106 protein-coding genes (2 of these 106 cut by a window edge) are annotated in these 114,008 nt (G+C 58.5%); 53 read left to right on the top strand and 53 right to left on the bottom strand.

Going from position 1 to position 114,008, the window contains the following annotated elements:
• From AUC43_RS15870 to AUC43_RS15820, 11 genes are all read left to right on the top strand, one after another.
• Positions 1–516, top strand: partial view of a hypothetical protein gene (locus tag AUC43_RS15870; protein WP_068195820.1) — the 3' portion only. The gene continues 177 nt to the left of window position 1, outside the view; the window shows 516 of its 693 coding nt (coding positions 178–693); its start codon lies beyond the left edge, outside the window; the stop codon is at positions 514–516.
• Between the two features lie 14 nt (positions 517–530).
• Complete coding sequence (locus tag AUC43_RS15865; RefSeq protein ID WP_068195816.1) at positions 531–1,778, top strand: alpha/beta hydrolase; 1,248 nt, start codon at positions 531–533, stop codon at positions 1,776–1,778.
• Between the two features lie 493 nt (positions 1,779–2,271).
• Complete coding sequence (locus tag AUC43_RS15860; RefSeq protein WP_068198753.1) at positions 2,272–3,696, top strand: anthranilate synthase component I family protein; 1,425 nt, start codon at positions 2,272–2,274, stop codon at positions 3,694–3,696.
• 23 nt (positions 3,697–3,719) lie between these two features.
• Positions 3,720–4,289: an anthranilate synthase component II gene (locus AUC43_RS15855; protein WP_068195815.1), complete on the top strand. Its 570-nt coding sequence runs from the start codon at positions 3,720–3,722 to the stop codon at positions 4,287–4,289.
• A 144-nt stretch (positions 4,290–4,433) separates the two neighbouring features.
• Positions 4,434–5,429, top strand: a complete 996-nt coding sequence (trpD, locus tag AUC43_RS15850) for an anthranilate phosphoribosyltransferase (RefSeq protein WP_068195812.1) — start codon at positions 4,434–4,436, stop codon at positions 5,427–5,429.
• A gap of 78 nt (positions 5,430–5,507) precedes the next feature.
• Positions 5,508–6,332: an indole-3-glycerol phosphate synthase TrpC gene (gene trpC, locus AUC43_RS15845; protein ID WP_068195808.1), complete on the top strand. Its 825-nt coding sequence runs from the start codon at positions 5,508–5,510 to the stop codon at positions 6,330–6,332.
• An 8-nt stretch (positions 6,333–6,340) separates the two neighbouring features.
• Positions 6,341–7,078, top strand: a complete 738-nt coding sequence (locus AUC43_RS15840) for a phosphoribosylanthranilate isomerase (protein WP_233254029.1) — start codon at positions 6,341–6,343, stop codon at positions 7,076–7,078.
• A gap of 134 nt (positions 7,079–7,212) precedes the next feature.
• Entirely contained in the window at positions 7,213–8,409 is a 1,197-nt protein-coding gene (gene trpB, locus AUC43_RS15835; RefSeq protein WP_068195806.1) for a tryptophan synthase subunit beta, read from the top strand.
• 27 nt (positions 8,410–8,436) lie between these two features.
• Complete coding sequence (gene trpA / locus AUC43_RS15830; protein ID WP_068195803.1) at positions 8,437–9,216, top strand: tryptophan synthase subunit alpha; 780 nt, start codon at positions 8,437–8,439, stop codon at positions 9,214–9,216.
• A gap of 142 nt (positions 9,217–9,358) precedes the next feature.
• Positions 9,359–10,363 carry a 3-deoxy-7-phosphoheptulonate synthase gene (gene aroF / locus AUC43_RS15825; protein ID WP_068195800.1) on the top strand — a complete coding sequence of 335 codons (1,005 nt, stop codon included), beginning with the start codon at positions 9,359–9,361 and terminating at the stop codon, positions 10,361–10,363.
• 266 nt (positions 10,364–10,629) lie between these two features.
• On the top strand, positions 10,630–11,346 hold the full coding sequence (locus AUC43_RS15820; RefSeq protein WP_068195797.1) for a hypothetical protein: 717 nt from the start codon (positions 10,630–10,632) through the stop codon (positions 11,344–11,346).
• Between the two features lie 57 nt (positions 11,347–11,403).
• Here the strand turns inward: AUC43_RS15820 and AUC43_RS15815 are convergent, their stop codons facing one another.
• The 9 genes from AUC43_RS15815 to AUC43_RS15775 all read right to left on the bottom strand — a co-directional run bounded on the left by AUC43_RS15815 (position 11,404) and on the right by AUC43_RS15775 (position 19,010).
• Positions 11,404–11,874 (bottom strand): Mpo1 family 2-hydroxy fatty acid dioxygenase, encoded by a 471-nt coding sequence (locus AUC43_RS15815; protein ID WP_068195794.1) that lies wholly within the window; start codon positions 11,872–11,874, stop codon positions 11,404–11,406.
• Between the two features lie 111 nt (positions 11,875–11,985).
• On the bottom strand, positions 11,986–12,861 hold the full coding sequence (locus AUC43_RS15810) for a dienelactone hydrolase family protein (protein ID WP_068195791.1): 876 nt from the start codon (positions 12,859–12,861) through the stop codon (positions 11,986–11,988).
• A gap of 40 nt (positions 12,862–12,901) precedes the next feature.
• Positions 12,902–13,447 carry a hypothetical protein gene (locus tag AUC43_RS15805; RefSeq protein ID WP_068195788.1) on the bottom strand — a complete coding sequence of 182 codons (546 nt, stop codon included), beginning with the start codon at positions 13,445–13,447 and terminating at the stop codon, positions 12,902–12,904.
• Between the two features lie 56 nt (positions 13,448–13,503).
• Complete coding sequence (locus tag AUC43_RS15800; RefSeq protein WP_068195785.1) at positions 13,504–14,832, bottom strand: ABC1 kinase family protein; 1,329 nt, start codon at positions 14,830–14,832, stop codon at positions 13,504–13,506.
• 10 nt (positions 14,833–14,842) lie between these two features.
• Positions 14,843–15,499 (bottom strand): TetR/AcrR family transcriptional regulator, encoded by a 657-nt coding sequence (locus AUC43_RS15795; RefSeq protein ID WP_068195782.1) that lies wholly within the window; start codon positions 15,497–15,499, stop codon positions 14,843–14,845.
• A 25-nt stretch (positions 15,500–15,524) separates the two neighbouring features.
• Complete coding sequence (locus tag AUC43_RS15790; RefSeq protein WP_068195780.1) at positions 15,525–16,850, bottom strand: cryptochrome/photolyase family protein; 1,326 nt, start codon at positions 16,848–16,850, stop codon at positions 15,525–15,527.
• A gap of 117 nt (positions 16,851–16,967) precedes the next feature.
• Complete coding sequence (locus tag AUC43_RS15785; protein ID WP_068195777.1) at positions 16,968–17,681, bottom strand: SDR family NAD(P)-dependent oxidoreductase; 714 nt, start codon at positions 17,679–17,681, stop codon at positions 16,968–16,970.
• 82 nt (positions 17,682–17,763) lie between these two features.
• Entirely contained in the window at positions 17,764–18,318 is a 555-nt protein-coding gene (locus tag AUC43_RS15780) for a hypothetical protein (protein WP_157781125.1), read from the bottom strand.
• 89 nt (positions 18,319–18,407) lie between these two features.
• A complete protein-coding gene (locus AUC43_RS15775; protein WP_068195771.1) occupies positions 18,408–19,010 on the bottom strand; it encodes a hypothetical protein in 603 nt (200 codons plus the stop codon).
• 164 nt (positions 19,011–19,174) lie between these two features.
• Between AUC43_RS15775 and AUC43_RS15770 the strand changes: the two genes are divergently transcribed.
• The gene (locus AUC43_RS15770; protein WP_068195768.1) at positions 19,175–22,615 is read left to right on the top strand and encodes a pyruvate carboxylase; all 3,441 of its coding nucleotides are present in this window, start codon (positions 19,175–19,177) and stop codon (positions 22,613–22,615) included.
• Positions 22,616–22,688: 73 nt separating this feature from the next.
• Here the strand turns inward: AUC43_RS15770 and AUC43_RS15765 are convergent, their stop codons facing one another.
• Entirely contained in the window at positions 22,689–23,513 is an 825-nt protein-coding gene (locus AUC43_RS15765; RefSeq protein WP_157781124.1) for a transporter, read from the bottom strand.
• A 140-nt stretch (positions 23,514–23,653) separates the two neighbouring features.
• Here AUC43_RS15765 and AUC43_RS15760 point away from each other — a divergent pair, with 140 nt between their 5' ends.
• Positions 23,654–24,580: an alpha/beta hydrolase gene (locus tag AUC43_RS15760; protein ID WP_068195762.1), complete on the top strand. Its 927-nt coding sequence runs from the start codon at positions 23,654–23,656 to the stop codon at positions 24,578–24,580.
• A gap of 157 nt (positions 24,581–24,737) precedes the next feature.
• Positions 24,738–26,111, top strand: a complete 1,374-nt coding sequence (locus AUC43_RS15755; protein WP_068195758.1) for a M20/M25/M40 family metallo-hydrolase — start codon at positions 24,738–24,740, stop codon at positions 26,109–26,111.
• Between the two features lie 19 nt (positions 26,112–26,130).
• Here the strand turns inward: AUC43_RS15755 and AUC43_RS15750 are convergent, their stop codons facing one another.
• From AUC43_RS15750 to AUC43_RS15740, 3 genes are read right to left on the bottom strand one after another with little or no spacing between them, the layout of a single operon-like run.
• Entirely contained in the window at positions 26,131–27,498 is a 1,368-nt protein-coding gene (locus AUC43_RS15750; RefSeq protein WP_068195755.1) for a leucine-rich repeat-containing protein kinase family protein, read from the bottom strand.
• A gap of 57 nt (positions 27,499–27,555) precedes the next feature.
• Entirely contained in the window at positions 27,556–30,990 is a 3,435-nt protein-coding gene (locus AUC43_RS15745) for a UvrD-helicase domain-containing protein (protein WP_068195752.1), read from the bottom strand.
• Between the two features lie 53 nt (positions 30,991–31,043).
• Positions 31,044–31,460 carry an acyl-CoA thioesterase gene (locus AUC43_RS15740; RefSeq protein WP_068195750.1) on the bottom strand — a complete coding sequence of 139 codons (417 nt, stop codon included), beginning with the start codon at positions 31,458–31,460 and terminating at the stop codon, positions 31,044–31,046.
• Positions 31,461–31,616: 156 nt separating this feature from the next.
• On the opposite strand from AUC43_RS15740, the gene AUC43_RS15735 reads away from it, so the two are divergent.
• Both AUC43_RS15735 and AUC43_RS15730 read left to right on the top strand, forming a co-directional pair.
• Positions 31,617–31,811 (top strand): cold-shock protein, encoded by a 195-nt coding sequence (locus AUC43_RS15735; protein ID WP_035564390.1) that lies wholly within the window; start codon positions 31,617–31,619, stop codon positions 31,809–31,811.
• A 429-nt stretch (positions 31,812–32,240) separates the two neighbouring features.
• Positions 32,241–34,259, top strand: coding sequence for a DEAD/DEAH box helicase (locus AUC43_RS15730; RefSeq protein WP_082685130.1), 2,019 nt, complete (start codon positions 32,241–32,243; stop codon positions 34,257–34,259).
• 132 nt (positions 34,260–34,391) lie between these two features.
• On the opposite strand, the gene AUC43_RS15725 is transcribed toward AUC43_RS15730, so the two are convergent.
• From AUC43_RS15725 to AUC43_RS15715, 3 genes are all read right to left on the bottom strand, one after another.
• Complete coding sequence (locus AUC43_RS15725) at positions 34,392–34,838, bottom strand: PA2169 family four-helix-bundle protein (RefSeq protein WP_068195745.1); 447 nt, start codon at positions 34,836–34,838, stop codon at positions 34,392–34,394.
• Positions 34,839–34,976: 138 nt separating this feature from the next.
• Positions 34,977–36,251, bottom strand: a complete 1,275-nt coding sequence (locus AUC43_RS15720; RefSeq protein ID WP_233254028.1) for a BaiN/RdsA family NAD(P)/FAD-dependent oxidoreductase — start codon at positions 36,249–36,251, stop codon at positions 34,977–34,979.
• Between the two features lie 41 nt (positions 36,252–36,292).
• Positions 36,293–37,171 carry an NAD-dependent epimerase/dehydratase family protein gene (locus tag AUC43_RS15715; protein ID WP_071885943.1) on the bottom strand — a complete coding sequence of 293 codons (879 nt, stop codon included), beginning with the start codon at positions 37,169–37,171 and terminating at the stop codon, positions 36,293–36,295.
• A gap of 183 nt (positions 37,172–37,354) precedes the next feature.
• Here AUC43_RS15715 and AUC43_RS15710 point away from each other — a divergent pair, with 183 nt between their 5' ends.
• Positions 37,355–38,227: an SDR family oxidoreductase gene (locus AUC43_RS15710; protein ID WP_068195739.1), complete on the top strand. Its 873-nt coding sequence runs from the start codon at positions 37,355–37,357 to the stop codon at positions 38,225–38,227.
• 189 nt (positions 38,228–38,416) lie between these two features.
• Here AUC43_RS15710 and AUC43_RS15705 read toward each other — a convergent pair whose 3' ends face one another.
• From AUC43_RS15705 to AUC43_RS15670, 8 genes are all read right to left on the bottom strand, one after another.
• Positions 38,417–39,289: a DUF1571 domain-containing protein gene (locus AUC43_RS15705; RefSeq protein WP_082685129.1), complete on the bottom strand. Its 873-nt coding sequence runs from the start codon at positions 39,287–39,289 to the stop codon at positions 38,417–38,419.
• Between the two features lie 51 nt (positions 39,290–39,340).
• Entirely contained in the window at positions 39,341–39,640 is a 300-nt protein-coding gene (locus AUC43_RS15700; protein WP_068195734.1) for a hypothetical protein, read from the bottom strand.
• 332 nt (positions 39,641–39,972) lie between these two features.
• Positions 39,973–40,500, bottom strand: coding sequence for a YkvA family protein (locus AUC43_RS21945; protein ID WP_068195732.1), 528 nt, complete (start codon positions 40,498–40,500; stop codon positions 39,973–39,975).
• A gap of 89 nt (positions 40,501–40,589) precedes the next feature.
• Positions 40,590–41,780, bottom strand: coding sequence for an ATP-grasp domain-containing protein (locus AUC43_RS15690; RefSeq protein WP_068195728.1), 1,191 nt, complete (start codon positions 41,778–41,780; stop codon positions 40,590–40,592).
• Between the two features lie 34 nt (positions 41,781–41,814).
• On the bottom strand, positions 41,815–42,639 hold the full coding sequence (locus tag AUC43_RS15685; RefSeq protein ID WP_068198743.1) for a type 1 glutamine amidotransferase: 825 nt from the start codon (positions 42,637–42,639) through the stop codon (positions 41,815–41,817).
• A gap of 128 nt (positions 42,640–42,767) precedes the next feature.
• Positions 42,768–43,865: a carboxylate-amine ligase gene (locus AUC43_RS15680; protein ID WP_068198740.1), complete on the bottom strand. Its 1,098-nt coding sequence runs from the start codon at positions 43,863–43,865 to the stop codon at positions 42,768–42,770.
• Between the two features lie 95 nt (positions 43,866–43,960).
• On the bottom strand, positions 43,961–45,085 hold the full coding sequence (locus AUC43_RS15675; protein WP_068195725.1) for an ATP-grasp domain-containing protein: 1,125 nt from the start codon (positions 45,083–45,085) through the stop codon (positions 43,961–43,963).
• A gap of 67 nt (positions 45,086–45,152) precedes the next feature.
• Positions 45,153–45,860: an alpha/beta fold hydrolase gene (locus AUC43_RS15670; RefSeq protein ID WP_068195722.1), complete on the bottom strand. Its 708-nt coding sequence runs from the start codon at positions 45,858–45,860 to the stop codon at positions 45,153–45,155.
• A gap of 171 nt (positions 45,861–46,031) precedes the next feature.
• Here AUC43_RS15670 and AUC43_RS21310 point away from each other — a divergent pair, with 171 nt between their 5' ends.
• Positions 46,032–47,564 (top strand): alpha/beta hydrolase-fold protein, encoded by a 1,533-nt coding sequence (locus AUC43_RS21310; RefSeq protein ID WP_071885942.1) that lies wholly within the window; start codon positions 46,032–46,034, stop codon positions 47,562–47,564.
• Positions 47,565–47,851: 287 nt separating this feature from the next.
• Here AUC43_RS21310 and AUC43_RS15660 read toward each other — a convergent pair whose 3' ends face one another.
• Positions 47,852–48,478, bottom strand: coding sequence for an AlbA family DNA-binding domain-containing protein (locus AUC43_RS15660; protein ID WP_068195718.1), 627 nt, complete (start codon positions 48,476–48,478; stop codon positions 47,852–47,854).
• A gap of 107 nt (positions 48,479–48,585) precedes the next feature.
• Entirely contained in the window at positions 48,586–49,008 is a 423-nt protein-coding gene (locus AUC43_RS15655) for a DUF3127 domain-containing protein (RefSeq protein ID WP_068195714.1), read from the bottom strand.
• A 125-nt stretch (positions 49,009–49,133) separates the two neighbouring features.
• Here AUC43_RS15655 and AUC43_RS15650 point away from each other — a divergent pair, with 125 nt between their 5' ends.
• A complete protein-coding gene (locus AUC43_RS15650) occupies positions 49,134–50,129 on the top strand; it encodes an isoaspartyl peptidase/L-asparaginase family protein (protein ID WP_068195711.1) in 996 nt (331 codons plus the stop codon).
• A gap of 78 nt (positions 50,130–50,207) precedes the next feature.
• On the opposite strand, the gene AUC43_RS15645 is transcribed toward AUC43_RS15650, so the two are convergent.
• From AUC43_RS15645 to AUC43_RS15635, 3 genes are all read right to left on the bottom strand, one after another.
• Complete coding sequence (locus AUC43_RS15645) at positions 50,208–51,194, bottom strand: aldo/keto reductase (protein ID WP_068195708.1); 987 nt, start codon at positions 51,192–51,194, stop codon at positions 50,208–50,210.
• Between the two features lie 204 nt (positions 51,195–51,398).
• Complete coding sequence (locus AUC43_RS15640; protein WP_068195706.1) at positions 51,399–52,328, bottom strand: cyanophycinase; 930 nt, start codon at positions 52,326–52,328, stop codon at positions 51,399–51,401.
• A 97-nt stretch (positions 52,329–52,425) separates the two neighbouring features.
• Complete coding sequence (locus tag AUC43_RS15635) at positions 52,426–54,285, bottom strand: M1 family metallopeptidase (protein WP_068195703.1); 1,860 nt, start codon at positions 54,283–54,285, stop codon at positions 52,426–52,428.
• 402 nt (positions 54,286–54,687) lie between these two features.
• Between AUC43_RS15635 and AUC43_RS15630 the strand changes: the two genes are divergently transcribed.
• The 3 genes from AUC43_RS15630 to AUC43_RS21070 all read left to right on the top strand — a co-directional run bounded on the left by AUC43_RS15630 (position 54,688) and on the right by AUC43_RS21070 (position 58,686).
• Positions 54,688–56,463, top strand: a complete 1,776-nt coding sequence (locus AUC43_RS15630) for a L,D-transpeptidase family protein (protein WP_068195701.1) — start codon at positions 54,688–54,690, stop codon at positions 56,461–56,463.
• A gap of 317 nt (positions 56,464–56,780) precedes the next feature.
• Positions 56,781–57,494 (top strand): helix-turn-helix domain-containing protein, encoded by a 714-nt coding sequence (locus AUC43_RS21940; RefSeq protein WP_071885941.1) that lies wholly within the window; start codon positions 56,781–56,783, stop codon positions 57,492–57,494.
• A gap of 1,018 nt (positions 57,495–58,512) precedes the next feature.
• The gene (locus AUC43_RS21070) at positions 58,513–58,686 is read left to right on the top strand and encodes a hypothetical protein (protein WP_157781123.1); all 174 of its coding nucleotides are present in this window, start codon (positions 58,513–58,515) and stop codon (positions 58,684–58,686) included.
• Positions 58,687–58,845: 159 nt separating this feature from the next.
• On the opposite strand, the gene AUC43_RS15625 is transcribed toward AUC43_RS21070, so the two are convergent.
• Together AUC43_RS15625 and AUC43_RS15620 are read right to left on the bottom strand one after the other, a co-directional pair.
• Complete coding sequence (locus tag AUC43_RS15625; RefSeq protein ID WP_068195698.1) at positions 58,846–59,343, bottom strand: hypothetical protein; 498 nt, start codon at positions 59,341–59,343, stop codon at positions 58,846–58,848.
• A gap of 108 nt (positions 59,344–59,451) precedes the next feature.
• Complete coding sequence (locus tag AUC43_RS15620; protein ID WP_068195695.1) at positions 59,452–60,936, bottom strand: DEAD/DEAH box helicase; 1,485 nt, start codon at positions 60,934–60,936, stop codon at positions 59,452–59,454.
• A gap of 300 nt (positions 60,937–61,236) precedes the next feature.
• Here AUC43_RS15620 and AUC43_RS15615 point away from each other — a divergent pair, with 300 nt between their 5' ends.
• Entirely contained in the window at positions 61,237–61,752 is a 516-nt protein-coding gene (locus AUC43_RS15615) for an NUDIX domain-containing protein (RefSeq protein WP_068195692.1), read from the top strand.
• Between the two features lie 282 nt (positions 61,753–62,034).
• On the opposite strand, the gene AUC43_RS15610 is transcribed toward AUC43_RS15615, so the two are convergent.
• The 6 genes from AUC43_RS15610 to AUC43_RS15585 all read right to left on the bottom strand — a co-directional run bounded on the left by AUC43_RS15610 (position 62,035) and on the right by AUC43_RS15585 (position 67,336).
• On the bottom strand, positions 62,035–62,625 hold the full coding sequence (locus AUC43_RS15610) for a hypothetical protein (protein ID WP_157781122.1): 591 nt from the start codon (positions 62,623–62,625) through the stop codon (positions 62,035–62,037).
• Between the two features lie 115 nt (positions 62,626–62,740).
• On the bottom strand, positions 62,741–63,373 hold the full coding sequence (locus tag AUC43_RS15605) for a hypothetical protein (RefSeq protein ID WP_068195687.1): 633 nt from the start codon (positions 63,371–63,373) through the stop codon (positions 62,741–62,743).
• Between the two features lie 83 nt (positions 63,374–63,456).
• Positions 63,457–64,224 carry a hypothetical protein gene (locus tag AUC43_RS15600; RefSeq protein WP_068195683.1) on the bottom strand — a complete coding sequence of 256 codons (768 nt, stop codon included), beginning with the start codon at positions 64,222–64,224 and terminating at the stop codon, positions 63,457–63,459.
• A 49-nt stretch (positions 64,225–64,273) separates the two neighbouring features.
• On the bottom strand, positions 64,274–65,989 hold the full coding sequence (locus tag AUC43_RS15595; RefSeq protein ID WP_068195680.1) for a M28 family metallopeptidase: 1,716 nt from the start codon (positions 65,987–65,989) through the stop codon (positions 64,274–64,276).
• Between the two features lie 237 nt (positions 65,990–66,226).
• Positions 66,227–66,829, bottom strand: coding sequence for a TMEM175 family protein (locus AUC43_RS15590; protein ID WP_068195678.1), 603 nt, complete (start codon positions 66,827–66,829; stop codon positions 66,227–66,229).
• 42 nt (positions 66,830–66,871) lie between these two features.
• Positions 66,872–67,336, bottom strand: a complete 465-nt coding sequence (locus AUC43_RS15585) for a hypothetical protein (protein WP_157781121.1) — start codon at positions 67,334–67,336, stop codon at positions 66,872–66,874.
• Positions 67,337–67,617: 281 nt separating this feature from the next.
• Between AUC43_RS15585 and AUC43_RS15580 the strand changes: the two genes are divergently transcribed.
• From AUC43_RS15580 to AUC43_RS15560, 5 genes are all read left to right on the top strand, one after another.
• Positions 67,618–68,028, top strand: coding sequence for a hypothetical protein (locus tag AUC43_RS15580; protein ID WP_068195672.1), 411 nt, complete (start codon positions 67,618–67,620; stop codon positions 68,026–68,028).
• Between the two features lie 173 nt (positions 68,029–68,201).
• Positions 68,202–70,385: an ATP-binding protein gene (locus AUC43_RS15575; RefSeq protein WP_068195671.1), complete on the top strand. Its 2,184-nt coding sequence runs from the start codon at positions 68,202–68,204 to the stop codon at positions 70,383–70,385.
• Positions 70,386–70,711: 326 nt separating this feature from the next.
• Positions 70,712–71,701, top strand: a complete 990-nt coding sequence (locus tag AUC43_RS15570) for a YitT family protein (RefSeq protein ID WP_082685128.1) — start codon at positions 70,712–70,714, stop codon at positions 71,699–71,701.
• Between the two features lie 80 nt (positions 71,702–71,781).
• Positions 71,782–74,988 carry a cyclic nucleotide-binding domain-containing protein gene (locus AUC43_RS15565; RefSeq protein WP_068195668.1) on the top strand — a complete coding sequence of 1,069 codons (3,207 nt, stop codon included), beginning with the start codon at positions 71,782–71,784 and terminating at the stop codon, positions 74,986–74,988.
• A 379-nt stretch (positions 74,989–75,367) separates the two neighbouring features.
• The gene (locus AUC43_RS15560) at positions 75,368–76,288 is read left to right on the top strand and encodes an adenylate/guanylate cyclase domain-containing protein (protein WP_068195663.1); all 921 of its coding nucleotides are present in this window, start codon (positions 75,368–75,370) and stop codon (positions 76,286–76,288) included.
• Here the strand turns inward: AUC43_RS15560 and AUC43_RS15555 are convergent.
• Positions 76,285–76,713 (bottom strand): DUF1810 domain-containing protein, encoded by a 429-nt coding sequence (locus tag AUC43_RS15555; protein WP_068195660.1) that lies wholly within the window; start codon positions 76,711–76,713, stop codon positions 76,285–76,287. The genes AUC43_RS15560 and AUC43_RS15555 overlap by 4 nt on opposite strands.
• Before the next feature lie 156 nt (positions 76,714–76,869).
• Between AUC43_RS15555 and AUC43_RS15550 the strand changes: the two genes are divergently transcribed.
• A complete protein-coding gene (locus AUC43_RS15550) occupies positions 76,870–77,073 on the top strand; it encodes a hypothetical protein (protein ID WP_068195657.1) in 204 nt (67 codons plus the stop codon).
• Here the strand turns inward: AUC43_RS15550 and AUC43_RS21725 are convergent.
• A complete protein-coding gene (locus AUC43_RS21725; protein ID WP_257721710.1) occupies positions 77,070–77,201 on the bottom strand; it encodes a hypothetical protein in 132 nt (43 codons plus the stop codon). The genes AUC43_RS15550 and AUC43_RS21725 overlap by 4 nt on opposite strands.
• Positions 77,202–77,596: 395 nt before the next feature.
• Between AUC43_RS21725 and AUC43_RS15545 the strand changes: the two genes are divergently transcribed.
• From AUC43_RS15545 to AUC43_RS15525, 6 genes are all read left to right on the top strand, one after another.
• Entirely contained in the window at positions 77,597–78,586 is a 990-nt protein-coding gene (locus tag AUC43_RS15545; RefSeq protein WP_082685127.1) for an alkaline phosphatase family protein, read from the top strand.
• Between the two features lie 132 nt (positions 78,587–78,718).
• The gene (locus AUC43_RS15540) at positions 78,719–79,786 is read left to right on the top strand and encodes a hypothetical protein (RefSeq protein ID WP_068195651.1); all 1,068 of its coding nucleotides are present in this window, start codon (positions 78,719–78,721) and stop codon (positions 79,784–79,786) included.
• Between the two features lie 223 nt (positions 79,787–80,009).
• A complete protein-coding gene (locus AUC43_RS15535; protein ID WP_082685126.1) occupies positions 80,010–80,495 on the top strand; it encodes a nuclear transport factor 2 family protein in 486 nt (161 codons plus the stop codon).
• Between the two features lie 20 nt (positions 80,496–80,515).
• Positions 80,516–80,692 (top strand): hypothetical protein, encoded by a 177-nt coding sequence (locus tag AUC43_RS21065; RefSeq protein ID WP_157781120.1) that lies wholly within the window; start codon positions 80,516–80,518, stop codon positions 80,690–80,692.
• A 388-nt stretch (positions 80,693–81,080) separates the two neighbouring features.
• Positions 81,081–81,554 carry an integrase core domain-containing protein gene (locus tag AUC43_RS15530; RefSeq protein WP_068195646.1) on the top strand — a complete coding sequence of 158 codons (474 nt, stop codon included), beginning with the start codon at positions 81,081–81,083 and terminating at the stop codon, positions 81,552–81,554.
• A complete protein-coding gene (locus AUC43_RS15525; protein WP_068195643.1) occupies positions 81,551–82,615 on the top strand; it encodes a chemotaxis protein CheB in 1,065 nt (354 codons plus the stop codon). The genes AUC43_RS15530 and AUC43_RS15525 overlap by 4 nt, the downstream gene beginning before the upstream one ends.
• A gap of 3 nt (positions 82,616–82,618) precedes the next feature.
• Here the strand turns inward: AUC43_RS15525 and AUC43_RS15520 are convergent, their stop codons facing one another.
• The 10 genes from AUC43_RS15520 to AUC43_RS15480 form a co-directional block, all read right to left on the bottom strand.
• The gene (locus AUC43_RS15520; protein ID WP_068195640.1) at positions 82,619–83,134 is read right to left on the bottom strand and encodes a DUF4112 domain-containing protein; all 516 of its coding nucleotides are present in this window, start codon (positions 83,132–83,134) and stop codon (positions 82,619–82,621) included.
• Positions 83,135–83,238: 104 nt separating this feature from the next.
• Positions 83,239–83,502, bottom strand: coding sequence for an ATP-binding protein (locus AUC43_RS15515; RefSeq protein WP_157781119.1), 264 nt, complete (start codon positions 83,500–83,502; stop codon positions 83,239–83,241).
• Between the two features lie 309 nt (positions 83,503–83,811).
• Positions 83,812–85,149 carry a family 1 glycosylhydrolase gene (locus AUC43_RS15510; protein WP_068198732.1) on the bottom strand — a complete coding sequence of 446 codons (1,338 nt, stop codon included), beginning with the start codon at positions 85,147–85,149 and terminating at the stop codon, positions 83,812–83,814.
• A 54-nt stretch (positions 85,150–85,203) separates the two neighbouring features.
• Positions 85,204–85,935 (bottom strand): SDR family NAD(P)-dependent oxidoreductase, encoded by a 732-nt coding sequence (locus tag AUC43_RS15505; protein WP_068195634.1) that lies wholly within the window; start codon positions 85,933–85,935, stop codon positions 85,204–85,206.
• Positions 85,932–87,539 (bottom strand): FAD-dependent oxidoreductase, encoded by a 1,608-nt coding sequence (locus AUC43_RS15500; protein WP_071885939.1) that lies wholly within the window; start codon positions 87,537–87,539, stop codon positions 85,932–85,934. The genes AUC43_RS15505 and AUC43_RS15500 overlap by 4 nt, the downstream gene beginning before the upstream one ends.
• A 95-nt stretch (positions 87,540–87,634) precedes the next feature.
• Entirely contained in the window at positions 87,635–88,318 is a 684-nt protein-coding gene (locus AUC43_RS15495) for a sigma-70 family RNA polymerase sigma factor (RefSeq protein ID WP_071885938.1), read from the bottom strand.
• Complete coding sequence (locus AUC43_RS15490; RefSeq protein ID WP_068195631.1) at positions 88,308–88,745, bottom strand: DUF2231 domain-containing protein; 438 nt, start codon at positions 88,743–88,745, stop codon at positions 88,308–88,310. Before AUC43_RS15490 ends, AUC43_RS15495 begins: the two co-directional genes overlap by 11 nt.
• Before the next feature lie 13 nt (positions 88,746–88,758).
• Positions 88,759–89,097 carry a hypothetical protein gene (locus AUC43_RS15485; protein WP_068195626.1) on the bottom strand — a complete coding sequence of 113 codons (339 nt, stop codon included), beginning with the start codon at positions 89,095–89,097 and terminating at the stop codon, positions 88,759–88,761.
• Positions 89,098–89,181: 84 nt separating this feature from the next.
• Positions 89,182–89,271 carry a GTP cyclohydrolase I gene (locus AUC43_RS21060; protein WP_233254026.1) on the bottom strand — a complete coding sequence of 30 codons (90 nt, stop codon included), beginning with the start codon at positions 89,269–89,271 and terminating at the stop codon, positions 89,182–89,184.
• 283 nt (positions 89,272–89,554) lie between these two features.
• The gene (locus AUC43_RS15480; protein WP_068195624.1) at positions 89,555–89,746 is read right to left on the bottom strand and encodes a hypothetical protein; all 192 of its coding nucleotides are present in this window, start codon (positions 89,744–89,746) and stop codon (positions 89,555–89,557) included.
• 202 nt (positions 89,747–89,948) lie between these two features.
• Between AUC43_RS15480 and AUC43_RS15475 the strand changes: the two genes are divergently transcribed.
• The 18 genes from AUC43_RS15475 to AUC43_RS15390 all read left to right on the top strand — a co-directional run bounded on the left by AUC43_RS15475 (position 89,949) and on the right by AUC43_RS15390 (position 111,809).
• Entirely contained in the window at positions 89,949–91,490 is a 1,542-nt protein-coding gene (locus AUC43_RS15475; protein WP_068198729.1) for an aldehyde dehydrogenase family protein, read from the top strand.
• A gap of 429 nt (positions 91,491–91,919) precedes the next feature.
• Positions 91,920–93,218: a hypothetical protein gene (locus AUC43_RS15470; RefSeq protein WP_068195621.1), complete on the top strand. Its 1,299-nt coding sequence runs from the start codon at positions 91,920–91,922 to the stop codon at positions 93,216–93,218.
• Between the two features lie 271 nt (positions 93,219–93,489).
• A complete protein-coding gene (locus AUC43_RS15465) occupies positions 93,490–94,371 on the top strand; it encodes a DUF4007 family protein (RefSeq protein ID WP_068195615.1) in 882 nt (293 codons plus the stop codon).
• Positions 94,355–97,588: a hypothetical protein gene (locus AUC43_RS15460; protein WP_068195612.1), complete on the top strand. Its 3,234-nt coding sequence runs from the start codon at positions 94,355–94,357 to the stop codon at positions 97,586–97,588. The genes AUC43_RS15465 and AUC43_RS15460 overlap by 17 nt, the downstream gene beginning before the upstream one ends.
• A 4-nt stretch (positions 97,589–97,592) precedes the next feature.
• On the top strand, positions 97,593–98,696 hold the full coding sequence (locus AUC43_RS15455; protein WP_068195607.1) for a phosphoadenosine phosphosulfate reductase family protein: 1,104 nt from the start codon (positions 97,593–97,595) through the stop codon (positions 98,694–98,696).
• 8 nt (positions 98,697–98,704) lie between these two features.
• Positions 98,705–99,271: a GIY-YIG nuclease family protein gene (locus AUC43_RS20460; RefSeq protein WP_082685125.1), complete on the top strand. Its 567-nt coding sequence runs from the start codon at positions 98,705–98,707 to the stop codon at positions 99,269–99,271.
• 2 nt (positions 99,272–99,273) lie between these two features.
• Positions 99,274–100,566, top strand: coding sequence for a DNA sulfur modification protein DndB (locus AUC43_RS15445; RefSeq protein WP_082685124.1), 1,293 nt, complete (start codon positions 99,274–99,276; stop codon positions 100,564–100,566).
• Between the two features lie 73 nt (positions 100,567–100,639).
• Positions 100,640–102,871, top strand: a complete 2,232-nt coding sequence (locus AUC43_RS15440) for a DEAD/DEAH box helicase family protein (RefSeq protein WP_068195600.1) — start codon at positions 100,640–100,642, stop codon at positions 102,869–102,871.
• Positions 102,864–103,088, top strand: a complete 225-nt coding sequence (locus AUC43_RS15435; protein WP_068195598.1) for a hypothetical protein — start codon at positions 102,864–102,866, stop codon at positions 103,086–103,088. Before AUC43_RS15440 ends, AUC43_RS15435 begins: the two co-directional genes overlap by 8 nt.
• A gap of 4 nt (positions 103,089–103,092) precedes the next feature.
• Entirely contained in the window at positions 103,093–105,294 is a 2,202-nt protein-coding gene (locus AUC43_RS15430; RefSeq protein ID WP_068195595.1) for an AAA family ATPase, read from the top strand.
• Complete coding sequence (locus tag AUC43_RS15425) at positions 105,294–105,806, top strand: hypothetical protein (protein WP_068195592.1); 513 nt, start codon at positions 105,294–105,296, stop codon at positions 105,804–105,806. Before AUC43_RS15430 ends, AUC43_RS15425 begins: the two co-directional genes overlap by 1 nt.
• A gap of 567 nt (positions 105,807–106,373) precedes the next feature.
• The gene (locus tag AUC43_RS15420; protein ID WP_068195590.1) at positions 106,374–107,228 is read left to right on the top strand and encodes a DNA/RNA non-specific endonuclease; all 855 of its coding nucleotides are present in this window, start codon (positions 106,374–106,376) and stop codon (positions 107,226–107,228) included.
• Between the two features lie 233 nt (positions 107,229–107,461).
• A complete protein-coding gene (locus AUC43_RS15415) occupies positions 107,462–107,935 on the top strand; it encodes a LexA family protein (protein WP_068195587.1) in 474 nt (157 codons plus the stop codon).
• Complete coding sequence (locus AUC43_RS15410; protein WP_233254024.1) at positions 107,892–109,199, top strand: Y-family DNA polymerase; 1,308 nt, start codon at positions 107,892–107,894, stop codon at positions 109,197–109,199. Before AUC43_RS15415 ends, AUC43_RS15410 begins: the two co-directional genes overlap by 44 nt.
• A 275-nt stretch (positions 109,200–109,474) precedes the next feature.
• Complete coding sequence (locus AUC43_RS15405; protein WP_068195581.1) at positions 109,475–110,164, top strand: hypothetical protein; 690 nt, start codon at positions 109,475–109,477, stop codon at positions 110,162–110,164.
• Positions 110,165–110,379: 215 nt separating this feature from the next.
• Positions 110,380–110,817, top strand: a complete 438-nt coding sequence (locus AUC43_RS15400; RefSeq protein WP_068195578.1) for a hypothetical protein — start codon at positions 110,380–110,382, stop codon at positions 110,815–110,817.
• Positions 110,818–110,876: 59 nt separating this feature from the next.
• Entirely contained in the window at positions 110,877–111,170 is a 294-nt protein-coding gene (locus AUC43_RS15395) for a hypothetical protein (RefSeq protein WP_068195576.1), read from the top strand.
• Positions 111,171–111,242: 72 nt separating this feature from the next.
• Positions 111,243–111,809, top strand: a complete 567-nt coding sequence (locus AUC43_RS15390) for an antirestriction protein ArdA (RefSeq protein WP_068195570.1) — start codon at positions 111,243–111,245, stop codon at positions 111,807–111,809.
• Between the two features lie 56 nt (positions 111,810–111,865).
• Here the strand turns inward: AUC43_RS15390 and AUC43_RS15385 are convergent, their stop codons facing one another.
• The 4 genes from AUC43_RS15385 to AUC43_RS15380 all read right to left on the bottom strand — a co-directional run.
• Positions 111,866–112,699, bottom strand: coding sequence for a hypothetical protein (locus AUC43_RS15385; protein ID WP_068195567.1), 834 nt, complete (start codon positions 112,697–112,699; stop codon positions 111,866–111,868).
• Positions 112,700–113,341: 642 nt separating this feature from the next.
• Positions 113,342–113,491 carry a hypothetical protein gene (locus AUC43_RS21055; protein WP_157781117.1) on the bottom strand — a complete coding sequence of 50 codons (150 nt, stop codon included), beginning with the start codon at positions 113,489–113,491 and terminating at the stop codon, positions 113,342–113,344.
• Positions 113,492–113,636: 145 nt separating this feature from the next.
• Positions 113,637–113,786: a hypothetical protein gene (locus AUC43_RS21050; protein ID WP_157781116.1), complete on the bottom strand. Its 150-nt coding sequence runs from the start codon at positions 113,784–113,786 to the stop codon at positions 113,637–113,639.
• Positions 113,787–113,912: 126 nt separating this feature from the next.
• On the bottom strand, positions 113,913–114,008 hold the 3' portion of the coding sequence (locus AUC43_RS15380; protein ID WP_068195564.1) for a VRR-NUC domain-containing protein. The gene runs 651 nt beyond the window's last position; 96 of the gene's 747 nt are visible here — the last part of the coding sequence; its start codon lies beyond the right edge, outside the window — the gene reads right to left on this strand; its stop codon occupies positions 113,913–113,915.

Genomic DNA, 114,008 nt, shown 5'->3' with positions numbered 1-114,008 from the left:
GGCCAAAGCGACGCACCGCCCGTATATGTCGGCAAGGTCAAGCTTGAGAAGCCCGTGCTGGTGTATTACGAGGAGGCGCCTCCGGGCAAGGCGGTGCAGCAGCTCATCATGGCCGAGAAACACCTGGGCCTGCTGAAAACCCTGGACCTTGAGCACCTGATGTCCCGCCGGGAGGTGTTTGTGGACGGCTTGGGCAACCTGGCCCTACCCGGCAGCGACCTTGCCAAGTACCGCTTGCTGGGCACCAGCGCCGTGGCCGAAGATGCCCGCCGCCCCGCCGGCGACGGGCGCAGCTTCTACTCGCGGCTCAAGGTGCCGGCATCGGGCATCCTCTACGTGGTGCGCGAGTCGGCCGAAGAATACCGCCATTTCGTGAAAGGTCCCCAGAAGAAAGGTTCGTTCCTTGATTTTCAATCCAACGGCCTGCCGGGTGTCGATTCCGTGCGTGCCGTATACACCCTGCGCAAGATGGATTCGGCGGAGCGCGGCGCGGGTAGCGGCGAAACCATTCGATAATAAACCAGCTATTTATGATTATAAAAGCCCTGCTGACCAGCAGCCTTGTGCTTGGGCTGAGCCCTGTGTTTGCCCAAGCCATTCTGAAAATCACCAAGGTGCCGGCCACCACGCCGGCTAGCGATACACTGTTCGTAGCCGGCTCCTTCAACAACTGGAACCCGCACAATCCGCGGTTTGCGCTGAAAAAGAATGCCGACGGCACGTATCAAATAAGCCTGCCGCTGAGTGCGGGACCGGCCGAATACAAGTTTACCCGCGGCAGCTGGGCCGCCGTGGAAGTAGACGACAAAAACCAGCAGATTGCCAATCGGAAAGCGGATTTGAGTTCGGCCCGCGAAGTCACGCACCAAGTGTTGGCCTGGGACGACCAGAGCGGCGCGGCTGCCAAGCCAAAAGTGCATACGGCCAGCCCCCGGGTGCGCGTACTGGCTAATTCCTTCGTGATACCGCAGCTCAGCCGGCAGCGCCGGGTATGGGTGTATCTGCCCGCCGACTATGCCCAGAAGCCCTCTCAGCGCTACCCCGTGCTATACATGCACGATGGCCAGAACGTGTTCGACGACGCCACCAGCTTCGGCGGCGAGTGGGGCGTAGACGAGACGCTGGACAAGCTGCGCGCCGCCGGCCAGGACGCGACGGGCGCCATCGTAGTGGCCGTTGACAACGGCGACCAGTTTCGCTCCGACGAATACATTCCCTGGCCCAGCGCCGCCTTGAAAGACCAGCCCCACCAGGGTGGCCAGGGCGACCCGTACGTTGACTTTCTGGCTCAAACCCTGAAGCCCTACGTGGACTCCCACTACCGCACCCAGCCCGACGCAGCCCATACCGGCATCGCCGGCTCCAGCCTGGGCGGGCTGATATCGGTGTATGCCGCCTTGAAGTACCCCAAAGTATTCGGCGAGGTTGGCGTGTTTTCCCCAGCCTTCTGGGTGTGCAACGACTCTCTCTTAACTTATGCTAAAACCCACAAGGCTGCTTCCACAGCACGTTTTTATTTCGTGTGCGGCCCCAAGGAATCGGAAACCATGCTGCCGCTGATGAAGGCCTGGCGCGATGAACTGCGTGCCCAGGGAGTGCCCGCCGCCAATCTAGCTTTTTCCGCCCCGGCCGATGGCCAGCACCGCGAGTGGTTCTGGCGCCGGGAGTTTCCAGTTGCTTACAAGTTCATGTTTAGCCCAACGGCCAAAACCAAGGCTTCAGCAAGAAAGGCTACTCCTAGTAAGGCTGCTTCTCATAAGGCTGGACTTAGCAAATAAAGTGTCATAAAGAGCACGGCGACGCCTATTGCGCGAGCCACTTGTCATGCTGACGAAGGAAGCATCTTACCACCGCTGAACGATGCATGCGTGAGAAGATGCTTCGCAGGCTCAGCATGACAGCCGATTATTAATAGATGGCTGGTAATAATTCCAGCTCAATTTCTGCTACAGTTTGCTAAATCAATATCAGAATTAAAAGAAGGTTACCAGCCTCGCATTAAAAATCAATGCATGTTACTGGTATTTTAAGAAAGTACCATTATCTTTGCGTCGCGTTTCCAGGAAGCGCACTCCCAATATGACCTCACATCGTACTTCCCAGGCTTGGTGGTGGCAGTTCCGAAACATCGGACCGGACTGCCTGTGCGCCTAGTGAAGTCAACTTTGATTTTGCCTTTGACCACAAAAGCCCGGCCCACCAGCCGGGTTTTTTGCATTTTAAATCTCCCCTGAGGCACCCGATTCGCCTCGTTTGTTCCTACTCGCCTCCGTGTCTTACCAGCTCACCACCCGCCACCGCCGCCTTCTGGCCGATACCGTAACGCCGGTGGGCCTGTACCTGCGCCTGCGCGACCAGTACTCCAACTGCCTGCTGCTAGAAAGCGCCGACTACCACGGCCAGCAAAACGCCTTTAGCTACCTGGTGTGCGAGCCATTGGGCACGTTTGAGCTGCGGCGCGGTGGCGAGCTGCGCCAGTCGTTTCCGGACGGGCGCGCTACCAGCGAGCAATTGAGCCAACCCCGCCAAGCCCTGGCCGAACTGCGGGTGTTTGCGGCCGCATTTACCCCCGATGAAGCCGCTGCCAAGATGCCCTTCATCAGCACCGGGCTGTTTGGCTACATGGGCTACGAGGCCGTGCAGAGCTTCGAGGACGTGACGTTTGACGCGGACAAGGTGCCGGCCGGCGATGTGCCGCTGATTCGCTACGGCGTGTACCGCTACGTCATCGCTTTCAACCACTTCCGGCAGGAGCTCTACTTGTTTGAGCACGGCGTAACCGGCCAACCAGCCGAAGCCGACGGCCTCGACCGCCTTGAAAACTTGGTGCGCAACCCCAGCGTGCCGGTGTTCAACTTTGCCACGGTGGGAGAGGAGGCCAGCAACCAAACCGACACCGAGTTTCTGGCGCGCCTGACGCAAGGCCAGGCCCACTGCCTGCGCGGCGACGTGTTTCAGATTGTGCTCTCGCGGCGGTTTCAGCAAAGTTTTTCCGGCGATGAGTTCAACGTGTACCGCGCGCTGCGTTCCATCAATCCTTCGCCGTACCTGTTCTACTTCGATTACGGCGACTACAAAATCTTCGGCTCCTCGCCCGAGGCCCAGGTGCTGGTGCAGGGCCGCGAAGCCAGCCTGTACCCCATTGCCGGAACGTACCGCCGCACCGGCGACGACGCCGCTGATGCGGCCGCCGCCCAGCGCCTGGCCGCCGACCCCAAGGAAAACGCCGAGCACGTGATGCTGGTGGACCTGGCCCGCAACGACTTGGCCCGCCACGGCAGCCAGGTGCAAGTGCGCACGCTGCGCGAAATCCAGTTTTACTCGCACGTCATTCACCTAGTGAGCCACGTCACGGCCGAACTGGATGAAGGCACCGACACGCTGCAAGTGGTGGCCGACACTTTCCCGGCCGGCACGCTCTCCGGCGCGCCCAAGCACCGCGCTTTACAACTCATTGACGGCCTCGAGCCCACGGCCCGCGGCTACTATGGCGGTTGCATCGGCCACTTGGGCTTCGATGGCAACTTCAACCACGCCATCATGATTCGCTCGTTTTTGAGCACTGGCAATCAGCTTTATTTCCAGGCCGGTGCCGGCGTGGTAGCCGCCTCGAGTGTTCAGTCGGAACTAGAAGAGGTGCACCACAAGTTGGGCGCGCTCCGGGCTGCTCTCCGCGCCGCCACCGATGTTCAATAGGTAATCAGCACGATAGCAACGCCATGAAAATCCTCGTTCTCGATAACTACGACTCCTTCACCTACAACCTGGTGCACCTGCTGCGGGAGCTTGGCCACGGCGCCAACCTCACCGTAACGCGCAACGACCAGCTGCCCCTCGAAGCGGTGGAGGCCTACGATGCCATCATGCTGTCGCCCGGTCCCGGCATTCCGGCCGAAGCGGGACTGATGCCTCAAATCATTAAAACCTACGCGCCCACTAAACGCATTTTGGGCGTGTGCCTGGGCCACCAGGGCCTGGCTGAAAGCTTCGGTGCGACGCTCTACAACATGCCCGCCGTGCTCCACGGCGTTGCCAACGAAGCCGAGGTAACGGCGCCCGACGAGCGGCTTTTTGCCGGTCTGCCGCCCCGTTTTCAGGTAGGCCGCTACCACTCCTGGGCCGTGCGTCCCGAAACCATGCCCGCGGAGTTGGAAACCACGGCCCGCGACGCCAACGGCGAAGTGCTGGCCTTCCGTCACCGGCAATATGATGTGCGCGGCGTGCAGTTCCACCCCGAAAGCATCCTCACCGAGCACGGCGCCAAAATGCTGGAAAACTGGTTGAGCTAACGTTTAGCTCAATAATGGCCGTCATGCTGAGCGCAGCCAAAGCATCTCTACCGCTTCGTTGCAATCATCTGGATTACTGCTGCACGCGAGATGCTTTGGCTGCGCTTAGCATGACAGTCTTAATAAATGAAACAGTAGCACGCTTTGAAACAGATTCTCAACAAGCTTTTTGACCACCAGCCGCTGACGCACGCCGAGGCCCATGCTGCCATGCGCCAGCTGGGCGAAGGCGGGGCTAATGCCGCTGAAACCGCCGCGTTTCTGGCGGTGTACCGCATGCGGCCTATCACGGTGGCCGAGCTGGCCGGCTTCCGGCAAGCCCTGCTCGACTTGAGCCGGGACCCGGAGCTGGGCACCAACGAAGTGCTCGACATTGTGGGCACGGGTGGCGACGGCAAAAACACGCTCAATATTTCCACGCTGGCCTGCTTCGTGGTGGCTGGGGCGGGGGTGAAGGTGGCCAAGCACGGCAACTTTGGCGTGTCGTCGGTCTCGGGGGCCTCCAATGTACTGGCGCATCATGGCTATGATTTCGAAGCCAGCTCCGACCAGTTGCGGCGGCAGCTGGACAAAGCCGGCATCTGTTTTTTGCACGCGCCGGCTTTCCATCCGGCCATGCGGCATGCTGGGCCGGTGCGCCGCGAGTTGGGCTTGCGTACGTTCTTCAACATCCTGGGCCCGCTGGTGAACCCCGCCCGCCCCGCGGCACAGCTGCTGGGCGTGTTCAACCTGGAGCTGCAGCGCGTGTACCACTACCTGATGCAGCCCACCGGCACCCGCTACGCCGTGGTGCACGCCCTGGACGGCTACGACGAGCTGGCCCTCACCGGCCCGGCCAAGGTGGTGTCGTCGTTTGAGGGAGAGCGGCTGCTGACTCCCGACACGCTGGGCCTGGCCACCTGCACCACCACCGACCTGGCCGGCGGCAGCACCGCCGCCGCGGCCGCCGAGCTGTTCAAGCAGGTGCTGGATGGCAACAACACCCCCGCCCAGCGCAATGTGGTGACGGCCAACGCCGCACTCGCCCTGCAGTGCGCTCGCCCCGGCCTGAGCTGGGAAGATTCCCTAGCCCAAAGCCGTGAATCTTTGGATTCCGGGGCCGCGAAGCGCGCGTTCGAAACCATGCTCAGTATTAAATAAGGGTCGCGCTGCTGGCTCAATTTCTTAAATAATCAACGTTGTGCGAAGCAAAAGCTTCGCCTCCCTGTTTCCCTACCCATGTCTCAGCCCACTATTCTTCAAACCATCGTCGCGCACAAGCGGAAAGAGGTGGCCACCCGCCGCGAGCTGGTGCCCGTCAAGCTGCTTGAAAGCAGCTTGTACTTCAACTCGCAGCCCGTGTCGCTGCGCCAGTATTTGCTCCGCGATAACGGCAGCGGCCTCATCGCCGAATTCAAGCGCAAGTCGCCCTCCAAGGGCTGGATAAACCAGTACGCGCCGGTGGAACGCACCACGTTGGGTTACATGCAGGCCGGCGCCGCCGCGCTGTCCATTCTCACCGATACCGAATTTTTCGGTGGTAAAAACGAGGACCTGACCACCGCCCGCCGCTTCAATTTCTGCCCCATCCTACGCAAGGATTTTGTGGTGAACGAATACCAGGTTCTGGAAGCCAAAAGCATCGGGGCCGATGCCGTGTTGCTGATAGCCGCCGTGCTCACGCCCGAAGAAATCAACACGCTGGGTAGCCTGGCCAAGTCGCTGGGTCTGGAAGTGCTGCTGGAAGTACATGATGGCGAAGAGTTGGCCCGCTCGGCCAATGCCGACGCCGTGGATTTGGTTGGCGTGAATAACCGCAACCTGCACGATTTTAGCCTGAGCCTGGATACCTCGCTGGAGCTGGCGGCGGCCATCCCGAACGAGTTTGTGAAGGTGTCGGAAAGCGGCATTTCCAGTGCGGCGGCCATCGGCCAGCTCCGCGAAGTGGGCTACCGCGGCTTCCTGCTCGGGGAGGCCTTTATGCGCAACGCCCGCCCAGAGCGCGCTTGCGCCGCCCTCGTGCAGGAGATTGCTGCATTGCCCAAACCGGCTGCTGTTTCCTAGCCCAACCAATGAAAACGCCCCGCCACTTACCCGCTGATGTTGCTAAGGCTGCCGGCCTTCCCGAAGCCAGCGCACGGCCGCAGGCCTCAGCCCAACCGGCAACCCCGGCGCGGCTGCTGGTGAAGGTGTGCGGAATGCGGGACGCCGCGGCGCTCGCTGAGGTTGCGGTGTTGACTCCGGATTTTCTGGGCTTCATTTTTGCCCCAGCATCGCCGCGTTTTGTAGGCGAGGCGCTTGCCCCGGAATTGGTGCAAGCCTTGCCCGCCAGCATCTGGAAAGTAGGCGTGTTTGTGAACGAAACAACTGAAACCATCGTCACCACTGCCGAGCGTTTTGGGCTGGCTGCGGTGCAGTTGCACGGCCAGGAGACGCCCGCGCAGTGCGAAGAATTAAGCGAAGCTGGCCTGCTGGTGATGAAGGCTTTCTCGGTGGGCAAAGCGGTTGACTTTACCGCGCTGTTGCCTTACGTGCCGCATTGCGACTTCTTTCTTTTTGATACCAAAGGCGCGGCCCCGGGCGGCAATGGCGCCGTTTTCGACTGGGACTTGTTGAAGAGCTACAACCTGCCTGTGCCGTATTTCTTGGCCGGTGGGTTGGGCCTGGAACACGCCCCTGAACTAGCGGACCTTCGCCTCCCGGGTTTGGTGGGCGTTGATTTGAATAGCGGCTTTGAAACCGCACCGGGCGTGAAAGACGCCACCCGGGTTGGGCAGATGCTGAAAGCGTTGCGGCCTATAGTGACTTAATAATCTAAAGAAGAACGTCATACTGAGCGCAGTCGAAGCATTTCGCGTGTAGCAGTAATAAAACCAGCCCAACGAACCGAGCGAGATGCTTCGACTTCGCTCAGCATGACGTTCAGAGAAAAAAACTACTTGCCATGACCCCATCCTATCAGCAACCCACGGCCCGCGGCTACTACGGCGAATTCGGCGGCGCATTTATCCCCGAAATGCTCTACCCCAACGTGGAGGAGCTGCGCACGCGCTACCTGGACATCCTGGCCGACCCGGATTTTCAAGCGGAGTTGCAGCAGCTGTTGCGTGACTACGTGGGCCGGCCCACGCCGCTGTTCGAAGCCAAGCGCTTGTCGGAACGCTACGGCACGCGGGTGTTTCTTAAACGTGAGGACCTGTGCCACACCGGTGCCCACAAAATCAACAACACGGTGGGGCAGATTTTGCTGGCCAAGCGCCTGGGCAAAACGCGCATCATTGCCGAAACAGGCGCCGGGCAGCACGGCGTGGCCACGGCCACCGTCTGCGCCCTGATGGGCCTGCCCTGCGTGGTATACATGGGGGCCATCGACATTGAGCGCCAGGCGCCCAACGTAGCCCGAATGCGCCTGCTTGGGGCCGAAGTGCGGCGGGCCGAAAGCGGCAGCCAAACCCTAAAAGATGCCACCAACGAGGCCATCCGCGACTGGATTTCTAACCCCGTCGACACGCACTACATCATCGGTTCAGTGGTAGGGCCACACCCGTACCCCGATTTGGTGGCACGCCTGCAAGCTGTTATCAGCGAAGAAATGCGGGCCCAGCTGCTGGAGAAAACCGGCTCTGAGCTGCCCAATTTTGTGGTGGCCTGCGTGGGCGGTGGCTCTAATGCGGCGGGCGCCTTCTACCATTTCTTGGACGAACCTGCCGTGCGCCTGATTGCGGTGGAAGCAGCCGGTCACGGCATCAATTCTGGGCACTCAGCAGCTACATCTGTGCTGGGCACGCCGGGTATTATCCACGGCAGCCGCACGTTGCTGATGCAGGACGAGCACGGCCAAATCACGGAGCCTTACTCGCTGAGCGCCGGCCTCGATTACCCGGGCATCGGGCCGCTGCACGCTCACCTGGGCGCTTCGGGCCGGGCCCAGTTCGTTTCCATCACCGACGACGAAGCACTGAAGGCAGTGAGTGAATTGAGCCGTTTGGAAGGCATCATCCCCGCGCTAGAAACCGCGCACGCGCTGGCGGCTCTCGGCCAGATTGGGGCCGGCCCCAACGACGTGGTGGTGGTAAACCTCTCCGGCCGCGGCGACAAGGACCTGGAAACCTACCTCAAGAACATGGACAAGCTGGTGTAGCCCGCGGCCCACCACTTCACAACTACGATGGACCGAATTAAACAAGCCTTCGCGAGCAAGCAAAACCTGCTCAACATGTACTACACGGCCGGCTACCCTAGCCTTCACGACACGCTGCCGCTCGCCAAAGCGTTGGTATCTGCCGGCGCCGACATCCTAGAAATCGGCATGCCGTTTTCTGACCCGCTGGCTGACGGCCCCGTCATTCAGCGCAGCAGTTCGGCGGCCTTGGCCAATGGCATGAACCTTCCCGTGCTGTTTGGGCAACTACAGGAGTTGCGCGCCGCCATTCCCGAAACGCCGGTGCTGCTCATGGGCTACCTCAACCCGGTGCTGCAGTTTGGCATGGAAGCCTTCCTGAAAAAAGCCGCTGAAGTGGGTGTCGATGGCCTAATTCTGCCGGATTTGCCACTGGACGAATACGAGGAGATGTATCACCCGATGTTTCAGAAATACGGCTTGAAGGCAGTGTTCCTGATTACGCCGCAGACCTCGGAAGCGCGCATTCGCCGGCTCGATGCCTTGTCGGATGCGTTTCTCTACCTCGTGTCGGGGCCCGGCACCACCGGCGGCACCACGCTGCCCGATGTAGAGGCGCAGAAGGAATACTTTGAGCGCATCGCCGCCATGAACCTCAAGACCCCGCGGCTCATCGGATTCGGCATCGCCGACAAAACCGGCTTTGACCGTGCCTGCGGCCACGCCGACGGCGCCATTATCGGCTCCGCCCTCATCCGCGCGCTAGAAGACACCGACGATGCACCCGCCACGGCTGCCCGATTCGTGCAAGCCATCAAGCAGGCGTAAACCTTACAATCACCAAAAAAGACCGTCATGCTGAGCGCAGCCGAAGCGTCTCGCCCGCTTCGTTGCAACCATCTGAATTACTGCTGCACGCGAGATGCTTCGGCTGCGCTCAGCATGACGGTCTAATTAACTTCTTCACTCCGTGATAATTCAACTTGAGAAAACTGCCCAAGTGCCGGCCATTACCGAGCACCTGAAGCAGCAGGGCTACAAAACCACCGAAGTCACTACCCAGCACGCGCACTACCTGGTGGCCATTGGGAAGAAGGACTTCGACATCCGCACCATCGGCCAGCTGCCCGGCGTGCGCGACGTGCACCGCGTGTCAGACGACTACAAGCTGGTGAGCCGCAAGTGGCGCGTAAAGCCCACCGTGCTCGACCTCGGCGACGGCGTGACGATAGGCGAGGGCACCCTGGCGTTGTGCGCCGGCCCCTGCAGCATCGAGAGCGAAGCCCAGATGGAAAAAGTGATGACGCACCTGCTCGAAAACGGCGTGCGGCTGATGCGCGGCGGCGTGTTCAAGCCCCGCTCTTCGCCTTACTCGTTCCGCGGCCTGGGCATGGACGGACTGAAGCTGTTCCATAGCATGGCCCGCGCGCGCGGCATCAAAATCGTGACCGAGGTGATGCAGGTTTCGCAAGTCGAGGAGATGCACGACTACGTGGACGTGTTCCAGGTGGGCGCCCGCAACACCCAGAACTTCAACTTGCTTGATGCGCTGGGCGGGGTAGACAAGCCGGTGATGATAAAGCGCGGCATCTCGGGCACCATCGAGGAGCTGCTTTCTTCGGCCGAATATGTGTTTTCGGGGGGCAATGAGAAGCTGATTCTCTGCGAGCGGGGCATTCGCACGTTTGAAACAGCCAGCCGCAATACCCTTGATTTGAACGCCGTGCCAATCCTGAAAGAGAAGAGCCACTTGCCGGTAATCGTGGACCCTTCGCACGGCATTGGCATTCGGGACTATGTGCCCGCTATGGCCCTTGCGGGCGTGCTGGCCGGCGCTGACGGCATCGTGTACGAAACCCACGAAACGCCCGAAACCGCGGCGTCGGACGGGCAGCAGACACTGAACTTCGACGAGTCGGCCAAGCTGGTGCGAAACCTGCGGCGCGTGTTTGCCTTGCGCGGGGAGCTCGAATAGAGGTGGTTAGCGGTTGAGCTTATTTAAATTTAATTTCAGGCGCCCCTTGCATAATTAAAATCCGTCCTTAAATTCGTCTTAATCATGCGCCACCAACACGTCAATATTACCAACCTAATGACTTGCCCCAAACAGGGGGAGATTGGGCTGTTATTGGCGAAAAGGAAGAGCAAGGCATGATGCCAGACCTTCACTAAGAACCTTCAAAAGCCCGAATCCACCAGGATATCGGGCTTTTTTTTCGCCCAATTATTAGCTCAATTCTCATGTTTGCCAAGCTCAATCCCGCAACTGCCACCGGCCAGGACCAGCTTATCTGGAAGATTCTCTTTGACCGCCAGACCGCGCTGCTGCATCGTCGGGCCGCGCCAGCGTTTACCCGGGGCTTGGCCCGCTTGGGCATGAGGCGCGAGGTAATCCCGGACATCGGCGAGCTCAGTGCCACCGTTTTTCAGGAGACGGGCTGGAAGCTCGCGCCGGTGGGGCGGCCCTTCGAGCCGGCCGCTTTCTTCGAGCTGCTGGCCGAGCGCCGCTTCCCGATTGTGACCCGCATCCGGCCCATGCACGCCTTCGATTTCAGCCCGCAGCCCGACTTGTTCCACGATTTGTTTGGGCACGTGCCCATGCTACTGGACGAAGGGTTGGCCGATTTCCTGCACATGCTAGGGCAGGCGTACCGGGCGCAGCCGGTGGGCTCGTCGGCCCGCGAGCAGCTGTGGGCGCTCTATTTCTTCACCGCCGAATTTGGGCTGGTGCAGCACGAGGGCCAGCCCCGGCTCTACGGCGCGGGCTTGCTTTCTTCGGCCGGCGAAATCCACCACTGCGTGAACGAGAACACGCCGCGGTTGGTGTTCGACCTCGCCACGGTACTGAAGACGCCCGTGACCGGCGCGCGCTACCAGGACCAGTACTTCGTGCTGCCCGCCTGGGAGCAGCTCACCGACTGCGTGGCTGAGCTGGCCGGCTTGTTGGCCATGGCCTAAACATGCGGCGCTTCGTGAGTAATACCCTTATCCGTACCACCTCACGAAGCGCTCCGTTTAGTAACTCCAGCCCAGGCGGCGGTACACGAAGTGTAGCAGCCAGAGTGGCCCAATCAGCAGAAACTGCAGGTCTTTGAGGAAGCTGGGCTTCTTGCCTTCTACCTTGTGGCCCCAGAACTGACCCACCCAAGTCAGCGCAAAAATGATGAGGCAAACGGCCCACAGCGGCAGTATGGCCAATTCGGCCACCAAGTGCAGGGTGCCGGCCATGGCTACCCACACCAGCACCATGCCCAGGGCCAGCCGGCCGCTCAGGCGCACGTAGTAGGCGAGGGCCAGCACCATCACCAGCGTACCCCAATTGAGCCAGGGACTGATGCGCTGAATGGCCGCCGGCACCGGCACGGCCCAAAGCAGGCCCAGCAGCGAAAACATGATAAGCGGCACGCACACCCAGTGCACCAGCTTGTTGGTCGGGTTTTGATGGCTTTCACCGTATTCGGACAAGAGGGCAGAGAGCGAGGCCATGGGAATTCCAGGAAGGTGAAAATTGAGCCAGGTAGTTTGTAAGGGCCAACAAATTAGCATAAAAAATGCCTTCCCGATTGGGAAGGCATTTTTGTTATCGGGTAGTCGGCATTACGAGGCTTTTACCTTGAATTTGGTGCGCAGGTAAGCCAGCGCCTGGCTGTGGGCCTTGGCGGCAAACTCCTTGTTGAACTTGGGGTTGGAGGGGTTGGCGAAGGCGTGGTCGGCATCGTAGCTGTACACCGTTACTTTTTTGCCGGCGGCGGCCATGTCTTTCTTGAACTGGCTCACTACCTCGGGGTTTATCCACTTGTCCTGGCTGGCGAAAATGCCCAGCACGTCCGAGTTCAGGGTCTTGAGCTTGGCCACGTCCTTTTCGGGCATGCCGTAGTACATCACGCAGCCCACCGTTTGCTTGCCGCCGAGCAGGGCTTGCTGCAAGCTCCAGCCGCCACCGAAGCACCAGCCGATGCTGGCAAACTGCGCCTTGGGGCCGGCGTACAGCTGCGCGCCTTTGAGGATGGACACGGCGCGCTCGGTTTTCACCTCGCCCATGTATTTGCCGGCTTCTTCGGGCGTGGTAGCCACTTTGCCATCGTAGAGGTCCACGGCGATGACGTTGACGCCGGGCAACTCCTTGGCGAAGGTAGCGGCTTCCTTCTTAATGTAGTCGTTCAGACCCCACCACTCGTGAATCACGAACAGGTACTTGTTGCTGGGCGTGGCACTTTTGATTTCGTAGCCGCGGCCAGTGGCGCCGTCGGGGGTTTTGAAGGTAATATCCTTGCCTTCGCCGGTGAACACGAAGGGCAGAGGCGCATCGTGGCCACCCGAGAAGTCTTTGTCGGCGGCCAGCATGGCGAAGGCCTCCGTGGCCGAGGCCGAGAGGTTGCCGGCCGGCTTGGCGCAGCAGCTGGCTATTTGTTGGGCCGAAGCGGAGAAGGTGATGCTGAGCAGGGCCGCGCCGAGGGTAAGTAGTTTTTTCATGGGAATGGTGAGAATTGGAGCGAATGTGGCTACGCAACAACTAACCCGGCAAATCTTCCCGCAAAACACTGCGAAGTTTGGGGAGTTCCCGCTCGGCCCGGCTGTGCAAGGCGGCCGACTTGGTGGTTGCCAGCACGTCCTCGACCGCTGCCAGCAGCTCGCTCGTCAGTTCCGGGTAGGGCATGGCCAGGCGCACGGCGGCGCTCAGCGCATAGGCGCGGATGGCAACCGACTCGGCTGGGGATTGCAGCATGCCCAGGCAAGTATCGAAGGCCAGCGCCTGCAACGCTTCCGGCACCGGCACGAATTGCAGCACCCGCGCCACGCTGCGCCGAAGCGCCGGGTGCTGGCCTGGGTTGGGCTGTGCCGCGACCAACAGGCCCGGCAAGTGCGGCACCAGCCACTGCGGCCGCCGCTGGCCCACCCAGCCGAGCACATCGGCCGCCAGCTGCCGCTCCCGCGGCTCGCCGTACCAGAACACCTGCAGCAGCTCGGCCAGGCACGCCGGGTGCGAGCAGGCGTACTCGGTCAGCCGCTTGGTCTGGCGCGCCGAGTGTTCCCGCAGTAGCTCCGCCCGGATATTCATGGCCGCGAAGGTAGCACGGCCTGTTGAGCCAGCTTTTAGCTCAATTTCTGAAATTGCTAAACTGTAACTTCAGCCACAGTGGGCACGTGGGTTTCTATCACAGCGCCCAGCTCAGTTAGTAGGGCAAACAAGCCCACGTAGGTGCGGTTGAGGTAAATGAAATGCTCGGAACCGCGGGGTTCGCGCTGCTTGCGCAGTTCAGGGTCGGCCATCAGGTCGTCGCCCAGGGCGTAGAGCGCGGCCATGTACGTGGGGTCGCCGAAGTCGAAAGTGGCCTGCCGGAAGGGGCGGCCCACCAGCTCCAGCGACACCTGCAGGGTCCGCAGGTAGAGCACCCGCATTGCCGGGGCATCGGTGGCACGCAGCACGCCGGCCTGCGTGAGCAGCGAGGCGAGCCGGGCTTCGTCGACGATGGTTTCGGGAGCCAGCAGGGCGGTAAACAGCTCGTACACGTCCTGCGGCACGTCTTTCACGCAGCCGAAATCCAGCACGCCCATAGTGCCACCGTTCTCCGCGCGAAGCAGGAAGTTGCCGGGGTGCGGGTCGGCGTGCAGCCGGTGCAGGGTGTTGAACTGGAACTGGTAGAAGTCCCAGAGCGCCTGGCCGAGCTGGTTGCGGACTTCCGGCGCTGGGTTGGTGGTCAGAAACTCTTTCAGGTGCTGCCCGCCGAGCCAGTCCATGGTCAGAATGCGGGCCGTGGAATATTCCGGGTAGTAGGCCGGAAACTCCAGGTGCGGCAGCCCCTGGCATTGGGCCGCGATTTCCTGCCCGCGCCGCAGCTCCAACTGGTAGTCGGTTTCTTCCAGCAGGCGCGCTTCCACTTCTTCCAGGTAGGGCCGCACCTGGCTTTCGCTGAGGCCCATCACCCGCAGGGCAATGGGTTTTACCAAGTTAATATCGGATTTAATGCTCGCGGCCACGCCTGGGTATTGCACCTTCACGGCCAGCGGGCGGCCGTCCTTTCGGGCCAGATGCACCTGGCCGATGCTGGCGGCCTGCCGGGCTTCGGGCTCAAACTCGTCGAACAAGGTATAGGGCGACTGCCCAAACGCATCGCGAAAAGCCTTCACCACCAGCGGGCCGGAGAGCGGCGGCGTTTGGTACTGGGCTTTGGCAAACTGGTCGGCGTAGGCGGTGGGGAGCATGTTTTTCTCCATCGCCAGCATCTGGGCCACCTTCAGTACCGAGCCTTTCATCTCGCTCAGGGCGCCGTAGAGCTCGGCGGCGTTGGCCGCGTGCAGGTCTTCGGTGGTCGATTCGGCGCCCACGGCCCGCTTGGCATAGTGCTTCACGTAGTTGGCGCCCACGCTGATGCCGGTTTTGGCAAAGCGCGCGGCCCGGGCCACTTTGGTGGTGGGCAGGGAGGTTTGGGGTTCGTCGGACATCAAGGCAGGATTAGCGACGCACCAAAAACCGCACGAAATCCACGGCCGAATCCAGGGTGTTGCGGCCCACCAGGTCGAAGCTTAGCGTCACGGCTTTTTCCACGGCGGCATCGGTGCGCTCGAAGTTTACGGTGTCGTCTTTGGCAAAAAAGCCCAGCACGAACAGCGCCTGCTGCCAGAATAAACGGGGGTAGCCTTCCTGCACCAGTGGGCGGTTGGCGATTTCGCCGCTCACCCGGCCGTCGCGCAGCAAGTCGCTCACAAACAGCTCAAAATCCTGCCGGAAATCGTCGAGCACGCGGGGCGTGAGCGCCGGCATGCGGTGCAGCGAGCGGCGCAGGCTCATGAGGGCATACGAGCGGTTTTGCTTGAGAATCTCGAGCAGCGTGTAGTAGAAGGCCAGCAGCTTTTCGCGGCTGCCGTAGCTTTCCCACACGGGCTCGGATGCGGCAGCGGTGCGCGTCTGCCGGCCAAAATCGGCCCACAACTCGCGGTCGATGGCTTCAAAATTGGGGTAGTGCTGGTAGAATTCCTGCTCCGCAATGCCCAGCTGCTGCGTGAGCTTAAACACCGACTGCGGCGGGTGGCCTTCGTTGAGCACGAAGCTGAGATAGGCTTGTTTGATGCGGTCCTTTTCCATGTAGTTGGAACCGCCTCGGTAGGGCATAGGTTCGAGCCTGCTGCGCTACGGTTTACAATGCCGCATTGCGGGCCGCCCGCAGGGCTTCCCCCGACCGTTGGCGGGCAAACGTGTGGTCGACAATGGGGGCGGGGTAGGCGGCGGTGCCCACTTCGGGCACCCACCGTTTCACGTATTCCAGTTCGGGGTCCACGGTTTCCTGTTGGTTTTGAGGGCTGTACACCCGAAACCACGGGGCTGCTACCGCTCCCGTGCCGGCCACCCACTGCCAGTTGCCCACATTGTTGGCCAGTTCGTAGTCCATCAGCTTATCGGCAAAATACCGTTCGCCCCACCGCCAGTCGATAAACAGGTGCTTCACCAAAAAGCCGGCTGTGGCAATGCGCACGCGGTTGGGCAGGTAGCCGGTGGCGTTGAGCTCGCGCATGCCAGCATCCACCAGTGGGTAGCCCGTGCGGCCCTCGCACCAGGCTTGGAACTCCTGCTCGTTGTTGCGGTAAGGCACGTTCCGCATTTTGGGGTCATACGCTTCGGTAGCGGTGTTGGGAAAGTGCCAGAGCAGCATCATGAAGAAATCGCGCCACATGATTTCGGAAAGCAGCTTCGAATTCAGGGCCTTCGCCTGGCGCATCACCTGCCGCACGCTGAGGGTGCCGAAGCGCAGCTGCACCGATATGCGGGTGCTGCCATTTTGCAGGGCGGGTATGTTGCGGGTGCTGTCGTAGGTACGCACCACGGCCTCGGCGGGCAGGTCGGCGGTGGGCACGTATTGCTCCAGCCGCTCGAAGCCCAAGCTGGCCAGGGTGGGGCGGGGGCCGGCTTGGGCTGGCTCAAGCTGCTGCAAACGAGCCTTGGTGAAGGCCGCAGCCGAGCCGAAGGGCAACAGCATTGCATCGGTGAGCTTGGCCAGGTAGGCTTTATGGTAGGCGCCGAATACCTTGGGCACGGTGCCCGATTTGGTCAGGATTTCATCCTTGGCGAAGATGACCTGGTCTTTGTAAAGCAGAAATTTCACCCCATGCTTTTGCAGCATCGTGCCTACCTCGGTGTCGCGCTGGGTGGCGTAGGGCTCGTAGTCTTCGTTGGTGTGCACAGCCGCCACCTTAAACTCCTGGACTAGCTTTTCCAGCACTTCCACCGGCTTGCCGTAGCGCGCCAGGAAGGTGCCGCCGGCCGCTTCGGTGGCCGCGGCCAGCCGCTCCACTTCATCAAAAATGTAGGTGAGCCGGGCATCTGCCTTATTGGGCAGGTGGTCGAGAATGTCCTGGTCGTAGATGAAAAGTGGTACCACCGGCAGGCCGCTGGCCAGGGCGGCGGCCAGGCCGGCATTGTCGTGAAGGCGCAGGTCGCGCCGGTGCCAGAAAATGCAGATTTTCATAGTTTAGTCTAGTTGTCAGTTGCTCGTTGTCAGTTGTTGGTTTTCTACTACCACTAGCTGGCTGTTGCTGAAAACTGACAACGAGCAACTGACAACTAATAGCTGACAACCGGGCTCCTATTTCAGCTTGCCCAGGCCGCCGTCCACGGCCAGCACTTGGCCGGTGACAAAAGAGCTGTGGTCGGAGAGCAAGAACGAGGCCGTGTACGCCAGGTCCTGGGGCTGGCCGATGCGCTGCAAGGGGTGGCGCTTGCCGCCGGCTTCCACCTTCTCGGGCGAGTTGAGCAAGGCCGCAGCCAGGGGCGTGTTGGTAAGGGAAGGCGCGATGCAGTTGACCCGCACGCCGCTGGCGGCGTACTCAGCGGCCAGCGACCGGGTGAGGCCTTCCACCGCCGCCTTGGCCGTGGCGATGCTGGTGTGGAAGCTCATGCCCGTATCGGCGGCTACGGTGCTGAACAGCACCACGGAGGCGCCTTCGGCCTTTTTCAGGCGCTTGATGGTGGCTTGCAGCACCCGCACGGCACCCAGCACATTTAAGTCAAAATCGGCCTGAAAATCATCGGTGGGAATGCGCTCGAACGGCCGCAGCTTGATGCTGCCCGGGAAGTAAGCCACGCCATGCAGCACCTCCGGCAACCCGTCGAAAGCAGTGCCGACGGGCTGGGTGGCATCATAGACAATGTGCGTGGTGCCCAGGGCTTCCAGCTCCGGCGACAGGTGCCGGGAGGCGGTGAACAAGTTCACGTGCAGCTGGCTGAGCAGCTGCGCCGTGGCCAAGCCGATGCCCGACGAGGCGCCGATGAGCAGAATGTTTTTGTCGGTGAAATCCATGCGGGGAAGTGAAGAATAGCGGGCGGGAGATGACTTCCTAACCCCTATGCTGCCCACATGTTTTGCCGCCCGGCCGCGGAGGCTACTGGTCGAGAATCAGGTCGAAACGCCCGTCGGTGAGCGCCACCGACTGACCAGTGCCCTGCTCAACCAACTTCACTGAGAAAGTGCCTTGCAGGTGCCTGCTTGCAGCATCCCATTGCGTAACCGTAACCCGCGCCCCTGGTGCTGAAACGGGATAGAAAGTCAGGGGCGAATCCAAGCGCTTGTCGCTGTTGAACACCGACACTTGGTAGAATGTCTCCGGCGCGCCAAGTGCGTAAGTGCCTGGTCCTTGAAACGCGGGCAACTCCAGGTGCAGCACGTGCTGCTTTTGGCCGGCTGCCGGCGGGTTCTGGCTATCCACCCCATGAATAACCAGCTGGTTGGTGAAATCCAGATAGCCGCTAACCGGGCCCTTTCCGCCAAATATTGAGCTGATGATGGTGCCGAAGCTGGAATCGTTGTGAGCCACCACGGGCAACCCCTCGGCCTGGTAAACGAGCGTGTTGCCGCCGCTGATGCGTCCGGTGGGCAAGTTCGGCTCCACTTCGCTGGACGTAAGCGAGCAGCCGACCACCAGGGGCAATAACCCCATGAAGAGCATATGTCCGTGCAAGTGAGTAAGAAGTGGACGCATCGTGGCAGGAAAAGTGGCGGGTAAATAAGGCGTGAGCTGCTGGGCCATTAGTTGCCGTGGCCCGAAGGGGAAGCGCCAAGCTGGCCGCCCCAGAACGTGAGGAGCAGGCAGTACACGGACTTCTCGGGGTTGAGGTTAGTTTGAAACGCGAGCCCGATACCCAAGCCCCGTTTCGTGCCCGGGGTTAGCAAGCCCACTTCCAGCGGAACTCCAATGGCCTGGTAGCTGCGGTAAGCATAGTAATGGGTGTCGTTGGAAAAGAAGTTGTTGCTTCTAATCGTGTAGCAGTAGGCTCCGAGCTCCCGGCCGGCTACGTAGCCCACGCCGGCTGCTGCATAAGCAAGGCCGCGGCCTACGGGTAGGCCGTAGCCGGCCAGGGCGGCCACTTCGGTCTGCCGCGAACGGGTGTTGAAATTCTGTAGCAAGTTGCTGGAACCGGGGCCTTCCTGGGGCCCCCACCACTTATAGCGGCTGCGTCCCACTAGCAGCAGGTGCCCTTTGAGGTAATCAGCGTGGATTTCCAGGCCATTGCCGATGCCAATGCCACCGCCCCAAGCGCCTGGGCTGGCAGGAGCCGGAAGCGGCGCCGCCGATTGTGCCCGCGCCGCCAGGCTTAGCAGCAGGGCGGGGAGATAGCGGAAGCGCATCATAAGCAAAGGGCGGACTGTCGCAGCCAAGTTGAGCCAAATATAGCGGTATACAGCTATCAGGTATTTGCTGCACCTGAGCTGCGTAATTCTACTCCAGGCAAATCCTAAATTGGGCAGCCTATGACGTAGTTTCGCCGTAAGCGCGCTTGTCTTACTCCTCGCATATGAACATAACCAAACTCCTGGTCGCCAACCGTGGCGAAATTGCCATTCGCGTGATGCGCGCCGCCACCGAGCTCAACATCCCCACGGTAGCCGTTTATACCTACGAAGACCGGTACTCGCTGCACCGCTACAAGGCCGACGAAGCCTACCAGATAGGCCGCGACGACGAGCCGCTGAAGCCCTACCTCGACATCGAAGGCCTGCTGCGGGTGGCCAAGGAGAACGGGGCCAACGCCATTCACCCGGGCTACGGCTTTCTGAGCGAAAACGCCACGCTCTCGCGCCGCTGCGCCGAGGAAGGCATCGTTTTCGTCGGTCCCCGGCCCGAGGTAATGGAAGCCCTCGGCGACAAGGTGCGGGCAAAGGAAGTAGCCCAACGCTGCCAGGTGCCCCAGATTGAAAGCAGCGAGGCCGACCTAGTCGATTTCGAAACCGCCAGAACCGAGGCCAACCGCATTGGCTACCCCGTGATGCTGAAGGCGGCCAGCGGCGGCGGCGGGCGCGGCATGCGCATCATCCGCGACGACGAGCAGCTGGAAAAAGGCTTTTTTGAGGCCCGCAACGAGGCCATGAATGCCTTCGGCGACGACACCGTGTTCCTGGAAAAATTCGTGGAGCGGCCCAAGCACATCGAGGTGCAGTTGGTGGGTGACCACCACGGCCACCTCGTGCACCTCTACGAGCGCGACTGCTCGGTGCAGCGCCGCTTCCAGAAAGTGGTGGAAGTGGCCCCGGCCATGAACCTACCCGACCACCAGCGCCACCTCCTATACGAGTACGCCCTGCGCATCGGGCGGGCCGTGGGCTACGACAACGTGGGCACCGTGGAGTTCCTGGTGAACCCCGAGCAGGACCGGATATACTTCATCGAAGTGAACCCCCGCATCCAGGTGGAGCACACCGTAACGGAGATGATTACGGGCGTGGACCTGATTAAAACCCAGATTTATATCGCCGCCGGCTACCAGCTCAACGACCCCGAAATTGGGCTGGGCCCCGACGTGGTGCCGCTGCGGGCGGGCTTCGCCATCCAGTGCCGCATCACCACCGAAAACCCCGAAAAGGACTTCAAGCCCGACTACGGCACCATCGTGGCTTATCGGGCGGCCGGCGGCTTCGGCATCCGGCTCGACGAGGGCTCGGTGTACCAGGGCGTGGTGGTGTCGCCGTTTTTCGATTCGATGCTGGTAAAGGTGTCGGCCCATGCGCCCACGCTGCAGGGCGCGGCCCAGAAAATGCTGCGCAGCCTCGACGAATTCCGGGTGCGCGGCGTTCAAACCAACATCCAGTTCCTGAAGAATATTGTTGGCAACGCGGAGTTTCAGGCCGGCCAGGCCAACGTTGATTTTATCAAGGACCACCCCGAGCTGTTCAAGTTTGAGACCCGCCAAGACCGGGCCACGCGCCTGCTCGGCTTCATTGGCGAAGTGGTGGTGAACGGCAACCCCGACGTGAAAAACCTGCTCGACCCGCGCGCCAACCCGCGCCGGCCGCGCCTCCCGCAGTTCGACCACGCGGCGCCCGCGCCCGGCACCAAGCAGAAGCTGCACGAGCTGGGCCCAGAAGGCTTTGCCCAGTGGCTGCGCGCCGACCCCCTGGTGCACTACACCGACACCACCCTGCGCGACGCCCACCAAAGCCTGCTGGCCACCCGCATGCGCACCTGGGACATGCTGAAAGTGGCCGGCGCCTACGCCCAGCAGCACCCCCAAACCTTCTCCCTGGAAGTCTGGGGCGGCGCCACCTTCGACGTGGCTCTGCGCTTCCTGCGCGAAGACCCGTGGGAGCGGCTGGCCAAGCTGCGCGAAGCCATCCCCAACATTCTGCTGCAAATGCTCATCCGCGGGGCCAACGGCGTGGGCTACAAGGCCTACCCGGACAACCTGACCGAGCGGTTTGTGCAGCAGGCCGCCGAAACTGGCGTCGATGTATTCCGCATTTTCGATTCCCTGAACTGGCTCAAGGGCATGGAGGCGTGCATCGGCTTCGTGCGCAACAAAACCGACCGGCTGGCCGAAGCCTGCATCTGCTACACCGGCGACATTCTCGACCCCAGCCGCACCAAGTACACGCTCGACTATTACCTGAAGCTGGCCAAGCAGCTCGAAGATGCCGGCGCGCACATCCTCTGCATCAAGGACATGGCCGGCCTGCTCAAGCCCTACGCCGCCACAGAGCTGATACAGGGCCTGCGCGACACCGTGAAGCTGCCAATTCACCTGCATACTCACGACACGTCGTCGCTGCAGGCGGCTACCTACGCCAAGGCCGTGGAAGCCGGCGTCAACGTTATCGACGTGGCGCTTGGCTCCTTATCGGGCCTCACTTCGCAGCCCAATTTCAACTCGGTGGTAGAAATGCTGCGCCACACGCCGCGCCACCGCGAGTTCAACCAGCAGTCGTTAAACGAGTTCAGCAACTACTGGGAAGCGGTGCGCGAAATGTACTATCCTTTCGAGTCGGGCCTGAAAGCAGGCACCTCGGAGGTGTTCCAGCACGAGATTCCGGGCGGGCAGTACTCCAACCTGCGCCCGCAGGCGGCCTCGCTGGGCCTGCTCGACAAGTTTGAAGAAGTGAAGCAGCGCTTTGCCGACGTGAACGACTTGTTTGGCGACATTGTGAAGGTGACGCCGAGCAGCAAAGTGGTGGGCGACATGGCCTTGTTCATGGTGAGCAACAACCTCACGCCTCAAGACGTGATGGAAAAAGGCGAAACCCTGAACTTCCCCGAATCGGTGCGCGAGCTGTTTCGCGGCGACATTGGGCAGCCCGAGGGAGGCTGGCCCGCCGAGCTGCAGAAGCTCATTCTCAAAAACGAGACGCCGTTTACCGACCGGCCCAACGAGCACTTGGCACCCATCGACTTTGATAAGGAGTGGGCAGCATTTCAGGAGAAGTTTCCGGGCGGGAAGTTCACCGACATGCTCTCGTCGCTGCTGTATCCCAAGGTGTTCGAGGAATACTGGGCGCACCGCCTGAAGTTCGGCGACGTGAGCAAAGTGCCCACGTCGGTATTCTTCTACGGCCTCAAGCCGGGCGAGGAAACCATCATCGAAATAGCCCGGGGCAAGTCGGTAATTGTGCGTGTCGAGTCGGTGGGCACGCTCAACGAGGAAGGCTACCGCACCATTTTCTTCACCCTCAACGGCCAGACCCGCAACCTACAAGTGCGCGACCAGTCAGTGGCCGTCACCAAGGTCAGCAACGCCAAAGCCGACAAGGCCAATCCGCACCAGGTGGGCGCGCCGCTGCAAGGCATGTTGAGCAAGGTGCTGGTGAAGCCCGGCCAGTCCGCGCCCAAAAACACGCCGCTCTTCGTCATCGAAGCCATGAAGATGGAAACCACCATCACTGCGCCGCAGGATGTGGTGGTCGACAGCATTGTGCTGCCCGAAGGCAGCCGCGTGCAAGCCGACGACTTGGTGCTGACGTTGGGCTGAATTCAATAAACCAAAAAAGCGGGCCGCAGCCGGAGTGTATCCAGCCGCGGCCCGCTTTTTTTGGGTGAATGCGTTATTGGCCCAGCTTAAAGGTCAGGCCGGCGCCTAGGGTAGCCGTGCCGCTGGCCGGCCCGCCGAGCACGCGGCCGGCATTGATATCTACGCGAGCTTGCGGTACGGGGCGCCAGTACAGGCCCGCCGTGGTGCCGGAAGTGAGCACCGAGCGGCCGGTGCCGTAGGCCTCCACGAAAAAACCGGTCTTATTGGTAATGGCGCCATTCAGGGCCAAGGTGCCCAGGAATTGGCCTTTCTCGATGTCGGCCGCTTTCATGCCGGGTTGGCTGAAGCCGAAGTTTGCTTCGATGCCGTAGCGCTGCCCAAGTTGCTCGCTAACGAGCAGCCGGGCGCTGGGGGCGAGGGTCTTAGCCGCCAAGGCCTCGCTGCCGGTATTCGGAATTGGCGACTCCACCAGCAGCGCCACTTGGGTGCGGGTATCGTAGTTGGGCGAAATCATGAACTTGGCCCCCACTACTACCGGCGCCCAGCCCGGGGCCGCTTCCATTTGGCCCGATTCGGGGTTGAGGCGGCGGTAGTTGTGAAAGTACGGCTGGGTTACGCGCAGCTCCATGCTGTTGAAGAAACCCACGCGGAGGGTGGCGCCGGTGCTCAACATGCTCGGGCCCAGGCTGGGAGCCGTCCGCAGCGTGCCTACTTCCAGTTGAAAGCGGCCAGGCTGCAGCACCTGCGCGGTGATGGTTTGCCCGGGGCGGTCGGCGCGAATATTTCGCACGAAAGGGGCATCAACGTTGGGGTTGTTTTCTTCCGGCGTGTTCTGGGCCAGGGTGAGGCCGGGGCTGCTCAGCAGAGCAGCGACGGCCAACAGAGTGGTCTTTCGCATGCAGCCAAGACCCGCCGGGCTACGGCATGGTTCATTTAGGGTTGCATTTTGTTGTAATTTCCTTGAAAAATAGAAAATCTGTGTAAGATAATGCCACCATGTGGCTATTTAGCTCAACCGTTCGTACAATTGCGTTATCTATGAAAATAACCTGCTTTTTCCTCGTTCCTGGCCTCGTGCTGCTGGCTGCCAGCCGCTTGCTGGCCCAGCAAACCTTCCCGCTTTACTCCGGCACCATCCCCGATTCCAAGCCCAGCGAGGTCCAGGAAACGAGCATTACGTTGGCCAACGGCGGGGTGCGCATCTCCAACGTGGTGCAGCCCAACTTAACGGCCTTTTTGCCCGCGCCCGGCACTGCCAACGGCACGGCCGTCATCATTTGCCCCGGCGGCGGCTACACGCGCCTTTCCATCGACAGCGAGGGGTACGACGTGGCCAAGCGGCTCAACGAAATGGGGGTGACGGCCTTCGTGCTGAAATACCGTCTGCCCAACGACCAGAGCCAGCCCGACAAGACCATGGCGCCCTTGCTCGATGCCCAGCAGGCCCTACGCCTCGTGCGCCAGCAAGCCGCCAAGTATAGCCTCAACCCCGAGCGCATTGGCCTGGTGGGCTTTTCGGCCGGTGGTCACCTGGCCGCCTGGGCCGGAACGCAGTTTGCGAAGCCCGTGGGCCCCAATCCCGGCCCCGTTTCGGTGCGGCCCGCCTTCCTAGTGCTGATGTACCCGGTTATCAGCTTCAGCGACAGCCTGCGCCACCCCGGCTCCCGCGACAACCTGCTGGGCAAAACCCCTACGGGGGGGCAGGTGCGCCAGTATTCCAACGAGTTGCAGGTGACGACCCAAACGCCGCCCACCTTCCTGGTACATGCCCAGGACGACAAGACGGTGCCCGTCAACAACAGCATCGTATTCTACCAGGCCTGCCTGCGCCACGGCGTGCCCGCCGAAATGCACCTGTACCCCCACGGCGGCCACGGCTTCGGCCTGCACAACAAAACCACCAAAGACGACTGGACCGAGCACCTTAAAAACTGGCTCGACGCCAACGGGTGGCTCACGAAATAAACGGCCAAGGGTGCCAGCCTGGCCATTTATTGTTACTAATAGAATAGCCGTTCCGACTGGGGCAGGTGTATGTTTGCGCCAAGCGCAATGTTGCTGCGCCAAACCTAAAACCTTTGGGTGGTTCTTGAAATAAGGCGCTACCCTTCAAATAGTTGAAATGAAAGCACACCTGCTCACTTTGGCGCTGGCGCTCACGGCTCTCACCGCCCCCGCCCAACGGCGCAAAGCCCCAAAAGCCGCCCCTGCGACGCTGCTGGTTTCGGCGGTCACGGTAGGGCGGGTGCTCACCACCTTGGCTGGCGACGCCATGCAGGGCCGGGGCACCGGCCAGCCGGGCGGGCTAAAGGCAACTCAATTTCTGGCGGGCGAATTTCAGCGCATTGGGCTGCAGCCGTTGCCGGGCGCTGCGGGATTCGAGCAGGTGTTTCCGGTATATAGTTCGCGGGTGGCCGGGCTGAGCGCGACGCTGAACGGGACCGCCATCGCGGCAGACAAGCTGCTGCTTGTCAGCAACCAACCCACTGTGGAGTGGACCCAGCAAACGCCTGACTTGGAGGTGCTCACCATTACGACCAACGGCGATTTTGGGCAGGTGTTGAGCAAAATCCGGCGGCCCAGCCAGAACCTGCTGGTGCTGCTAGACCCCATCCACAGCGCCGACTTCAAGAAGCTGGTGGATAGCCGGCGGCAAGTGCGGTTTCGGGCTACGGAGGCGGGCAGCCCGTATTCCTGCGTGGTGCTCGTTACGCCCACCGCCCCGGGCCTGGCCAACAACGCCACGGCCAAGAGCATCACGTTTGAAGTGAAGGGCAAGACCGAGCAGGTGGTTACCGAACTGCGCAACGTGGTGGGCATGCTGCCCGGGCGCGACACGGCGCGGGCCAAAGAAAAAGTGGTGTTTTCGGGCCATTATGACCACCTGGGCATCATCAAGCCCTCCGCCGCTGGCGATTCCATTGCCAATGGAGCCGACGACGACGCCAGCGGGACCACCGCGGTAGTGGCGCTGGCGGAGTATTTCAAGCTGAGAAACGACAATGCCCGGCCGCTCATTTTCACGGCGTTTGCGGCCGAGGAAGTGGGCGGGTTTGGGGCCCGCTACTTCTCCCAGCAGCTCGCCCCGGAGCAGGTGGTGGCCATGTTCAACATTGAGATGATTGGCAAAGAGGCCAAGTTTGGGCCCAACACCGCTTTCATCACGGGTTTCGACAAGTCGGACTTTGGCCAGCTGCTGCAAGCCAACCTAACGGGCAGCAAGTTCCGCTTCGAGCCCGACCCGTACCCCGAGCAAAACCTGTTTTACCGCTCCGACAACGCTACCCTGGCTAAGCTTGGGGTGCCGGCCCACACCATCAGCAGCGACCAGATTCCCGACGACAAGCTGTACCATTCGGTCGACGACGAGGTAGAAAGCCTGAACCTGCCCAACATGACGGCCATCATCCAGGCCATTGCGCAGAGCGCCAGCGGCATCGTGGCCGGCCAGCAAACACCCACGCGCATTGCCCCCGAGCCTGCCGCCAGCAAGTAGCGCGCAAAAACGAGAGTATTTAGCTCAACTGACTGCTACCGGCTGGTATTTGGGCAGCCAACTGCTGCACTTGCAAGAGCGAGCGGTGAATTTCGCTGAACACGGGCCGGGCAGCCACGGTGGGCTGCACGCATTGCCGCTGCAAGTTCCAGAGGGCCTCAAGAGGCTTTGGCGTGGCCTCCGAAACCGGGCAGCGCTCCAGTAATTCTTCCAGCAGGCACCCGAAGGCCCGTGCTTCTAGCTGCTGCAGGCTGCGGGCCGTGTCGGGCTCATCGGGCAAGAAAAAGCAAGCCGCCCCAAAATCGCCTAATAGCGCGTCGCCCGTGTCAGTGGTTAGAATGTTGTGAGCGTATAAGTCGCCGTGCAGAATGCCGTTGGCGTGGAGCTGGGCGGCCGCGGCGGCTATTCCGGTGGCCAGCCGCAGGGCCGTTTCCAGGGTGAAAGAAGCGTCGGCCGCATACACGTCGCGCGTGCAGGAAGCCAGGCTGGGCGGGCCCGCCAGGTTCTGAAAAGCGGGACTAATCAGCTCAAGTACCAGCCCTTCGGCTTTGGCAGGATGTTGAGCTACCTTGCCTTCCACGGCAATCAGGTTGGGGTGCGCGCCAGCGCTGATGCAGGCCGCCATTTCGCTGTGCGGCAGGCCGTCGCTGGTCAGGGCACCTTTGAATAGCTTGACGGCAACCTCAGCGGTAGCGGCGCCCGCTTTCTGCCACTGCGCTCGGTAAATCACGCCCGAAGCCCCTTCGCCCAGCTGCTGCTCGATGGCCAGTTCCGCCCAAGCGATGGTGGCGATGGGGTGCTGGGCCACGGCTGCCGTTTCGGCCCGCTCGCAAAACGGGTTGCCGGCATAGGCCAGCCAGGTCAGGCGCGGCATTGCCAGCAGCCAGGCGGGCAGGGTTGTGAGCTGGTTGGCCGCAATGCGGAGCAGCTCCAGCTGCGTGCAGCGGCTCAGGCTCTCGGGCAGTTGCCGCAGTTGGTTGCCGGCCAGCATCAGCTTTTGCATTTGCAGACAATCCCCAATCTCCTCGGGCAGTTCGGTGAGCTGGTTGTCAGTAAGAATCAACCAGCGCAGGGCCGGCGTGAGGGCTGCGGCCGGCAGGGTACGGATTTGGTTGGCCTTGAAGCCGACCATGCTCAGTTGCGGGCATTGCCCCAACACCTTGGGCACGGTGGTAAAGCGGTTGTCGGAGCAAAACAGCACGCGCAGCTTGTGCAGACGGCCCAGGTCGTCGGGCAGTTCGGTCAGGGCGTTGCCCGAGAGGTTCAGTACTTCAAGCGTGTCGGCAAGGTCGAATATCTCGCGAGGAAACTCCGTCAAGCCCGCGGCCATATCGAGCCGCTGAATGCCGGCCAGCTTCCCGGCGCGCAGTTGTTCAAGGGTGTGCATGGGTCAAAGTTCGGCAGGGGAGGCCCAAGGTTCAGCTCAACCCCCATTTCACCGCCCTCAAACCAGCACCACTTCCCCGGTGCCGAAGTAATAAATAATGCCTCGCACCTCGGCGTAGCCCAATTGCTCAAATAGCGTGGCGTAATTGCGCAGCAGCCGCTTATGTTTTTCGTGGGGCGGTGGCAGCCGGAAATCCAGCAGCGTGACGCGGCCCCCGGTGCGGTCCGACACTTCCAGCGAAGGGGCCAGTACCACGCGGTCGGGCTTGTAGTCGCGCAGGCGCACCCCGCCAACAAGTATTTCCCGCTCGGTTTCCACGCTTAGGTGCGGAGCAAAGTAGGGGGCCAGGCGCGGGTCGCTCACCAGCTTTTCCAGGCTCTCGACTAGGGCGGACCGTTCGCGGGCGCCCAGGATGCCTTCGGCCACGAGCTGGCTCGCTACCCGGCCCACGTCGGCGGCCGTGAGCAGGCGGCGGAGGGCGTAGTGCAGCTTACGGTTCCACTCGCCCTGGGCTTGCTGCTCGTCAAAGTCGAACAACGTGGTGGCGTGCCGGCGCAGCTTCAGGCGGTCTTCCCAAGGGGCGGCGGCCAGGTTAGTGAGGGTAAAGGTGGGAGCCAGCGCGGCCGCCGCCTGCTGCACGGCCATCGACCCCTGCGACAGTACAAAGGACACCTGGTCTTCCTGCCACACGCCGCGCTCCAGCAGGTAGCCGTGGAGCAAATCGGCCACGTTGCGGGCCGCAGTGCCGGGCGCAGCGGGCCCGGCTTCGTCGCTCGATTTCGCCGTTTTCTTTTCCTCGGGCCGCTTGCTGATAACGTAGAGCCGGTGGCGCGGCCGCGTAAAGGCCACGTACAGCGTATTGAGCCCTTCCAGGAAGGTTTTTTCGCGCTCTTCGTCGTACTGCGCGGCCAGCGCCGTTTGCTGAATGCCTTTGCTCAGGCTGACCACCGCAACCTCGGGCATACCTTCCAAGGGCTTGTCCGGCGCTTCCAGGTGGCCCCAAAGCAGGGTGCCGCGGTGCGGCTCGAGGCTCCAGTCGGCAAAGGGCACGATGACCACGCCGTACGCCAGGCCCTTGGCTTTGTGCACCGTGGTAATTGTGATGGCCGCCCGCCCGCCCGGCGCGTTGATGCTGATGCGGCCCTTGCGCTCTTCCCAGTGGGTGAGGAAGTTGCCTAGGTTGTTGCCAAACTTCAGGCTGTATTCCAGCGTCAAGTCGAGGAAGCGGAACAGGTAGTCGCTCTCGCCGTTGCGGCCCAGCAGGCCAAATAAATTGAGCAGGCGCTCGGCCAGTTCGTAGAGGCCCAGGTTGCCGGTTTCGTCCTCCCGCACGTCGTAGCCCAGGGCCCGCAGCTCATCAAAGAACGGCTTGCCGTGCAGGTCGTTAGCAATTTCGGCAATGTGCCGGGCGCGGGCAGGGGTGGGGGCGAGCCCCCGCACTACCTTATCTACAAGCAGCAGCGCTTCGGCGCGGGCCAGGGTATCGGCGGGCTGGTGCAGCACCCGAAGGATGCTCACGAGCAGGTTCACCACCTCGGCAAATTCCAGGGCCAGCGAATCGGCGGAAATGATGGCGTAGCCCCGTTCTTTCAGGAATTTGGCAATGATTTTACTGGCGTACCGCGTGCGGCACAGCACGGCAATGTCGGCCAGGGCAAAGCCGTCGCGCAGGGCCTGTTCCACCAGCTGCAGCGTGAGGTAGCAGGTGCTTTCGTCGTAGGTCAGCAGCGCTTCGGGCAGGTGGCCCGGCAGCGGCTCTTCAGTATAAGCCCCCGTCGCGGCATCGAACCACCGGGCGGGCGCGTCTTTTTGAGTAAACAGCAGCTCCACGTGCCCTGGCTGCGTGCCGGCGCGGACTTCGGGCACTTGCTGGCCAAAGGCGTCGTCGTAAATGCCGCCCACCAAACCCAGGGACGCGTGCCGGTTGCTCACCGCTTCAAAAAATGCGTTGTTGAAATCGACAATCTCGCGCGCCGAGCGGTAGTTGATTTGCAGCGCCTTGGCCTGCAGGGCCGGGTCCAGGGTTTCGTAGCGTAGCCGCAAGAGTTCGCGCATTTCCTCGTCGCGGGCCCGGGCTACCAGCGCCGCGGTGTCGCCTTGGTGCAGGCGCAGAATCTGCTCCATCTCGCCGCCGCGCCAGCGGTAAATGGCCTGCTTGGCATCGCCCACCGCCAGGCTGGAGTGCCCGTTGGCCAGCGTGTTTTCTACCAGCGGCAGCAGGTTGTTCCACTGCAGGACCGACGTATCCTGAAATTCGTCGATGAGAATGTGCTCGTACTTCTCGCCCAGCCGCTCGTACAAAAACGGCACCGGCTCGGTGAGCACAATGCTGGCAATGCGCCGGTTAAACTCCGAAATCAGCACCACGTTGCGTTCCTGGCTGATTTGCTCCACCAGCTTATTGAGCTCGCTCAACAGAGAGGCATGAAACAAGTACGGCTGCATGGCGGTCAGCAGGCCGTAGTTGGAAAGTTGAGCCAGGCGGATTTCGGCCAAGGCCAGAAACGCGTCCTCCAGGGCCGGTCGCACGGCCTCCACATCGTCGAGGCGTTTGTCGGTTTTGGCCTGGCCGCTGCTCCACTTGCCGCTTTCTACCACTTTGCGGGCCGTAGCCGTGGGCGTATCGCCGGCCTGCAGCCAGCGCAGCGGATTGGCGAAATGCGTGAAAATGCCGTTTTTGCCGCCGCTCAGGTGCGTAGGGTCGAGGCCCGCGGCTGTGATGGCCTCAGTGGCCTGCCGGCCAATTTCCAGTACCTGGGCTTCCAGCTCAGCGCGCCGCGTGCGCATCTGCTTGTCGAGCCGCCTGAAATCGGCGAGCGAAAGCTTGCCCAGTTGAGCCACCGCCTCTTGCACCGTCTCATTAAAGAGCACCTTGCCGAAGCCGGCCAACTCCTCGGGCAGGCGGCTCCAGCTTTTGCCTTCTTCGGCCTGGCCCAGCGCGTATTCGGCCAGGGTTTGCGAAAGCAGCTTGCTGTTTGGGTCCCGGTTCACTTTGTCGAGCAGCGCGGCCACGGCGCTTTGCAGCACACTATCCGTATCCAGCTCAACTTCGAAGGTGGCCGGCAAACCCAGCTCCCGGGTGAAGGCCGTCACGATGCGCTGCACAAACGAGTCAATCGTGCTCACCGCAAAGTCGGCGTAGTGGTACAGCACCAGCCGGAACGTTTCGGCGGCCCGGCGCTGCACTTCCCGCTGCTGCTCCTCGGCGGTTTGGGCATGGGGCGGCAGATGCCCGCTGGCTGCCAGCTCCGCCGCCACTTCTGCCAGCAGCCCATCCGCCTTGCCGCTTTCGGGGTAGGCAAAGCGGCGCAGCGCGCCCACAATCCGCTCCTTCATTTCCCCTGCCGCGTCGTTGGTGAAGGTGATGGCCAGAATGCGCTTGAAATAGGCCGGGTCGTCGGCGCCCAGCGCCAGCAGCAGGTATTCTTTGGTGAGCTGGTAGGTCTTGCCGGAGCCGGCAGAAGAAGAGTAGATGCGGAAGGAGGCAGGCATAAGTAAGATAAGGGCACCGCGCCTGAAGCAGTCAGGCCAGCACCGTAGCGCAATTAAGAAATATCAGCAGTCAACCAATTCACCATCTCAGCCGTCACCCGCACCGGCCGCCCAGTCTTGGGGTCGAGCAACGCCCAGGTGGTCTCGGCCTCGCACAACAATACGCCGTCGCGGGCGCGGGTCAGGCGGGTAAAGCGTTGCGAAGTGGCCCCGCTGGATTCGCCCACCCAGGTAGTGGCCCGCAGTATTTCGCCTGCCAAAGCTGGCCGCTTGTAGCGAATGCGGTGCTCGCGCACCACCCAGATAATAGCGTCGCGCTTCTCGGGCGGGCAGATAGCCTGCCAGTGCGCCTCAGCAATATCCTGCACCCAGCGCACGTATTCCACGTTATTGGCGTGGCCCAGGGCGTCGATGGCACTGTTGGGTACTTCGAAATCGTGGGAGAAGGAATAAGCAGGAACTTCGGCCATGGATGCTGAACAGGAGGGGAGCGGGCAAAGGTCGGCACCGGCTGAAAAAAATAGCTATGGACTTGGTGATTTGGAAATTGTGCCTATCTTTGACGCAACCTAAGAAACCAAGCCACGGTGGCCCAAAAGCTTAGGGAAACTCCACAACCAACCACCATGCCCACCGGAACGGTAAAATTCTTTAATGAGACCAAAGGCTTTGGTTTCATCAAAAACGACGAAACTGGCGAAGACATTTTCGTACACATCAGCGACCTGCAAGTAAGCTCGATCCGCGAAAACGACAAAGTTCAATTTGAAGTAGCTCAGGGCAAAAAAGGCCCGAACGCTGTTAAAGTATCGCTGGTTTAATCCTGCCTTAGCTTTGTATTAAGAAAGCCCGCCTTTGGCGGGCTTTTTTTTGTGCCCGGTGGAAATTGGGAAAAGCTGCTAATAATCGGCCGTCATGCAGAGCGCAGCGAAGCATCTTATCAGGTCAGCACAACTCGTTCCGCGGAGATAAGATGCTTCGCTGCGCTCTGCATGACAGGCGCGAGGTGGAAGCCCCTAAAACTCATTTCGCCCATTGTCTAGCTAATTCGGAATAAAAATCCTACCTTTGCACCCGCATTTGAGGACGGCCCTAAGTCCGCGCAAGCCTGAGAGAGGCATAACGCATTGGCCGCATAGTTTTTTGGTTGTTTTTCCCGCCTGATTGTGACAAGGTAGAAGGAGGGGAAACGTCGCTGAGTACGGCTGTTTTCGGAGCGAGTCTCTTACCCCTTACCATTTTCCACATTCATGGAAGCTGAAAAAATTGTAGTTCGTTTTGACGAACTGAACCTCTCTGAGGAAGTACAACGCGCTATCACCGAGATGGGCTACGAAGAAGCATCGGCCATTCAGGCTGCTGCTATTCCCGTGCTCCTCGCTGGCAAAGACGTTATCGGCCAGGCCCAGACGGGTACCGGCAAAACCGCCGCTTTCTCGATTCCCGCCATCGATAACATCGATACCGAGAGCAAGGACGTGCAAGTACTGGTGCTTTGCCCCACCCGCGAACTCGCGGTGCAGGTTTCGGGCGAAATCCAGAAGCTGGGCAAATACAAGCGCGGTTTGATGGTGGTGCCGATTTACGGCGGCAGCCCCTACGACCGTCAGCTCCGCGCCCTGGAGCGTGGCGTTCAGATTGTAATCGGTACCCCCGGCCGCATCATGGACCACATCGAGCGTGGCACCCTGAAGCTGGAGAATACCACCAAAATCATCCTCGACGAAGCCGACGAAATGCTCGATATGGGCTTTCGCGATGACATCGAGTTCATTCTGAGCAAGATGCCGAAGGAACGCCAGACGGTGTTCTTCTCGGCCACGATGAGCAAGCCCATCATGGAGCTCACCAAAAAGTACCAGCGCGACCCGCAGGTAGTGAAGGTGAACCACCAGACCATGACGGTGACCAACATCGAGCAGAGTTACTTCGAAGTGCGCGGCCCCCAGAAAAAGGACGTGCTGACGCGTATTCTCGACATGTACAACCTGAAGTCGACCATCGTTTTCGCTAACACGAAGCGCATGGTAGACGAAATCGTGTCGGACCTGCAAGCCAAGGGCTATTTTGCCGAAGGCCTGCACGGCGATATGGGCCAGCAGCAGCGCCAAAACACGCTGGATAAATTCCGCAAGTCGACCATCGAAGTACTGGTAGCTACCGACGTAGCCGCCCGTGGTATCGACGTAGACAACGTGGAGGCCGTATTTAACTACGACCTGCCCGCCGACGAAGAATACTACGTGCACCGCATTGGCCGCACGGGTCGCGCTGGCAAGTCGGGCAAAGCCTTCACGTTTGTGAGCGGCCGCGACATCTACAAGCTGCGCGACATCATGCGCTTCACCAAGGCCCAGATTAAACTGGAGCAGGTGCCGTCGTTTGCCGACGTATCGGAAGTAAAAACCACGTTGTTCCTGAATCAAATCAAGGAAATCGTGGAGAAGGGCAACCTCGAGAAATACGTGGGCCGCGTGCAGCGCCTGCTCGACCAGAGCGAGGAAATTACCTCGCTCGACATCGCTGCCGCGCTGCTCAAGATGACGATGAAGGAGGACAAGAGTGCTCAGCAGAGCCTCGACGCCAGCAAGGCCGCCGGTACGGCGCGCGCCGGCTTCACCCGTCTGTTCGTTTCGATGGGCAAGAAAGACCGGATTCACCCCCGCGACATCGTGGACCTGATTTCGGAGTCGACCAACCTGACTGGCAGCAAAGTGGGCGACATCGCCCTCTACGACAAGTTCAGCTTTGTGGAAGTACCTACGGAGTTTGCCAGCGAGATTGTAGAGAAACTGGGCCGCACCAGCATCCAGGGCACGCCGGTTAGCTTCAGCATCGCCACTCCGGTTCAGGAGGGCGCGGCTAAGGAAGAAGGCTTCAACCGGACCGGTGGTTCGGGCGGTCCCGGCGGCTTCGGCGGCGACCGCGAGCGTCGTCCCTTCAGCGGCGGCGAGCGTCGCGAGGGTGGCTACAAAGGCGGTAACCGCGGTGGCAGCAGCTATGGTGGTGGCGAGCGCCGCGAAGGCGGCTACGGCGGAGGCTACAAAGGCAACCGCGACGGTGGCGACCGCCCCAGCTACGGCAACAAGCCGGCGTATGGCAACCGCGAAGGCGGCAGCGGCTACGGCAACAAGCCCAGCTACGGTGGCAACAAAGGCAGCTATGGCGACAAGCCCAGCTATGGCAACAAGCCCAGCTACGGTACGCCCCGCGAGTACGAAACCCCCCGCACGCCCCGTGCCCCCCGCAACGAGAGCTTCGATGAATAAGCTAACTAGTATGTACGTGTACCTGGATTATCCAGCTTAGGTGAATAATTAGGTAAATTATATTAGGGTTAGAAAACAAAAAAGCCGCTCAAATTGAGCGGCTTTTTTGTTGGGCTGAACTATCAAACGAATTTATTTCGCCGTGTCCCGCAGGGTGCGGATGGTGTTGTGGGCTTCCTGCACGCCTTGGTATTGCTTTTCGATTACCGATTTAAGCGGCGTAGGCAGGTCCTGGGCCTTTAAGGCGGTCTGGTAAGCTTTAACTGCGTAGTCTTCGCCGCGCTCGCACTCGTTGAGCACGGCTTTGTTGTCTTTGCTGGTCAGGGCCGACTTCAGGTCAATCCAGGCGCGGTGCACAGTGCCGGTTACCGAAGAACTTTCGTCGGGCTTGAGGTCCAGCTTGAACATCTGGTCTTCAATTTCGGTGATGTAGCCGGCGCGCTGGGCCGCGTATTTTTTGAAGGTTTCTTTCAGTTTGGGGTCCTCGACGTCGGTCATGGCGTCGGCGTAGCCTTTCTGGCCATCTTTGAGGGTTTCAACCAATTCGTTGAGTAGGGCTTGGGTGGCTTTGGCTTCCATCGGAAAAGGGGAGTAGTTAAAAGTGAAAAATTTCTATCTCCTTTACTGTCGGACTCTCAGGAAAGTTGCGCAAAGGCGGTTAGCCGTTGGTAGTGAGCTGTTTGCTTTGTAAAAATTGGCCTGACTCGTCAACGTTACCTAACCCTGCTGATGGCCCGGTTTGCTCATGGCGCGCCCGGCCAGAAACCCCGTGGTCCAAGCCGCCTGGAAGTTAAATCCCCCGGTTATTCCATCGATGTCGAGTACTTCGCCGGCGAAATACAGCCCCGGAACCCGGCGGCTTTCCATGGTTTTTAAGTCAACTTCTTCCAGCAAAATTCCCCCGCAGGTCACAAATTCTTCTTTGTAGGTGGTCTTGCCGCGCACTGCCAGGGGGGTGCGTAGGAGCAGTTCCAGCAGGCGGTTTTGGGATTTGGCGGGCAGGTCGCTCCACCGAATATCTGGGGCAATGCCGGCTTGCTCGATGAGATTGCGCCACAGCCGCTGCGGCAAGCTAAACTGCGGATTGGCGGCCACGGTTTTCTTGCCATTTTCCTGCCGGAACTGCTGCAGCCAGGGCCGCAGCGTTTCTTCGGTAAAAGTGGGAATCCAGTTGATGAGGGCCGTGCCCACGTAGCCCAACTCGCTGAGGCGGCGGGCGCCCCAGGCCGAAAGCTTGAGCACGGCCGGCCCGCTCACGCCCCAGTGCGTGACGAGCAGCGGGCCTTCGTATTGGAGCTTTTCGCCAGCCAGCACCACACGGGCCTGGGGTACGCTCACGCCCATCAATTCATTCAACGGCGAGTTGGGCACGTTGAAGGTGAAGAGCGACGGCACCGGCTCGGCAATGGTGTGGCCCAAGGCGCGCAGCCAGTCGTAGTTGACGCTTTTGGGGTTGCCGCCGGTGGCTATGAGCAGCTGGCCGACCCGGAGGCTGGCCCCAAATTGGGCCGCCCCGCTGCCACTCAGCTTGAGCTGAAAACTACCCCCGTGCAATGGCTCAACTTCTTCGACCCCACAATTGGTAAGAATGCGGACGCCTGCCTGGCGGGCGGCCTGCTCCAGGGCTTGGGCAATGGTTTCGCTGGAATCCGTGGTGGGAAACATGCGGCCATCTGCTTCGGTCTTGAGCTGCACGCCCCGCTTGGCAAACCAGGCGATAGTTTCACGTACGCCAAACTGCTGGAAAGCGGCCTTGAGCTGTTTGTTGCCGCGCGGGTAGTGGGCCACCAGCTGGGCAGCGGTGTCGCAGGCGTGCGTCACGTTGCAGCGCCCACCACCTGATACGCGCACCTTGCTGAGCAGCTTGCCCGTCTTTTCTAGCAGTAGGACCTGGGCATGGGGGTTGGCTTCGGCACAGGCAATGGCGCCGAAAAAGCCGGCCGCGCCACCGCCCAGCACGGCCACGAGGGGTTGGGCTGCATCGTTGTTCACGGGGCAAAGGTACGGCGCCCACCGAGGCGATGGGGGCGGGTTTAGCAGTGGGCGAGGGCCTTGAGCACGTCGTCGTGCTGAAACTGGTAGGGCAGCAGGCTGCGCACCAGGCTGCTGTCGATGGTTTTACCGCTCGGGCCGGTTTCTTCCTTAAAGGTGGGCGATTCCAGCTTGAGGTACTGAGCTGCGGCAGGGTAAAAATCGCGCCGCAGCGGGTGCTGGGCCGAGCACACGTTTAAGGTGTGGCCCCACACGCCGTGTTTGATGATACCCGACAGCACACCGACTGCATCCGTGAGGTGCACCAAATTTACGGGCGCATTGCCCTGGGCCAGGTCACGGCGGCCGGCCAGGAAGCGACCGGGTGAACGGTCGGGCCCAATGAGGCCACCCAGCCGGACCACGGTGCTCTTCCACTGGCCATAGCGCGGCACAAAATGGCCCTCGGCCCGCAACACGTCGGAAGCCGCATCGCGGGTGCTCAAGGCATCGGTTTCGTGCATCACGCGGGGCTCGTCGGGGTACACACTCGTGGAGCTTACAAAAATCACGTGCTGGGTGCCGGCGGCGGCCACGGCTCGGTGCACCGGCCGCAGGAGGGCCGGGTAAGCTCCGGCGGCAGAAGCCCGGGGCGGCACGTTCAGCACCAGCACATCGGCCGATTGCAAGAGGCGGTGAAGCAACTTTTCGGCCGGCGCGTCAAAATCGGCTCCCAGCCGGAGCAGGTGCGCCTCAATGCCCGCCGCTTCCATTGTGGGCAGCTGCTCGGTGGTAGTGGTGGTGCCGAGCACTTTGTGCCCTGCTGCCACAAGCGAGCGGGCCAGGGCCATGCCCAGCCAGCCACAGCCCATTACCAGTACCGTTTGGGGTTCCGCTCCCAAATTTGCGCCCGTGGAGCTTCTGGAACTGGAACTATTCATGTAAAATTATTGCGTTTCTCTGGTAGTGGGTGCGAAGTTGCGAAAAAAATACGTAGTACTTTATACCGTAACCAAAATAAGTGGCGGTGGTTTCAAGCCTGATTGGTTAACATTCGCATCAGTAGGCTTGTACCTTCGGGCCTCGATTCAATTCGCAATTCCCACCTTCATCACTGCTTTCGCATGACCACACCCTACACCCAGCCCATGCTGCGCGACAACGCCCTGGCGGGAAAAACCATCATTGTCACCGGCGGCGGCACTGGCTTGGGCCGGGCCATGACCACCTATTTCCTACAGCTCGGAGCAAACGTCACCATCACCAGCCGTAAGCTGGATGTGCTGGAAAAAACCGCGGGCGAGCTGCGCGAGCAAACCGGCGGCAAGGTGTTGGCCATTGCCTGCGACGTACGAAAATACGACGAGGTGGAAGCCATGCTGGACCGCACCATTCAGGAGTTTGGCGGGGTGGATGTGCTGCTGAACAATGCTGCCGGCAACTTCATCAGCCCCACGGAGCGTCTGTCGCACAAGGCATTCGATGTGATTGTGGACATCGTGTTGCGGGGTTCTTACAACTGCACGCTAGCCGTGGGCAAGCGCTGGATTGCCGATAAAAAACCCGGCACCATCCTCAACATCGTCACCACTTATGCCTCCGTGGGCTCGGCTTATGTAGTACCATCGGCTGCTGCTAAAGCAGGCGTGCTGGCGATGACCCGCTCTTTGGCGGTAGAATGGGCGAAGTACGGCATTCGTTCGAATGCCATTGCCCCCGGCCCGTTCCCAACAGAAGGGGCGTGGAGCCGGCTCTTCCCCGAGCCGCTGGCCAGCAAGCTAGACCCTGCTGCCAGCGTGCCGCTCAAGCGCGTGGGCCAGTACCAGGAGCTGGCCAACCTGGCGGCCTACTTGGTGTCCGACTTTTCGTCTTATGTCAACGGGGAGGTGGTGACCATTGACGGCGGCGAATGGCTCAATGGCGCCGGCGAATTCAACAAGCTGGAAATGCTAACCCCGGGTATGTGGGACCAAATAGAAAAAACAATGCGCCGCTAAATCACTAGTTTTCGAATTGAAACAGATTTCACGGATTTTGTAGACAAGCATAATTAACATAAAAAGGCCGCTGTAAAAGCGGCCTTTTTATTTGCAGATAATTAATTAGTTCAATTAAATCATTGCGCGTAATTGTTGTCAATCGTTTACAAAATCCGTGAAATTCGTTTCAATCCGAAAAATCAGTGATTAGAGTTTGTAGCCATTATAATCCCTGGTAAATTCTTGCGTGGGAATGGGCTGATTGGCAATTACGTCGAGGAATTCGAATTTCTCATAAAGCCCCTTGTCGTCATCTACTTGCACCATGATGGGCAGGTAGGTTTTAGGGTCAATGCACACGGTGGTGCGGCGGCCGTAGGCGTTGGGCACTTGCAGCACTTTGCCCTCGGGTATTTTCTCGCCAATGGTGAGGCTGTTGCGCTCAAAAATCCGGTATTCACCACAGCCGAACCGTTCGGCTACCGTGGAAATGGTTTCGTTTTTACCCGCGCGGTAATTCACATAATGAAACTGCGGGTAAACAGAGCGCAACACGTAGGCCGGCCGGCCCAGTAGCACGGTATCACCGGTGTAGCGGAAAGAGCGGCTGAAGGAATTGTCCTGCCGTAGCCCCGTGGTGCGCAGCAGGTCGGAGATGGTGCCGAAGCCGGCCTGCAAGGCGGTGTGGTGCTGGTTGCCGCGCATGAGCTTGCCGTTGGGGTCCAGGCTGAGTGTGACGTAGGGGAAGCTGGCGGGATATACCCAGGCGTCGCCGGCGTTCTGGCCAGCCACCCACAGTACTTCCACCCCTTTCTGGTTTTTGATGTAAATGCGTAGGGGCTTGTAGCTTATTTTCATAATGCTACGGGCCTGCATGATGCCGTTGCCAATCCGCTCCTGCGCCTTTACGGTGCAGCGCAAGTACTTCAGGTTTTCGATGGCCGCGCTCATCCGCGTGGTGAGCTGTTCGGTGGTAAGGGACGTTGGTTGGGCTGGAGCCGTGGCCGCTAAGAGGGCCAGCGCGCCAAGGGGCCAAATATTTCGGAGTCGGGGAAGAAACGAGGTGAGCAATGCTACCATAAATGGAACAGGAGTGGCCGGCCTAAAAGAAAAAAGGCGGCTGAAAAGCAATTAATTGAGACTAATGTGGGGAAAGCGCGAATAAACGCTGTCAAAGATGAACAGCTCATCAATTTCCACGCCATGCAGGTAGGGGTAGAGCGGAAATTGTTCGACCACGGCTTGCACCGCCACGGCGTTGTCGGCGTTGATGGTCACCCAGCCGCGGCTGCGGTCGCTGCTGATGGCGTACACTTCAATCACCTTGTCATTGAGCAAGCGGTTGATGAAGGCACGATGGCTGGGGATAAGGGAAATAAATTCCTCATCGAAATCGTCGGGTAGGCGCAGAGAAACAACGAAAGTAGGCATAAACGCAGGCGGCTAAAGCTGGCAATCTAACGCCGGCCGTAACCCGAAAGTTGGGGAATGTATGTGGAGGGCAAATTTGAAACCATACCCGCCAAGGCCGGCACAAAGTATCACACCGGCGTCTTTAAGAATACCACGCAGCTGCTTTATCAACCGTTTTAATGGTGATTCTACCTCGATAGTAAGGCTTTTTAGGATGTACTCCGGAGCTTATCAATTAGGATTGATTGCCAGCCAGCCGAGCGCACAGCCAACTACGACAAAAGCTCCGAACAACGTCGGAGCTTTCATTTCGGTGGTGTTTTATTGGGCTGGCTAGCAGTAATCGATGCTTAAGAATGGCCGAGTTCGGCCACGCTCGGCTGTGAGACGTCGCCCAAAGCAGGCATTGCCGCGGCATCTGGGGCGCCCGCGGTTCCGTGGGTGCTGGCGGCCTGGCCCCGGCCAGTGGCTTCCCATTCCCTAAAGCGGGTGATTTCGCCGTGAAACTTGCCCACAAACCAGCTTACCAGGCTCAGGTCGTCGAGGAAGCCGAGCACAGGAATAAAGTCCGGGACCAGGTCAATGGGCGAAAGGACATAAAGCAACACCGCTAAGCCAGATACGATGGTACCGGTAGAAATTTCACGGTATTCGCCGCTTATGTAGCTGCGCACCAAGCGCACCAGGGTCAGCCCAACTTCAAATAGCTGGCGAAATTTATGCGTCTTACTTTCTTTATCGGCCAGCTTGTCGGCGGCTTCGTTAAGTACCGTGACAACCTTGAACGGCTTGCCTAGCAATTTGGCGGCCCGCCCTACAAAGACGTTAAAGAGGACATTCTTGGAGATTTTGAGACCGTTATCAGCGAGTGACGACATGGGGTGCAAGTGAAGGGTGATAGGTTGTGCTTTACGCGCAACTATTCCCGTGCGTTGTTGAGGCCCACTGCAAACCCGCGTTTTACTGTTTAGCGCTCAAACATGGGCGTGGTGCCGCCTACCCAGTCTTTGTCCTTATTAAAGTCTACACCAATCATGGCGCCCCGGCTCAAGCGGCTCAGGCCCGTGAGTAGCTGCGGGCGGGCTTCGCCGACCGGCCAGATGTAGAGCAAACGAATCTCGCATTTCACCAAGCCATCGGGCGATTGCACCACCGGTTCGTAGCTGACTTTGCGCTGCAATAGATAATTCTGTTTATCAGTCAACGCATCCAAGTCGGCGGCCGTAACGTCCAGGCGCACACCCGCTCCAGCAAAGGAGAATAGGGGCTTTAGCACGTAATTCTCCAGGTCGGCCGGGTACTCCGTGAGCTCGTGCAAGAAATAGCTCGGCGGCACAAAAGGCGCGTGCAAAAGCGGCAATGTGTACTTGCTGATGCGGAAAAACCAGTTGGGGTGGCCCACCCAGGTTACATCAACGTCTTCGGTCAAATTAAAAGACAAAGTGAGCTCCGGATAGCGCTCTAATTCATCAAAAATAATGCGATTATAAATGCGTTTTATTTGAATTAAGCGTCCGTCTTTTTCATAAAACAAATCCCGACCGTTGCGCTTAATTTGGGTTAAGCAAACGGCCTCAACACCCCAGAATTTTTTCGATAACGCAAAATCAATTCGGGTTTTTTGCTTCTCCGGAAATAGCTCTAATAAAATAACTTGTTCCGCAGGTTGACCGCCCAGAATAAATGCCCGCATCCGCTCCTGGTAGGTGTCAAAATCAGGAACGCCCAAGAAGGGACTGACCGAATCGGCAATGGGGTAATGCCGACGGAACACCGACGGCAGCCACGACTGAAACGCGTAGAGCGACGGGAACCCCTGCATCTCAATGAGCTGGGGTTCTAGCTCTCCCTGGGCATCGCGGCACACCGCGAAGTCAAACGTCAGGAATTCGGGCCGCGCGTCTTCATTAGGCACGCGCTGGTGCGCCGGAATGGCTCCTTCGGTTAAGTCCTTGAAATTGGGCTGCTCAATTACCTGAATGATGCTTTCGCCGGCCGCCTTCAGTTTGTCGCGCAAGCCTGCCGGTACGAATACCGGTGTTTCGGCTACTCGGAAGTCGAGCTGGCCGGGCAGTTGCCGGTCGATGTCGGCGAGCATTTCTTGGTAGCGAGCCGGGCTAAACGCGGCATTGAAAGTCTGACGGTGTTCCGGAATCATAGAGCGGGGCTAAGCAGGCACGGCGGGCGATGGACTAGGCAGCCGTGAGGACGCCCAGTTGGGCCACGGCGCGGCGCAAAAAGGTAGGCACAATTACCGACTCCGTGCGCTCGATGGTGTCCGGATTGGCCAGCAGGTGCACCATTTCTTCGTATTTGGCCTCGCCGTAGGTGGTGATTACCTGTTGCTTGCGCTCGTCGGTGAGCATGTAGCGGAGCATGCCTTCGCCGTCGGCCTCGGGGTGAAACTGCGAGCCGAACACCTCCGGCGTAAAGCGAATGGCCATGATGGCGCGGGCCAAAGGCACGTGGGGCCGCTCTTTCTCCAGGCACACCACTTCGGCGCCCAGTTCTTCGAGGCGGTCCATATCGAGGTTAGTGAGCTGATAATCGCGCGAATCGACGATGTAGAACGGCTCGGGCAGGCCCTGCAGCACGGGCTCGGTGAGGCCGGCCGAGGTGAGGTGCACAGGAAGTACCCCGAAGGAAGTGGACTTGCGCCGGCTCACTTCGCCCAGGCCCAAGTGCCGGCTCATGAGCTGAAACGAGTGGCAAATCAGCAGCAGGTGCTTTTTGTGTTCCTGGGTCTGGTTGTAGGCCAGCAGCGAATCGATGAAGGCAAAGTAGCGCGGCTCCCAGGCCTCGCCCGATTCCAGAGGACTGCCGGGGCCGCCCGAGGAAATGTAAATGTCGTAATCCAGGCCGGGCAAAGCGTTTTCGGCGCGCACGTTATAGGTGTCGACGGCAAACGCAACGCCGTTTTCGTGGGCGCCGCGGGCCAGCAGCTGCCTGATGCAGCGCATGCCTTCGTTCGGCGCGTTGTTGTACATATCCAGAATCGCAATGCGAATAGCCTCCATAGGGTAATCAAAAATAAAAATTGCCAGCACTGCCAGCCGATAAACAAAGCTAAACCGTAGTCTAGGCAAAAAAAAGCAACGCCTGCCTTGACGGCGGGCGTTGCGTTAGCAAAGGTCGTTTACTTAACTTATAGCCCGTGAGCGGTTTCGGCGAGAATATAGTCGACTACCTTGCTCAAGTCGCCGGTTTCCCGGAAGACTTTGAGCTGGCGGTCGGCACCGGTGCCCATCTCCATCATCGTCAATACGTATTCTACCTCGTGGCGGCTACCTAAATCGTCGACAACGTCGTCAATAAAATCGAGGAGCTCCAAAATCAGCTTGCGGGTGGGCACTTCCTCCTGCTTGCCAAAGTCAATCATATTGCCGTCGAGGCCGTAGCGGGCGGCGCGCCACTTGTTCTCCTTAATCAGCGCGCTACGGTAGATGCGGAAGTTGAGGTTCTGCATCTTAAGCTTGTAAATCTTGGCCACCAGCGCCTGCATAATGGCCGCGATGCAGATGGTTTCGTCGGCGCGCAGCATCATGTCGCAGATGCGGTACTCGATGGTGTCGAAAAAAGGGTGGAGGCGCAGGTCCCACCAGATTTTTTTGCCGTTGTCGATGCAGCCGGTTTTAATGAGCAGCTGCAAAAACTCGTCGTAGTCGCTGGCGCTGTGGAAGAAGCCCGGGATGCCCGTGCGCGGAAACCGCTCGAATATCTTGGTGCGAAACGACTTGTACCCCGTTTCGCGTCCTTCCCAAAACGGCGAATTGGTGCTGAGCGCAAACAGGTGCGGCAGGAAATACCGCAGCGCGTTCATCATGTACACGCCAATGTCGCGGTTTTCGATGCCTACGTGCACGTGCATGCCAAAAACGAGGTTGGAGCGGGCCGCTTCCTGCAGCTCCTCCACAATCTTGTCGTAGCGGACGTCGGGCGTGATGGGCTGGTCTTGCCACCGCGAAAACGGGTGGGTACCGGCCGCCCCAATTTTCAGGTTCTGCTTGTCGGCCAGCTCCATTACCTGGCGGCGCAAGTGGAACACTTCGGTGCGCGCCTCGCCGATGTTGTGGCAGATGTTGGTGCCTACTTCCACCACGGCCTGGTGCATTTCGGCCTTCACCTGCTCTTGCAGGGTTACCCGGCCGCCTTCTACTATCTGCGATAGGTGGGAGCGCAGCTCCCGGGTATCGGGGTCAATCGTCTGAAATTCTTCCTCGATGCCGAGGGTAAACGCGGGCATGGCCATTGACGGTGCGGATTGGAAAGGAGGAAAGGAGGGGGCGCATAGCCCAGCGCGCTAGGGAGCGCGCCGGGCCCGTCCGTACGAGCTAGTGCCTACTCGGCTTTTTTAGCAGCGGGCTTTTTGGCGGCCGCCTTGGGAGCAGCAGCCTTTTGGGTCGCGGGCTTTGCCGCAGCGGGTTTGGCGGCGGCAGGCTTGGCAGCCGCTTTGGAAGCCGCCGGTTTTTTAGGAGCCGGAGGGGTGTCGCCGACCGTGAAGTGGGTTTCGCCGGCTTTGGCGCGGTGCGGGTGCACGAATGTGCCCCAGGTCAGGTTGTCTTCGCCGGATTTCTGCGCGATGGCGCGCGCAATGGCCATGTTGGCCGCAGCCTCCACTACCCACTCAAAGTTCTTCTCGCCCACGGAGTTGATGTCGGCGTCGGGGGCGGGGTTGCCGAAGTCAATGGCAATTGGAATGCCGTCGCGCACTGCAAATTCTACCGTGTTGAAGTCGTAGCCCAAGCCCGCATTGAGCTTCAGGACGTAGTCCTTCATGGTGGCCAGCAGCTTCTCGCCCGCCTCGCCGGTGGTTTTCATCTCGGTGGCGTAGCGCAGGTGCGGCTCGTTGCGGGGCTCGTAGGGCATGATGAGCACCTCAGTGCCGCCAATGCAGTAGCAGCGGAAGTAGTCGGTAAACTCCACGTTTTCCTGGAAAAGCATCACCAGCTGGCCGGTTTCGTTGTAGGCCCGGAAAAATTCATCGGGCGAATTCACCTTGTACACGCTTTTCCAGCCGCCGCCGGAGTGGGGCTTCATGTAGGCCGGGAAGCCAATGTGGGCAAAGGCCGCGTCCCAGTCCATCATGTTCAGGTTGCGGAAGCTGCGCTCGCTGGTGTCGGCGGGGCGCTCCTTGCTGGGCAGGAGTAGGGTTTTGGGCACGGGCACGCCGAGGCGCACGGCTAGCGCGTTGTTGAAGAACTTCTCGTCGGCCGACCACCAGAAGGGGTTGTTAATCACCGCCGTGCCCATTAGGGCCGCGTTCTTGAGGTAGGCCCGGTAAAAGGGCACATCCTGCGAAATCCGGTCGATGATGACGGCGTAGTTGGGCGCGACGTGCTGCTCAACCTGGTCGATGCGCACAAATTCGGCGCGGATATCGGCCGGTGCTTTCTCATTCACGCGGTCGATAAATGCTTGGGGGAAGGTGTTTTCCTGCCCGAAGAGGATGCCGATTTTTTTCATAATCAGGGGGTGTGTTGGTAGCGGTTAGGCCAAGGGTGAAAGTGTAAATAAAGAGGTTTGGGGCGGCTTAGCCGATGGAGTCAAGGTACTGCGGAAACATTTCGCGCCACACTGGCCAGTCGTGGTTGCCGAAGGGCTTCACATCCAGGGTATAACGGATGCCTTTGTCGCTGAGAATGCGGGCGATTTCGAAAGTGGAATCTTTGCAGAAGTCGTGTTCGGCCGTGCCCAGGATGATGTTCATCCACTGGAAATGCTCGCTCTGCGCGCCCGGCAGGTACTCGGGCGGGTTGTTGTAGTACACGTTGTCGTCGTGGTAGCCGTCCACAAACTGGCGGATGTCGAAGGCCGCGCCCATGGTAAAAAGGTGCGCGACCTGATGGGGGTGGCGGAAGGCAAAATTTAGGGCATGGTAGCCCCCAAAGCTGCAGCCGGCCACACCAATCTTGTCCACGTTGCACTCTTTCTGCAGCATGGGCACCAGCTCCTCGCTCAGGAACTGGTCGTAGAACACGTGGTTCTGTACCCGAATTGAGGGGTGCAAGTGCTTGGCGTACCACGAAAACCGGTCGATGCTGTCGATGCAAAACAGCTTGACGCGGCCCGCTTCAATCAGCGGGCGTGCCGATTCGATGAGTTGGAAGTCGCGGGCTTCGTTGATGCCGCCGCCGGAAGTGGGAAAAATGACAACCGGGTAGCCCCAAGTGCCGAATACCATCATGTCGATGTCTTGGCCGAGGTGGTGCGAGTAAAAGCGGCGGTGTTGTTCCTGCACGGGATGGGCGAATTAGGGTGAGGCGAAAGCGTGTTTTTCAAGCTGTACGGCAAACTAGCAAAAAATAACGGACCAGCCATATCCGGGTTGTCCGATTCATTTTTTAAGCTCAACTCAAGCAGTAAGCGTTACTTTAGTTTAATGCTTATCGATTCTCTTACCTTGGTTCCCATGTCCACCGGCTTCCGGCTTGTTCGGGAAGTGCTGCCTTCCAGCTTTTTGGGCCGCGATGTGGAGCTGAGCATCCTGCTGCCACCGGCTTACGACGAAGTCGCCGCCCCGTTCCCCGTGCTGTACCTGAACGACGGGCAGGACCTGGAGCGGCTAAATTTCCAGGCCACCCTCGATGAGCTCTATGCCCGCGGGGCGGTGCAGCCTTTCCTGGTGGTGGCCCTGCACGCCAACGAGCAGCGCAAGCACGAATACGGAACGGCCGCCCACCCCGACTACGACGGGCGCGGTGACCTGGCTGGGGTGTATTCGCAGTTTGTACTCGAAGAGGTATTGCCCTTTGCCCAGGCCAACTACCAGGCTTCGCCTAACCCCGCCCACGCCGTGATGGCGGGCTTTTCGCTCGGCGGCTTGTCGGCGTTCGATTTGGTGTGGCACCACCCCGATGCCTTTGCGCGGGCGGGCGTGTTCTCAGGCTCGTTCTGGTGGCGGCAGCGGGCCGTGGGAGCCGGCTACACGCCCTCCGACCGCATCATGCACGGCCTTGTGCGGGCCCGTCGCCCGCACTCTAGCCACCGTTTCTGGTTGCAAAGCGGCACCCTCGACGAGCACAACGACCGCAACCAAAACGGCGTCATCGATTCCATTGAAGACTGCCTCGATTTGATTGAGGAGCTGATTAAAGTTGGGCTGGACGCGCGCCAGGCCCTGCGCTACGTGCAAGTAGAAGGCGGCCACCACCACCCCGACACCTGGGGCCGGGTCATGCCCGACTTCCTGATTTGGGCGTTTGGGCAGGAGGGAAGCACCGCTGCGTTGCCGGCCCCATTGCCCGTGGTGCGCCTGCAGTTCGACCCAGAGTTAGCGCCTTCCATCTTGCCGCCTACGGCCGACGTGGTGGCACCCGCCGTTCCCGAACCGCTGGTGCTGCCCGAAATGCTGTCGCCACCGGTGCACGCGCTGCCCCTCCATACTGACCTTACCGCCATTTCATCCCATTCCGTCATGCCCATTGCCCGTCCTGCCGAAGGAGATTTCCTGCCCTACGCTTCCACCTACATCAATCAGGTGCCCGTCGGTGCTGACCCGCGCGAGGCGCTGCGGGGCATTGCCCAGGAATTCCACGCCATCTTCGAAAACCTGAGCGAAGCCCAAGCCGAAAAAGCCTATGCCGACGGTAAGTGGACGCTCAAGGAAATGCTGCAGCACCAGATTGATACCGAGCGCATTTTTGCCTACCGCGCCATGCGCTTCGCTCGCGGCGACAGCCAGGACCTGCCCGGGTTTGACCAAGACGGCTACGTGGCCCAGAGTGGCGCGAATGCCCGTACCGTGGCCAGCCTGCTAGCCGAGTACGATGCCACCCGCGCTTCCACCCAGGCCCTTTTCGACAGCTTCACCGACGAGCAACTCGACCGTCGGGGCACGGCCAACGGCGGCCCGGCCACCGTGCGGGCCCTGCTATACATCGTGCCCGGCCACGAGCTGCACCACCTCAATATTATCCGCGAGCGGTACCTGCCCGTGCTGTAGGTTTCGGCAAAACTTCTACCTTCGCCCGGCACAACACATCGGCGGGGCCGTGCGTTGAAATATTCCAAACCTCAGACCTTACATCCCTAAACTTCTTTTCAATCATGGCCAAAGCCCAAGACGCCCGCAAAGAGAAAAAGAAAGAGCCCGTTAAAACGACCAAGGAGAAAAAAGCCGAAAAAGAAGAGAAGAAAATCGCCCGCGCCCGCAAGCAAGACTAAAGCGCAGTCATTCTTAAAAAGCGGATGTTTCCCAGCTCAGGCTCGGGAAGCATCCGCTTTTTTATTTTACAGCGTGTAATACGGCTCCTTTTCCTTGTCGTGGTGACGGATATAGCCGTGAAGCACTAGCTTAATCAGCGTTTGATAGGCCCGACGCTTGCCAAAATTTACGAGCTTCATAAACTGCCCCAGTGTAATGCGCGGGTGGCTTTTCAGGTAGTCAATCACCGCCAGCTCCTGTTTATTGAGCGGGATCTTTTCAAAGCGGGATTCGGGCTGCTGGCGTTCCAGCACCTTTTCGGTGAGGCCGCTGGTTTGCACGCTGGCGTCGCGCACCCGCACGTAGCCGCGCCAGTCGCCGGGCGCCACTTGGGCGCGGTGGGGCTTATTCAGGCTTTCGGGCACGGTGACCACCAATACGGTGCGGCCATCTTCCTCCAATTCGAGGAAGTGCAGGGTGGTAAGAGGCGGCTGGATGTAATGTTGAGCTGCTTCGCGCAATACGAATAGTTCTTCCTCGGTATCGCGCACGCCCACCACGCGGCCGAGGTCGTCGACGCCCACGAGAACTTGTCCGCCGCGGGTGTTGGCCAACGAGACCAGGGTGCGCGAAATTCGGTGCGGGTGCGTGGTTTTTTGCTTGAATTCCAACTCTTCGCCCTCGCCGCGTGCAATTAGCTCGAATAAATCCATGTCGTTCTATACGTGAGATGGAAACAAAAATGCCGCCTCCGATAACCAGAGGCGGCATTTTCAAGAACTGCGTTCAGCCGCGGGGCGGCCGAAACGATGGAGCTACCTTAGAAAGGCAGGTCGTTGTCGTCGTCGCTGGCGATGGGTGCTGCCGAAGGCTGGGCACGCAAGGTCGGGTTCTGGTTCTGAGCGGCGGGACGCGGAGCGGCCTGCTGCTGGCCGCCGCCGAAGCTGCCGCCGGCGTTGCCACCCGAAGCCGGCTCAATCTTCCAGGCTTCCAGGTTGGTGAAGTACAGCATCTGGCCGTTCTTGTTGAAGCCGCGGCCCCGTAGGTTAAAGGTCACTTTCACCTCATCGCCCATTTTGAAAGGGTCGATGAGGCTGGTTTTGTCCTGAACCATTTGAAACTTGATATGCTCGGGATACTGGCCGTCCTGGACTTCGAGCACGAACTCACGCTTGCGGAATTTCTCGCTTACCTGCTGTTCGTCAAATATTTCGTGCAGCCGGCCGGTTACGTCGTATGCCATAAAAGTAAGGTGTTTGGAGATTAAAAAACTTAAGGGTCAAACCTACGAAAAAAAACACTAGCCGCCCGCTACCCGTTCCCTACGGCTACCTTTGGGGCCATAATTCTCAACATTTTTATTCCTGAATGTTCGCTCTCGCCCTCCATGGCGGTGCCGGCACCATTGCCCGCGCCACGCTGCTGCCCGCCGATGAAATGCTTTACCGCAATGCGCTGGAGCAGGCCCTGAACACCGGCTACGACCTGCTGCGCGACGGCGCCGCGGCCCTCGACTGCGTGGAAGCCGTGGTGCGCAGCCTCGAAGACTGCCCCTTGTTCAATGCCGGGCGCGGCGCGGTGTTTACCCACGAAGGCCACCACGAAATGGATGCTGCCCTCATGGCCGGACACACGCGCCAGGCCGGCGCCGTGGCCGGGGTGCGCCAGGTGCAAAACCCCATTCGGGCCGCCCGGCTGGTGATGGAAAAAACCGAGCACGTGCTGCTGGCCTACCCCGGCGCCGACGAGCTGGCCCGCGAGTACGGCCTGCCGCTGCAGCCGCCTGAGTATTTCTTCACGCAGCACCGCTACGACCAACTGCAGGAAGCCCTGCGCGAAGGCCGCATGCGCCTCGACCACAGCCAGGCCCAGCCCGCCGAAGCGCCAACCTCGCCCGTGACGGCCCCGCTCGAGGAGCCCGGCAAGGTGGAGGAGACGGCCGACCCCAACTGGAAAAAAGGAACCGTAGGCGCCGTGGCGCGCGACGTGCACGGCCACCTGGCCGCCGCCACCAGCACCGGAGGCATGACCAACAAGCGCTACGCCCGCATCGGCGACACGCCGCTCATCGGCGCCGGCACGTGGGCCGATACCCGCTGCGCCATCAGCTGCACCGGCCACGGTGAATATTTTATCCGGGCCGTGGCGGCTTACGACATCGCCTGCCTGATGGAATACAAAGGCCTGAGCTTGGAGGAAGCCTGCCGCATGGTAGTGCACGACAAGCTCGCCCCGGCCGGCGGCGAAGGCGGCCTGATAGCCGTGGACGCGGCCGGCAACGTGACCCTGCCCTTCAATTCGGAAGGCATGTACCGCGCCAGTCGCATCGAAGGAGGCGAGGCCCTGGTGGCCATTTATAAGTAGGTGGCGGCCCCAGCGCGGGCACAAAAAAGAGGGGCTCCTATACCTTATATATAGGGGCCCCTCTTTTCATGAATTCCCTTACCAGGTGTGGTGCACCAGGGGCTTGATTTTTCGGTCGTACACATTGCGCACGGCCTGCAGCTGCTCGGCCGAAAGGGCCGGCATTTCGGCCGCTTTCAGGTTGGAAAGAATCTGCTCGGGCCGGGAGGCGCCGGGGATAACGCAGCTCACCTCGTCGAACATCAAAATCCAGCGCAGGGCGAAAGCGGCCAGCTGGGAATCGCCCGGAAAGACTTGTTTTAATTCTTCCACGGCGGCCAGGCCGGTGGCATAGTCCACGCCCGAAAACGTCTCGCCTTTATCGAAGGCTTCGCCGTTGCGGTTGAAGTTGCGGTGGTCTTCGGCCGAGAAGCTGGTTTGCGGCGAGAACTTGCCGGTGAGCAAGCCGCTGGCCAGTGGCACGCGCACTATCAGCCCCACGTCGCGGCGGGCGGCTTCTTTGAAGAGCAGTTCCGGCGGGCGCTGCCGAAACATGTTAAAGATGAGCTGCACCGTGGCCACGTTCGGAAATTCGATGGCCTTTAGGCCTTCCTCCACTTTTTCGATGCTCACGCCCAGGTGCCGGATTTTCCCTTCGTCCCGCAGCCGGTCAAACAGCTCAAATATCTCGGGGCGGTAGTACACGTCCGTGGGCGGGCAGTGCAGCTGCACCAGGTCCAGGGTTTCGAGCTGCATGTTGCGCAGGCTTTCTTCCACAAACTGCCGCAGCACGGCGGGCTGGTAGGCGTCGGCGACGTGGGGCTGCAGGCGACGCCCGCATTTGGTGGCCACAAAAATTTGCTCGGAGCGGGAGCGCACGAGCCGGCCCACGGCCTTTTCGCTTTCGCCGTCGCCGTACACATCGGCCGTGTCGATGAAGTTGATGCCCGCATCGACCGCGGCGTTGAGGATTTTGTCGGCGTTGTCGTGGCTAAACGGGTCGCCCCATTTGCCGCCGACCTGCCAGGTGCCCAGGCTGATTTCAGAAACAGAAAATCCAGTTTTACCAAGCTTGCGATAATTCATTGAGAGGAATATGAGAAAGGTGAGGTAGTTAAGGCTGCTTAACGGCGGCCCGCTAGCCGAGAAAAGTGGGCGTGAAGTTAACGTACGTGCTGAGGCGGCTACGGTAGCAAAAAAGCCCGCTCATCCTGAAGAAGAGCGGGCTTTTTTGTAGTTGATAGAAAGTTGAGCTAAAAGAGCCGAGGCGGCAAGTGCCCGGCCAGTCCATTAGGCTTGCTCTACCGTCGAGTCTGCATCCACGGTGTCTGGTTTGGGATGGCGGGCGGCTTGGGCTTCCTTGCTCACGTAGAATTTCCGCTCGTGCATGTCGTACACATTGCCTTTGGCCAGCACGTGCATGGTCACGTTTTCAATCGAAAGCACGGTTCCTTTCTTGGCTGCCGCGGCGTTGTTATGCTGAATATGGTGCCCGTCGAGAATGATAACCAGGTTAGAACCAATGGTTTCGACCAAGTTTCCATCCGTAATAAGCACGCCGGTGTCTTCGCCCAGCCCAATACCGATGAGCTTGGGGTGCAGCGCCACCGACTCGATGAGCCGGCCAAAGCGGCCCCGCTTTACAAAGTGCGAATCGACAATGGCGGCCGGCAGCAGGCTCAGCCCAACGCCCATTTTCACGGCGCCTTTCAGCAACGCATCGGGCACCGACCCCCCCCGAATCATGTGCTCGGACATGGCCATGGCCCCGGCGCTGGTCCCGGCAATCACGAAATGGGGCTCGTCGTAGTAGCGCTGCGTCATGCACTTCAAGAATTCGGAATCGCCGAACATCTCGCGCAGCCGCGACTGGTTGCCGCCCGAAAACATCACCACATCGGCGGCCTTCAAGCGCTCGAGGTACTCCGGCTGCCGGGCATCTTCGGGCGTGCGGATGTCCATGACGCCCACATTGAGGCAGTTGAGCATGGCGAAAGACCCCGTGTAAATCGGCCCAACTTCTTCCGGAATCATGGAAGCCGTGGTGATTACTTCAATGCGCGGGTCGAGCTTGCCGGTTTCCAGGACAATGCGCTTCAGAATGCCCAGCTTAAAAAAGTTGAGGTAATACTTGCGGCGCGTGCGAGGATTGGGGTAGGTGCCCTTGTCTTCATTGCCGCCAACGGCGATGAGCTTGCCTAATGGAATGATGTTTTTCAACGTATAAATAAGGTAACTGAGTAATGCGGGATAAATAAGCCCAGCCGTATGCCGCTATTGGGCTGCTAAGAACGGGCAAAGTTCGGGCCGGATGGCTTTATGTTCGTTCGGCGAGTAAGGCGTCGAGTGTCCCGGTGGCCACCGAGTGATAATTGGGCCGGGCCTCAGCGTAGATGGCGCGGGCCCGCTGCGGCCCGTTGGGCGTGGCGAGCAAGGCCCGGTACAACGGCACCAAAAATTTGCGCCGCCCCACGTGCCTCAGAAAATTTTCCAAGGCCGGGGCTGCCGCGGCGTAGCCGGCCCGCAGCGTGTGCGGAAACCAGGCGGTAAGAATTTCAGCGTTGCCGGAGGTGGTAAAATGAAAAGCGTCGTCGAGAGGCTTTAGCTGCTCCGCCGACAAGGTAGGCGGGAGGCCTTGTAAGAAGTGCACCCATTCGTGGCTGCTCCACTCGGCCGTCTCCTGAGCGAGGGCGGCCGGCGCGGTACCAGCGGCCAGCCGGGACAGCGCCTGATCCACGGCTTCGAACCGGTGGGAGGTCACGGCCGGGGTGTTCGCGGGCAGGCCGGGGCCGTCGACCCAATCGCTCAACTGCAGCCGGGCCTCCAGGCCGGGCTTCTTATCCAGAAGCTCGGCGCGGAGGTAAGCGAGGAAGGTGTCCGTGTCCATGGCCTGAAAACTGAAGCGGGCAAAGTACTCCTTAATAAAGGCATCAAGCCGGGGTCGGCCAATCAGCCCTTCCAGGGTGAGTAGGAGGGAGCAGCCTTTTTCGTAGGCTATTTCGGTGAGGCCTTCGTCGGGGTCGCGGCCGGCCAGGTTCAGGCGCAGGTGGGTGTCGGGGCTGGTCGCGCCTATCTCCTCAATGGTGTGGTGCAGGGCGTCGCGGCCCAGCACCTGCAGCATGTCGGCATATTCGCGGCCATACAAATGTTCCATGATGCGGCGCTCGAAATACACGGTAAATCCTTCGTTGAGCCAGAAATCATTCCACGTTCCATTTGTAACAAGGTTGCCCGACCAGGAATGGGCCAGCTCGTGAGCCACCAAACTTGTCAGACTGCGGTCGCCGGCCAGAATGGTAGGTGTTACAAATGTTAACCTCGGGTTTTCCATTCCGCCAAAGGGGAAGCTGGGGGGCAGCACCAGCAAGTCGTACCGCTCCCAGCGGTAGGGGCCGTAGAGCTGCTCGGCGGCGGCCACCATGTGTTCGAGGTCGGCAAACTCGTGGGTGGCCGGGGGCAGGGTGGCCGGCTCGGCGTAGATGCCGGTGCGCTCGCTCAGCGGCGCAAACTCTAGGTCGCCTACGGCCAGGGCCATGAGGTAGGCCGGGATGGGCTGGTCCATCCGGAACTGGTACTCGCCGCTGGCGCTCCGCTGCTGGGGGTTGGCGGCGCTCATCAGGGCCAGCAGGTGGGCTGGTACGCGCACCCGGGCCTCGTAGGTGAAGCGAATGCCGGGGGAGTCCTGGCAGGGCAGCCAGGTGCGCGCCAGAATGGCCTGCGACTGCGTGAACAGGAAGGGCTGGGTGCCGGAGGTCTGGGCGGGGGCCAGCCATTGCAGCGCGGCCGCGGCAGGAGCGGTGCGGTAATGGATGCGCACGCCCGTGGTGTCATTCGCCAGGGCGACTCGCAGGGGCTGGCCAAGCACTGGGTCGGCGGTGCCCAACGTGTACTCAGCCGGGGCAACCGTGCCCGAGCCGTCGAGTCGTTCGACGGACTCGATGGCCAGCTCACGGGTGTCGAAGATGACCGGGCTTGCCTCGCCTGCATTGGCCAAGTGCCAGGTAGCGCTGCCCGCTAGGGTGCGGCTGTCGAAGTCAACGGCCAGCTCCAGCAGCAGGTGCCGGACCCGGACCGGGCTTAAGCCTGAATAGCTGTGCGGGTCGGGGGACAAGGCGACCGGCGAAGTAGTAGGAGAGGTCGAAGCAGTAGGAGAGCCCGAAGCAATAGGAGAGACCATAGAGGAGGGAGTCAAAAAAGCAGAGATTGAAAAAAACAGAAAAAATTACCTAAAGTGTGGCGTGCGGGGTTCCAACTGACGAGCTAAGCAATAGCCCAATGCCCGGAGTGCTGCGCAACTCGCTCGTTATTTGTGCTTCAGCTTCTAGAAGCCGGAGCGAGAGCGCAGCCGAAATCCTTTTTCGCGGAGCCCGGCCGGGCGGCAACTTCTATTTTGGCGTGCTTGGAGTACGAACTTGGCATGATAACGGCCGTTATAAGGCCAGGCTATGCCTTACGGTTGCGTACTTTGCATTAGGACTGCCTGCGGGCGGCCCGGTTCAGGTTCGCCCCGCTTGGCAATTCACCGCCCGGCCCCTTGCGACTGCCCGAGGCCTTTGTTCTCTCCGTTTTACTTCTCTCAATGTCTTTTCTGTTTCGTTTCACTTCCCTGCTGTGGGCGCTGCTACTGGTAGCGCTTGGCAGCGCCACGCTGCAGTCCTGCGGGTCCGATAAGGGCCAGTCCGCAGATGGCTCCGCGGGCGAGTCGGCTGCTTCCGTGGCCGCTGGCCCGCAGCCCTTGGTCGACAGCACGTATGTCATCAATAGCATCCGGTCCGAGCCGGCGTTCAAGGCGCAGTTGCTTGCGGCCCGGCGTTTTTACCGGGAGCGAAAATTCAAGTTGGGCTGGTTTAAGGACCATCAATTGGTACCGCAGGCCCAGACGTTGCAGAATATTATTGCTAAAGCCCAGGATGAAGGCCTGGACCCTAAAGACTACCAGGTTAAGGACTTCAAGAAGCTATTTGCCGAACTGGAACAGGTTCGGGCCGATTCGGCGCGCCGCAATGCGCTGGAGCGAAAGATTGACGTGGCCCTTACCGGCACCTACCTAAAGTGGGCTTCCGACTACTACCGGGGCGCTGCCAATCCGCGCGATTCCAAGAACACAGCGTGGCAGGTAAAGCCCAACAAAATCAAGCTGCACAAGGCCCTGCTCACCTTTTTGGGAGAGCGGAAAAGCCGATACAACTACTACGAATTTGCGCCCCTGCACCCCGAGTACGACCAGTTGCGCAAGGCCCTGGCGGCCTACCGGGCGCAGGAGCGCGCCGGCGGCTGGCCCGTATTGCCGGCCACGCTAAAGCTCAAGCCGGGGCAGTCGTCGCCGGCCGTGCCTGCGTTGCGGCAGCGCCTGTTGGGCGGTGCCGGCAGCCCGGGCGGCGCCCAGCCCGCGACTGCACCAGCCGCGATGCCGGTGTCGCTAAGAGATAGCGCCAGGTCTGGGAAAGCCGCCGCGGCTCCCGTCGAGCAGGTGTATGGCCCCGATTTGGTGAGCGCCGTGAAGACCTTCCAGGAGGACGCCGGGCTGCGGCCCGATGGCATTGTAAGCGGCGAAACTTTGCGCCAGCTCAACGTGCCCATTGGCTCCCGTATCGACCAAATTATTCTGAACATGGAGCGGTGGCGCTGGCTCCCCAAGCGCTTTGAGCCGAGCTACCTGCTGGTAAACATTCCGGAGTATACCCTGCACGTAATTGAGAACGGCAAGGAAGCTTTCAACATGCGCGTCATCGTGGGCAAGAGCCTCCACGAGACCCCCATTTTCAGCGATAAAATGGAGTACGTGGTGCTGGCCCCCTACTGGAATGTGCCCTTCAGCATCATCGAAAATGAGCTCAAGGATAAGCTGATTGCCGACCCCCACTACATCGACCACCTCGACATGGAGGTAGTGAAAGGCTACGGCAAAAAGGCTGTGGTGGTAGACCCCTCCTCCATCGATTGGGCTGGGGTGACAGAAGAAAACTTCAAGTACACGTTGCGTCGTCGGCCCGGGCCGGAGAATGATTTGGGCAACATGAAGTTCATCTTCCCCAATTCCAACGACGTGTATTTGCACGATACGCCCCACCGCGAGTTGTTTTCCCAGAGCCTGCGCAGCTTCAGCCACGGCTGTGTGCGGGTGCAGGACCCCCTGCGGCTGGCCACCTATTTGCTGCGCGATAAGCCCGGCTGGGACCAGCAAACCATCCTCGATACCGTGGCCCGGCGCCGGGAAAAGTACGTCCCGCTCAAGACCAAATTACCCGTGTATCTGGTGTACTTCACGGCATGGGCCGATGCCGATGGGCACCCCCACTTCCGCGACGACATTTATGGTCACGATAAGGCGCTAGCCCGCGAGTACTTCGATTAGCCGCCGGCTGCGTTCCGACTGAATCTTTCTGGCTTCGTTATCCAAGCGGTGCCAGGATATATAAGAGCCCGACAACTTCGCAGTTGCCGGGCTCTTACGCGTTACCATATATATAACTCCACAAGCAATACACACACTGGCCAAATTGATTACAATTATAACGGCCGGATAAAAGGTTGTATCCATGTTCTTTTGAGATGATATACAAATGTAATACAAACATACGAAAGAATTGTAATCAAAGTCAAGAGATTTAATAAAAATATTTTTGTGCAGGTCCGAAATTATGTGGTAGATTTGTAATCAAACAAACTGCCATGGTCGAGCGTATCCGAACGCTGTTGGAAACCCGTCAGCTTACTCCTACTCAATTTGCCGATGCCATTGGCATTGCTCGGCCGATTGTGAGTCATATTCTGTCCGGTCGCAACAAGCCTAGTTTGGAGGTGGTGCAGCGCATTCTGGCGGCCATGCCGGACTTATCGATGCCTTGGCTGCTCAATGGCACCGGGCCCATGTTGGCGGATGCTGTTGCTCCGGTTTCTATTGTTGCTGCCCCCGCGGCATCCATACAGGCAGTTGCGCCGCCTAAACAAGCTCCTCAAGCACCAGAAAAGGAGCCGGCCCCGGCGCCAGAAGCGCTTCCGGTCGTTGCCGAGGCACCAGCTACCCCGGCTCCTCGTAGCCCACGAACTGCTGTCGCTGCCCCTACTGGGCCCATTTCCCGCCCGGTCAATACAGGTGCCAAGTACCCAGTACCTAAGCGGTTTACTACTTCGCGGCCTAATGCTGCCCCTGCGCCATCTGCTGCTCCGCTGGTGGCCCAGCCACAGCCGGCCGTTGAAACGCCCCCTGCGCCTGCTACCAGCCCTACGGCAACGGTAGTGCCACCGGTAGCTGTAGAAACTGCTCCGGCTCAACCGGCCGTTGACCCCACCGCTGCCGCATTAATCGAAAGGACTGAAAAGCCGATTCGACGAATCGTGATTTTCTATCGCGACGGGTCCTTTGCGGATTATCAGCCCGAGTAAACAAAATCCCTCTTCCGGGCTGCCGACTATAGGTCTGCTGAGGCACCGTCTCCATTTCCAAATGTTTGGGAATGGACACGGTTTGCTATTCTGGGATTGGAGTAGACCCGGGGCACCTTACTTATAACAAAGCGGGTCAGTAGCTGCATCATTTGGCTGCCTTTCTGCCTGCCTACAGCGTGCTTACCGTAGGCTTCAGCGACTTTGCTAGCGCTTCATTATGGCTGGCGTAGGCCAGGTTTAAAGAAGGAGTAGGTTGCTGCATTGGTTTGGATAGCGACACTAGCTTATTATAAGGTCAGCTTGTAATAGCACAATTTGTCAGCCTGACAATACGAGCTATTTTGCTTCCCAGGAATTGACTTGGTAATGAGTTAATTCATTAGTATGATTTATATATTCAACTTATAAGGATACTAATTTCCGTGGCTAGTTAACGGATAAAGCTTTTGGAACTCATTTTGCTATCATAAACACCTCTATTTCAATTAATTTAATTTAGCTAATGAAACCAAGGGGTTAGGTAAAATTGGATGCATTTATACTTGGTTTGCTGTTCAGGTCAGTACCCGGGTATCTAAGTTAGATGGCACCTGTGCTTGATGGAGTAGCTTAGTTATACGAGGAATGGTGCTAATAATATGGGCACCTGCCAAGCTTCTATAAACACAATGGGTGAGGAGCCCTGCTTGTTTTCGATGCTAACCCATTGAGCGCTTGCAAAGCGGTGTTGAGCTGGAATCTAACAGCTCATGAGTCGGCTGTAGCTAAGTTGTGGCCTGCCTAATTTGGACAGGATAGCCGATTCGTGGGTGAAGCCTTAACTGCCTTGGTTCATCTAATCTAAAGTGGGTTGGTTGTCATTTGTAAATGCTGTTTTGACCTTAGCTGGTGCCTACTGATTCTATGGAAGTGGCTTAGGCGTTGCCCTTGAATTGGAACACGAGAGTTGCGCTTGGGCCCGGTAAGCGCTGCTGGTTCGGTTGTGCGTTTGGCGCGGAGCGGTTACCTTCGCAGCATGAAACTGACCCGCACAAATCTTTGGTTGGCCGCTGCCGCGGCAATGTTCCTGACGGCCTCTTGCACGCAGGCCCCCGACGCTGAGAAAGACCCCAATGCCGACGCTGCCTACAAACGCGCGCACCGTGCCGAAGGCTACCGCGAAGCTCAGCGCTCCAACGTCACCCGTTAATCCAGGAGTATAGCGGCCAGCCGGCTCGGCCGCCCCTGGCTTGCATCCGATAAAAAGCAAAAGCCCCTGCCAAAATTTGGCAGGGGCTTTTTGCGTGTTTGAATATTTCAGTCGGCATGGCCCCGAAGAAGAGGCACAGCTTACCTGGCGACTGCGGCCTTATACGTCCGCAGCTACACCGACCAAGGCTGGGCTCGGCGTGGGGGTTGGGCTGAAGTTGGGCAGGGTGATGCTGGCCAGTAGGTTTTGCTCCAGCAAGTCGGCCCAGGTGCGGAGGTATAGCACCACGTCGTCGCGCTGGTTGTGGCGCAGGGCGTCGCGGCGCTCGAAGGGAATGGCGGCCCGAATGGTGGGGTCGGAAATTTTCTCCAAGTGGGTGAGGTCGGCGCGGGTGAAGCCCAAGGCCAGCATCTCATCGATGGTCAGGTCGATGGGCAAGCCGCTGGTGGGACAGTAGTCGATGAGCTGCCGCTCCCAGTCGCCGTAGCGCTGCATGGCCCGGGCATGGATTTCGGCCTTGGTGAGGCGCGTCACCGTTTGGGCCAGGTGGCCGCAATTGCAGCTGCCCATGTGGCCCCACTGGTAGGGCGCTTGGGTGGCGAGGCGGTGCGCTGTGTCGCGCAGGGCCTGGATAACGGGAAGCGTGGACTGAGCCATGAGCAAGCAGAATAATGTATTCGTGGGTAAGCACGTAATCTGCCTTAAAAAGCAAAACAGCCCGGAAAAAGTTTTCCGGGCTGTTTTGCTTTTACTTATGGACGTTGCCTAGAACGAGCCGCGGCGCGAGCCACCGGCATCGCCCCGACGACGGCCGCCCTGGTCGCCCCCTTCGCGGTTGCCACCCACGTTCACGCGGGCACCGCCGCTGCCGAAGCGGCGAGCCGTATCCGAATGACCACCGCCGGCCGGAGCCGCCGGACGGCTACGCTCGCCGCTGGGGCGGCCGCCGCCCTGGCTGCTGGGGCGCCCACCGCCCTGGCCACCGCCGGAACGTCCGCCGCCACCATTGCCACCCTCGCGGGGGCCGGAACGGGCCGGACGACCAGCCGGGCCTTTAGGACGAATGATGCGCTCGTTGCCATGCAGCATCACGGGCTTGATGCGGCCCGAAGTGAACGGATGCTCGGCTTCCACGTCAATCTGACGGCTGATGAGCTTCTGGATGTCCTGCAGGTAAGCGCGCTCCTCGTCTTCCACGAAGGAAAACGCGGTGCCGAACGCCCCGGCCCGGCCGGTGCGGCCAATGCGGTGCACGTAGGTTTCGGGCTCGTTCGGGATTTCGTAGTTGATAACGTGGGTCAGCTCGTCCACATCGATGCCGCGGGCGGCGATATCGGTGGCCACCAGCACGCGGGTGCTGCCGGCCTTGAAGTTGGACAGGGCGCGCTGGCGGTGGTTCTGACTCTTGTTGCCGTGAATGGCTTCGGCCTGAATCTGGTTGGCGGCCAGAGCTTTTACCACTTTATCGGCGCCGTGTTTGGTGCGGGTGAAAACCAGGACGCGCTTAATGCCTTTGTCCTCCAGAATGTGGCGGAGCAGGGCGGGCTTGTCGTTGGTTTCAACCAGGTAAACCGACTGGGTCACCGTATCGGCGGTGCTGCTGACGGGCGTAACGGCCACGCGAACGGGGTTGGGACGCAGGATGGTGCTGGCCAGCTCCTGAATCTGGCCGGGCATGGTGGCCGAGAAGAACAGCGTCTGGCGCTTGGCGGGCAGCTTGGGCAGGATGCGCTTGATGTCGTTGATGAAGCCCATGTCGAGCATGCGGTCGGCTTCGTCGAGCACGAACACTTCCACCTGGCGCAGGTCCACGAAGCCTTGGTTCATGAGGTCGAGCAGGCGGCCGGGCGTGGCGATGAGCACTTCCACGCCGCGCTTGAGCTGCGCTACCTGCGGGTTTTGGCCCACGCCGCCGAAAATGACGGTGTGGCGAATCTGGCTCAGGTGGCGGCCGTAGGCGCCGAAGCTTTCGTTGATTTGGATGGCCAGCTCGCGGGTGGGCGTGAGCACGAGGCAGCGAATGGCGCGCGGGGCGTGGTTCGAAACCTGGGCCGTGCGGTGCAGCACCTGCAGGATGGGCACGGTGAAGGCTGCCGTTTTGCCGGTGCCGGTCTGGGCCACGCCGAGGAGGTCTTTGCCTTCGAGCACATGCGGAATGGCTTGCTCCTGGATGGGGGTGGGGGTGGTGTATCCTTCCTCTTTGAGGGCTTTGAGGATGGGGTCAATCAGGTTTAAATCGTCAAACGTCATGTGTGGTGTTTGGTACTGGGTACTTAAGTTAGGAGTCTGGCAGGCAAGGGCCTGCCGAACAGTAGGGTGCGCCTAACGCGTTGGCATAGGCAGGCATGACCACGCCGGAGTGCGCCAGGCGTGGGCGGGGTTGGCGGCTCGTCGGAGGCCGTCATGTTCCCTGAATGAAGAGAAGTTGGGGTGAGGTGCGCTTACTTGCGGAGGCAGCCGAGGCGCGGGGCTTTGCCCGGTACAGCCGGGCGGCGGGCTGCTCCGACGGCGGCCCTGGTTTCTACAAAGGTACAACATTGCTTCCCCACCATGCAGATTATTGAGCGGAGCCGCGTATTCAACGGCCATTACAAAGTCAACCAACTAATCGTTCAGGACGGCGACACCCAGCTCAAGCGCGAGCAGTTTGCGCCCGGCAAGGCCGTGGCCGCGCTGGTCTACGACACCGACCGGCAGGTGTACGTGCTCACCAGCCAGTTCCGCATCGGCCCCGAAGCCGAAATCCTGGAGATAGCCGCTGGCATGATAGACGGCGGCGAAACCCCCGATACGGCCGTGCGCCGCGAGATTCACGAGGAATTGGGCTACGAAATCGACAAGCTGGAAAAAATCGTGGACATGTGGCCCTCGCCCGGCACCAGCTCCGAACTAATCACCGTGTACTACGCCGAGGTCAGCCACCGCAGCGGCGATGGCGGCGGGCTGGTTGAGGAAAACGAGAATATTGAAATGGTGGACTTCACTTGGGACCAACTGGTGGCTGAGCCGCTGCAGGATGCCAAGACGGTAATTGCGGTGCAGTGGGTGCGGCTGCGGAAGTCGTAGGGGAACCTCACCCCCAGCCCCTCTCCAAAAGAGAGGGGAGCCACGGCGGCGCGGTGCTGTCATTGCGAGGACGAAGGACGAAGCAATCCGTCCTGGTCTCAGCGACTAGCTTAATAATGTGAAAAGCCCCGGCACTGTGCAGTGTCGGGGCTTTTTCCATAAAAGGCTTTATCACTTCTCAGGGCTGGTCGCAGGGAGAGGAAAGATTGCCGCGCTGCGCTCGCAATGACAGGCGATGTCAGGCCCCCTCTCTTTTGGAGAGAGGCAAGGGGTGAAATTCCCCTATTGCGCTGCTGGTAGGTTCAAGATATAATCGAACGTCTGGTAAAGCTTGGCATCGCGGATGCTGACAGCCAGCTCCTGGGCATCCATTTTAGGGAATGGAATAGCGCGTTGAGCCATGTAGAGGTCGCGGCCGAAGAAACGGCCGTTGCCGGGCTCCAGGGTTTGGGCGAAGACTTCCTTGCCGTCTTTGGAGGTAACGGTAAGCGTGAGGTTGGCTAAGTCAGCGTTTTTGGGGCCCTGGCGGTGGATGGTGACCAGCAAGGCGCCGCCGGCGGGAATGGCAGCCACGCGGCGCTGGTAGGTGGTATCAGCCCAATCCTTCAGTTTTCTTAAGGCGTTGATTTCAGTCAGCAAATCATTGTAGGAGCGGTAGCCCAGGCGGGTAAAGGAACCGTCGACTTCCTGCTCTTCGTCGGTGTTTTTGGTCACGTTCTGCACGTAGGGCGACACGGCATCTTTCTGGGCAAACGTGTAGCGCTTGCGGCCTTTGGCGGCCTTGCCGGTGGGCTGGGCCATGGCGCCGCCGGCCAGCAAGCTCAAGAGGCAAATGGTGAGTAGACGGCGCACTAAAAGAGGAAAAGTGGGCATAGGTGGGACTAAATAAATGAGTACAGGAAGATTGCGGGCAACCTACAAGGAATTAAGCCCACAAAAGTAACTGACTGCCACGATAAACCCGGCCGTGCTGTCCCGAAGCATTCATCTATTTCAGCATTTCGCGGTAACTCATAAATCGCTCAATCAGTCCCTCCGGGTGCTGCTCGTCAAATTCCCCAAAGCCCAGCACAATGGCGGGGGCGGGCTGCACGAATTGGATGGCCTGCTTCACGGCCTCCAGATACCAGCCGAGGCGTTCCCGGTCACCGTCGGCGGCTGCGAATTCGGCGTCCCAGCGCAGCGCGTCCGGGCTTTTGCGCACCAGAAACGGCAGCACGAAGGGTATATAGCGGCTGAAAACCGGGTTTTCAGTGCTGGTCAGCCGGGTGTCGGGCCACACGTTAAACTCGGCAAATGAGGCCGGGGGCGCCACCAGAAACTGGGCTTGCTCCAGGGTCATTTCCCCAAACATTTCGATGCGGTTGGGCTGGGCGTAGAACTGCGCGAAAGCCGTGTACCACACCGACACCCCCGCGGGATTCAGCAACTGATACGGGTGAAAGGAACTGCCGATGCTCAAGCCGCCGTGGGCACCGATGACGAGGTTGTACAGTTCGCCAAACTTCGCAATGTCAGCGGATTGCTGGTAGGGGTTGTTGGTGAGGCCGTAGAGGTAGAAGCTGGCAAAATCATTCAGGGTGGGGCCGGTAGGGCCAGTGGCAGGAGTGGTATCAGGCACGTGGAATAGACCGGTGAAAATGAATCCGGTTCAGGCAAATTTCGGTAGGTCACACCATTTAATCATTCCTAAAACTGTCGAACTTAGGCAATCCACAGCATCTCCGCTTGCTTAATGTGCCAGTTGGAGTTGATTTTTTCTACCAATAGGACTTCTGCAAAGCCACACTTGCCTCCACAAATCCAATCATACCTCACTACCGCTTTGGTTTTAGTAGCATTGAATACGATTTTTGAAAAGCGAACAGTGCCAAGCTCCCTTGACCATGGTCTTTTACTGGAAGGTGCAGGCTGTGAGGCAATTTTTGCAGTGCAAAGCTGAAAATTAGGTGCGGAAATATTTTGCTGCAGCATACTTAGCTGCGTGGCGGTTATCTGCTTTTCACTAGGAGTAACCTGAGCAATTATGGCATTAAGCTTCACATAATGCCGTAAAAAGACTGAATCTATCAGCGGGTCTTCTGGCTTTAAGCTGACGAAAGACAAAACCCTTCGGCTTGAATCCGTATCCAGATAAAACGTTTTAAATTTAGCGCTGTCGTTAAAAAGACGATTTTGCTGACTCGCCTCCAAACTCTTTTTGACCCTTTCGTAGCGCTTGGCTAAAGCGGTATCCCTTTCATTAAAGCTGTCTGGCGAAAACTGCTTGTTTAGCTCTTGAAAAATTAGCTCACGGGCACTATCGGGTAAGTAAGAACCGTAAAAACGTTGCTCGATAAGCTCATTCAGTACTTGGCTGTACAACCGTTTTTCAGGGTCTGTATGTGTGCAAGGGCATTCGCGAAAGTTGGGCTGCTGCGGAGCAGAGCACATAGTGAGCAGCAATAGCAGGAGGAGAGGTGCTTTTATCATAAAAGTGGAGCAACTGCTTGTTAGGTAAAGCCCCGTCCGTGTCGCCCGGCTACTTCCCCACCATCTTCTCCCGCGCACCCTTAAACTCTGAGCTTTCGCGCCACTTCGGAAACGAGGTTTCGCTGGCCAGGCGCTGGCCGACGCGGAAGTAGAGTTGCGCATCTTCGGCCACGCCGCTGAGGTCCCAGCTGGGGTCCATTTGGTCGGCGGGCTTGTGGTACATATTGGTGGTGTAGTTCTGGCGCTTTTCGGCGATGTACTCCTTGCCGTGGGCGCGGCTCTCGTAGCCGCCGCTGGCGTAGAGCGAGGGCACGCCCACGTGGGCGAAATTGAAGTGGTCGGAGCGGTAGAACATGCCGGTTTCGGGCGTTTGGTCGGGCAGCACGTACCGGTCCTGCTCCTTGGCAGCCGCGCGGGCGTAGTCTTCGAGCTCCGACTGCCCGTAGCCGATGATGGTAAGGTCCTTCATGCGGCCGTAGGGCCAGAGCATGTCCATGTTGAGGTCGGCCACGGTTTTGGCCAGCGGGAACGGCGGGTGCTGTGCGTAGTAGGCCGAGCCCAGCAGGCCCTGCTCTTCGCCGGTCACGGCCAGGAACACGATGTTGCGGGCGGGCTTCTCCTTGGCCGTCTGGAAGGCTTTTGCGATGCTGAGCAGGGCGGCCAGGCCGGTGCCGTCGTCCACGGCGCCGTTGTAGATGGAGTCGCCGGCAATGGCTTTGCCCACGCCGAAATGGTCCCAGTGGGCCGAGTAGATGATGTATTCACCGGCGCGGGTGGTGCCGGGCAGCACGGCCAGCACGTTTTTGGAGGTCTGGCGGCGGAGCTTGTTTTGCAGGCTGGTGCTCATGCTGAGGCCCAGGGCCCGGGGCCGGAAACCGCGCTGGTTGGCCGCGGCGTAGAGGGCCTCGTAGTTCTGGCCGGCGGCCGTGAAGACGCGTTTGGCGGCATCGAGCGTCAGCCAGCCTTCCATGGCGCACTTGCCTGCGCCGCGGTCGGGCGTTTGGGGGCGCAGCTTGGGGCCCATGGCGCCGCTCAGCACCACGCTCCAGGGGTAGGCGGCGGGCTTGGTGTCGTGGATGATGAGCACTGCCGCGGCCCCGTGGCGGGCAGCTTCGTCGTATTTATAGGTCCAGCGCCCGTAGTAGGTCATGGCCTTGCCCTTGAAGAGCGTGCTGTCGTTGCCGGCGTTGCCCGGGTCATTCACCAGCACCACCACGGTTTTGCCCTTCACGTCGAGGCCGGCGTAGTCGTCCCAGCCGTATTCGGGCGCCACCACGCCGTGGCCGGCAAACACCAGGGGCGAGTTGGTGACGGCCACGGTGGGCTGCTCGCGCTGCGTAAATACCACGTAATCGGTCTTGTACTGCAAGGTCAGCTGCTGGCCTTTGCCGGCAATCTGCATTGTCGGGGCCGGCGCTACGCTAATTTCCACCATGGGCACCGGCTGGAAGTAGCTGCCGCTGGGCCCGGGCTGCAGGCCCAGCTGCTTGAACTGCGCCGCCAGGTAGTTGGTAATGCGCTCTTCGCCCTCCGTAAACGGCTTGCGCCCCTGCATTTCATCCGAGGACACGGCTTTGAGGTAGCTGCCCATTTCTGCCGCGGTAATCGCGGCGGAGTCGCCCGCCGCGGCCGCCACGGGCGGGGTGGCCGCCGTCGTAGCGGTTTCCTTGGTGGAGTTAGATTGGCAAGCGGCCAACGACAGAGCCAGCAGCCCGGCCGGCAACAGCCGAAACGGGAGCGAGTGCAAAGAGGAGAGGAGCGTCATAAGAAGTTGAGCTGTCCACCAAAGCGGCGGGGTTTACCGGCTCAAGGTACTCGACATTCTTACTTGCACCCAGCAGGCGCGGCCGTAAGGTGAATATTCTGGTTGCCTGGTGGCTAACGAACTACTCCTGTTGATGCGACAGCATGCCTTGGTAAGTCAGAAAATGGCCAGGCGTCATTCAGCACCAGCGCGGCCGAAGAAGCTGTAGCCGAATGGAATGGGACCGCGACGTAGCTGTTAATCGGTTTGTTTCTGCGCTGCTTTGCCCGCCGCCAGCGTCCGCTCAATCCGCCGGTCCGGAATCAGCCACATCAACGCTACGCCGATGTAGATGCCGCCCGCCACCCACGGGTTCCAGAAGCTGGCAGCTATTCCCGCGGCGTAGAGCGGGCCCGATGATTTGCCCTTCAGGTCGCGCCCAATGGCGTGAGCCAGCACCGAATTGGGCCCTTCGATGGCAATGATGCAGTTCTGCATTATTAAGTAAGCCAGCCCGGCCATGAGCAGCACCACGCCATACATCACCAGGGTGGCCCGGGCAAAGTGGTTTTCGCCCATCCAGCCGGTGACGAACGGCACCAGCGAAAGCCAGAACAGCAGGTGCAGGTTGGCCCACAGGATGCCGCCCGAAATCCGGGTGGTGCCCGCCAGCATCATGTGGTGGTTGTTCCAGTAAATGCCGATGTAGATGAAGCTCAGCACATAGCTCAACACCGTGGGCAGCAGCGGTTTCAGGGCCGCAAAATCGCCCCCGTGCGGCACCTTGATTTCCAGCACCATGATGGTGAGGATGATGGCCAGCACGCCATCGCTGAAAGCTTCGAGTCGTCCTTTGTGCATGGGCGCAACTTACTCAGGAAGCGCAGCCAACGGGGCCCTGGGCTACTGCAGCGGCACCAATTTCACGCCGGTGTAAACCTTGGGGTTGGCTACCGAGGCGATGGGCTCGATGGTCAGGCGCTTATCGAACCGGCTGACGTTGGCCAGTTTCAGCAGCGTATTGTAGTCCGATGCGTGGCCGGACCTGGTCTTGATAAAGTAGCTGTTAACGTGCAGCGTTTCCGGGTTGTAGCTGACTTCCAGCGCCGTGGTGTCGCGCCAGTAGGTAAACAGGGCCTCCGTGCCGCCCGTGGCCGACTCGCGGGGCGTGCGGTCGTGGTCGGGCCGAATGGACTGGCCGGTTAGCGGTTGGGCAATCTGATTGGCGTTCATGCCCAGCAGGGCAGGCACGTCGAAGGCGCGGTCCACTTTCAGGGCGCGGGTTACGGCAGGCGTTTCAGCAGTTGGTTTTTCAGTAGCGGCGCAGCCCATCACAAGGGCAAGCGGAAGAAGGTAGGCGTAACGCATAGAGGTGGTGGTTAACAAGGAGTAAAGCTGCTACGAAATAGCTTGGGAAAAAAGCTCAGCTTTCCGGGTTAGCGCTCAAACTTAGCTATATATTTCTAATATATGGCAATAAGTTCATATAGTGAAGGTGAAGCCGATGCAAAGACGAGCTGTGCTTGGGCAAAGCATAACAATTGGCAGATTAAATAATATTCTATAATGATTAATTCAAAGTATTTCAGTAACTTAAGCGCAGCATTGAAACGCCTTCTCACACCTTCCTAACCTTTACCCTTACGAAAATGGATACTACACTTCATGCTCCTGGAGCTATCGTAGCCGACTTGATTGCCTTGATAGACAAGGGGCTTAAGAAAGAAGGGGCCAAAACACCCAAGGGCGCAGAATGGGGGCTGCCCGGAAATGCCTTGCAATTAAACGCTGGGGATGGCACTGGCAGCCACACGTTTGTTCATTGCAAAGAGCAAAAGGACTTCGACGACCTTTACACGGAGTTAACGGAGCGACTTAAACTAGAAATCAAGGAGGAAAAACGCTGCTTGCCAGAGTATTACAGCAAAGGGAAGGACGTGTCTCCAGGTAAGACCACCTTCTTCAGCGTCTACTTACAAGCCACTAAAAGCTTAGGGGGCAGCACAGAAATGCTGACTGAATCAGATTCATTGGGGGTGATTCACAATCCAAATTACTGATTCGCAGTCTTAACAAGGTAGCCATGCTGCGGCGCAATTGGGGCATGAAAGAAGCCAGCTTAGCCAAGAAGCCGTGGCTTAGGGGTGGCAGGCATCCCGGACTTTTCCTTCGCAAGATGAAAAAGGCCAGGTGCTTGTCGGCTTGGAGTAGTCTCGATTTTTAGTGCCTGCGCATGAAAGCATACCTTGTTCTCTTTCTCCTTGGGCTGGCTCAGCTGCCGCTGCCAGCACCCGCTTTCGCGCAAGCGGCTCGGCGCGCGAGCCCGCCCCAGCCGCAACGGCCAGGGCCGGATACGGCGGGCGTGCGCCGGCTCTTGGCCCGGGCTCAGGAGCTGCGGGCCACGGACGCCGCCCAGGCCACGAAGTTGAGCTACCAGGCGCTTGCCCTGGCCCGGCAGCAGCACGACGCCCGGGGCGAGGGCGAAGCGCGACTGGCCATCAGCATCGGGCTGCGCCGCCAAAGCCAGTTCGAGCCGGCCCGCACGTATGCCCTGCAGGCCCAGCGCCTCTTTCAGAGCCGTGCCGACTCCCGCGGGCAGGGAAAAGCGTGGCTGCAGCTGAGCCTGATTCACATGCTGCAGGGCAACCCGGCGCCGGCCCTGGCCGCTGCCCTCAAAGGCCTGCCGCTAGCCGAAAAAGCCGGCGATGCCCAGACGGTGACGCGCCTCGAAGCCAATTTGGGCGACATCTACTACTCCATGGGCAATTATGCCGAAGCGCTGGCGGTGCTGCGGGTGGTCTTGAAAAGGGGGGAGCGCAGCGGCGACAAGCAAGTGGTGCTCACGGCCCTCAACGGCTTGGGCAACTCGTACGAGCAGCTCCGCAAATGGCCCCAGGCCCTGGCGTACTACCAGCGGGCCCTCGCCCTGAGCCGGGAGCTGGGCGACACGTCGGGGGAGATAGGCAACGAAACCAGCCTGGCCCAAGTGCACGGCATGCTGGGCCACCAGGCCGAGGCGCTGGCGCATGGGCTCCGGGCCCGGCAGCTGGTGCAGGCCACCCACGACGACTACAACCTGCCCCTGGTGCAGCTGATGCTGGCCCAGGCCTACCTGCTGGCCCAGCAGCCCGACAGCGCCCTGGCCCTGGCGCACCAGAGCCTGACGCTCAGCAAGCAAGCCCGCAGCAAGGACAACATTCGCAAAGCGGCCGACATTCTGGCCCGCGCCTATGCCTTACGCCGCAACTTTGAGCAGGCTTACCGCTACCGTAACCTACACATGGCCTACAACGATTCGCTATCGGGCGAAGACACCCAGCGCCGTACCAGCGCCCTGCGCTACGAGTACGAGCTGGACCGCAAGCAGGCCCAGATAAACTTGCTCACCAAAACCCGGGAGCTGCAGGCCCAAACGGCCGCCCGGCAGCGCATGCAGCTCTACGGCCTGCTGGCCGGGCTGCTGGGCGTGGTGCTGCTGGCAGCGCTGCTGCTGCGCAACATCTTCCTGAAGCTGCGCACCAACCGCCGCCTGCGGGAAAAGAACGTGGAAATAGCCGCCCACCGCGACACCCTGGACCGCACCCTCACCGAGCTGAAAACCACCCAGGCCCAGCTGGTGCAGCGCGAGAAGATGGCCTCGCTGGGCGAGCTGACGGCCGGCGTGGCCCACGAAATTCAAAACCCGCTCAACTTCGTCACCAACTTCTCGGACCTGAGCGTGGAGCTGGCGGCCGAGCTGGAAATGGAGCTGGCCAAGGAGCCCCTCACGGTGGGCGGCAAGCACACCATCGACCAGCTGCTGCAGGAACTGACCCAGAATCAAAGCAAGATTCATGAGCACGGCCACCGCGCCGACCTCATTGTGAAGCGCATGCTGGAGCACTCCAGCTCGAGCAACGGCGAGCCCCAGGTCACGGACCTGAACGCGCTGGTCGAGGACAGCTTGCGGCTGGCTTACCACGGCTGGCGGGCCAAGGAAAAGAACTTTACCGCCGTGCTTATCTCCGACCTCGACCCGGGCATGCTGCCGTTGCGGGTGGTGCCCCAGGACCTGAGCCGGGTGCTGCTCAACCTGCTCACCAACGCCTTCTATGCCGTGGCCGAAAAAAGCCGGCAGCTCGGCGAAACTTACCGCCCCGAAGTGTGCGTGCAAACCCGGCGCACCGCCAGTACCGTCCAGATTCTGGTGCGCGACAATGGCAACGGCATTCCGGCGGGCGTGCAGGCCAAGGTGTTCCAGCCCTTCTTCACCACCAAGCCCCCCGGCGAGGGCACGGGCCTGGGCCTGTCGCTCAGCTACGACATCGTGACCAAAGAGCACGGCGGCTCCATGGAGGTGGAAAGCGAGGAAGGGAAATACTCACAATTCCGGATTTCGCTGCCCGTAAGCGTAAACGAAATGGCGCAACAAATCTGAACTATTCTGCCTTTTTTTTAAATTAATTTTATATCTTTAGGAGGTTTCCTGCCCCATAAATTACCACTGGCCTGGGCGGGCCCTTGGTGGGCTGGGCGGGAGGCCCGGACCAAGCTCATCCCCTGCCTTCCTCGATAGGAGGAAGCAGAACAGGCGCCCGCCACAAGCCAATGCCAACGGCTTGGCTGGCGCTTTGAACTCTAAGGTGCCAGCAAAAGTTACTGGCAATAGGCTGTGCTTCTATGGTTTATCCGGCGCCAATGGCCGCGGTACGCTGGTAGCTCAGGCAGCTTTTCGTTGTAATTACCAGGCTTTTGCTGGGTGTGATGTTACTCGAACAATTTCTTCCCCCGCGCTTTCGCACCCGAAAGCTGGCCCGGAAGGCCGCGCCGGCGGCCAGCGGGGGAGTAGTGGCAGAGCCCGCCACCGCCACGGGCCCGCTGCCTAGCATTTCGCTGCAGGCCGTGGGGCAGTGGCTGGTGCAGGGGTTTTTCCTGGCGGCGGGGATGTTTTCGGCAGCGCTGGGCCTGAAAGGGTTTCTGCTGCCCAACGGCTTTATCGACGGCGGCGTAACGGGCGTTTCGCTGCTGGTGAGCCAGCTCACCGGCGTGCCCTTGTCGCTGCTGATTGTCTTAATCAACATTCCGTTTATTGGGCTGGGCTATTACCACCTTGGCAAGAAGTTCGCCATCAAGACCTTGCTTACCATTCTGGCGCTGGCCGGGACCTTGCTGGTGGTTTCCTTTCCGGCCCTCACCCAAGACAAGCTCCTGATTGCGGTGTTCGGCGGCTTCTTTCTGGGAGCGGGCATTGGGCTGGCCATGCGCGGCGGCGGCGTGCTCGACGGCACCGAAATCCTGGCCCTCTACCTCAGCCGCAAGCTGCCCATCTCCATTGGTGATATTGTGCTGGTAATCAACATTGTCATCTTCGGGGTGGCGGCCTGGCTGCTGTCGATAGAAACGGCCCTGTATTCCATCCTGGCGTATCTATCGGCAGCTCGCACGGTGGATTTTGTACTCGTGGGCATCGAAGAATACACCGGCCTGACCATCATCTCGTTTCACAGCAACGAAATCCGGCGGATGATAACCGACAAGCTCCGCCGCGGGGCCACGGTGTACGAATGCACCCAGGGCTACGGCACCCACGGGCACCAGCACCTCAAGGTGGAGGCGATTTTCACGGTGGTCACGCGCCTGGAAGTGGTTAGCCTGGTGGACGAAATCTATAAAATTGACTCGCATGCCTTCATCGTCATGCAAAGCGTGAGCGACATGAAGGGAGGGCTCATCAAGAAGCACCCTTTGCGCTAGCGCCGCAGCCCCGGCCCGAAAGCAGCGTCTTTGCTGCTGAAGCAACACTGCCGGAGCCTTGCTTAAATCAGAAAAATATCATGGAAAAGTGGTACCGTTTTCTGGGAGTTCGGCCAAGCGAGACCAAGACGGTCTGGCTGTTTTTTGTGCACAATTTTCTGCTCGGCCTCGGCACCATCTTGGTGTACGTGGCGGCCAACGTGCTGCTGCTGGCCGAGCACCCGGAGCGCAACTTGCCGCTGGCCTACTGCGCCGGCGCCGTGGCCATGATGGTGGTGGGCCGGCTATACGCTTACTACGAGCGCAAGCTGCAGCTCAGCTCGCTGGCCGTGCGCACGCTCCTGGTGACGGTGGTGCTCACGCTGGTGCTCGGGCTGGTGCTGCTGCGCGGGCCTTCGGTGGTAGCGGCCGTGGCCATCATGACGGGCTACCGCCTCATTTACCTGCTCACCAACCTGGAGTTCTGGGGCATGTCGGCGGTGGTGTTCAACGTGCGGCAGGGGCGGCGGCTGTTCAGCGTGATTAGCTCCGGCGACATGCCGGCCAAGGCCCTCGGCGCGGTGCTCACCATCTTCGTGCACGCCCACAACGCGCTCTACGCGCTGCTGCTCACGGCGTCGGCCTTCTACTTGCTGGCGCTGTTCATTCAGCGGGCCACGTTCCGGGCCCAGGCGGTGGTGGCCCGGCCGGGGCCGGTGCGCGAATCGGGCCGGGAGCTGACCCTGCTGTTCCGGCGGTTTTTCGGGGCCAGCCCGCTGGTGCGGGCCATGGGCCTGAGCCTCACGGCCATTGCGGCCGTGGCCGCGGGGGTGGAGTACCTGTTCTTCGTGAACGTGAAGTACAAGCTGCAGGACCAGACCACCATACTGCAGTACGTGGGCGGCGTGCTGGCCCTCACTTACATGCTGGCCATGCTGTTTAAGCTGGGCTTTTCGCGCCACAGCCTCGACCGGCTGGGCGTGCGCTGGACCTTGGCGCTGCTGCCGCTGCTGGCCTTTGCCGGGGTGCTGCTGTTTGGGGTGCTGCAATCGGCCCACCTGGGCCCCGCCACCCTGATGGCCTATTTCGGCGGCCTCTACCTGGTGCTGGAAGTGCTGCGGCGGGCCGTGTTTGAGCCGGTGTTTCTGGTGCTGCTGCAGCCCCTGGCGGCGCCCGAGCGGCTGGAAGGCCACTCCCTCGTGAAAGGGTTTTACGAGCCACTGGGCCTGGGGCTGGGCGGCCTGCTGCTGCTGGGGTTGCCGCAGCTCCCGGAGCTCAACTTGTGGGTGCCGTTTGTGTGGATGGGGCTGCTGCTGCTCGGGTCCGTCTTCCTGCTGCAGCGCACCTACTGGACGTATATCGACGAGCTAAAGCGCACGCTGGGCCTGCGCTTTACCACAGATGCAGCCTCGGACTCGGCCCTGCACTTCCAGCCGGAAACGGAGTACAACGGCTCGCGCATTAGCCCCACGGATGCCATCCGGGCCATTGATTACCTGCACAAAGCCGAGGCGGCCGCGGTGGTGAAACACGCCGAACACCTGCTCAAGCACGCGGACAGCCGGGTGCGGCACCGGGTGCTGAGCGTGGTGGGCCAGTCGGCCGATGTGGCCCTGCTGCGCCGCCTGGCCCTGGCCGACCCCGACCCGGCCCTGCGCGAAACGGCCAGCTCGCTGGCCAGCCACCACCCCGAAGCCACCGATTTGCTGGAGCACCCCGACTTGGCCGTGCGCAAAGGCGCCATTCGGGGCCGGCTCGAAACCGCGCCCGCCGATGCCCCGGCCCGGGCCAGCCTCGCCGCCATCGTGGCTTCCGACGAAACCAGCTCCCGCCTCGCCGCCCTGGCCCTGGTCGACCTGCTCACGCCGGAGCAGCAGGTGGAGTTGGTTTCCAGCAGCCTCTGCAACCCCGACCCGACGGTGGTGTCGGCGGCGGTGCAGGCCGCGGCCGAAACTTCCAACCAGGCCCTGATGAAGCAGCTCATTGCCTTGCTGCGCATCAAGGCCGTGCAGAAACATGCCACCACCGGGCTGGTGAAGATTGGCGCGGCCAGTCTGCCGCTGCTGAAGCAGGCGCTGGCCCGCGAAACGGACTCCCGCGGCTTCCAAAGCCTGGCCCAGGTATGCGCGCACCTGGCCACGCCCGCGGCCCGCCAGCTGCTGGTGGAGCTGGCCCAGGGCCCCAACCTCGTGGGCCGCGCCGCCGCGCTGCGCGCCCTGAGCTCCTTTGCCACGGAAGCGGCCGATACGCCTCTGTTTCAGCGCTTGGTGGAGGAGGAGATGCGGCTGGCTCAGCAGCTGCTGCACGGCATGGTGGCCGCCAACGCCGAGCTCCGGGCGGCCCTCCGCTACGAGCTGCGCAAAGGCCAGCAGCGCATTTTTGGGCTGCTGGGGCAGGTGTATGAGCGGCAGCCCATCCTGGACGCCCAGCGCGGCGTGGCCCACACCGCCGGCGAGCGGCAGGCCAACGCCCTCGAAATGCTCGATAACCTGATTCCGCGGCCGCTGTACCACGGGCTGCAGGCCATGCTCGACGTGGGCCGGCTGCGCGACAAGGTGCGGAAGTTTGATGATTTGCTGGGCCCCACCAAAGCGTCGGAAAGCATCCAGACCGTCATCGTGCGCGGGGGCACGGCTGCTTTCTCCATCTGGACTATTAGCCTGGCGCTGCAACAGTGGCACCCGCAGCCCGATACCGTGGCCTACCTCTACCCGCACCTGGAAAGCACCAATTTGCTGATTCAGGAAAATGCCATTGCGGTGCTGCGGCAGCTGCCCATTCAGCGGCCCGCCGCCTACGACCAATTAATCAGCCTGTTCCCATCTGTTGCCTCCCTGCTCATGTCACCTCAAGGCCCCACATCCAGCGTTTCGGCGCGTGAGCGTGTGCTGATGCTCAAAGGCACCACGCTGTTTGCCGAAACCCCCGAAAACATACTCAGTACCATCATGCCGATAATGAAAGAAGTTGCTTTCCAGCCCGAGCAGCAGATTTTTGCGAAAGGGCATCTCGGCACCTCGCTGTTCATCATCAGCGAAGGCGAGGTGGGGATTTTTGATGGTTCCCACCACCTGACCACCTTCCGCAAAGGCGAATTCTTTGGCGAGCTGGCCCTGCTCGACGCCGAAGCCCGCTCGGCCACTGCCCAGGCCATGTGCAAGGTGGTGGCCTTCCGCATCGACCAGGAAGACTTCTACGACGTGATGGAAGAATGCCCCGAAGTAGTGCGCAATGTGATGCGGGTGCTGTGCCAGCGCCTGCGTCGGCAAAACGAAAAGATGCAAACCATTATGCCAGCTGAAACCTGATGGCTGAAAGGGCAAACCCCCAATCATCCGGTAGCGGGTAAGCAGTATCGCCCAACACCAAGGCCATTCCCGGTTCGGGGATGGCCTTGGTGTTTTTCGGGAAGAAGTTTTAGCTCAACCCGCAGCGGCGAAAGGTTGCCGCCGCCGCTTTACCAAGCCGCTCCAGATAGTCCCGTTTCTCAGCAGCAAGCAATGAGCAAAGGGACGTTTTTGACCCACTGGTAGGGGGCGGAGGAAACCGCGGGCGCCCGGGTACCGGCGGGCGCCCGCGGCTGGTGCGGCTGGCGGTATCGACTTTCCTCGTGCTTGCTCCGTACCTACCTTGGTGCCATAGCTTGCGCATTGGCGCTTCCGGTTGTCTTCCTATTCCCTTGCCCGTATGCCTTCCCTGCAGGTATTGCCCGACCGCCAGACCATTCCCATCGAGCCCGGGCAATCGATACTACAGGCCACTTTAAGTGCCGGCATTCCGCACGTGCACGCCTGCGGCGGCCGGGCCAAGTGCTCCACATGCCGGGTGGTGGTGCTGCAGGGGCTGGAAAATTGCCTGCCGCGAAACGCCGCCGAACAGGAACTAGCCGATAAGCTGCGCCTGCCCGCCGAAGTTCGGCTGGCCTGCCAGACCTGCGTGCAGGGAGATGTGGAAATACGCCGGCCCGTGGTCGACGCGCTGGACCTGGCCATGACGCGTCAGGAATTGGAAGCGCCGGGCCAGCGCCTGGGCGAAGAAAAGCAGCTGGCCATCCTCTTCACCGACATCGAAAACTACACGCCCTTTGCCGAGGCCCTGCCGCCCTACGACACCATCCACGTGCTGAACCGCTATTTCCGGCTCATGAACGAGGCCATTGCCGCGCACCACGGCTACCTCGTCGATTACGTGGGCGACGGCCTGCTGGTGGTGTTTGGCCTGGAGCGCCCCGCCGAGGCCGTGGCCGACGCCCTGGCGGCCGTGCAGGCCATGTATCAGGCCCTGGACCGGCTCAACCCCTACCTCCAGCAGATGTACGGCCGCACCTTCCGGGTGCGGGCCGGGCTGCACTACGGGCCCGTGGTGGTGGGCCACGTGGGGGAGGGCGCCTCGCGCAAGCTGGCCGCCATCGGCGACAACGTGAACCTGGCCAGCCGCATCGAAAGCACGAACAAGGAGCTGGGCACGCAGTTTCTGGTTTCCGAAGCCGTGGTGCAGGCCGCCGGCTCCGACTTGTTCATTCACCGCAGCTGCTCGCGCGCTCTCAAAGGCAAGTCCGGCCAGTACCAGCTCTACGAAGTGCTGCTGCCCCAGGCGGCCGGAGCTTAGCGTTGGGCTAAAAGGCGCAGGGTGCTGGGGTCCTGCTGGCCTTGAAAGAACTTGGCCAGCACCTGCTGAAAAACGGGGTGGGCGTGGGGCAAGGACGCAAACAAGGTCATGCACGAGCGAAGCTTCACATCGTCCGGGCTGCCCAGAATGCGCGTCGCGTCGTTGCCAGGCAGCCCCAGCAAAGCCTCGCTGATGCGCACCAGCCGCGGCCCCAGCACAGGGTGTTGCAGGAAGGCCTCGGCCTCGCGGGCCCCTGTCAAGCCATAGTACTGAGCCGTGGAGCTAAAGCCCAGCCCCTGCAGCTGCGGAAAGATGTACCACATCCAGTGGCTTTGTTTCTTGCCCCGCTGGATTTCCGCCAGGGCCGTGGGGTATGCTTCTGCCTGGGCGTCCAGGAAGCGTTGCAGGGATGGGGCGTCGGTCATGAGACCTCATACGGAACTTCCTGCTCAGGTGACCTGCTTTGGTTCGTCTTATCATGCGGCAGGGCAGAAGTGCCTGTGCATCCGTTTCTGGCCGGCCTTCTAAAAAAGCAACTTCGATGCTGTAGGTTTGCGCCTGCATTTCTCCTCTCTCTTCCTATGCTGCTTGCGATATTATTACCCGGTATCTCGATGATTCTCAACGGCCACCTGTTGAAGGGTATCGTTTGCGGGGTGCTCCATCTCACCCTCATCGGGTGGATTCCGGCGGCCATCTGGGCCGTGGCTTCGCGCAGCCAGGATTTGGCTGAGCGGCGCCACCGGGAAACGCTGGCTGTGCTGGCCGCCCAGGGCCGGCGCTAGTGCGCGGCGGCTCCGTGGTGCGGGTTGGGGCTTTGAAGGCGTTGCCGGAATTTCGGCAGGCGGGGCAGCGGCTGGGCGGCATCGGCGTGCCTGGAGTGCTCCTGCACCCGATAGCAGGCTTCCTCCATCAAACTGGGGAGACTATATGACTTAGCCGTTTAAATTAACCCAAGCAGCCAGGGCGACCCCATGGACAGCGCCTGCGCATTTTGTTTTATTGATAAAGAATATTATATTTATCAGAGGGGCTTACGGCCGAGCAGAGCGGGTGTATCTGGGTTCCCTATCCCGAAGTGGCAGCTGGTCCTGAAATGACGCTATGAAATTGAGCTAGGAAACGGTAACCAGCTGCCCCTGATGGCAGCAGCAAAAGCAATGTAGTTGAGATAAAACATTATTCGATAGAGCGTTGTGCTGGTATTTTCCTTCCAATCCGCTTGTTAGCTAGTTTTTAATAGGCTTCCGCCAATTTGAGAAGGTTGGCAATTTGGTGGCAGGCTTTCTACTTAATCCGTCGAGTGCCATGGCATTCTTTGCACCCCTCGGGCGGCGGAGCCGCCACCATACTCGTGGCTCCGGTGGGCCAACGTATGTATTCTGGCTCTTTTGCTGGCTGCTGCTCTTGCTCGTGGGCTTTGCGCCACCCAAAAAGCGCATTCGCACCAAAAACGTCATCATTGTGGTCATCGACGGGCCCCGGTATTCCGAGACCTGGGGCAACACGCCGGGCCTGATTCCCAATATGGCGACTAAGCTGAGGCCCCAGGGGGTGTTCTTTTCCAGCTTTTACAACAACGCCTACACCTACACCAACTCCGGGCACACGGCCATCACCACGGGCGTCAACCAGCCCATCGACAATTTCGACCAGGAGCTACCCGCCAATCCTTCCATTTTCCAGCTCTGGCGCAAAGCCACCGGCAAGCCCGCCAGCGCCGCCTGGCTTATCACCAGCAAAGACAAGCTGCACATTCTGGCCAATACCCTGAACCCGGAGTGGAAGGACCAGTACCCGCCATCGCTCGATTGCGGCGTGAGCGGCCCGGGCACCGGCTACCGCGCCGATTCCCTGACCCTGGTGGCGGCCAAACGCATTCTGACCCAGTACCAGCCCAACCTGGTGCTCATCAGTTTTATGGAGCCCGACGGCTTTGCCCATGCCGGCAACTGGCCCAACTACCTGCGGGGCATTGCGCGCGACGACCGGTACATCATGCAGCTGTATGATTTCCTGCGCAAAAACAAAGCCTACCGCAACAACACGACGCTGCTCATCACCAACGACCACGGCCGGCACCTCGACGGCGTGGCCACCGGCTGGATAGACCACGGCGACGCCTGCGAAGGCTGCCGGCACATTAGCCTGCTGGCCCTGGGCCCGGATTTCAAAAAAGGCCGCACCATCACCGAGCCCTACACCTTGGTCGACATACCGTCTACGGTGGCGTATTTGCTGGCGCTTCCCTTTCCGCAGGGCCAGGGAAAGGTGATTGAGAGCTTGCTGAGACGCTGATAATCGGTTGTATTTAAAGGATTTTATCCCAACGGAGTAGGCCGTTCCTGCCCGTTCATCGGTTCACGAAGCACGCTGCTCGTCGCGGCTGCTTTTAGTGGTGATGTTGCTGTGATACCCCAGCTTCTTTCAGTGCTGGCAAGCCTGAGCCTGCTGCTTTATCAGCCGCCCGCGATACCGGCGGGCTGCCGCGAGCGGGCGTGCGCGTACTCGCCCGACAACCCTTTTTTTGCCCGGGACGATGTCGTTGAGCTAACGCTCGACCTGCCGCTCGATGCCGTACTTGATGACCGGGGCGCGACTACGGGGCTCCACCCGGCCGTCCTTTCCTACCGGGATGCCACGGCGGGCCCCAAAACCCTGGCCGTGCAGGTGAAGGTGCGGGGAAACCGCCGCAAAGACCCCGCGGTGTGCGGGTTTCCGCCGCTGCTGGTAAAATTCCCGCCGGAGGCCACGCCCAGCCACATTTTCGGGCCGGTAGGGGAGCTAAAGCTCATCACGCATTGCCTCTCGGATACGTACACGCTGCGCGAATACCTGGTGTACAAGCTCTACAACGCCCTCACGGACATGAGCTTTCGCACGCGGCTGTGCCTCATTACGTACCGGGACAGCCGGGGCCGGCGCAGCACCATGGTGCACTACGCCTTTTTCCTGGAGAATGCCGACGCCCTGGCCCGGCGCAACCAGGCCACGGAAGTGCCGAAACGGCTTTTCATCGGCATGGAAAACATGAACCAGACGGCCATGGCCACCATGGCCGTGTTCCAGTACATGATTGGCAACACGGATTGGTCGGTGCCCTACCGGCACAACATCCGACTGCTGACGCAGAACGTGCAGCACCCGCCCGTGCCGGTGCCCTACGACTTCGACTACAGCGGGCTGGTGATGGCCCCGTACGCCGTCCCGCCCGAGCAGCTCGGCATCACGTCGGTCCGGCAGCGGCTTTTCCGGGGCTACGACTTCCCGCCCCAGACCTACGCTCTGGTTCGGGACCTGTTCAATTCCCGGCGCGCAGCCATGTACAACGTCTATCTGGCGTGCCCCTACCTCAGCCTGGAGGAGAAAGAGTTTGCCACGCGCTACCTCGACGGCTTTTATAAAACGCTGAATGACCCCAAGGACTTCGAGCGCCACATCGTGCGCGCCGGCCTCCTAAATCAACGCAAGTACACCAACGTGCGCGGGTTTGACTAACCCCGGGAGTTTCGTTCTTGGGCTGCCTGAACAAGTAGGTTGATTCCAGAAAATTGAGCTGAAGCAAGGGCCTTTCCACCAGAAGCCCAGGGACGAAAAACCGGCCAAGCTTCGTTTGAAAACTAAGCGGAAATCAGCAAAAATCGGTAAATTCAGGAAGCGGGCCACGTAGCTGAACGCTAGTTGTTTACGTTGGTGCGGCCGCTGAAAACATCTGTTGCCGATGGGGTTGCGGGAAGAGATGGCGGGCAGGTACAACCCTTCACCAATTCTCACTTACACGGCCATGAACGAGCAGCAAAACGTCCAGAAAATTCAGGAAGGGTATGACCTTTTTAGGAAAGGCGATATCCAAAATTTGATGAAGCTGTATACCGAGGACATTGAATTCGTAATTCCCGGCCCCGCGCAGGTCGTGCCGTATGCCGGCATCTACCGCGGGCAGGAACAGGTGACGACTTTTTTTGCCAAGCTGCACGAGGCCATTGACTTCGAGCGTTTCGAAACCGTGGAATGCATCGCCCAAGGCAACGCCGTGGTGGCCCTGGGCTACGCCAAAGGACGGGCCCGTACCACCGGGCAAATCAGCGAGGAAGAATGGGCGCACGTGTTTCGGATGCGCGACGGCAAAGTAGAGCGCTTCCAGGTGTACACCGATACGGCCGCCGTGGTGCAGGCCTTCCAGCGCAGCAACCAAATGGCGATGTAAGCCCAAGCCCCCTGGTTTTTATGGCCTTGTACAAATCGGAGCGTCAATCACCGGCCAAGCGGGTCGTAGGCCTGCCTGCGGACCTGAACGAGCTAAATAAAAAGTTCGCGCGGGAAATCAGCCAGCCAATGGTCCGCCTGGCCGGGGAGCTGGCCAAACGGTTGTACCGGCTGCTGGCGCAGGACCGCAATAAGTGAACCCGGAAATCCGAGGTAGTCTAGCTAGGCTGGCCAGAAGTAGGACGTATATTCCTGCTGTCATGACAGCAAAAAAGAGCAAAACGTCGCTGGAAGGCCGGCGCAAAGATGCTTTTAAAGCCAGGGCGTTGCGCCTGGCGACCGAAAGCTGGAGCACGCAAGCCGCGGCGCAGCAGTTGGGTTGTACCCGGTAGGGCATCAGCCCCAAGCTGCTCTATCGTTGGTAGCAAGCGCAGCTCGTGGCCGAAGTGGGCAGCGTGGAAGTGGCCCGGGACCCGGAAGTGCGGGCCCTGCGCGCCCGCCTCAAGCGGGCCGAGCAGGAGCTCGACATTTAAAAAAAGCGTTGGTCTCCCAAATGCTATAAGCGCATTTTCGCCCAGCTGGCCCGGTGAGCACCTTCCGGCACATAGCCCACCGCCGGGCCCACGTGCCCGTGCGCCAGCTCTGTCTGGTGCTGCGGGTCGCGCCGAGGCTCGTGGTGCACTTCGACCAGGGCGGCCAGTACGCGGCCACCAATTTTAAGCACTTGCTGGCACGCCACGACCTCACGCAAAGCATGAGCCGGTGCGGCAACTGCTACGACAACGCGCACGCCGAATCCTTTTGGAGCCGCCTCAAAACCGAACTACTCGACGGCGGCCGCTTTGCCAACCTGACGGGGTCGCGGCTGGAAGTCAGCCAGTACATCGCCTATTACAATGCCGGGCGGCGGCATTCCGCCTTCGGCAATCTCGCGCCCACCCACTTCGAAACCCATCTTCAATCAATGTCCCGCCTCATGGCGTCCGCTAGGGGCGGTAGACCGGAGGGGTGGGTTTTGCGTACGCTTAGAAACACAAGGGCATTTTTAAGCACGCCATGACCGCTCCACTAGCCGGCAAGAACGGAAAACACCACCGCGACATTGTGGTGATTGGAGCCTCGTCGGGCGGGGTCTCGGCGCTGCTGGAGCTGGTCAAAACCCTGCCGGCTGACTTCCCGGCGCCTATTTTTGTGGTGCAGCATGTTGCGCCCGATTCGCCCAGCATCCTGCCCCAGCTGCTCAGTGCGGTTTCGGCCCTGCCGGCCAAGCACCCGCACAACGGCGAGACGTTCCAGCCCGGCATCATTTACGTGGCCCGGCCCGACCACCACCTGCTGCTGGAAGGCGATAAGGTGCTCGTGACCCGGGGGCCGAAAGAAAACCGGTTCCGGCCCTCCATCGACGCGCTGTTCCGCTCGGCGGCCTACACCTTCGGGCCCCGCGTGATTGGCGTGGTGCTCACCGGCTACCTCGACGACGGCACCTCTGGCCTCTGGAGCGTGCAGCGCATGGGCGGGCTCACCATCGTGCAGGACCCGGCCGATGCGCAGTCGCCGGCCATGCCCACCAACGCGCTGGAGTTTGTCAAGGCCGACTACATCGTGCCGCTGGCGGAGCTGGGCACGCTGCTGGTGCGCCTCACCCTGCAGGCCGCGCCTGCCAAAACCCACCTCCCGGCCGCCGAGCTGGACCTGCTCCAGGTGGAGCTGACCATTGCCAAGCAGGGCGGCGGGTTCGAGCTGGGCATCATCGATAAGGGCAAGCCCACGCCTTTCACCTGCCCCGACTGCCACGGCGCGCTTACCCAGCTCATGGAAGGCAAGTTGATTCGCTACCGCTGCCACACCGGCCACGCCTACTCCCTGAGTGCGTTGCTGGGCGAGGTCACGGCCTCGGTGGAGAGCATGCTCTACCAGTCCATGCGCGGGCTGGAGGAAACCAAAATGCTCCTGCAAAGCCTCGGCCAGCACTTTCTGGAAGACAAACAGGATGCCGTGGCCCAGCTGTTTTTCCACAAAGCCGACGAAACCGGCCGGCAGGCCCGGGTGGTGTACGAGTCCATTCTGCGCCACGAATCCCTCAGCGGCGACCTGCAGTTTCAGAAAAAGAAGTTGGGCTAAGACCTACGTGCCCGGCACCGGATGCGCCGCGAAGTAGTGCCATAGCCAGCCCAGCAAAGCAACACTGCCCCAGCCCACCAGCCCCAGCACCACCAGGAAGCCCAGCACCAGCGCCACCACCAGGCCTTTGCCGCTGCCGCGGTACCGGCCTTCGGCGTAGTGGCTGCGCAGCAGGGCCACGTTGCGCTCGTTGCTTTTGTAGGCAAAGTCGAACAGGTTGCCCAAAACCGGCACGGCGCCCACCACGGTATCGAGCAGGATGTTAAGCGCCATGCGCACCACCACCGCGCCGCTGGCACCGTGGCGCAGCATGGTGAGCAGCAAGGCCACCGAAACGGCCGTCGACGACAGGTCGCCCAAAATGGGCACCAAGCCCAATAGCGGGTCGAGGCCAAAGCGGAACCGGGTGCCGGGCAGCCGGAACTGGCTATCCATCAAATGGGCAATGCGCTCCACCCACCGCAGCCGCTCATCGGCGTCGAAGGGGGCGGAGGCGGGCAGGCGGGAAGGCTGGGGCATGGGCTAAAGGAACTGCTAAGGCCCTATACGCCCCACGACGCAGGAAGGACACCTAACCCAGCAAGCCGCACCAGGCGGCGCTGCCCAGCACCCGGCTTTCGGGCTTACGGATGGGCCAATTGTATGCGGGTGCGGGTACCCAGGCCCGGCGCCGAGTGCTGCTTCGGTTCCGCGCCCAGCGTCTCGACCCGCACGCCGATGCTGCGCAGGCCCATTCCCCGAGCGGCAGTGCCGTCCGGCGGCGGGCTCGTGGCAAACCCGCCGCCGTCGTCCTCTACCACTAGTACCAGGTTGCCATCCTGCTGGCATAGCTGAATGCGCAGGTGGGCGCCGCCGCTGGCGTGTCTGAGGGTGTTTAGTTCGCTCATGCCTTGGCATTTGGTTGAGTACATCCGCATGGACTAACTGGCAGTATTTTAGCGTGCTTACCTTATCGAAAAAGTCGTATTGCACCGAGTGCGCCTTATTTCTTTCGACAAATTGAGTCAGAATGCGGTTTACTTCGCTCATCGCTATTCCAATAAATCACGCTTGCGCTGCTCGCTCAATTCGAACATCACGGTAGGGCGCAACGCTGGAAATGTCTAGCCTGGAATGGATAACTGGGCAAGGGAAAAGACGTCGCGCAGATTTGAACGGAACGGGGTCTGGCCACCGGCCTTGCCGCTTCCAGTTGATTAAATCTCCACCTTAAGCGTGGCCGAACGGGTGGTTTGCTCGAACAGCTCGCCGTGGGGTACAATGGTAATCTGGCCGTACTCCTGCAGCAGTTGGCGGTAGGCCTCGGCGACGGGCCGCGGCTTGCGGTTCAGGTCAAAAAGGCCGCAGGCATTGACGGTGCCTTCTTTGCGGGACAAGCCAATGTTCCAGTCCACCTTGTCAATCAGCGAATACCAGGTGAAGCCCAGCACGGGCACGCCGGACTTGCGCATCTGCAGCACGTTTACCCACTGCTTCCACAGCCAGACGGGGGCATCCGCGGCATCAAACGTGTTGGTTTCGGTGTGCATCACGGGCTTGGAGTAGCGCCGGAAGTATTCATAGGTGATGTGATACCACCCCATTACGTCCATGCTGGTGATGACATCGCCGTAGGGCAGGATGATGCGCTCGTTGCGGCCGTAGTAGTCGTTGCCCATAATCTGGTAGCCGGGCGGCTCGCCGGCCATAAACCAGTCGTACTCTTTGTCGGTGAGGCCGTTGTCGCGCACGAACCGCGCCACTTCCCCGTCGGGGTGGTGGGCGTAGAGCAGGTCCAGGGCCAGGAAGCGCAGCTTGTTGTCGAGCTGAATGCGCGGGGTGCGCTCGGTCCGTAGCTCGTGCGTATACTCGGCCGACTCGCTTTGCACAATCACGCAATCGGGGCGGTGGAGGGCAATCTGCTGGTTGCCCATGATGCTGGCAGCCACCAGGTTTTTAAGGGCCGTTACAAAGGCCCGTTCGTCGCGCAGCTGCTCGTTCCAGAGCCCGTCCATGGCGCTGAGCTTGGCCGAGACGTAAATCTCGTTGACCGGTGTGTAGTAGCGCACCCAGGGGTAGCGCTCGGCCACAGCCCCGCAGTAGTGGGCAAAGTGCACGGGCAGCTCCGGGTTCTGGAAATTGCCCAGCCAGTCGGGCACGCCAAAGTGCATCAGGTCCAGAATGGGCGTGATGCCCAGCCGCTGCATCTCGGCCATGGCCAGGTCGGCAAATTCCCAGTCGTAGTCGTTCGGGCCCCGCTGGATGCGGTAGTAGGGCAGGCCGTAGCGCAGCACCTTCAGCCCCATTTCCCTTACCAGCCCCAGGTCTTCCTGGTAGCGGTTGTAGTGGTCGCATTCGGCCAGCAAGTCGCGGCGCGTCCGGCCGTGGTCGATGGTGGGGTACGAGCACTCAATGCCCGTGGCAAACATGAAGTTGCCAGGCGAGCCGCTCGGCAAGCCACTGCCCACGGTGCCGCCGGCCCCGCCGTATTCGTCGCCGGGGTAATGGCCGTCGCCAAAGTGCTTTTTTATTGCGGTTAAAAAGGAAGTGGCCATGGTAATCAAAGCTTTTTTTAAGAAAAGCAGCTGCGGGCGGCCCGGCGTGCAGCGCTACAAAATGTTGAGCCGGCCGCCGTCGGCCACCACGGTGGTGCCGTTCACAAAGGCGGCTTGCGAGGAGGCCAGAAAGCAAATCACCTCGGCAATGTCCTCGGGGCGGCCCACGGCGCCTTCCACTTTTTCCTGGCCGCTTTTCACGTTGGGGTTTTCCCAGAGCATGGGCGTATCCACCGCGCCGGGGGCCACGTTGTTGATGCGGACCTTCCCGATGTCGTACTCCCGGCTCACGCCCCGGGTGAAGGCCTCCATGGCGCCCTTGCTGGCAGCGTAAGGAATCACATTGGGCGTGGTTTCGTGGGCGTGCACCGAGCTGACGTTGACGATGGCCCCCTGCTCCATGTGGGGGATGCAGTACTTGCACAGCAGAAACACCGCCCGCAGGTTGACGGCCAGCACCTGGTCCCACTCTTCCACCGCTAGCTCGGTCAGGGGTTTAAAAGTCATTATGGCCGCGTCGTTCACCAGCACATCCACCCGCTGCCACTTGTTTAGCACCTCGTCCACCGCGGCCTTTACTTGCTCGGGCTGGCCCACGTCGGTTTGCAGGAACACGGCCTGCCCGCCTGCCTCGCTGATTTCGGCCACCACGGCCTGCCCTTCGTCCCGAGAACGGCTCAGAATGGCCACCTTGCCGCCTTCGGCCGCCATTTGCAGCGACGTCGCTTTGCCGATGCCGGAGCTGCCGCCGGTGATGATGCAGACCTTGTTTTCAAATCGTTTCATGGCTTCTGCGTAGGCAATGAGGGAGCCGGCAGTGCTGGCGCCGGTTCCAAGGGCCTGTGTAAGAGTTGCGTGAGGGCAGCTTCGTCGTGGTTTTCCAGCGCCACTTCGGCCCGCAGGTTATCCAGGTCGCGCTTTACGCTGGCCACGGCCAAGGTCTGGCCCTGCCGGACGTAGGCCACGCTTCCGGCCCGCTGCGCCAGCGGGCCGTCCACCACCAGCTCGTCCCATTTCTCCGCGTGGCCGGTGTAGCGAATCGACAGGTTGTAGTGCTTGCTCCAGAAGAAGGGCACCGCGTCGAACCGCTGCCGCTGGCCCAGCAGGTTGCGGGCCGCCGTCTGGCCCTGGCGCTGCGCCACCACCCAGTGCTCCACCCGGATGCGCTGGCCAGTGTGCGGGTCGGGCCAACGGGCAATGTCGCCGGCGGCGTAGATGCCCGGCACGCTGGTTTGCAGGTATTCGTCTACCAGCACGCCGCGGTCCAGGGCCAGGCCGGCGGCCTCGGCCAGTGCCAGCCGGGGACGCACCCCAATGCCAGCCACCACCAGGTCGGCCAGCAGCCGCTCGCCGCTCTGGAGCACAACCGCCTCCGGCTCGATGGCGGCGGCCGTTTGCTGCAAATGAAACACGATGCCTTTTTCCTCGTGCAGCGCCTGCACCATGGCACCCAACTCCGGGCCCAGGATTTTGGTCAGCGGGGCTTTGTCGGGGGCCACCACGTGCACTTCCAGCCCCAGGGCCAGCAGCGCGGCCGCTACTTCCAGCCCAATAAAGCTGGCCCCCAGCACCACGGCGCGCCGGGCAGCAGCGGCCCCGCTCATAATCGCGCGGTGGTCGGCCAGGGAACGCAGCACGTGCACGTGGGGCCGGTTGTGGCCGGGAATGTCCAGCTGCACGGGCTCGGCCCCGGTGGCCAGCAGCAGCGCCTCATAGGCTTGCGCGGAGCCATCAGCCAGCAGCACGCGGCGGCCCGCCACGTCCAGCGAGGTTACTTCGCCTTGCACCAGCTCAATGCCGTGTTCGGCATAAAAGCCTGGCGGCCGCAGGGCAATGTGTTGCTCGTCATCCGGGGAAAAGCTTTTGGAAAGGTTTGTGCGGTCGTAGGGCACGTCCGCTTCGCTGTCGAGCAGCGTGAGGCGGCCCTGGTAGCCTTCGCGGCGCAGCATTTCCGCCGCCGCGTTGCCCGCCCCACCGGCCCCAATGATTACAATGGTCTTGGGGTGGCCGGCCGGCACGGCTGTCATGGGCGAAGGGGCCAGCGGGTCGCGTTCCTGCTTGCCCGTTACGTAGGCCCGCCCGTCGCGGCGCTCTACCGTCCAGCAGGGCAGCGGGTTGAGGGCCGGTGCCCGCAGGGCCGCTCCGGTGCGCAAGCTGAAACAGGCATGGTGCCAGGGGCAGCGCACCGTGTCGCCCACGAGCAGGCCCTTTTCCAACGGCGCCCCAAAGTGGGTGCACCGCGCGCCAATGGCCAGCAGCTCCTCGCCCTGCCGTACCAGCAGCACCGGCTCGCCGAAGGCGTGCCCGCGAACCAGGGCGCCCTCGGCCAGGTCCGTAAGTGCAATCCCGGTTACCCCAAAATCGGGACCGGAGAGCAAGGGAGCTTCCATAACAAAGCAACGTGTTAGAAAAGGGTCGAACACAAAGCAGCCAGCCGGAACAAGCCCGAGCCACTAGCTAAGCAACCGGGCGCCTGGCGCCGTGTTTAGATGTGCCGGAAAACCCGGGCCACCATCTCGTCGCAGTAAATAAGGTTGAACTCGTACACGCTGGCCCGCGGATACCAGCTTTCCAGCTGCTTGCGCAGCTGCACCTTGGCCCGGCTCAGGCGTGCGTTCACGTTGGTTTCCGTGATGTCGATGGCCTGGGCGGTTTCCTGGCTGCTGAGCCCTTCCAGCTCGCGCAGCACAAACACCATCCGGTAGTCGGGCGGCAGGGCCTGGATGCAGTGCTCGAGCACCGTGCCCAGCTCGCGGTTGAGAATTTCCTGTTGCCCGTCAGTGGAAGGGCTTTGTGGGGTATCGGGGGCTTCGTTTGTAGGGGGCATGGCAGCGGCGGGTTGGGGCTGATGAGCGGCTTTCCGGCTCCACTGGTAGCAGTGGTTGAGCATGATGCGAATCAGCCAGGTTTTGAGGGTAGCCCGCGCTTCAAACTTGCCCAGGGCCTGGTAGGCGGCCACGTAGGTGTCCTGCATCAGGTCCTGCACCGTGGCGTGGGCCAAGCCGTAGGAGCGGCCTACTTTGTAGAGCGCCCCGTTGTAGCGCCGGATTATCAGCTCAAAGCAGTCCTTTTGCCCGGCCAGGATGCGGGCAATCAGCTCCGCGTCGGTGGGCGCGCCAGCGGCCGGGTGGGCCCGGGAGGGGGTGGAAGTGGGTGCATCAGTTTTCATCGATGGTACCAAGCCGGTATTTTAAGACAAGCTGCGCGCCCAGGTAATTACCAACCACCAGGGCCAGCAGCAGGGCGGCTTTGCCGAACAGTAGCAGGCCAGTGGCCAGGGCCAGCGCCGACTGCCGCCATTGCAGAAAGAAAAGTACGGAATAACCCATGAGCACCAGCGTGTTGAGGCCGGCGTGCCATAAGGCCGTGCGGTGGGCGGCCGTCCGCTCCGCTGGAATTCGGGTCAGGTCCACAAACCCAAACACCAGGGCCAGCCAACCGGCCCCCACGCCACCCGCCAGGGCGTAGTACGCGGCCGCGGTGAAGGCAGTGTGGTGGGTGTACCAGCCCAAGGCGGCGCACACCAGGTCCATGGGCAGCAGCGCCGCCGGGAAGTGCACCAGCATCAGGTGGGGCGGGTGGTAGTTCAGTTTCATGGCCCGGGGTAGCTTAGCCGAAGACGAACACGAGCAACGTCACGAGGCTGCTCACGGCCAGCAGCGCGTGCAGCCCGCCAATCGGAATGGGCTTGGCTTTGTCTGGGCCGCTCACGAGAAACATGTAAATGCCGCCCAGGGCCGTAATAATGAACAAGCCGATGGCCAGCTTGGGGTAGGCCGTGGGATGGGTGAAGGCGTAATACAGCAGTACCAGCAACCCGGACACCGCCAGCAGCCCGTGGGTGTACACCACGGCCCGGGGCGCGTTTTTCTTGTTGAGCCAGGTGATGAGAATCGTCGCGCCGAAGACGGCCGCGAGCACGAACAGGGCAATGCTTGCGTACAACATGAGTAAAAGAGTTGAAGGGTGTATTGCTCATTGGAGTGCCACCCGGCCCTTATCCTTACACAGGCACTGAAAATAATTTTAGGCTCAAAGGCGGCTCCTCACGCAGAGGTGGTCGGCTTCGATGAGCACGGCCACGTCGTCGGTGCCCAGGCTCTGCTTGAGCTCCTCGGCCACCTAGCGGGTTAGGTGCTCAAGCACCTGCGGGCGGCGGGTGTAGTTACAATTCGGCCGTCGACCTTAAGCCCCGACGATGTGCTGGCTTGGATGAGAACGCGCTATGAGTTGCAGTTGGAGCGCCTGCGCAACCGGGCGGCCGGCAGCCTGGCCAGTCAGCTCCCCGATAAGCAACTCTTACAATTTCAGCAGTTACAGGAAGAAGTTACCCACTGCGAACGTGCGGTTATTGCGCAACTTCGGCCCGCCCAGCACACCAGCCACCATGCCGGGCGGGCCTGCCTTAGCGGCCCCACTGGTTTTTGGCCGTTTCCTGGGCGGTTGGTTTGCGCTGGGACTTGAAGGCTGCCCGCATTTCACCGGAGAAGAGTTCGGACTGTTGCCAGGCGGCAAAGTGCCCGCCTTTGTTGAGCCGGTTGTGGAAGAAGGAGGTGTACCCGGAGGTCGGCTTTTCGAACTTGTTGCACTTTTCCATGGCGTTCAAAAAGCCCTTTGGCTGCAGCCCTTTGCTGCAGGTGCCCATTCCGGGCCGCCCGAACTTCGCCGCGCCGCGGGAGCTAAAACAGGCCCCTTGATTTGCGTAACCAACGCTTTACCATAACTTTAAGAAAGACAGGTACGGGCGCGGAAGTGCTCCTTATTTCATGGCGGCGTTGGCTGCCTCATTCCATGAAATCATGCCCAAAATCATTGCTCCCGCGGTTGAATTCGGCTTGCTGCTGAAGCAAACCAAACAGGCCGCCCCCGAAATCTTCGCGGCCGACGGCACGTCCTTCCTCAACCTGCTGGAAGGCCGCTGGCAGGAGCCCGGCACGCCCCGGCCCTTTGTGTCGCCCGTCGATGGCACTACCCTCGGGGCCTTGCCCATGCTCGACCAGGCCACGGCCTTGCGTGCCGTGCGCTATGCCAAAGGCGAAGCCGCCGCGTGGGCCGCCACTGGCCTCGACGAGCGGCGCGCCAAGGTGCAGGACTGCCTCGCCCTGCTCCGCACAAACACCGACCTCATCGCCAAGCTGCTGATGTGGGAAATTGGCAAAACCTACAAGCTCGGGTTCGTAGACATTGACCGCTGCATCGACGGCTTGCAGTGGTACGTGGACAACATCGAGCGCATGCTTGGCGCGCGTACGCCCCTGGGGCTGGTGAGCAACATCGCCAGCTGGAACTACCCGTTTTCGGTGCTGCTGCATGCGGTATTGGTGCAGGTGCTGTGCGGCAACGCCAGCATTGCCAAGACCCCCACCGACGGCGGCTTTATCTCCCTGAGCCTGGCCTATGCCCTGGCCCGGCGCTGCGGCTTGCCCGTCACGCTGGTCAGTGGCTCGGGCGGCGAGCTAAGCGACGTGCTCGTGAAAAACGATGCCGTAGACTGCCTCAGCTTTGTGGGCGGGCGCTACAACGGCCGCAACATCGCCGACGCGCTGGCCCAGCACCAGAAGCGCTACATGCTGGAAATGGAAGGCGTGAACGCCTACGGCATCTGGAATTTTTCGGACTGGAACGGGCTGGCCGACCAGCTCAAAAAGAGCTACGACTACGGCAAGCAGCGCTGCACGGCCTACGTCCGCTTCGTGGTGGAGCGCCGCCTGTTCCCGCCGTTTCTGGAAACGTACTGGACGGTGCTGCACGGCCTGCAAGTGGGCAACCCGACCCTGGTCAAGCATGCCGAGGACCAACTGCCGGACCTGGCCTTTGGCCCGGTCATCAACGCGGCGCAGGCCCAGGACCTGGACCGGCTATACGACAACGCACTCAAAACCGGGGCCACGCCGCTGCTCGAATGCCACCTCAACGACGAGCTGTTCCTCCCCGGCCAGGACCGCTCCGCTTACCGGGCGCCCCGTGCCCTCGTCAACCTGCCCCGCCAAAGCGAGCTGTACTTCAAAGAGCCTTTTGGCCCCATTGATTCGATTGTGCTCGTGGACCGGACCGAGGAGTTGGTCGGCGAGATGAATATCAGCAACGGGGCCTTGGTATCTGCCCTTGCTTCCGACGACCTCAAGTGGGCCGGGCGCACGGCCAGGGAAGTGCGGGCTTTCAAAGTCGGCATCAACCGCATGCGCTCCCGCGGCGACCGCGAGGAGCTGTTCGGTGGTTTGGGCGAGTCGTGGAAAGGGGCTTTCGTCGGCGGCCCCCTGCTGGTAGAAGCGGTAACGAACGGTGACAAACCGCTGCTGGGCAACTTCGAGGACGCGCTGTTGCTGCCCGAAAAGACTTGACCCCAGCGGTAAAGGGTACGGCCATACCCGCTCCGGCATTTGCCTGGTGTTTTGCCGCTTCTTAACCCTTGCTCTTATGCTTCTGCTCACCGCGTTCACGCCGCAGAATGGGCCTCTTGCACCCTGGCCGCGGTCGGGCATAATCCCCGTGCTTGGATGAATTTAGAGGAAAGGAGCAACCTCGAACTGTTCTCGAGCATTCAATACATACTTCCAAACGAAAAGCGCCCTGTAACTCATTGAGTACAGGGCGCTTTCTTGCAAACGGTAGCGGTCTGGACGGGACTCGACTCTGCTCGAAAAGTGCCTTTTTGGGCTGTTCTCTAGCCTTCTGAGTGTTCCAATGCGCTACAAAAAGCAGCACTATTTGCGCTGCTAAAAGAGTCGCAGAACGCGCTATCTTCGGATTGTACTAAATAGCACAATTTAATGAAAACCAGCGCGTACTTACGGACCCCGGCTCGTAATAAAGAGTGCACCATCAGCGTGCGATACACCCACAAGCATCAGTACTTTGCGGTACGAACCGGACTCTCTATCCGACCCGAGCTGTTTGACGAAGACGCCGGATGTGTCCGACGGTCACATGACGACTGCGACCTGATGAACGCCATTATTGAGCAACGCAAGGCGGGCATCATGACGGCGGCCAGAACATTACTGCTGCAAGGCCAAGATCCTACCATAGAAAAAGTTAGGGGCCTACTCAATGGTGTTCTCCCTCCAGCGCCCGTTGCCGCAGTCGTTCCAGTGCCGGTGATTGAAGCAGTATCGCTCGCCCCGGTTGTTACGAAAGTAAGTCGTAAGGTTACGGTTGTAAGCTCCGAAAGAAACCGCTTTCAGGAGCTGTTGGTGCTCTACTCGAAGGGCTCGGTGCACGACGCGGCCTCGACCAAAAAGGACAAGGAGTTGTTCGTCCGGATCGTCGCCGAGTTCCAAACGTGGTACGGAGGAGAATTGTCTTATGACAAGATGGACGGCGCTATGTACGCCAAGCTGGCCAAGTATTTTCTTGACATTCGAGGCGGCTACAACAACGTCTTCGGCAAGCGCATCAAGGAACTCAAATCCTTCCTGCGGTGGAGCGAGGTCGAGCACGCCATTCATCCCCACCAAGCCTACCGAAAGTGGCGGGTGTACCACGAGGAAAAGGAAATCGTCTACCTCACGCAGGAGGAGGTGGACCTCTTTTACCACGCCGAGGGATTGACCCCGCAGATGCAGAAGTACCGCGACGTGTTCGTGTTCAGCTGCCTCACCGGCTTCCGTTGGAGCGACATCATCCGCAGTAAGCAGATGGTGGTGCAGAACGGCTTGCTCACGATCGTCACGCAGAAGAATAGGGGCAACGCCAAGGTGCCGATGAACGACCGCATCAAGGCCATCATGGACCGTTACAACGGCGACCTGAACATTGTGGCGTTGCAGAAGCTGAACGAGGCCATCAAAGCACTCGCCCATAAACTGGGACTGGACAACGACGTCTACTACTATCGTCACAAGCTGAAGGAGGCGGTGCAGTTCAAGGAGCCGAAGTGGAAGCTGTTGAGTGCCCATTGTGGCCGGCGCAGCTTCATCACGAATGCGTTCACACAAGGCTTCTCGGTGCCGGAAATACTGGAAATGATTGGCAGCACCGATGCCAAGGTGCTCGGTGGGTACATGGCCATCACGGGCAGCCATCTGGTCAGCAAGACCAAAGAGCTGTCGAAGGAGGGTTCGAGTTGAGGCTGGACTCTGTAGTACTTGGACTAGATGAGCTGAACAAAGTAGGGTTAGGGCGACATGCTATTCAGACCCGGCCTGCCTACAAATGCATGAATTACTGCCTAAGGCTGGCGACTTGATTAACTCAGTTGTAGGCCAACTAGGTACGTTAGCAAAATGATAGACAGATGGGTTTTCAAGTGCTGTTTAGCCAACTTTATTTGCTCAAAACCTTAGTGGTCGTATCTGCTTAGGCCTGCTTACAGCTACCTTAGCATTAAAAAACACTGCTATGTTATTAGACCGGTTAATATTTCAGGGTCACGATACTTTTATCTGTAGAAACAACTGGTTGAAGAAGGGCTATGACTTCATTCAAACCGGGGGCAGCTTCACCGACGAAGACGCTGTGGTTAAGTTGGGGGTCGGGAAAAACATGGTCACGGCTATTCGCTATTGGCTGCGGGCGTTCGGGTTGACCGACGAAAACGACACGCCCAAGCAAGTAGCCCACGAATTGTTTAGCCAAGATGGATTTGACCCATATATTGAGGATAACGCCACCCTTTGGTATCTGCACTACTTGCTAGTAAGCACGGGCCGGGCCTCGCTTTATCACTATATCTTCAACGAGCTGCGCAAGGAAGGTTTTTCATTTAGTCGAACTCAGCTAGAGCACTTTATTAACCGCAAGTGTTCGGAACGTGGTAGCCCGGTAAATGAGAATACGTTAGACTCTGATATTAAGGTATTCGTGCGTGCTTACGCGCCCTCGGGTAAGGAGTCAGGCAAGGTGGACATTGAGGAAGAATCTACGGGCCTTTTGCAAGACTTAGGCCTGTTGTTGATAACCAAGAATGATGACACTCGCTACAGCATCGAGAACCTAGAACGGCCTGAACTGCCTTGGCAAGTAGTGCTACGGGTAATCTTAGAAAACGAAGCTTATGGCGAAACCATCAGCTTTACCGACCTCGAAGTTGCGCCTGATTCGCCGGGATTGGTGTTTGCCTTAAACGAGAAAGGACTGTTTTACAAGATTGAGGAAATGATGGCATACTATCCTACGGCCATCGTCTATTCGAGCACGGCCGGCAACCGGGTGCTAACTATCAAAAAAGACCAAATCAACCTCATTGAGGTTCTACAAGAATACTATGGACAGACCGTTTAGCCCTTCCATTAACATCGTCCGCGATGCCGCACAGGAGTTATCGTATCTGCCCACACCAAATGCGCAAACGGTTTTTGGGCAGCTAGTCAACAACTATCTCTCAGGCATCCACTGCTTCAACATCGTGGGTGCCTATGGCACGGGGAAATCAGCATTTCTGTGGGCTTTCCAGCAAACGTTAAGCAAGCAGCACGAGTATTTTCGGCTGGAAGCTGGCTTTAAAAATATCAAGGGTTTCCACTTTGAGCATTTTGTGGGCCAATACGCTTCCTTAAAACAAACCCTGGCGCAGCACTACGTGGTAGGAGCTACTGCCGACACACCTACTCCTACCATCATTGCCGCACTTGATGAAGAGTACCGCCGTCTAGCTAAAAAGAAGTTGGCGTTGGTGCTGGTGGTTGATGAGTTTGGTAAGTTTCTGGAATACGCTGCGAAAGAGAATCCTGAAGAAGAACTCTACTTCATCCAAGAGCTGGCGGAGTACATCAACGACTCGCGCAAGGATATTTTGTTGCTAACAACCGTTCACCAGGACGTTAGCGGCTACGCACTGGAATTGACGCGCACCCAACGGCAGGAATGGGAGAAGGTGAAGGGGCGGCTGAAAGAACTGACGTTTAACGAGCCAGTGGAGCAGCTGCTATATCTGGCAGCTCAGCAGCTCGGGACTACGCAGCAGGACACGGCACCAGAGGCCGCTATGAACAGCCGATTGTTTAAGGCCATTGCGAAGGCCCAGGCGTTTCCGTTGCGCGACTATTTCTCGCCGGAAATGCAGCAGCAGTTATGGCCAATGGACTTGCTGTCGGCGGCCGTGTTGGTTCAAGCCTTGCAGCGATATGGGCAGAACGAACGGTCTCTGTTCACCTTTCTGCGCTCGAATGACTATTTAGGTTTACAGCAACATGCGGCCCGCGGCACTTATTTCAGCCTAAGTCGGGTATACGACTACCTCAGCTTCCATTACTATTCTTTGCTCACGTCCAAGTACAACCCTCATTTTGCGCAGTGGGCTATTATTCGGACCACGCTTGAGCAGTTGGAAAAGCATATCGGAAACCAAGCTGAACTGGAAACAGCTAACCAACTGGTGAAATCCATTGGAATGCTGTCCATTTTTGCGCCAGCCGGGGCAGAAATTAGCGCAGATTTTTTGGAAACTTACGCGCAAATCAGCTTGGCCGTGCCTACGATCGTGCCGGTGCTGCAAGTGCTGGAACAGCAAAAGCTGGTTCGGCTAGTGCCACACAAAAACAGCTACATCCTGTTTGAAGGCACCGACCTAGATATTGAGTTGGCAATTGATGAGGCCGGCAACTTGGTAGAGCAGGTAACTGATGTGGCCACGCGACTACGGGAGTTTTTCAGCTTCCCCTACATCGCAGCTAAGCAATTGTCTTTTGAGAAGGGCACACCTCGCATCTTCGAGGTAAGGATGACCGAGGAGGCCCTGTTGGAGGAACCCAAGGGTGAAGTAGATGGGTTTGTAAATCTAATTTTTTCGGACTCGCTCACGCTGGATAAGCTAAAGTTGACAGTTGGAGACCGAAAAGATGCTGTGCTTTATGGAATATACGAGCGGTCAGGGGAGATTAAAAAGCTGATTCGCGAGATCGATAAAGTGCGCAAAGTGCGTGATGAGAACCTAAATGACAAGGTTGCTAAGCGCGAATTAAACAGCATTCTTGAACACCAAATAGCATTGCTTCGGCACTATGTAATTGACAGCCTGTATGCTCAAGACGGTGCAATTACGTGGTACACGAATGGACCGGCCCAACTTAATTTTAAAGGCCGACGGGATTTCAACCGTTGCCTGTCCAATATTGCCGACCACGTCTACACTGCCACACCAACCTACTATAGTGAACTGGTTAATAAAACCAAGCTTTCTTCACCTATCGCAACGGCCCGCAAGAGCTTCATGCGGGCCCTGTTTGAAAACTGGCAGTACCCTGATCTAGGATTCCCGGCCAAGAATTTTCCACCCGAAAAAACTATCTACCTCTCGCTCCTAAAGGAGACAGGGATGCACCAGATTGTTAACGGTGAGTATGCTCTGACTCCTCCCACTGATGCTTCTTTCCAAGCTCTATGGCAGGTAGGTGAAGTGTTCTTGCAGCGGTCTCAAGAAGGACCCTTGAAAATTTCGGAACTGATGCAGGAGCTGCTACGCAAGCCGCTCAAGCTAAAACAGGGATTTGTAGATTTCTGGGTGCCGGTGTTTTTATTCATGAAGCGTCACGATTTTGCGCTGTACGGTGAGCAAGGCAAGTACATTCCCGAACTGCGTTTAGAAGTTGTAGACCTCTTCACTAAAAGCCCAACACTGTACACGGTAAAGGCCTTCGCGCTGCTGCCTGAAAAGTTGGCGTTGTTCAATGACTATCGGGAACTGCTTCAGTTAGGCACAACTGAACGGGTATCCAATGCGGCTTTTATCGAGTCAATCAAGCCATTTCTGACCTTCTACAAGCAATTGCCGGCGTATGCGCAACATACCCGAAATTTGCCAGTGGCCACCCAGCGCCTGCGCGAGAGCATTTCCACAGCGAAAGACCCGGAAGCCGCTTTTTTTGAGAAGTTTCCTGGAGCACTAGGTTTCAACCTACCTGAGTTGCAGCGCGACGCGGCAACGCGGGAGCAGTATGTAAAAACACTGCAGGAAAATATTGCGCGCCTACGCCAAGCATATCCGGCTTTACTAACTCGCTTGGATGCCTTCATCAGCAGCCAGGTAGTGGGTAAAACAGTAGATTTTGACCACTATAAACGGCGGCTGCAGGAACGTTTTAAGGGACTGGAAAAACACCGAGTACCGGCCGACCTCCGCGTATTTCAGGACCGAGTAACGTCGAAACTGGATGACCGAGAATCGTGGCTTAACTCAATGTCAACTTGCATTCTTGGTAAGAGCTTGACCAGCTTTGAGGACTCAGACGAACGTAGATTCCAAGACGAGTTTCAGCAGCGCATCCATGAGCTGGACAATTTGTGTGAGCTAGCGAAGGCCAACCCTGACTCTGATACAGAGGACATTTTCCGGTTGGGCATCGCAGCGTTCGGCAAGAAAGAACAAACACGTATCATTCGACGCCCAAAGCAACTCAGCGCTGCAGATGTAGCTGTAGAAAATGAAATACGCACACTACTAGGCGCAGACAAAGCCCGTAGCCTCGCAATTCTGGCCCGCCTACTACAGGAACAATTATAATAGCATGACTAAGCCCACACGGCATCTACTCGGCATTTCCGGCGGCAAGGACAGCGCGGCGCTGGCCATTTACCTACGGCATAAGCATCCGGAGCTGCAACTTGAATACTACTTCTGTGACACCGGAAAAGAATTACCCGAAACGTACACGCTAATAAGCAACCTGGAAAACTACCTGGGGCAGAAGGTAACACGCTTGGAAGCAGCGGAGGAAAGCCCGGAAGATTCCTTTGACCACTTCGTAAAGGTGTACGGTGGATACCTGCCTTCATCAAGCGCCCGTTGGTGTACTAAGAAACTGAAGCTAGAGCCGTTTGAGAAGTTCGTAGGCAATGACCCCGTAGTTTCTTATGTAGGCATCCGCGGCGATGAGGACCGGGAAGGCTATATCTCGCGCAAACCTAACATACAGTCAATTTTCCCCTTCCGGCGCAACATCTGGAGCGAAGACGTAGTGCAGAAGGTTCTGCAAAACGATGCCATGGCGCGCCTGCGCGGGCTGTACGAGGAGTTAAGCGAACCGGTGCAGTTGGCACGAGTGGTGGCCTTAGCGGAAACGCCGTTATCGCGGGGGTTCACGCAGGCTCAGAAGCTTAATGCCTTACTCGATGCCGACACTCGCTTGTTTAATAAGGTCGTGTTTGGGATGCTGCGCGGTACTGCCTATCCACTAGCCAAAGCTTCTGCGTTCTCACTACTCGATAACGAAGACAACCTCATCAGGTCCGATATCTTCCGATTGTTACGCGAAAGCGGGGTGGGCGTGCCAGCTTATTATGAGAAAATAACATTTGAGGTTGACGGGCAAAAGGGCGAATATGCCCGTAGTCGCTCGGGCTGCTTTTTCTGCTTCTTCCAGCAAAAGATTGAATGGGTTTGGCTTTATGAGCAACACCCGGAACTGTTCGAGCGGGCCCTTGCCTATGAGCGGGACGGATATACTTGGATGGAAGAGTCGTTGACTGACTTAATCAAGCCAGCGCGTCTGCGTCAAATCAAGCTTGACGCTATTGGCAAGCAGCGCAAAGCGAAAGGTCCTGCAAGCCCCTACCTGTTGGATATTTTGGATGATGAGGAAGAGGTAGGTTGTGCTTCTTGCTTCATATAAGCCGCGATATGGCAAAGAAAGCCCCTTTAGCAAAGAAAGCTCCCGTAGCGAAAAAGGCATCTGCACCAAAGAAAGCTCCTTATGACCTTGATTTCGGAGAGCGTGGCACTCTGAAAGACCACAGAAAGGCATTTTTCCTTTATCCAGTATTTTGGAAGGAAACTACTAATCCTTTGCCTTCACACATTAAATGGAAACGAGTAAAATTCACCAAAAGCAATCTTAAAAGTATCCCATTAGTGAGAGGTATTTATTGCTTTGTAGTGTGTCCTGAGGTAGGCCTGTTTTTTGACACTAGTTATCTGTTTTACGTTGGCAAAACAGATAGAACGCTTAATGTAAGGTTCGAAGAATACCTTGCTGACCAAGATGGCAAAGGAAAACCTCGAATTAAAGTTTTCGAGATGCTTAAGCAATATGATGGCTTCTTATACTTCTACTACACTGAACTACGGTCTGCGGCAGAAGTTAAAAGAGTTGAAGAGAAATTGATTAACACTTTTGTACCAAGGGTAAATACGCAGATTCCAAGAACGAAAGTAAAGGAGGAGCTTAAATATCTTTACGAGATTTAAAGATGAAAGCCTTGAAAAAGCCTACTAAAAGTTCTGCACAAACAACCACTTTAGCCAAGAGCACCGCTAGCCAAAGCGCTGCTGGAAGGCTTATACTTCCATGTTTGAGAGGAAGAATAGGGGATTGGATTTACTATTCAACGCTTTTGCCATTTAAAGAAATAGCGAAGCGCGTTTCAATGGCTGATGAAATACACAAAAACAAGCAACTCAGCCATTGGATTCAACGAGAAATTAGTGATAGAATACCAGAGATAGTCAGTTATTTACGTGAACAAGAACAGCGCTTTTTCAACTCAATCATAGTTGGAATATACGGTGGGAAGCCTGCATGGCAAGGCTTGTCTATCGATATGAAAGATTTGAAGTTAACTGAAGAGGAAAGCGATTATTTAGATAAAACATTTGGCATTCTTCGTTTAACGGGTAAGGAGGAAATGTTTGCAATTGATGGTCAGCATAGAACGGCTGCCATAAAAGACGCTATTGCAGTTGCCTCAGAGTTAGAAACAGAAGAAGTTCCGGTAATATTCGTAGCCCACCGCACTGATTACGAAGGCGAAATCCGCACACGCAGGCTTTTTTCAACACTTAATCGCTACGCAAAACCGGTCTCAACTAGTGAAATAATTGCACTAGATGAGGAAGATAATGCTGCGATATTGACGCGTAAATTGATTGAGCAATCCTCAATATTCACGGATAAAATTGCTTTCAATAAAAACAAAAGCCTCAGCCTTAGTAATAAAAATGACTTCACCAATATAATTCTCTTGTATGAAATAGTCATTACACTTTTAACCGATAAAATATTTATAAAATCATTGCCAATCGGCGGGGAGAAGTACGCTTCGTTTGTAAGTAGAAGATTATCGGAGGATAAGCTCACGAAAATTTATGATGGCCTCGTAAGTGAATTCGAAGAAATAATCAATGGGTTGCCATTTCTTCGTACGTTCTTCGAAGGCGGCACTATTGACCGTAAGGCAAATACCACTAACCTTATATTTAGGCCTATTGGGCAAATAGTATTTTTTAACACTTATAGGATTGCTAAACACCACAAAAAAGAGAATTTAGTCATTAAGTATTTTTCTAATGATGGGTTTAACTTGAACCATCCCGTTTGGAATAAGCTATTTGTAGACCCTGGTACAAAGAATACAGTTGTAACTCAGCAGGTCCAACGAGCAGCAATTCTATTGCTTTTAAGCAAGTTCAACATTCCATTTAGCGGCACGCCTAAGGATAAGGAACTCATTAATAATTTGTCAATTGATGTAACCTCTTTATAGCCTTTGAAGCAAATAAGACGAGTGATGCTTAAAGCTTAGATTCAATGTTGAATATGTGCGCCACTTCTCCTGCATGCTGAAAGATATCAGGTTTCCACGAGGAGAAGAATATCGCTCTGGCACCGATAATGAGCCATTTGCCTTCTACCTCGAAAGTTTGGTAGAAAGCAAGCGACTTGATTTGCTGTTGGGCTATTTCAGTTCATCGGCAATCAATGTGTTGGCATTAGGATTCGCTAAGTTTATCAGCAATGGCGGGCAGGTCAGGCTGATAATTAACCATGTGCTTTCATCACAGGATAAAGCAGCCGTGCTTAAAGGGCTTGCTGCAGGTGAGGAGAACGACCAATTTTCAGTCGAAGACTTTCACGGCTTGAAAAACGCCCTGGATAAATATGGGCAGCATTTCTTTGATTGCATCGCCTGGCTGATAGGGCAAAAGCGTATCCAAATCAGAGCAATCAAGCCAATGGGCAGGCGCGGAATTGCTCATTATAAATCGGGCATATTCTATGACGGCACTGACAAAGTAAAATTCAAAGGCTCATGCAATTTTACCGCCTCTGGGCTGCTGGAAAACCTGGAAGAGCTTGACCTAAAATTGTCCTGGAAATCAGAGCGCGATGCCTTTGCGGATTACGAACAGGATTACAACCAGATTTTTGCAGGGCAGACCGACTACGCCGCGCTGATTCCATTCGACAAGATTGAAGAAGTCATACTGCGGGAGTATGGGGGCAAAGATTTAGACGAACTGCTGATAGATGAGCAACAGCTGCTAGAACAAAAGGCGAAGCAAAAGCACAACGAAAAGACGCAACGAGTATTGGAAACGATTATGCAAAAGATAGAAGCGTACCGTGCCTCCCCTCGTTTCCCTTTCGATGGCGAGCCGCGGCAGTATCAGGAAGAGGCTTATCAAAACTGGGTTGCCAACGGGCACCACGGCATTTTTGCAATGGCCACGGGCACGGGCAAAACCATAACTGCTCTCAATTGCGTGTTGCACGAGTACGCTGCAAGTCAGCAGTACCAGGTAATCATCTTGGTACCTACTACCATATTAGTGGAGCAGTGGGAAAAGGAAGCCAAAAAATTCAACTTTAAAATAGTTATCAAGGCGTCGTCCCGGAATCCTGGTTGGAAGAATGAACTAAGCGAAATCAGGAATAGACAGCTGGCGGGTGTGCCGTCTTCCTACGTCATTGTTTCGACTTACCGGACATTTGCCAATCCCGAGTTTCAGGCATTCGTAAGTTCAGTTGGTGAAACGGCAATTTTAGTAGCGGATGAGGCCCACAACGTCGGGGCACCGAGCGTAGCCGCAAATTTTGAGCAGCTTAAGATTCAGAAGCTGATTGGCCTTTCCGCTACACCAAAGCGCCTGTATGACGAGGACGGGTCGGGCAAAATGGAATTGTTCTTCCACGATAAAGCACCCTACACATACAGCTTTACAATGCAGCGGGCCATTGAAGAGGGTATCCTATGTAAGTATTATTACTACCCACGGGTAGTAGAGCTGACGCCGGAAGAAATGGTGGAGTATACCGAAATATCCGCTAAGCTGGCTTCACTTCACGACCGGGCTACCAAGGATGCTTCCGCGCAACGTAATTACGAGATGCTGCTTATGCAACGGAAGCGCATTATCCACAAAGCGACCAACAAGCTTAAGGCATTTGAGGAAATCCTTGAACGAGTAAAAGCTTCCGAAACAGGACTAAAATACATGCTGGTGTACGCCCCGGAAGGATATTATGAGGATGACGAAGTGGCCACGGAGTCCTATCCAGATGTTGAGGATTCTAGCCGGATAATTAGCTACTATTCCAACGCAGTGCGGCAAGTTTCGCCTACTACTCACGTCGCGCAGTACATCAGTGATTCGGCAAACAAGGACCACATCCTGAAAAGCTTTGAGGAGGGAGATATTGACGTGCTACTCTCTATGAAGTGCTTGGATGAAGGGGTCGATATTCCGCGCACTGAACAAGCGATTTTCTGCTCTAGCACGGGCAACCCTCGGCAATTTATCCAGCGGCGTGGCCGCATTCTGCGACGGCACGCCGACAAACGGTTTGCGAAGATTCACGACCTAGTGGTGGTGCCGAGCAGTGTACCGACAGGCTCAACTTTTGACCTGGAGCGGAACATGGTGAGGAAGGAGTTGGAACGGGTGGTAGATTTTGCCTACATGGCACTAAACAAGTACGAAGCCATTGAAGCGGTGCAAAGCGTGTGCCGCCGTTACGGAATTAACCCTGATACCCTTGACCCTTATTCTTCACACACCAATGAGTAGCATCACAACCCTAAAAGCATTCCTGCAGGACGAAATCATCCAAGAGGAGTACGGAATCACTGAAGCAGACGTGGCGGGTGCCTCAATGACGGGCTCCACGCATGAATCGAATATGATGATAGTGCTACTGCGTGAGATGGTCAATCAGCACACCGACCGGAAACCCTCAAAATCAATTGCTACTCGTCTTTATACGGTGCTCACCAGCCGTTTGTAGTTCTATGCGCGTCCTCAACATCACCATGAGTAATTTTCTCTGCTACTACGGAGAAAATAACCGGATTGTATTCACCGATGGGCTCAACCTAATACTAGGGGCCAACGGCTACGGTAAAAGCAAGCTATATGACGCTTTTCAGTGGGTATTCAACGACTATATCACAAATGAGGCTTTGGCACCGGCAGTCAGGTATACCAGTGAGCTGGGAAAAGCGCTTATTAATGAGCGGGCGCTTGCTGAAGCCGAAAAAGATGCCAAAATCTCCTGCGAGGTTTGTATTGAAGTGTCCCGTGGGGCTGGTAACACATTCCAACTCATCCGGCGCCTATACGTCGTAAAAAGTAATGAAAATGAGTTTAAAGCTGCCACAACTAGCCAATTCATAGTCAGGAAGAAAGACGTTCTGGAATTCAAGCCCTTGAGCGAAGCCGACGCCAAACTGGAGCGTGATAGACTTATCCCCGCTGAAGTAATGCCTTATCTCTGGTTTCAGGGGGAGCGTGGCGTCAGTAACATCATTGATACTTCACGCCGCGAATCGTTGAAGCAGATTGTCAATAGAATGTCCGACACGCAGAAGTGGGACGATTTTATCGACATAACAAAGCAGGCCTACTCGATAGCGGATAAAGAATTCAACCAGGCGCTTAATAGTGATTCAACCCAACGCTTAAAAGCCAAGGAATATCAAGAGCAGCAAACGGCCGCTCAGCAAAATCTCGAAGCAGTTGAGACAGAGCTAACGGAGGTGGAGAAGAATTTGGATATGGCCGCTCAAAAGCACGAGAACATTGCTGGGCAGTTGGCCGCCGCGCAAAAAATAAATGACCTGAAAAAAGACCGTGACGTGCTTGGCGCGTCACTTCGCATAGCAACAACTCGCTATGAGAATCTTAAGCTAGGCTTTGCAAAACGCTTATTTACAGACTCATGGTTGCTAACGGGTACCGACGATTTGGTCGACCAGTTTGAGCAGAAGTACAATGATTATGAGACAATCGTAAGAGATAGAAAAGTGGCGGCTCAGGTGGCTTACAATGAAGCGGAGCGTGAGCAAACGCGCTTGCCCGAAGGTGTGCCAGACCGGAATACTGTGCAACTCATGCTGCATGATGAGCACTGCCAAGTGTGTGACCGGCCCGCACCAAAGGGCTCAGAACCATTTCTGGCAATAGAAAAATTGTTGGAAAAGCCTAAGCCAATTAAGCCACTCGAAACAACACCCAATATCGCAAAAGAGCTACGTGAATTGTACCGGGCAGGCATGAATATGCAGGGCAAGTACAGCAAGGCACCTGAGCAGATTCGTGCCACCTATCTTGAACAATTCAGTCTGGAAGGTGAAATGCGCGATTTGGAAGACCAAATCAAATCTGTAGAAGAAGCCATTTCCACGGAAGTGATTAACAGCGGCTTAGAGGAAAAGGACGCTGCCGGAATGCTGAAATCAATCCGGTCGGCCAATGATGACACTCATACTTTTTCCGCACAAGCAGAAAAGCTGCGCACTGCCCGCGAGAAATACACAACGCAACTGAATGACATTAAAAACGGACTCACAAAGCTCTCGGTAGATGTCAAGATGGACCCTAAACTGGCGCAGAAACGGAAAATGCTAGATGACCTGCGCGAGTTAGCTATTCGCATGAAATCCACGCAATACAAAAAGCTTATCCATCAACTAGAAGAAACAGCTAATCAGCACTTCAAAGAGATGAATGAGCCCACAGGCGCTTTTTATGGCACTATCAAATTTGTGCCGGATGGGGATGGCTACATGCCGCAGATTCACGATGATGCAGGCCGGCGAGTTGACAATCTGAATACGTCTCAGACCAGCTCTTCGAAGTTGGCAATCATCATGGCCATCGTCACAGCAAACCAAACCCGAGGGTTAGCTGACCAATACCCATTGATTGCAGACGCACCGATTTCAGATTTTGATGCTGTGAAAGCGCGAGCATTCTTAGCTCAGACTGCTCGCGCCTTCGGGCAGAGCATTGTCATTGTTAAGGATTTCCTGGATGCTGACCCTACACAAACAGGGCAATACCAAGCGGACACTGTTCGGCTCGCTCAAATCAAGCAGGACGTTGAGGCAGCAGGCAAAACACTTAATATCTACCAATTGACGATTCCAGCGGGTCAGACTGCCCAAAACCGCAAAAATCTATCTGTACAAATCACCCCGCTTGCTATCTAATGGAAAAGTTAAGAATCAAGTTTCTGGAGAAAGTAGCGCTCTACCCAAAAACTTACGAAGAATTGGTAACCCGCTTGACTCGGGTAGGCGACGTAAGTAAAAGCCTCGGCACCAACGAAGAGCAATTTGAAAGAGGCAAGGCCTTTGGCTCTGTTTACGAATGCTTCATGTATGCTACTATGGTAGGCATAAAGGCCCGAAACTCCTTGCCATTTGAGCGCGGCGCGGCAGGCAAAAAATTTCTACCAATTAAAGATTGGAAGCCTGATGCCATTGTTCAGTACCTCTTTATGAGTCTGTTGGCTTTGGGTGATTTCCCTTTGTCGGACCTGGAAGCATTGGGCACCGACGCTGAAGATAAGAAGGCTAGCGAGTTGGTTAATTTGATGGAATGCTACGCCAAAGGAGGTTTTGAACTGATGTCGGATAAACGTAAAGCGTCACCGCAATTTTTTGAGTCTCCTAGTAATGTTGTTACATTTTTGAAGGAGATGAAGCCTCTGAACAATTAAATTAACCTGGCTGATTCTCGGTTGGCCTCAAAGTCGGCGGGCGAAGGCATAGGCTACACAAAAAACAGAACATAGTTAATGTTATAAATCTACCTTACAGGTAAAAAAATGGCTGTTTGGATAAACCGTCCCATAGGCAAACGAGCGTATGGTCTAATCTAGCCCCTTTAGCCCTTTCATCCCTGTCGGCCCATTCTACTAAAGCCTCCCAAATCTGGGCCGGACGCTCTGCATAGCTACTAAGCTGCCTAGAGGGTTCGGCCTTTTTATGGCATATAGGGTGCGGCCATTCAGCACCCTTATCAAGTGCCAGTTCTTTCCTTCTTATAACCGATGCACTAGGTAGCTTCTTGTCAAGCAATTTAAATTAGGTCGTAAGGATTGCTTCAACTTCAACTCGCGATCAGTCTTGCCTAAGTATCAATGACTATACGTAGATTTAGAAATTTGCATTTAGTAGTAAGAGCCCGTTTTGAGACCATGGCGTGATGAGCAACGGCAGGAGAGATGGTAGCTTCATGCTCTTCTGCCTTTTACTGCAAGAGTCTTTTATCTAAAACTTCTCCCGTGTACCACCTTCGTTTTTGTACTCTCGTTCTGGCCCTGCTGTCAACTGCTTGCCAAAAGGAAGCCGTCGCACCCACTCCGGTTCCAGCTACTCCTGCACTCCCCGAGCACCTTACGCTGGGAAATCCAAGTGGGGCCACCGCCAACGAAGCGCAGCCTACTAATTACTTGCTGTTAAAACCGCAGTACGCCGTTTCTTACCACCGGGACCAAGGCAAGCCCAATTGGGTGAGCTGGCACCTGAGCACTACCTGGCTGGGCGCGGCAGCCCGCCAAGATGATTTCAGGGCGGACACGGACCTTCCGTCAACGTGGTACAAGCCCAGCGCGACCAGCTACACGGGGTCGGGCTTTGACCGAGGCCACAACTGCCCCTCGGCAGACCGCACCAGTACCGTTGCGGATAACTCGGCCACGTTCCTCATGACGAACATGATGCCACAGGCCCCGCGCAATAACCAGCAAACCTGGGCCAACCTGGAGGACTACTGCCGCACCTTAGTGGGTAAAGGCAACGAGCTCTACATCATCTGCGGCTCCTACGGCCGCGGCGGTACCGGCTCCAATGGCTACGCCACCACTCTTGACCAGGGCCGCGTCACCGTGCCGGCCCGTTGCTGGAAGGTCGTGGTGGTTATGCCTGCTGGGAACGACGATGCGTCACGCATTAGCGGCACAACCCGGGTGATTGCCATTGATACGCCTAATGACAATTCGCTCAACACCGCATGGGGAACATACCGTACCACCGTTGACGCCATTGAAACAGCCACGGGCTACGATATTCTATCGGCCGTTCCAGTAGGCATCCAGCAGGTCATAGAGAGCAGTATCGACAATGGTCCCACCAGTTAAGCGCCGAACTAAGCTGCAATAGAACTGACCATTCAGGTAAAAGCGGGCTCCCAATGTCCGCTTTTTTTATTGGCCATCAATAGCCTCAATTCGCTCACACTCTATCAATTCCGTAATTTGAGTCCGCTATTAACATTAGTTACTAACACATTTGGATAAAAATCTACTAACATTATTAGCAATTGCATCGTTATTTGCGTGGCGTTTGCCTTCCCATCTTATTCCGATAGCTTATGTGTCGCGTTGATATTCTCCAGGTTGCCCGCGAACCCGTGTGGCTCATCGAGTGCGAAACCGCGATTCCCGCGGGCTTTCCTAGCCCCGCCGAGGATGAGCGCGGGGTGCCCATTGACTTGAACAAAATCCTGCTGCCACACCCCACCCACACCTACCTGGCCCGGGTGAACGGCACGAGCATGGATGGTCCGCCCTCGAACATCCCCGACGGGGCCTTGCTTGCCATCGACTGTGCCCTCAAGCCACAGCCCGGGCAGGTCATCGTGGCTGCGGTCGAAGGGGAGTTCACCGTGAAGCGCCTGGAAAAGCGCGGGGCTACCTACTGGCTCGTGCCCGACAATCCCACCTTCCCGGCCGTGGAGGTCCGGGGCAAAGAGCACGTGCAAGTGTGGGGCGTCGTGACCCACGTGGTGACGGAATTAATCAATGGCAAACTCCACGAACATGTTCGCGCTCGTCGATTGCAATAATTTCTATGTCAGCTGTGAACGAGCCTTTCAGCCCAGCTTGGAAGGCAAGCCCGTGGTGGTGTTGAGCAACAACGATGGCTGCATCGTGTCCCGCTCGGCGGAGGCGAAAGCGCTCGGCATCCCCATGGGGGAGCCCCTGTTTAAGATTCGACCTCTGGTGGAGCAGCACGGTGTGCAGGCGCTGTCTTCTAACTACGCTCTTTACGGCGACATGAGCGGGCGCGTAATGGGTTATTTAGCGTCCATGGCCCCGGAGCTGGAAGTCTACTCCATTGACGAAGCCTTTCTCAGCTTGCACGGCATGGCTCGCTGGCACGGGCCCTTGGATACGTACGCCCGACAGATTCGCTCCGAAGTCAGACGCCGTACCCACATTCCCACCTGCATTGGCTTGGCCCCGACCAAAACCCTGGCCAAGCTGGCAAACCGGGTGGCGAAAAAAGATCCCAGCCTGGGAGGGGTATTGCTGCTGGACTCCAACGAGCGGCGGCAGTGGGCCCTGGAGCGAGTGCCCGTGGAGGACGTGTGGGGAATAGGCCGGCAATACGCGACCAAACTCCATAGCATGGGCATTACCACGGCCGCGGGACTGGCCCGATGTTCCGAGGCCATTGCCCGCAAGCATTTGGGTGGAGTAGTGGGCGCCCGGTTGGTACGCGAACTGCAGGGCTACCCGTGTCACCAATTAAATCCCAGCGAAGATGGCAGCCTAGCCCGGCAGAGCATCGCTTGCACCCGAACGTTCGGAAGGCCCTTGGCGCAGTTTGAGGACGTGCTGGGCGCCGTGGCGGCCTTTGCCAGTCGGGCGGCGGAAAAGCTGCGGCGTCAAGGCTCTGCCGCCAGCTTGCTGACTGTCTTTCTCAGCCAGAACCGTTTCGGCAATGCCCCTCCGCCGCACACCCGCTCGGCACAGGTCACGCTGCCCGTTTCCACCAGTAACACCACGGAGCTGGTGCGCTTTGCCCGCGCCTTGTTGGGTCGGCTTTGGCAGCCGGGTACTGTTTACACGAAAGCAGGCGTGATTCTGGACGGTTTCGAGCAGGGGGGGCAGGAGCAATTAAGCTTATTCGCGCCAGATGGCGGGGAGCGTGTCGAACGCCTCATGCGGAAGCTCGATGCCCTCAATGCTCGTTACGGCATAGGGAGTGTACAGGTCGCCGCGGTGCTGGGCGCGCACCCGGGTAAAGCTCCATGGAAGGGCCAGCAACAGCGCCGTACCCCGGCCTATACCACGTGCTGGGATGAATTGTGGCAGGTTGGGTAAAGGGAAACCCTATTAAGGGCCGATTCAACGGTGTTGAACTCACTATTACGAAGGTATTAAGTTCGGGTACAACAACCTGGAACAGCTAATGGAGTTCGCAGACAACCAGAGCGAGGTTAATGAGATGGGGAAGGCTTTCGGAGTGCATGCCGTCAAAGTGGGGTAAGACCTAACCCTTAATGTGCGGACACAGTAGTTCGGAGCCTTTTCTTCATACTTTCACTTTCTAGTGCCAAAGCACTTAAATGGATATTTAAAACAATAGTAAAATACCTATGAGTCAAGGCAGCCAACCCAAATACCAAAATTTAAACGACTGCCTGAATCAGATTGAGGTTGGCTTACTCAAGATTGATGATTCGTCGATGCCGCACAATGATGAAGGCAGGTCATTGTCGCTTGATTTTTTAGAGCACAGAGAAAGGAATATAGAACTGGTGCGGCGTTTGAAAAAGAATTCAATGCTGTATGAGCTGAAGCGCTGGGGGGGAATAAGAAGGGACTCAGGCTATCCTGGGTACCATTATTCAATAGTAGACAAAAAGGGCGTGGAAAGATATACGGTGGTAGAAGAGTATCATTATCCTGAGGATTTGATTACGATGGAGGTTAAAGATTCCTATAATTGTACTAGAACAGCCGAAAAGGAGGACTTGGATTCACGAAATATTGTTAAAGAAAATTTTATTATTCAGAAGTTGGAAAAGGCCATTCGCCTTTTTTATGAAGATGAATTTGATGGCTTCGAGGTAACTACCGGTACTGTTTTCGGGCGTAACGGCAGAGACGAGATTAATTCTGTGTCATTTCCAACTGATAATATAATAGAGCTGTCTTATTCCTATGGCAGAAAGCATGGTTATTTTAAAATGACTGATTATGGTGCCACGGTTGTGGTGAGAATTCCGGAGTGGGAAGTCATTAGCAATACTATCACCTATGAAGAAACCTACAGCCTAGGCTAAACCTCGCACACGCATACCAAATCTGTCCCCAGTTGAGGCCGGACCCTTCAGTTAGCTTATGCTAGCTGGAAGGCCCGGCCTTCTCTGTGGAGCCCGTTTGCGTCCGTTAGAAAATGACGAAATATTGCACTTATAAAAGTTGATGGGTGCCGCAGTAGTGTCATGGCAACAGCGCTACTTCACATCATCAATCAACCAAATGACCCCAAACAAACATGATGAGCAAAAAAACCACCACCGCCAAAGTAGCTGCTGCCATCGAGAACGCACCTGAAGTTGAACAAAACGAAGTAGTTGATTTTGCATCGGAATCGAACCCAACCACGGAGGTACCGGTTGCCAGTGAGACGGTAGCCGAAGCCAAGAAGCGCGAGCGTAACTATTCGCAGTCCGCCATCAACACGGCCGACATCGAGCGCTTGACGCAGCTGAAGGTCTTCGTCAAGGAGAAGCTGAAGGTCAACGTGAGCAACCAGCGCATCATCAGCGCGGCCTTGGATTGTCTTGGCGAGCACGTCGAGTCCTTCCTGAAAGGCATCGCCGAAGACGCCAACAGCAAGCAGCGCGAGAAGGACCAAAAAGCCTTTGAAGCCCTACGCGCCAAGCTGGAGACGCCCACGGAGCCCGAAGCCTCCCACACCGAAGCCGCTTAATTTCTTTCACCGAAGCCCTCGCTGTTTGCGCAGCGAGGGTTTTTTATGTCCCAACCCCAATGACCATTTCCCTTTATAAGCCCACGGAAGAGCCCTTGCTGCTCACCCCCACCCAGTTCTCTGCAGACATCCATTGCAACGGCCAACTCCCCGTGGATCGCGTGGCCGAGCTCTTGGGCTGCGCTAAACTCTTGGTGGACGTGCTCGCCAGCGGCCCCGATTACGTCATGTACAGCGTCTTCGATTGCGAGGGCGAGATCAACCCCATCGCGATGGAAGTCTTCGAAGCGCTGACCGGCGAACCCTGCGAAGACGATCCCTTGCGCGGGCCCATCCTTTGCCTTTGCCTCTAACCCATTCACAACGAAGCCCATGCTGTTCGCGCAGCATGGGCTTCTTCACTTATCACCCCAATGACTACTGAAATGACGCTCCAAGATAATACGCCCCGCGTGTACATCGCTTCCCTCGCTGATTACAATGCGGGTCAATTGCTCGGCCGCTGGTTTGAGCTTGATGACTTCACCGACGCTGACGACTTGCTCCACGCCATTCAAGGGATGCTGACCATCTACGACGACACGTATGGGCCGCTGATAGGTACGAAACGAGAGGAATGGGCGATGCACGACGCCGAGCACCTGCCCAAGCGGTTCGTGAGCGAGTCACCTGATTTTGCCGCCATCTACGAGTACTTGGATGCCATCGCGGACATGGACGAGGACATCGCAACAGCCTACGAGCTGTTCGTGAACAACGGCGACGATCCCAGCCAATTCCGCGACCGGTACCTTGGGCGCTACGGCGACGGTTACGAGTACGACGACGAGCGCGTAGCCGCCGATTACGCCGAGCAAAGCTGGTTTGAGTACCACGACGAAAAGGAGATTCCGCCGAGCCTGAAGAACTACATCGATTGGCACAGCATGGGCCGCGACTTGGTGTTAGGCGGTGACGTTTGGATCAGTGACGGCTTCGTATTCCGCTCGTAGCTATAACACACTCAAAACAAAAAAAGACCCACCAGCTGCTGGTGGGTCTTTTTTGTTTATGCTTGGTCTTGCCTAGCTATCATCCTCAACGTAGCATGCAGCGTTGCCAAATAGTAGTTAAACATCCAACTGTACCAAATTTCGTTGTCGTAACGCTCTTTTTGTTTTCCGTTATTATGGCGGATAGCAAAATTGTTGGCAAGGTTGAACATGTCGCTTTCGTCCTTGTCAAAAAAGTGCTTAACCTGAGGACGTATAAATTCCAACGCGGCTGCCAAATCTCGTATAGCACCTAGCTTGTCTTCCGCGGTAGCGCGGTGTCGGCGGAATTTGCGGATGGCCGCCAGCATTGGACCCCGTACATTCTCAGGCGTAATCGCGGGGAATTCAGCCTCCAATAATGGCTTTAGGCCTTCGTCGGCCAACGACAATACTTCCCCGGTTTCCGATAATTCAAAGCCTTCGTCGTATGCCCCCAACACGCGGTTCATTCGCGCTCGGTAGCTTGCGCGGCCTTGGGCTTGGTCGAACTTATAATAATGCCAGCCGCAGTTATCGTAATCGTGGTAATTCCCACTCTTGGGCATTGATACGCGGTCATAGAGATATTCAACCACGTCGAAGAGGTCGTCTTCAGTCCACGATGCAATGGTGTCCTCAAAGGGCCATAAGTTGGTTTTGCGAAGCGCAACCAGTAAATCTATGTGCAGCTCTTTACCCGCAAGTCCGGGGACAAAGCCCCTATCAACGCACTGGTAGCCTAGGTGCTGTTGGAAGTAACCATCACGGTCAAAGTCGTTGTAGAAAGCCAAAAACCCTTGTTTCAATTCATCAAGGCTTAAGCCATTTTTGACTTTTCCTGCGCGCTGTGAATAATAAGGACGGTCCATGCGGGAACTAGGGTAGAAAGAACAAGCTCAGAAGCCGCGAAGTACGGTTACAAACGTTCATCGAACTAAATCCTACTGTCCATACTTAGCCGTGGAATAGAGTGCCGCAATAACTAAAAAAGAAAAGCCCTCTCATCTTACAAATGAGAGGGCTTCCTTTTGCCTCGGCGTCATGCAAACACTTCGTGGCGGGATAATAAAATAAGACGTCACCGTGTATGTAATGCCAGAAACTTTGACGGTGAACGTATCTTATATAGCGGATTTTAACAAAAGTTTTTTTATTCTTTTACACTTCCTAAAAGCAGCAAAACGGGCTCCTCTGTCGCGTCTGGATTCGCAAGGCAGCAGAATAGCTATCTGGGCAGTCCGGCCTCGTCTGGGGTCAGATTTGGATAGGGTATGCACAACTAAAGCTCTTTCAGCGTAGGCTCGTCCCTGCGCCTGCTGCCCTCCGGGCGGTTACGGGTCTCCGGGCCAAAGAAGGGGTAAGAGGGGAAAGAGCGGAAAGAAATTCAGGTACGGAAAGTGTTCTATAAAGGAGGGTATCTCCTCTCTCATCTCTCCTTCCTAACTCACCTGTCCTTACCGAAGACCCACGGCCCTCAAGGCCGTTGGGGCGGTACCGGGTTAGGTCGACTCTCACTTTTCTTTTCGGGTAACAACGTACTCCAGGCTGTTCACGACCGTGTTAAAGGTCTGGTCGGTGATGATGCCTTGCTGTAGAAACAACAGCAGGTCGCGCAGCATGGCGTTGCGGAAATTGAGTTGGCGGCGTTCGGATTTAGTCATGGGAAGGGGCTGCGTGGACGAAAGCGGAAAGAAAAAGGGGACGACGGCAAACTTTTACTTTGGCGGGGGATATAAGATCACGCATTACGCGTGGTGTATACAAAAGCCCCTGAACCGGTTAGCGCGGTTCAGGGGCTTTTACTGTTTAGGCGATGGTGATCCAGAGACTGCCTAGGGCGGTTTGAAACGATTCGGGGGTGATCAGGCCGAGGTTGCGCATCCGCACCAAGTCTATGGTCAACATGTTGCGAAATTGATACTCCTGGCGCTGGCGTTTGGTCATCTTCGTTTTCATGGTCGGGTCGTTCTTGGAATAATGATAAAACGAATATGATAGAGGATATTTTAAACATTCTATCATTTGACTACGGCCCGATACAAAGGGGTGTTGATGGCTGGTGTACAGCAGGTTGAAGTGGAATTAGCGGCCGATGCTGACTAGCAGGGAATTGAACTCTTCCAGGGTGTAGCAGACGCAATACACGTGTCCTAAACGCGCACAGGTCTCCCCGAATGC

Source organism: Hymenobacter sedentarius, from assembly GCF_001507645.1.
In the GTDB taxonomy this organism is placed as follows: domain Bacteria; phylum Bacteroidota; class Bacteroidia; order Cytophagales; family Hymenobacteraceae; genus Hymenobacter; species Hymenobacter sedentarius.
This window is presented reverse-complemented; position numbering and strand designations above follow the sequence as displayed.

What these genes read in the sequence shown, in the direction of transcription:
- AUC43_RS15405 (WP_068195581.1), top strand. Translation starts at nt 109,475, where the DNA reads ATGAGTCAAGGCAGCCAACCCAAATACCAAAATTTAAACGACTGCCTG.
- AUC43_RS15520 (WP_068195640.1), bottom strand. Translation starts at nt 83,134, where the DNA reads ATGCCCCAGCCTTCCCGCCTGCCCGCCTCCGCCCCCTTCGACGCCGAT.
- AUC43_RS15415 (WP_068195587.1), top strand. Translation starts at nt 107,462, where the DNA reads ATGTGTCGCGTTGATATTCTCCAGGTTGCCCGCGAACCCGTGTGGCTC.
- AUC43_RS15600 (WP_068195683.1), bottom strand. Translation starts at nt 64,224, where the DNA reads ATGATAAAAGCACCTCTCCTCCTGCTATTGCTGCTCACTATGTGCTCT.
- AUC43_RS15690 (WP_068195728.1), bottom strand. Translation starts at nt 41,780, where the DNA reads ATGATTCCGGAACACCGTCAGACTTTCAATGCCGCGTTTAGCCCGGCT.
- AUC43_RS15440 (WP_068195600.1), top strand. Translation starts at nt 100,640, where the DNA reads ATGCTGAAAGATATCAGGTTTCCACGAGGAGAAGAATATCGCTCTGGC.
- AUC43_RS15385 (WP_068195567.1), bottom strand. Translation starts at nt 112,699, where the DNA reads ATGGACCGTCCTTATTATTCACAGCGCGCAGGAAAAGTCAAAAATGGC.
- AUC43_RS15545 (WP_082685127.1), top strand. Translation starts at nt 77,597, where the DNA reads ATGGCATTCTTTGCACCCCTCGGGCGGCGGAGCCGCCACCATACTCGT.
- AUC43_RS15535 (WP_082685126.1), top strand. Translation starts at nt 80,010, where the DNA reads ATGGGGTTGCGGGAAGAGATGGCGGGCAGGTACAACCCTTCACCAATT.
- AUC43_RS21945 (WP_068195732.1), bottom strand. Translation starts at nt 40,500, where the DNA reads ATGTCGTCACTCGCTGATAACGGTCTCAAAATCTCCAAGAATGTCCTC.
- trpB (WP_068195806.1), top strand. Translation starts at nt 7,213, where the DNA reads ATGACCCCATCCTATCAGCAACCCACGGCCCGCGGCTACTACGGCGAA.
- AUC43_RS21070 (WP_157781123.1), top strand. Translation starts at nt 58,513, where the DNA reads ATGAAACTGACCCGCACAAATCTTTGGTTGGCCGCTGCCGCGGCAATG.
- AUC43_RS15770 (WP_068195768.1), top strand. Translation starts at nt 19,175, where the DNA reads ATGAACATAACCAAACTCCTGGTCGCCAACCGTGGCGAAATTGCCATT.
- AUC43_RS15390 (WP_068195570.1), top strand. Translation starts at nt 111,243, where the DNA reads ATGACGCTCCAAGATAATACGCCCCGCGTGTACATCGCTTCCCTCGCT.
- AUC43_RS15560 (WP_068195663.1), top strand. Translation starts at nt 75,368, where the DNA reads ATGCCTTCCCTGCAGGTATTGCCCGACCGCCAGACCATTCCCATCGAG.
- AUC43_RS15500 (WP_071885939.1), bottom strand. Translation starts at nt 87,539, where the DNA reads ATGGAAGCTCCCTTGCTCTCCGGTCCCGATTTTGGGGTAACCGGGATT.
- AUC43_RS15630 (WP_068195701.1), top strand. Translation starts at nt 54,688, where the DNA reads ATGTCTTTTCTGTTTCGTTTCACTTCCCTGCTGTGGGCGCTGCTACTG.
- AUC43_RS15570 (WP_082685128.1), top strand. Translation starts at nt 70,712, where the DNA reads ATGTTACTCGAACAATTTCTTCCCCCGCGCTTTCGCACCCGAAAGCTG.
- AUC43_RS15400 (WP_068195578.1), top strand. Translation starts at nt 110,380, where the DNA reads ATGATGAGCAAAAAAACCACCACCGCCAAAGTAGCTGCTGCCATCGAG.
- AUC43_RS15760 (WP_068195762.1), top strand. Translation starts at nt 23,654, where the DNA reads ATGAAAATAACCTGCTTTTTCCTCGTTCCTGGCCTCGTGCTGCTGGCT.
- AUC43_RS15785 (WP_068195777.1), bottom strand. Translation starts at nt 17,681, where the DNA reads ATGGATTTCACCGACAAAAACATTCTGCTCATCGGCGCCTCGTCGGGC.
- AUC43_RS15435 (WP_068195598.1), top strand. Translation starts at nt 102,864, where the DNA reads ATGAGTAGCATCACAACCCTAAAAGCATTCCTGCAGGACGAAATCATC.
- AUC43_RS15745 (WP_068195752.1), bottom strand. Translation starts at nt 30,990, where the DNA reads ATGCCTGCCTCCTTCCGCATCTACTCTTCTTCTGCCGGCTCCGGCAAG.
- AUC43_RS15700 (WP_068195734.1), bottom strand. Translation starts at nt 39,640, where the DNA reads ATGCCTACTTTCGTTGTTTCTCTGCGCCTACCCGACGATTTCGATGAG.
- AUC43_RS15865 (WP_068195816.1), top strand. Translation starts at nt 531, where the DNA reads ATGATTATAAAAGCCCTGCTGACCAGCAGCCTTGTGCTTGGGCTGAGC.
- AUC43_RS15740 (WP_068195750.1), bottom strand. Translation starts at nt 31,460, where the DNA reads ATGGCCGAAGTTCCTGCTTATTCCTTCTCCCACGATTTCGAAGTACCC.
- AUC43_RS15610 (WP_157781122.1), bottom strand. Translation starts at nt 62,625, where the DNA reads ATGCCCACTTTTCCTCTTTTAGTGCGCCGTCTACTCACCATTTGCCTC.
- trpC (WP_068195808.1), top strand. Translation starts at nt 5,508, where the DNA reads ATGTCTCAGCCCACTATTCTTCAAACCATCGTCGCGCACAAGCGGAAA.
- AUC43_RS21055 (WP_157781117.1), bottom strand. Translation starts at nt 113,491, where the DNA reads ATGACTAAATCCGAACGCCGCCAACTCAATTTCCGCAACGCCATGCTG.
- AUC43_RS15515 (WP_157781119.1), bottom strand. Translation starts at nt 83,502, where the DNA reads ATGAGCGAACTAAACACCCTCAGACACGCCAGCGGCGGCGCCCACCTG.
- AUC43_RS15575 (WP_068195671.1), top strand. Translation starts at nt 68,202, where the DNA reads ATGAAAGCATACCTTGTTCTCTTTCTCCTTGGGCTGGCTCAGCTGCCG.
- AUC43_RS15445 (WP_082685124.1), top strand. Translation starts at nt 99,274, where the DNA reads ATGAAAGCCTTGAAAAAGCCTACTAAAAGTTCTGCACAAACAACCACT.
- AUC43_RS15585 (WP_157781121.1), bottom strand. Translation starts at nt 67,336, where the DNA reads ATGCGTTACGCCTACCTTCTTCCGCTTGCCCTTGTGATGGGCTGCGCC.
- AUC43_RS15430 (WP_068195595.1), top strand. Translation starts at nt 103,093, where the DNA reads ATGCGCGTCCTCAACATCACCATGAGTAATTTTCTCTGCTACTACGGA.
- AUC43_RS15810 (WP_068195791.1), bottom strand. Translation starts at nt 12,861, where the DNA reads ATGAAAAAACTACTTACCCTCGGCGCGGCCCTGCTCAGCATCACCTTC.
- AUC43_RS15750 (WP_068195755.1), bottom strand. Translation starts at nt 27,498, where the DNA reads ATGCACACCCTTGAACAACTGCGCGCCGGGAAGCTGGCCGGCATTCAG.
- AUC43_RS15795 (WP_068195782.1), bottom strand. Translation starts at nt 15,499, where the DNA reads ATGCCCTACCGAGGCGGTTCCAACTACATGGAAAAGGACCGCATCAAA.
- AUC43_RS15645 (WP_068195708.1), bottom strand. Translation starts at nt 51,194, where the DNA reads ATGAATTATCGCAAGCTTGGTAAAACTGGATTTTCTGTTTCTGAAATC.
- AUC43_RS21065 (WP_157781120.1), top strand. Translation starts at nt 80,516, where the DNA reads ATGGCCTTGTACAAATCGGAGCGTCAATCACCGGCCAAGCGGGTCGTA.
- AUC43_RS21050 (WP_157781116.1), bottom strand. Translation starts at nt 113,786, where the DNA reads ATGAAAACGAAGATGACCAAACGCCAGCGCCAGGAGTATCAATTTCGC.
- trpA (WP_068195803.1), top strand. Translation starts at nt 8,437, where the DNA reads ATGGACCGAATTAAACAAGCCTTCGCGAGCAAGCAAAACCTGCTCAAC.
- AUC43_RS15425 (WP_068195592.1), top strand. Translation starts at nt 105,294, where the DNA reads ATGGAAAAGTTAAGAATCAAGTTTCTGGAGAAAGTAGCGCTCTACCCA.
- AUC43_RS15805 (WP_068195788.1), bottom strand. Translation starts at nt 13,447, where the DNA reads ATGAATATCCGGGCGGAGCTACTGCGGGAACACTCGGCGCGCCAGACC.
- AUC43_RS15815 (WP_068195794.1), bottom strand. Translation starts at nt 11,874, where the DNA reads ATGGCCTCGCTCTCTGCCCTCTTGTCCGAATACGGTGAAAGCCATCAA.
- AUC43_RS15855 (WP_068195815.1), top strand. Translation starts at nt 3,720, where the DNA reads ATGAAAATCCTCGTTCTCGATAACTACGACTCCTTCACCTACAACCTG.
- AUC43_RS15735 (WP_035564390.1), top strand. Translation starts at nt 31,617, where the DNA reads ATGCCCACCGGAACGGTAAAATTCTTTAATGAGACCAAAGGCTTTGGT.
- AUC43_RS15550 (WP_068195657.1), top strand. Translation starts at nt 76,870, where the DNA reads ATGCTGCTTGCGATATTATTACCCGGTATCTCGATGATTCTCAACGGC.
- AUC43_RS15680 (WP_068198740.1), bottom strand. Translation starts at nt 43,865, where the DNA reads ATGCCCGCGTTTACCCTCGGCATCGAGGAAGAATTTCAGACGATTGAC.
- AUC43_RS15455 (WP_068195607.1), top strand. Translation starts at nt 97,593, where the DNA reads ATGACTAAGCCCACACGGCATCTACTCGGCATTTCCGGCGGCAAGGAC.
- AUC43_RS21310 (WP_071885942.1), top strand. Translation starts at nt 46,032, where the DNA reads ATGTCCACCGGCTTCCGGCTTGTTCGGGAAGTGCTGCCTTCCAGCTTT.
- AUC43_RS15790 (WP_068195780.1), bottom strand. Translation starts at nt 16,850, where the DNA reads ATGAAAATCTGCATTTTCTGGCACCGGCGCGACCTGCGCCTTCACGAC.
- AUC43_RS15395 (WP_068195576.1), top strand. Translation starts at nt 110,877, where the DNA reads ATGACCATTTCCCTTTATAAGCCCACGGAAGAGCCCTTGCTGCTCACC.
- AUC43_RS15410 (WP_233254024.1), top strand. Translation starts at nt 107,892, where the DNA reads ATGGCAAACTCCACGAACATGTTCGCGCTCGTCGATTGCAATAATTTC.
- AUC43_RS15775 (WP_068195771.1), bottom strand. Translation starts at nt 19,010, where the DNA reads ATGATGCGCTTCCGCTATCTCCCCGCCCTGCTGCTAAGCCTGGCGGCG.
- AUC43_RS15800 (WP_068195785.1), bottom strand. Translation starts at nt 14,832, where the DNA reads ATGTCCGACGAACCCCAAACCTCCCTGCCCACCACCAAAGTGGCCCGG.
- AUC43_RS15840 (WP_233254029.1), top strand. Translation starts at nt 6,341, where the DNA reads ATGAAAACGCCCCGCCACTTACCCGCTGATGTTGCTAAGGCTGCCGGC.
- AUC43_RS21940 (WP_071885941.1), top strand. Translation starts at nt 56,781, where the DNA reads ATGGTCGAGCGTATCCGAACGCTGTTGGAAACCCGTCAGCTTACTCCT.
- AUC43_RS15715 (WP_071885943.1), bottom strand. Translation starts at nt 37,171, where the DNA reads ATGAATAGTTCCAGTTCCAGAAGCTCCACGGGCGCAAATTTGGGAGCG.
- AUC43_RS15495 (WP_071885938.1), bottom strand. Translation starts at nt 88,318, where the DNA reads ATGAAAACTGATGCACCCACTTCCACCCCCTCCCGGGCCCACCCGGCC.
- AUC43_RS15780 (WP_157781125.1), bottom strand. Translation starts at nt 18,318, where the DNA reads ATGGGGTTATTGCCCCTGGTGGTCGGCTGCTCGCTTACGTCCAGCGAA.
- AUC43_RS15475 (WP_068198729.1), top strand. Translation starts at nt 89,949, where the DNA reads ATGCCCAAAATCATTGCTCCCGCGGTTGAATTCGGCTTGCTGCTGAAG.
- AUC43_RS15710 (WP_068195739.1), top strand. Translation starts at nt 37,355, where the DNA reads ATGACCACACCCTACACCCAGCCCATGCTGCGCGACAACGCCCTGGCG.
- AUC43_RS15620 (WP_068195695.1), bottom strand. Translation starts at nt 60,936, where the DNA reads ATGACGTTTGACGATTTAAACCTGATTGACCCCATCCTCAAAGCCCTC.
- AUC43_RS15650 (WP_068195711.1), top strand. Translation starts at nt 49,134, where the DNA reads ATGTTCGCTCTCGCCCTCCATGGCGGTGCCGGCACCATTGCCCGCGCC.
- AUC43_RS15555 (WP_068195660.1), bottom strand. Translation starts at nt 76,713, where the DNA reads ATGACCGACGCCCCATCCCTGCAACGCTTCCTGGACGCCCAGGCAGAA.
- AUC43_RS15820 (WP_068195797.1), top strand. Translation starts at nt 10,630, where the DNA reads ATGTTTGCCAAGCTCAATCCCGCAACTGCCACCGGCCAGGACCAGCTT.
- AUC43_RS15660 (WP_068195718.1), bottom strand. Translation starts at nt 48,478, where the DNA reads ATGGATTTATTCGAGCTAATTGCACGCGGCGAGGGCGAAGAGTTGGAA.
- AUC43_RS15525 (WP_068195643.1), top strand. Translation starts at nt 81,551, where the DNA reads ATGACCGCTCCACTAGCCGGCAAGAACGGAAAACACCACCGCGACATT.
- AUC43_RS15465 (WP_068195615.1), top strand. Translation starts at nt 93,490, where the DNA reads ATGTTATTAGACCGGTTAATATTTCAGGGTCACGATACTTTTATCTGT.
- AUC43_RS15755 (WP_068195758.1), top strand. Translation starts at nt 24,738, where the DNA reads ATGAAAGCACACCTGCTCACTTTGGCGCTGGCGCTCACGGCTCTCACC.
- AUC43_RS15705 (WP_082685129.1), bottom strand. Translation starts at nt 39,289, where the DNA reads ATGGTAGCATTGCTCACCTCGTTTCTTCCCCGACTCCGAAATATTTGG.
- AUC43_RS20460 (WP_082685125.1), top strand. Translation starts at nt 98,705, where the DNA reads ATGGCAAAGAAAGCCCCTTTAGCAAAGAAAGCTCCCGTAGCGAAAAAG.
- AUC43_RS15480 (WP_068195624.1), bottom strand. Translation starts at nt 89,746, where the DNA reads ATGGAAAAGTGCAACAAGTTCGAAAAGCCGACCTCCGGGTACACCTCC.
- AUC43_RS15615 (WP_068195692.1), top strand. Translation starts at nt 61,237, where the DNA reads ATGCAGATTATTGAGCGGAGCCGCGTATTCAACGGCCATTACAAAGTC.
- AUC43_RS15470 (WP_068195621.1), top strand. Translation starts at nt 91,920, where the DNA reads ATGAAAACCAGCGCGTACTTACGGACCCCGGCTCGTAATAAAGAGTGC.
- AUC43_RS15655 (WP_068195714.1), bottom strand. Translation starts at nt 49,008, where the DNA reads ATGGCATACGACGTAACCGGCCGGCTGCACGAAATATTTGACGAACAG.
- AUC43_RS15595 (WP_068195680.1), bottom strand. Translation starts at nt 65,989, where the DNA reads ATGACGCTCCTCTCCTCTTTGCACTCGCTCCCGTTTCGGCTGTTGCCG.
- AUC43_RS15635 (WP_068195703.1), bottom strand. Translation starts at nt 54,285, where the DNA reads ATGGTCTCTCCTATTGCTTCGGGCTCTCCTACTGCTTCGACCTCTCCT.
- AUC43_RS15730 (WP_082685130.1), top strand. Translation starts at nt 32,241, where the DNA reads ATGGAAGCTGAAAAAATTGTAGTTCGTTTTGACGAACTGAACCTCTCT.
- AUC43_RS21725 (WP_257721710.1), bottom strand. Translation starts at nt 77,201, where the DNA reads ATGGAGGAAGCCTGCTATCGGGTGCAGGAGCACTCCAGGCACGCCGAT.
- AUC43_RS15725 (WP_068195745.1), bottom strand. Translation starts at nt 34,838, where the DNA reads ATGGAAGCCAAAGCCACCCAAGCCCTACTCAACGAATTGGTTGAAACC.
- AUC43_RS15510 (WP_068198732.1), bottom strand. Translation starts at nt 85,149, where the DNA reads ATGGCCACTTCCTTTTTAACCGCAATAAAAAAGCACTTTGGCGACGGC.
- AUC43_RS15460 (WP_068195612.1), top strand. Translation starts at nt 94,355, where the DNA reads ATGGACAGACCGTTTAGCCCTTCCATTAACATCGTCCGCGATGCCGCA.
- AUC43_RS15580 (WP_068195672.1), top strand. Translation starts at nt 67,618, where the DNA reads ATGGATACTACACTTCATGCTCCTGGAGCTATCGTAGCCGACTTGATT.
- AUC43_RS15685 (WP_068198743.1), bottom strand. Translation starts at nt 42,639, where the DNA reads ATGGAGGCTATTCGCATTGCGATTCTGGATATGTACAACAACGCGCCG.
- AUC43_RS15490 (WP_068195631.1), bottom strand. Translation starts at nt 88,745, where the DNA reads ATGAAACTGAACTACCACCCGCCCCACCTGATGCTGGTGCACTTCCCG.
- AUC43_RS15505 (WP_068195634.1), bottom strand. Translation starts at nt 85,935, where the DNA reads ATGAAACGATTTGAAAACAAGGTCTGCATCATCACCGGCGGCAGCTCC.
- AUC43_RS15565 (WP_068195668.1), top strand. Translation starts at nt 71,782, where the DNA reads ATGGAAAAGTGGTACCGTTTTCTGGGAGTTCGGCCAAGCGAGACCAAG.
- AUC43_RS15485 (WP_068195626.1), bottom strand. Translation starts at nt 89,097, where the DNA reads ATGTTGTACGCAAGCATTGCCCTGTTCGTGCTCGCGGCCGTCTTCGGC.
- AUC43_RS15590 (WP_068195678.1), bottom strand. Translation starts at nt 66,829, where the DNA reads ATGCACAAAGGACGACTCGAAGCTTTCAGCGATGGCGTGCTGGCCATC.
- AUC43_RS15765 (WP_157781124.1), bottom strand. Translation starts at nt 23,513, where the DNA reads ATGCGAAAGACCACTCTGTTGGCCGTCGCTGCTCTGCTGAGCAGCCCC.
- AUC43_RS15625 (WP_068195698.1), bottom strand. Translation starts at nt 59,343, where the DNA reads ATGGCTCAGTCCACGCTTCCCGTTATCCAGGCCCTGCGCGACACAGCG.
- AUC43_RS15675 (WP_068195725.1), bottom strand. Translation starts at nt 45,085, where the DNA reads ATGAAAAAAATCGGCATCCTCTTCGGGCAGGAAAACACCTTCCCCCAA.